Annotated in this window: 105 protein-coding genes and 1 tRNA gene (2 of these 106 running past the window's edge); 58 read left to right on the top strand and 48 right to left on the bottom strand. The window is 65.1% G+C overall.

What is annotated here, in order from left to right:
* The 3 genes from WC729_RS02480 to WC729_RS02470 form a co-directional block, all read left to right on the top strand.
* Positions 1-2,279, top strand: partial view of an HAD family hydrolase gene (locus tag WC729_RS02480; RefSeq protein WP_372849184.1) — the 3' portion only. Its footprint begins 97 nt before the window's first position; the window shows 2,279 of its 2,376 coding nt (coding positions 98-2,376); its start codon lies off the left edge, out of view; the stop codon is at positions 2,277-2,279.
* A 110-nt stretch (positions 2,280-2,389) separates the two neighbouring features.
* Positions 2,390-4,945: a TonB-dependent receptor gene (locus WC729_RS02475; protein ID WP_372849182.1), complete on the top strand. Its 2,556-nt coding sequence runs from the start codon at positions 2,390-2,392 to the stop codon at positions 4,943-4,945.
* 64 nt (positions 4,946-5,009) lie between these two features.
* Positions 5,010-5,546 (top strand): superoxide dismutase family protein, encoded by a 537-nt coding sequence (locus WC729_RS02470; RefSeq protein WP_372849180.1) that lies wholly within the window; start codon positions 5,010-5,012, stop codon positions 5,544-5,546.
* Between the two features lie 41 nt (positions 5,547-5,587).
* Here the strand turns inward: WC729_RS02470 and WC729_RS02465 are convergent, their stop codons facing one another.
* Positions 5,588-7,147 carry an MFS transporter gene (locus WC729_RS02465; protein WP_372849178.1) on the bottom strand — a complete coding sequence of 520 codons (1,560 nt, stop codon included), beginning with the start codon at positions 7,145-7,147 and terminating at the stop codon, positions 5,588-5,590.
* A 67-nt stretch (positions 7,148-7,214) separates the two neighbouring features.
* Positions 7,215-7,757 (bottom strand): RNA 2',3'-cyclic phosphodiesterase, encoded by a 543-nt coding sequence (gene thpR, locus WC729_RS02460; RefSeq protein ID WP_372849176.1) that lies wholly within the window; start codon positions 7,755-7,757, stop codon positions 7,215-7,217.
* Positions 7,758-7,937: 180 nt separating this feature from the next.
* On the opposite strand from thpR, the gene WC729_RS02455 reads away from it, so the two are divergent.
* From WC729_RS02455 to WC729_RS02440, 4 genes are all read left to right on the top strand, one after another.
* A complete protein-coding gene (locus WC729_RS02455; RefSeq protein ID WP_372849174.1) occupies positions 7,938-8,672 on the top strand; it encodes a Bax inhibitor-1 family protein in 735 nt (244 codons plus the stop codon).
* 81 nt (positions 8,673-8,753) lie between these two features.
* Positions 8,754-9,536, top strand: a complete 783-nt coding sequence (locus tag WC729_RS02450; protein ID WP_372849172.1) for a transglutaminase family protein — start codon at positions 8,754-8,756, stop codon at positions 9,534-9,536.
* Positions 9,537-9,609: 73 nt separating this feature from the next.
* Positions 9,610-9,918: a hypothetical protein gene (locus WC729_RS02445; RefSeq protein ID WP_372849170.1), complete on the top strand. Its 309-nt coding sequence runs from the start codon at positions 9,610-9,612 to the stop codon at positions 9,916-9,918.
* A gap of 269 nt (positions 9,919-10,187) precedes the next feature.
* Complete coding sequence (locus WC729_RS02440) at positions 10,188-10,739, top strand: hypothetical protein (protein ID WP_372849168.1); 552 nt, start codon at positions 10,188-10,190, stop codon at positions 10,737-10,739.
* A gap of 43 nt (positions 10,740-10,782) precedes the next feature.
* On the opposite strand, the gene WC729_RS02435 is transcribed toward WC729_RS02440, so the two are convergent.
* Together WC729_RS02435 and WC729_RS02430 are read right to left on the bottom strand one after the other, a co-directional pair.
* Complete coding sequence (locus WC729_RS02435) at positions 10,783-11,505, bottom strand: extensin family protein (protein ID WP_372849166.1); 723 nt, start codon at positions 11,503-11,505, stop codon at positions 10,783-10,785.
* 14 nt (positions 11,506-11,519) lie between these two features.
* Positions 11,520-12,269, bottom strand: coding sequence for an NUDIX domain-containing protein (locus WC729_RS02430; RefSeq protein ID WP_372849164.1), 750 nt, complete (start codon positions 12,267-12,269; stop codon positions 11,520-11,522).
* Between the two features lie 159 nt (positions 12,270-12,428).
* Here WC729_RS02430 and WC729_RS02425 point away from each other — a divergent pair, with 159 nt between their 5' ends.
* The 3 genes from WC729_RS02425 (at position 12,429) to WC729_RS02415 (ending at position 17,203) form a co-directional block, all read left to right on the top strand.
* A complete protein-coding gene (locus WC729_RS02425) occupies positions 12,429-13,424 on the top strand; it encodes an RraA family protein (protein WP_372849162.1) in 996 nt (331 codons plus the stop codon).
* 27 nt (positions 13,425-13,451) lie between these two features.
* A complete protein-coding gene (locus WC729_RS02420; RefSeq protein WP_372849160.1) occupies positions 13,452-14,699 on the top strand; it encodes a mandelate racemase/muconate lactonizing enzyme family protein in 1,248 nt (415 codons plus the stop codon).
* Between the two features lie 260 nt (positions 14,700-14,959).
* Positions 14,960-17,203 carry a transferrin receptor-like dimerization domain-containing protein gene (locus WC729_RS02415; RefSeq protein ID WP_372849158.1) on the top strand — a complete coding sequence of 748 codons (2,244 nt, stop codon included), beginning with the start codon at positions 14,960-14,962 and terminating at the stop codon, positions 17,201-17,203.
* Between the two features lie 90 nt (positions 17,204-17,293).
* Here WC729_RS02415 and WC729_RS02410 read toward each other — a convergent pair whose 3' ends face one another.
* Positions 17,294-17,917 (bottom strand): TetR/AcrR family transcriptional regulator, encoded by a 624-nt coding sequence (locus WC729_RS02410; RefSeq protein ID WP_372849156.1) that lies wholly within the window; start codon positions 17,915-17,917, stop codon positions 17,294-17,296.
* Positions 17,918-18,230: 313 nt separating this feature from the next.
* On the opposite strand from WC729_RS02410, the gene WC729_RS02405 reads away from it, so the two are divergent.
* The gene (locus tag WC729_RS02405; RefSeq protein ID WP_372849154.1) at positions 18,231-21,632 is read left to right on the top strand and encodes an acyl-[ACP]--phospholipid O-acyltransferase; all 3,402 of its coding nucleotides are present in this window, start codon (positions 18,231-18,233) and stop codon (positions 21,630-21,632) included.
* A gap of 634 nt (positions 21,633-22,266) precedes the next feature.
* Positions 22,267-23,019 (top strand): hypothetical protein, encoded by a 753-nt coding sequence (locus WC729_RS02400; protein WP_372849152.1) that lies wholly within the window; start codon positions 22,267-22,269, stop codon positions 23,017-23,019.
* Between the two features lie 332 nt (positions 23,020-23,351).
* Here WC729_RS02400 and WC729_RS02395 read toward each other — a convergent pair.
* A tRNA-Ala gene (locus tag WC729_RS02395) sits at positions 23,352-23,427 on the bottom strand.
* A 258-nt stretch (positions 23,428-23,685) separates the two neighbouring features.
* On the opposite strand from WC729_RS02395, the gene WC729_RS02390 reads away from it, so the two are divergent.
* Both WC729_RS02390 and WC729_RS02385 read left to right on the top strand, forming a co-directional pair.
* Positions 23,686-24,702: a DUF2171 domain-containing protein gene (locus WC729_RS02390; protein ID WP_372849150.1), complete on the top strand. Its 1,017-nt coding sequence runs from the start codon at positions 23,686-23,688 to the stop codon at positions 24,700-24,702.
* A gap of 75 nt (positions 24,703-24,777) precedes the next feature.
* Entirely contained in the window at positions 24,778-25,524 is a 747-nt protein-coding gene (locus tag WC729_RS02385) for a DUF6058 family natural product biosynthesis protein (RefSeq protein ID WP_372849148.1), read from the top strand.
* A 112-nt stretch (positions 25,525-25,636) separates the two neighbouring features.
* On the opposite strand, the gene WC729_RS02380 is transcribed toward WC729_RS02385, so the two are convergent.
* Entirely contained in the window at positions 25,637-26,551 is a 915-nt protein-coding gene (locus tag WC729_RS02380; protein ID WP_372849146.1) for a neutral zinc metallopeptidase, read from the bottom strand.
* 157 nt (positions 26,552-26,708) lie between these two features.
* On the opposite strand from WC729_RS02380, the gene WC729_RS02375 reads away from it, so the two are divergent.
* The 5 genes from WC729_RS02375 to WC729_RS02355 all read left to right on the top strand — a co-directional run bounded on the left by WC729_RS02375 (position 26,709) and on the right by WC729_RS02355 (position 36,236).
* Positions 26,709-27,863: a patatin-like phospholipase family protein gene (locus WC729_RS02375; protein WP_372849144.1), complete on the top strand. Its 1,155-nt coding sequence runs from the start codon at positions 26,709-26,711 to the stop codon at positions 27,861-27,863.
* A 23-nt stretch (positions 27,864-27,886) separates the two neighbouring features.
* Positions 27,887-28,672, top strand: a complete 786-nt coding sequence (locus tag WC729_RS02370) for a 3-hydroxybutyrate dehydrogenase (protein ID WP_372849142.1) — start codon at positions 27,887-27,889, stop codon at positions 28,670-28,672.
* Between the two features lie 82 nt (positions 28,673-28,754).
* On the top strand, positions 28,755-29,450 hold the full coding sequence (locus tag WC729_RS02365; protein WP_372849140.1) for a DUF4893 domain-containing protein: 696 nt from the start codon (positions 28,755-28,757) through the stop codon (positions 29,448-29,450).
* A 214-nt stretch (positions 29,451-29,664) separates the two neighbouring features.
* Positions 29,665-34,266: an RHS repeat-associated core domain-containing protein gene (locus WC729_RS02360; RefSeq protein WP_372849138.1), complete on the top strand. Its 4,602-nt coding sequence runs from the start codon at positions 29,665-29,667 to the stop codon at positions 34,264-34,266.
* 1,520 nt (positions 34,267-35,786) lie between these two features.
* Positions 35,787-36,236 carry a TrbC/VirB2 family protein gene (locus tag WC729_RS02355; RefSeq protein ID WP_372849136.1) on the top strand — a complete coding sequence of 150 codons (450 nt, stop codon included), beginning with the start codon at positions 35,787-35,789 and terminating at the stop codon, positions 36,234-36,236.
* 43 nt (positions 36,237-36,279) lie between these two features.
* Here WC729_RS02355 and WC729_RS02350 read toward each other — a convergent pair whose 3' ends face one another.
* Both WC729_RS02350 and WC729_RS02345 read right to left on the bottom strand, forming a co-directional pair.
* On the bottom strand, positions 36,280-36,876 hold the full coding sequence (locus tag WC729_RS02350; RefSeq protein WP_372849134.1) for a hypothetical protein: 597 nt from the start codon (positions 36,874-36,876) through the stop codon (positions 36,280-36,282).
* A complete protein-coding gene (locus WC729_RS02345; RefSeq protein WP_372849132.1) occupies positions 36,876-37,832 on the bottom strand; it encodes a cation diffusion facilitator family transporter in 957 nt (318 codons plus the stop codon). The genes WC729_RS02350 and WC729_RS02345 overlap by 1 nt, the downstream gene beginning before the upstream one ends.
* Positions 37,833-38,176: 344 nt before the next feature.
* Between WC729_RS02345 and WC729_RS02340 the strand changes: the two genes are divergently transcribed.
* The 3 genes from WC729_RS02340 (at position 38,177) to WC729_RS02330 (ending at position 41,886) form a co-directional block, all read left to right on the top strand.
* Positions 38,177-39,565 carry a short-chain fatty acyl-CoA regulator family protein gene (locus WC729_RS02340; RefSeq protein ID WP_372849130.1) on the top strand — a complete coding sequence of 463 codons (1,389 nt, stop codon included), beginning with the start codon at positions 38,177-38,179 and terminating at the stop codon, positions 39,563-39,565.
* Between the two features lie 138 nt (positions 39,566-39,703).
* On the top strand, positions 39,704-41,299 hold the full coding sequence (locus WC729_RS02335; protein WP_372849128.1) for an isocitrate lyase: 1,596 nt from the start codon (positions 39,704-39,706) through the stop codon (positions 41,297-41,299).
* 143 nt (positions 41,300-41,442) lie between these two features.
* Complete coding sequence (locus WC729_RS02330) at positions 41,443-41,886, top strand: hypothetical protein (RefSeq protein WP_372849126.1); 444 nt, start codon at positions 41,443-41,445, stop codon at positions 41,884-41,886.
* 16 nt (positions 41,887-41,902) lie between these two features.
* On the opposite strand, the gene WC729_RS02325 is transcribed toward WC729_RS02330, so the two are convergent.
* Positions 41,903-42,346 (bottom strand): hypothetical protein, encoded by a 444-nt coding sequence (locus WC729_RS02325; RefSeq protein ID WP_372849124.1) that lies wholly within the window; start codon positions 42,344-42,346, stop codon positions 41,903-41,905.
* A 125-nt stretch (positions 42,347-42,471) separates the two neighbouring features.
* On the opposite strand from WC729_RS02325, the gene WC729_RS02320 reads away from it, so the two are divergent.
* Positions 42,472-42,945 (top strand): carboxymuconolactone decarboxylase family protein, encoded by a 474-nt coding sequence (locus tag WC729_RS02320; protein WP_372849122.1) that lies wholly within the window; start codon positions 42,472-42,474, stop codon positions 42,943-42,945.
* A gap of 2 nt (positions 42,946-42,947) precedes the next feature.
* A complete protein-coding gene (locus tag WC729_RS02315; RefSeq protein ID WP_372849120.1) occupies positions 42,948-43,814 on the top strand; it encodes a sigma-70 family RNA polymerase sigma factor in 867 nt (288 codons plus the stop codon).
* 9 nt (positions 43,815-43,823) lie between these two features.
* Here the strand turns inward: WC729_RS02315 and WC729_RS02310 are convergent, their stop codons facing one another.
* The 3 genes from WC729_RS02310 to WC729_RS02300 all read right to left on the bottom strand — a co-directional run bounded on the left by WC729_RS02310 (position 43,824) and on the right by WC729_RS02300 (position 46,395).
* Positions 43,824-45,134 carry a sorbosone dehydrogenase family protein gene (locus WC729_RS02310; RefSeq protein WP_372849118.1) on the bottom strand — a complete coding sequence of 437 codons (1,311 nt, stop codon included), beginning with the start codon at positions 45,132-45,134 and terminating at the stop codon, positions 43,824-43,826.
* Between the two features lie 29 nt (positions 45,135-45,163).
* Positions 45,164-45,610 (bottom strand): DUF2231 domain-containing protein, encoded by a 447-nt coding sequence (locus WC729_RS02305; protein ID WP_372849116.1) that lies wholly within the window; start codon positions 45,608-45,610, stop codon positions 45,164-45,166.
* A 92-nt stretch (positions 45,611-45,702) separates the two neighbouring features.
* Positions 45,703-46,395, bottom strand: coding sequence for a helix-turn-helix transcriptional regulator (locus WC729_RS02300; protein WP_372849114.1), 693 nt, complete (start codon positions 46,393-46,395; stop codon positions 45,703-45,705).
* 84 nt (positions 46,396-46,479) lie between these two features.
* Between WC729_RS02300 and WC729_RS02295 the strand changes: the two genes are divergently transcribed.
* On the top strand, positions 46,480-46,884 hold the full coding sequence (locus WC729_RS02295) for a GFA family protein (protein WP_372849112.1): 405 nt from the start codon (positions 46,480-46,482) through the stop codon (positions 46,882-46,884).
* Positions 46,885-46,911: 27 nt separating this feature from the next.
* Here the strand turns inward: WC729_RS02295 and WC729_RS02290 are convergent, their stop codons facing one another.
* From WC729_RS02290 to WC729_RS02275, 4 genes are all read right to left on the bottom strand, one after another.
* A complete protein-coding gene (locus tag WC729_RS02290) occupies positions 46,912-47,895 on the bottom strand; it encodes an SMP-30/gluconolactonase/LRE family protein (protein ID WP_372849110.1) in 984 nt (327 codons plus the stop codon).
* Positions 47,896-47,923: 28 nt separating this feature from the next.
* A complete protein-coding gene (locus tag WC729_RS02285; RefSeq protein ID WP_372849108.1) occupies positions 47,924-48,874 on the bottom strand; it encodes an aldo/keto reductase in 951 nt (316 codons plus the stop codon).
* Positions 48,871-49,065, bottom strand: a complete 195-nt coding sequence (locus tag WC729_RS02280; RefSeq protein ID WP_372849106.1) for a hypothetical protein — start codon at positions 49,063-49,065, stop codon at positions 48,871-48,873. The genes WC729_RS02285 and WC729_RS02280 overlap by 4 nt, the downstream gene beginning before the upstream one ends.
* 105 nt (positions 49,066-49,170) lie before the next feature.
* Positions 49,171-49,461: a hypothetical protein gene (locus tag WC729_RS02275; protein ID WP_372849104.1), complete on the bottom strand. Its 291-nt coding sequence runs from the start codon at positions 49,459-49,461 to the stop codon at positions 49,171-49,173.
* A 146-nt stretch (positions 49,462-49,607) separates the two neighbouring features.
* Here WC729_RS02275 and WC729_RS02270 point away from each other — a divergent pair, with 146 nt between their 5' ends.
* From WC729_RS02270 to metH, 4 genes are all read left to right on the top strand, one after another.
* A complete protein-coding gene (locus tag WC729_RS02270; protein WP_372849102.1) occupies positions 49,608-50,579 on the top strand; it encodes an ArsR/SmtB family transcription factor in 972 nt (323 codons plus the stop codon).
* The gene (gene metF / locus WC729_RS02265) at positions 50,576-51,514 is read left to right on the top strand and encodes a methylenetetrahydrofolate reductase [NAD(P)H] (protein WP_372849100.1); all 939 of its coding nucleotides are present in this window, start codon (positions 50,576-50,578) and stop codon (positions 51,512-51,514) included. The genes WC729_RS02270 and metF overlap by 4 nt, the downstream gene beginning before the upstream one ends.
* An 11-nt stretch (positions 51,515-51,525) precedes the next feature.
* A complete protein-coding gene (locus tag WC729_RS02260) occupies positions 51,526-52,572 on the top strand; it encodes a homocysteine S-methyltransferase family protein (RefSeq protein WP_372849098.1) in 1,047 nt (348 codons plus the stop codon).
* Positions 52,573-52,672: 100 nt separating this feature from the next.
* On the top strand, positions 52,673-55,330 hold the full coding sequence (gene metH, locus WC729_RS02255; RefSeq protein ID WP_372849096.1) for a methionine synthase: 2,658 nt from the start codon (positions 52,673-52,675) through the stop codon (positions 55,328-55,330).
* Between the two features lie 128 nt (positions 55,331-55,458).
* On the opposite strand, the gene WC729_RS02250 is transcribed toward metH, so the two are convergent.
* On the bottom strand, positions 55,459-55,797 hold the full coding sequence (locus WC729_RS02250; protein WP_372849094.1) for a transcriptional regulator: 339 nt from the start codon (positions 55,795-55,797) through the stop codon (positions 55,459-55,461).
* A complete protein-coding gene (locus tag WC729_RS02245; RefSeq protein ID WP_372849092.1) occupies positions 55,794-56,243 on the bottom strand; it encodes a hypothetical protein in 450 nt (149 codons plus the stop codon). Before WC729_RS02245 ends, WC729_RS02250 begins: the two co-directional genes overlap by 4 nt.
* A gap of 186 nt (positions 56,244-56,429) precedes the next feature.
* Between WC729_RS02245 and WC729_RS02240 the strand changes: the two genes are divergently transcribed.
* Complete coding sequence (locus tag WC729_RS02240) at positions 56,430-57,359, top strand: right-handed parallel beta-helix repeat-containing protein (RefSeq protein ID WP_372849090.1); 930 nt, start codon at positions 56,430-56,432, stop codon at positions 57,357-57,359.
* A 40-nt stretch (positions 57,360-57,399) separates the two neighbouring features.
* Positions 57,400-57,729 (top strand): multidrug efflux SMR transporter, encoded by a 330-nt coding sequence (locus tag WC729_RS02235; RefSeq protein ID WP_372849088.1) that lies wholly within the window; start codon positions 57,400-57,402, stop codon positions 57,727-57,729.
* Between the two features lie 7 nt (positions 57,730-57,736).
* Here the strand turns inward: WC729_RS02235 and WC729_RS02230 are convergent, their stop codons facing one another.
* From WC729_RS02230 to WC729_RS02220, 3 genes are read right to left on the bottom strand one after another with little or no spacing between them, the layout of a single operon-like run.
* On the bottom strand, positions 57,737-58,093 hold the full coding sequence (locus WC729_RS02230) for a hypothetical protein (protein ID WP_372849086.1): 357 nt from the start codon (positions 58,091-58,093) through the stop codon (positions 57,737-57,739).
* A gap of 4 nt (positions 58,094-58,097) precedes the next feature.
* Positions 58,098-59,108 carry a phytanoyl-CoA dioxygenase family protein gene (locus WC729_RS02225; RefSeq protein ID WP_372849084.1) on the bottom strand — a complete coding sequence of 337 codons (1,011 nt, stop codon included), beginning with the start codon at positions 59,106-59,108 and terminating at the stop codon, positions 58,098-58,100.
* Positions 59,109-59,155: 47 nt separating this feature from the next.
* On the bottom strand, positions 59,156-60,811 hold the full coding sequence (locus tag WC729_RS02220) for an alkaline phosphatase family protein (protein WP_372849082.1): 1,656 nt from the start codon (positions 60,809-60,811) through the stop codon (positions 59,156-59,158).
* A gap of 89 nt (positions 60,812-60,900) precedes the next feature.
* On the opposite strand from WC729_RS02220, the gene WC729_RS02215 reads away from it, so the two are divergent.
* The 4 genes from WC729_RS02215 to WC729_RS02200 all read left to right on the top strand — a co-directional run bounded on the left by WC729_RS02215 (position 60,901) and on the right by WC729_RS02200 (position 66,268).
* Entirely contained in the window at positions 60,901-62,949 is a 2,049-nt protein-coding gene (locus WC729_RS02215) for a protein-disulfide reductase DsbD family protein (protein WP_372849080.1), read from the top strand.
* 72 nt (positions 62,950-63,021) lie between these two features.
* Positions 63,022-64,515 carry a circularly permuted type 2 ATP-grasp protein gene (locus WC729_RS02210; protein WP_372849078.1) on the top strand — a complete coding sequence of 498 codons (1,494 nt, stop codon included), beginning with the start codon at positions 63,022-63,024 and terminating at the stop codon, positions 64,513-64,515.
* On the top strand, positions 64,515-65,450 hold the full coding sequence (locus tag WC729_RS02205) for an alpha-E domain-containing protein (RefSeq protein WP_372849076.1): 936 nt from the start codon (positions 64,515-64,517) through the stop codon (positions 65,448-65,450). Before WC729_RS02210 ends, WC729_RS02205 begins: the two co-directional genes overlap by 1 nt.
* On the top strand, positions 65,450-66,268 hold the full coding sequence (locus tag WC729_RS02200) for a transglutaminase domain-containing protein (RefSeq protein WP_372849074.1): 819 nt from the start codon (positions 65,450-65,452) through the stop codon (positions 66,266-66,268). Before WC729_RS02205 ends, WC729_RS02200 begins: the two co-directional genes overlap by 1 nt.
* Positions 66,269-66,310: 42 nt before the next feature.
* Here the strand turns inward: WC729_RS02200 and WC729_RS02195 are convergent, their stop codons facing one another.
* On the bottom strand, positions 66,311-67,105 hold the full coding sequence (locus tag WC729_RS02195; protein WP_372849072.1) for an arginyltransferase: 795 nt from the start codon (positions 67,103-67,105) through the stop codon (positions 66,311-66,313).
* A 227-nt stretch (positions 67,106-67,332) separates the two neighbouring features.
* Positions 67,333-68,571 carry a threonine ammonia-lyase gene (locus WC729_RS02190; RefSeq protein ID WP_372849070.1) on the bottom strand — a complete coding sequence of 413 codons (1,239 nt, stop codon included), beginning with the start codon at positions 68,569-68,571 and terminating at the stop codon, positions 67,333-67,335.
* 73 nt (positions 68,572-68,644) lie between these two features.
* Here WC729_RS02190 and WC729_RS02185 point away from each other — a divergent pair, with 73 nt between their 5' ends.
* Positions 68,645-69,544, top strand: a complete 900-nt coding sequence (locus WC729_RS02185) for an NAD(P)-dependent oxidoreductase (protein ID WP_372849068.1) — start codon at positions 68,645-68,647, stop codon at positions 69,542-69,544.
* Positions 69,541-71,187, top strand: coding sequence for an amidohydrolase (locus WC729_RS02180; protein ID WP_372849066.1), 1,647 nt, complete (start codon positions 69,541-69,543; stop codon positions 71,185-71,187). The genes WC729_RS02185 and WC729_RS02180 overlap by 4 nt, the downstream gene beginning before the upstream one ends.
* A gap of 89 nt (positions 71,188-71,276) precedes the next feature.
* Here the strand turns inward: WC729_RS02180 and ctrA are convergent, their stop codons facing one another.
* The gene (gene ctrA, locus WC729_RS02175; protein WP_372849064.1) at positions 71,277-71,984 is read right to left on the bottom strand and encodes a response regulator transcription factor CtrA; all 708 of its coding nucleotides are present in this window, start codon (positions 71,982-71,984) and stop codon (positions 71,277-71,279) included.
* Positions 71,985-72,159: 175 nt separating this feature from the next.
* The gene (locus tag WC729_RS02170; RefSeq protein WP_372849062.1) at positions 72,160-73,077 is read right to left on the bottom strand and encodes a LysR substrate-binding domain-containing protein; all 918 of its coding nucleotides are present in this window, start codon (positions 73,075-73,077) and stop codon (positions 72,160-72,162) included.
* A gap of 116 nt (positions 73,078-73,193) precedes the next feature.
* On the opposite strand from WC729_RS02170, the gene WC729_RS02165 reads away from it, so the two are divergent.
* Together WC729_RS02165 and wrbA are read left to right on the top strand one after the other, a co-directional pair.
* Positions 73,194-73,892, top strand: a complete 699-nt coding sequence (locus WC729_RS02165; RefSeq protein ID WP_372849060.1) for a pirin family protein — start codon at positions 73,194-73,196, stop codon at positions 73,890-73,892.
* A gap of 159 nt (positions 73,893-74,051) precedes the next feature.
* Entirely contained in the window at positions 74,052-74,654 is a 603-nt protein-coding gene (gene wrbA / locus WC729_RS02160) for an NAD(P)H:quinone oxidoreductase (RefSeq protein WP_372849058.1), read from the top strand.
* Positions 74,655-74,720: 66 nt separating this feature from the next.
* On the opposite strand, the gene WC729_RS02155 is transcribed toward wrbA, so the two are convergent.
* On the bottom strand, positions 74,721-75,509 hold the full coding sequence (locus WC729_RS02155) for a M15 family metallopeptidase (RefSeq protein WP_372849056.1): 789 nt from the start codon (positions 75,507-75,509) through the stop codon (positions 74,721-74,723).
* 46 nt (positions 75,510-75,555) lie between these two features.
* On the opposite strand from WC729_RS02155, the gene WC729_RS02150 reads away from it, so the two are divergent.
* Positions 75,556-76,203 (top strand): RluA family pseudouridine synthase, encoded by a 648-nt coding sequence (locus tag WC729_RS02150; protein ID WP_372849054.1) that lies wholly within the window; start codon positions 75,556-75,558, stop codon positions 76,201-76,203.
* 20 nt (positions 76,204-76,223) lie between these two features.
* Here WC729_RS02150 and arfB read toward each other — a convergent pair whose 3' ends face one another.
* A complete protein-coding gene (gene arfB / locus WC729_RS02145) occupies positions 76,224-76,646 on the bottom strand; it encodes an alternative ribosome rescue aminoacyl-tRNA hydrolase ArfB (protein WP_372849052.1) in 423 nt (140 codons plus the stop codon).
* A 95-nt stretch (positions 76,647-76,741) separates the two neighbouring features.
* Between arfB and WC729_RS02140 the strand changes: the two genes are divergently transcribed.
* Both WC729_RS02140 and WC729_RS02135 read left to right on the top strand, forming a co-directional pair.
* On the top strand, positions 76,742-77,227 hold the full coding sequence (locus tag WC729_RS02140) for a GAF domain-containing protein (RefSeq protein ID WP_372849050.1): 486 nt from the start codon (positions 76,742-76,744) through the stop codon (positions 77,225-77,227).
* 131 nt (positions 77,228-77,358) lie between these two features.
* Positions 77,359-78,462, top strand: a complete 1,104-nt coding sequence (locus WC729_RS02135; RefSeq protein WP_372849048.1) for an RcnB family protein — start codon at positions 77,359-77,361, stop codon at positions 78,460-78,462.
* 353 nt (positions 78,463-78,815) lie between these two features.
* Here the strand turns inward: WC729_RS02135 and WC729_RS02130 are convergent, their stop codons facing one another.
* Positions 78,816-80,102, bottom strand: a complete 1,287-nt coding sequence (locus tag WC729_RS02130) for a M20/M25/M40 family metallo-hydrolase (protein WP_372849046.1) — start codon at positions 80,100-80,102, stop codon at positions 78,816-78,818.
* A 157-nt stretch (positions 80,103-80,259) separates the two neighbouring features.
* Positions 80,260-80,715 carry a universal stress protein gene (locus WC729_RS02125; RefSeq protein ID WP_372849044.1) on the bottom strand — a complete coding sequence of 152 codons (456 nt, stop codon included), beginning with the start codon at positions 80,713-80,715 and terminating at the stop codon, positions 80,260-80,262.
* 173 nt (positions 80,716-80,888) lie between these two features.
* On the opposite strand from WC729_RS02125, the gene WC729_RS02120 reads away from it, so the two are divergent.
* From WC729_RS02120 to WC729_RS02095, 6 genes are read left to right on the top strand one after another with little or no spacing between them, the layout of a single operon-like run.
* Complete coding sequence (locus WC729_RS02120; protein WP_372849042.1) at positions 80,889-82,181, top strand: pyruvate dehydrogenase complex dihydrolipoamide acetyltransferase; 1,293 nt, start codon at positions 80,889-80,891, stop codon at positions 82,179-82,181.
* 7 nt (positions 82,182-82,188) lie between these two features.
* Positions 82,189-82,413, top strand: coding sequence for a hypothetical protein (locus tag WC729_RS02115; protein WP_372849040.1), 225 nt, complete (start codon positions 82,189-82,191; stop codon positions 82,411-82,413).
* Entirely contained in the window at positions 82,406-82,786 is a 381-nt protein-coding gene (locus WC729_RS02110) for an acyl-CoA thioesterase (RefSeq protein ID WP_372849038.1), read from the top strand. Before WC729_RS02115 ends, WC729_RS02110 begins: the two co-directional genes overlap by 8 nt.
* Positions 82,783-83,301 (top strand): endonuclease domain-containing protein, encoded by a 519-nt coding sequence (locus WC729_RS02105; RefSeq protein WP_372849036.1) that lies wholly within the window; start codon positions 82,783-82,785, stop codon positions 83,299-83,301. Before WC729_RS02110 ends, WC729_RS02105 begins: the two co-directional genes overlap by 4 nt.
* The gene (gene lpdA / locus WC729_RS02100; RefSeq protein WP_372849034.1) at positions 83,294-84,688 is read left to right on the top strand and encodes a dihydrolipoyl dehydrogenase; all 1,395 of its coding nucleotides are present in this window, start codon (positions 83,294-83,296) and stop codon (positions 84,686-84,688) included. The genes WC729_RS02105 and lpdA overlap by 8 nt, the downstream gene beginning before the upstream one ends.
* Entirely contained in the window at positions 84,688-86,103 is a 1,416-nt protein-coding gene (locus tag WC729_RS02095; RefSeq protein ID WP_372849032.1) for a hypothetical protein, read from the top strand. Before lpdA ends, WC729_RS02095 begins: the two co-directional genes overlap by 1 nt.
* A gap of 175 nt (positions 86,104-86,278) precedes the next feature.
* Here the strand turns inward: WC729_RS02095 and WC729_RS02090 are convergent, their stop codons facing one another.
* Entirely contained in the window at positions 86,279-86,863 is a 585-nt protein-coding gene (locus tag WC729_RS02090) for a TetR/AcrR family transcriptional regulator (RefSeq protein WP_372849030.1), read from the bottom strand.
* A gap of 28 nt (positions 86,864-86,891) precedes the next feature.
* Here WC729_RS02090 and WC729_RS02085 point away from each other — a divergent pair, with 28 nt between their 5' ends.
* Entirely contained in the window at positions 86,892-87,515 is a 624-nt protein-coding gene (locus tag WC729_RS02085) for a hypothetical protein (RefSeq protein ID WP_372849028.1), read from the top strand.
* Between the two features lie 16 nt (positions 87,516-87,531).
* Here the strand turns inward: WC729_RS02085 and WC729_RS02080 are convergent, their stop codons facing one another.
* On the bottom strand, positions 87,532-88,431 hold the full coding sequence (locus tag WC729_RS02080; protein WP_372849026.1) for a LysR family transcriptional regulator: 900 nt from the start codon (positions 88,429-88,431) through the stop codon (positions 87,532-87,534).
* A 124-nt stretch (positions 88,432-88,555) separates the two neighbouring features.
* Here WC729_RS02080 and WC729_RS02075 point away from each other — a divergent pair, with 124 nt between their 5' ends.
* Both WC729_RS02075 and WC729_RS02070 read left to right on the top strand, forming a co-directional pair.
* Complete coding sequence (locus WC729_RS02075; RefSeq protein WP_372849024.1) at positions 88,556-89,431, top strand: polysaccharide deacetylase family protein; 876 nt, start codon at positions 88,556-88,558, stop codon at positions 89,429-89,431.
* 81 nt (positions 89,432-89,512) lie between these two features.
* The gene (locus WC729_RS02070) at positions 89,513-89,857 is read left to right on the top strand and encodes a hypothetical protein (RefSeq protein ID WP_372849022.1); all 345 of its coding nucleotides are present in this window, start codon (positions 89,513-89,515) and stop codon (positions 89,855-89,857) included.
* A gap of 4 nt (positions 89,858-89,861) precedes the next feature.
* On the opposite strand, the gene WC729_RS02065 is transcribed toward WC729_RS02070, so the two are convergent.
* On the bottom strand, positions 89,862-90,317 hold the full coding sequence (locus tag WC729_RS02065) for a GFA family protein (RefSeq protein ID WP_372849020.1): 456 nt from the start codon (positions 90,315-90,317) through the stop codon (positions 89,862-89,864).
* Positions 90,318-90,390: 73 nt separating this feature from the next.
* On the opposite strand from WC729_RS02065, the gene WC729_RS02060 reads away from it, so the two are divergent.
* Entirely contained in the window at positions 90,391-90,822 is a 432-nt protein-coding gene (locus WC729_RS02060) for an MAPEG family protein (RefSeq protein ID WP_372849018.1), read from the top strand.
* A gap of 64 nt (positions 90,823-90,886) precedes the next feature.
* On the opposite strand, the gene WC729_RS02055 is transcribed toward WC729_RS02060, so the two are convergent.
* Together WC729_RS02055 and WC729_RS02050 are read right to left on the bottom strand one after the other, a co-directional pair.
* Entirely contained in the window at positions 90,887-91,378 is a 492-nt protein-coding gene (locus tag WC729_RS02055; RefSeq protein ID WP_372849016.1) for a polymer-forming cytoskeletal protein, read from the bottom strand.
* Between the two features lie 73 nt (positions 91,379-91,451).
* Positions 91,452-92,597 (bottom strand): hypothetical protein, encoded by a 1,146-nt coding sequence (locus tag WC729_RS02050; RefSeq protein WP_372849014.1) that lies wholly within the window; start codon positions 92,595-92,597, stop codon positions 91,452-91,454.
* A gap of 146 nt (positions 92,598-92,743) precedes the next feature.
* On the opposite strand from WC729_RS02050, the gene WC729_RS02045 reads away from it, so the two are divergent.
* The 3 genes from WC729_RS02045 to WC729_RS02035 all read left to right on the top strand — a co-directional run bounded on the left by WC729_RS02045 (position 92,744) and on the right by WC729_RS02035 (position 97,977).
* Entirely contained in the window at positions 92,744-95,938 is a 3,195-nt protein-coding gene (locus tag WC729_RS02045) for a bifunctional cytochrome P450/NADPH--P450 reductase (protein ID WP_372849012.1), read from the top strand.
* A gap of 147 nt (positions 95,939-96,085) precedes the next feature.
* A complete protein-coding gene (locus WC729_RS02040) occupies positions 96,086-97,627 on the top strand; it encodes a wax ester/triacylglycerol synthase family O-acyltransferase (protein ID WP_372849010.1) in 1,542 nt (513 codons plus the stop codon).
* Positions 97,627-97,977, top strand: coding sequence for a phasin family protein (locus WC729_RS02035; protein WP_372849008.1), 351 nt, complete (start codon positions 97,627-97,629; stop codon positions 97,975-97,977). Before WC729_RS02040 ends, WC729_RS02035 begins: the two co-directional genes overlap by 1 nt.
* A gap of 148 nt (positions 97,978-98,125) precedes the next feature.
* Here the strand turns inward: WC729_RS02035 and WC729_RS02030 are convergent, their stop codons facing one another.
* The 11 genes from WC729_RS02030 to WC729_RS01980 form a co-directional block, all read right to left on the bottom strand.
* Positions 98,126-98,914: an esterase/lipase family protein gene (locus WC729_RS02030; RefSeq protein ID WP_372849006.1), complete on the bottom strand. Its 789-nt coding sequence runs from the start codon at positions 98,912-98,914 to the stop codon at positions 98,126-98,128.
* 53 nt (positions 98,915-98,967) lie between these two features.
* Positions 98,968-99,504: an N-acetyltransferase family protein gene (locus tag WC729_RS02025; protein WP_372849004.1), complete on the bottom strand. Its 537-nt coding sequence runs from the start codon at positions 99,502-99,504 to the stop codon at positions 98,968-98,970.
* Positions 99,501-100,574, bottom strand: a complete 1,074-nt coding sequence (locus tag WC729_RS02020) for an alpha/beta fold hydrolase (protein ID WP_372849002.1) — start codon at positions 100,572-100,574, stop codon at positions 99,501-99,503. The genes WC729_RS02025 and WC729_RS02020 overlap by 4 nt, the downstream gene beginning before the upstream one ends.
* Before the next feature lie 19 nt (positions 100,575-100,593).
* A complete protein-coding gene (locus WC729_RS02015) occupies positions 100,594-100,950 on the bottom strand; it encodes a poly(R)-hydroxyalkanoic acid synthase subunit PhaE (RefSeq protein WP_372849000.1) in 357 nt (118 codons plus the stop codon).
* Between the two features lie 68 nt (positions 100,951-101,018).
* The gene (locus WC729_RS02010; protein WP_372848998.1) at positions 101,019-102,449 is read right to left on the bottom strand and encodes an efflux transporter outer membrane subunit; all 1,431 of its coding nucleotides are present in this window, start codon (positions 102,447-102,449) and stop codon (positions 101,019-101,021) included.
* Complete coding sequence (locus tag WC729_RS02005) at positions 102,446-105,646, bottom strand: efflux RND transporter permease subunit (protein WP_372848996.1); 3,201 nt, start codon at positions 105,644-105,646, stop codon at positions 102,446-102,448. The genes WC729_RS02010 and WC729_RS02005 overlap by 4 nt, the downstream gene beginning before the upstream one ends.
* Positions 105,647-105,653: 7 nt before the next feature.
* Positions 105,654-106,859 carry an efflux RND transporter periplasmic adaptor subunit gene (locus WC729_RS02000; RefSeq protein WP_372848994.1) on the bottom strand — a complete coding sequence of 402 codons (1,206 nt, stop codon included), beginning with the start codon at positions 106,857-106,859 and terminating at the stop codon, positions 105,654-105,656.
* A 176-nt stretch (positions 106,860-107,035) separates the two neighbouring features.
* Positions 107,036-107,218: a hypothetical protein gene (locus tag WC729_RS01995; RefSeq protein ID WP_272625575.1), complete on the bottom strand. Its 183-nt coding sequence runs from the start codon at positions 107,216-107,218 to the stop codon at positions 107,036-107,038.
* The gene (locus tag WC729_RS01990) at positions 107,215-107,673 is read right to left on the bottom strand and encodes a YaiI/YqxD family protein (protein ID WP_372850977.1); all 459 of its coding nucleotides are present in this window, start codon (positions 107,671-107,673) and stop codon (positions 107,215-107,217) included. The genes WC729_RS01995 and WC729_RS01990 overlap by 4 nt, the downstream gene beginning before the upstream one ends.
* 23 nt (positions 107,674-107,696) lie before the next feature.
* A complete protein-coding gene (locus WC729_RS01985; protein ID WP_372848993.1) occupies positions 107,697-108,182 on the bottom strand; it encodes a GreA/GreB family elongation factor in 486 nt (161 codons plus the stop codon).
* Entirely contained in the window at positions 108,179-109,087 is a 909-nt protein-coding gene (locus WC729_RS01980; RefSeq protein WP_372848992.1) for a LysR family transcriptional regulator, read from the bottom strand. The genes WC729_RS01985 and WC729_RS01980 overlap by 4 nt, the downstream gene beginning before the upstream one ends.
* 615 nt (positions 109,088-109,702) lie before the next feature.
* Here WC729_RS01980 and WC729_RS01975 point away from each other — a divergent pair.
* The gene (locus tag WC729_RS01975) at positions 109,703-109,990 is read left to right on the top strand and encodes a hypothetical protein (RefSeq protein ID WP_372848991.1); all 288 of its coding nucleotides are present in this window, start codon (positions 109,703-109,705) and stop codon (positions 109,988-109,990) included.
* Between the two features lie 636 nt (positions 109,991-110,626).
* Here the strand turns inward: WC729_RS01975 and WC729_RS01970 are convergent.
* Positions 110,627-110,752 carry a hypothetical protein gene (locus WC729_RS01970; protein ID WP_372851029.1) on the bottom strand — a complete coding sequence of 42 codons (126 nt, stop codon included), beginning with the start codon at positions 110,750-110,752 and terminating at the stop codon, positions 110,627-110,629.
* A 220-nt stretch (positions 110,753-110,972) separates the two neighbouring features.
* Between WC729_RS01970 and WC729_RS01965 the strand changes: the two genes are divergently transcribed.
* Positions 110,973-112,472: a CoA-acylating methylmalonate-semialdehyde dehydrogenase gene (locus WC729_RS01965; RefSeq protein WP_372848990.1), complete on the top strand. Its 1,500-nt coding sequence runs from the start codon at positions 110,973-110,975 to the stop codon at positions 112,470-112,472.
* Positions 112,473-112,477: 5 nt separating this feature from the next.
* Complete coding sequence (locus tag WC729_RS01960) at positions 112,478-113,008, top strand: hypothetical protein (RefSeq protein WP_372848989.1); 531 nt, start codon at positions 112,478-112,480, stop codon at positions 113,006-113,008.
* Between the two features lie 429 nt (positions 113,009-113,437).
* Here WC729_RS01960 and WC729_RS01955 read toward each other — a convergent pair whose 3' ends face one another.
* A protein-coding gene (locus tag WC729_RS01955) for a sterol desaturase family protein (RefSeq protein WP_372848988.1) crosses the window boundary here: on the bottom strand, positions 113,438-113,742 show its 3' portion. The gene runs 493 nt beyond the window's last position; 305 of the gene's 798 nt are visible here — the last part of the coding sequence; its start codon lies beyond the right edge, outside the window; it ends in the stop codon at positions 113,438-113,440.

Raw genomic sequence — 113,742 nt, 5'->3', positions numbered from 1 at the left:
GGCGCGACACCAACGCGCCGACCGATGTGTTCGTCGACCTGAAGCTGGAAGGCGGGGCGATTCAGCCGCGGCGGCGGGCCGAGTCAGCGGCGCGGCGGGCGGCGCGATATGATACCGGGGGGACCGAGGTCTCGATCGAGGCGATCCATGCGCGGTTCAATCCGGCTTCCGATGAGGCTTCGTCAGCGTCAGTCGCAGCCGAGCTCGACGCCGAGGCGCGGCATTGCTTCGGTTTCGCGCCGGTGATCGCGCTGATCGAGGATGCCAGGGCGAAAGGCCTGGGGGTCATCATCGTCAGCGACACCTATCTCAGTGAAGGGCAGCTCCGCGCGCTGATTGCGGCGGCAGCGGGCGAGCATGTCCTGAGCATGATCGATCATGTCTTCTGTTCGTCCGAACATGGCATGAGCAAGGTGCAGGGACTGTTCGGGCCGGTGCTGAAGGCGCTGGGCTGCGCGCCGGAGCAAATCCTGCATGTGGGCGACAATCTCAACGCCGATCTCACCGCGCCGACGGCACTGGGCATCACCGCGGTGCATTTCGTTCAGTTCGACGAGGAAGCCGGACATCGGCTTCGCCTCGAGGCGGCGATCGGTGCGGTGCTCGACCCACGCATTCGCGCCGCTCTGCCGGCATGGCAGCCGCACCGCGCGGCGGTCTCGCTGCGGACGGACGACGATCCCGCGGTCGCGCTGGGGCATGATGTGCTCGGGCCGTTGTTCGCGTGCTACGCGGACTGGCTGCAGGACGAGGTCGCCGCGCTGGCCGGGAAGACCGGCCGCAAGACTCATCTGCTGTTCCTGTTGCGCGATGGATATCTGCCCGCGCGCGTCCATGGCGCCCTGTATGGTGAGGCCGCCGGACAGATGATCGAGCTCAGCCGGATGGCCGCGATGCGCGCCAGTTTTCGCGACGAAGCCGCGATCCGCCGGCATTTGTCCCGCGTGCCGCCGGGTTCCGGGGCGCGCTCGATCGCCAGGCAATTGCTGTTCAACGCCGACGAGATCGCGAAGATCGCACCGGCCGGCCTGTCGGGCGCGGCCCGCGCCTTTGTCCGTTCGGTCATGCACCCTGCCAATGTCGCGAAGATCGTCACGCGCTCGGCGCGCTTTGCCGAGCGATTGATCGCGCATCTCGAGCGCGCTGGTGTGGCGCAGGGCGATGCGGTGGTGTTCGCCGATCTCGGCTATAACGGTTCTGCCCAGAACCTGGTCGAGCCGGTGCTGCGCGAGCGCATGGGGCTGCATGTTGCCGGCCGTTATCTGGTGCTGCGTGAGGATTCGCCGAGCGGGCTCGACAAGGCCGGCTATTTCGATACGCGGACCGCCGATTTCCGCGTGCTCGACGCGATCTGCGGGCCGATCTCGCTGCTGGAGCAGCTCTGCACCAAGGCGCAGGGGTCAGTCGTCGATTACAAGGCGAATGGCGAGCCGGTGCGCGCCACGGAAAGCATCAAGACCCTGCAAAGTGCCACGCGCGATGCTGTGCAGACGGCTTGTGTCGCCTATGCGGAGGGAGCCCATCATTCCGCCCCAATCTCGCATGCGGACGGCCCCGAGGCGCGGCGCATCGCGGCAACCGGGCTGCTCGGGCGGCTGCTGTTCCTGCCGTCGCATGTCGAGCTGGGCGTGCTCGAGGCGTTCGAGCATGATTTCAATTGCGGCAGCAACCAGCAGGTCAAGCTGATCGATCCGGCGGCGTCGCGGGCCGATCTGCGTCGGCGCGGCCTGCTTTATACCGGCTCGGCCGATCGCATGTTCCTGCCCGGGGAGTTCCGCAGGAACGGCTTGCCGCTGAACCTGTCCTTCCTCGTCACGAGCCGCTTCGGGCTCGATTTCAAGGGTGCCGATTTCAAGGGCGAACCGATCAAGCTGCCGGTCATCCTGATGGACCAGCGCGGCCAGGCGATCATCGACGCCGACGCCTGGGCTACGCATGACGGCTATTATGCGGCGACCGTGCCGGTCGGCCGCGCGGCCTATTCCGCAGCGGTAAGCTGGGGACAGCTCTATGAGTATGTCGAGCTCGAAGAGATGAGCTTCCACCGCGTCAGCGAATTCGCCGAGGCGAGCCCGGACGATCACGCGCCGATCCCGGCGACGATCATCCCCGACGCGATGGAGGGCGTGGGCGGCAGTCTTTACCGCTGCCAGTCGCCCAACGCCTTCACCCTGACGCCGCCGCCCGTGGGAACCGGGGACGATCTGATGCTGCTGAGCATCGTGTTCCGGCCGATCGTGCGGCGGGACGCTGCGACCAGCGTTCGGGTGGCAGCCTGAGCTACGGGAGGGCCGTTTCTTTCGCGTTGCAACACAACGGTCATTGCACTGCAACATAGGCGACGCGGTCGCCGCTTACCCGCCCCTTCAAACATATAAGGGGCCTCCACATGACGATCCGCTCGACGATTCTCGCGCTCACCTGCCTGCCGGCGCTGGCGATGGCTTCTGCCGCTCACGCCCAGGCCGCGCCCGAGGCGCCCACAGCCGCGCAGGAAGCAGCGGATGACAGCGAAATCGTCGTGACCGCGCAGCTGCGCAGCCAGAATGCGCGCGAAGTGCCGATCGCGCTGACTGCCTATTCGGGCCGCTTCCTCGACGATCTGGGCATCACCGATTTCGAGAAGCTGTCGCGCTACGTGCCCGGCTTCGTGGTGCAGAACCAGTCGCCCAACAATCCCGGTTTCGTGATCCGCGGCATCACCTCGGACAGCGGCGCGGCGTTCAACGAGCCGCGCGTCTCCGTCTTCCAGGACGGGGTGTCGATTTCCAAGTCGCGCGGCTCCTATGTCGAGCTGTTCGACATGGAGCGGATCGAGGTGGCCAAGGGGCCGCAATCGACACTCTATGGTCGCGGCGCGCTGATCGGCGCCGTCAGCCTGATCCAGGCAAAGGCCGATCCGCGTGAGCAGTACGGCTATTTCCGCGCCAGCTATGGCAATTACAACGCCTATCAGGTCGATCTGACCGCGAATGCGCCGATCACCGATACCTTGGCGATCCGTATCGCCGGCCGATCGAAGAAGCGCGACGGCTTTGTCGACAACCTGCTTGCCAAGGGCGACGATCAGGATTTCAACTCGGTCGACACCCAGGCGATCCGGGGCTCGCTGCGCTGGGTGCCGGGCAAGCTGACCTTCGACCTGATCGGCAATTACCAGGAAGACCGCGCCAACGGCACGCCGTTCAAGTCGATCGCCTATAACCCGACCGACCCGGTGACGGGCGCGGTGATCGGCGATCGCGGGCGCAATTCGGGCGCGGCGCTGGCACCGCAGCCGGGCTTCGAGAACAGCGCGCCGTTGGGTCTGAACCGCACGGTGTGGGGCGTCACTGGCCTCGCCAATTACGAGATCGACGATCACTGGTCGATCAACGCGATGGGCTCCTATCGCCGGTTCCAGTCGCTCGAGGTCTTCGATGCGGACGGTATCTCGCTGCCCGCGCTGACCGCTGCCGAGGATGCGCGCGGCAACCAGACGATGAGCACGCTGCGCCTCACCTATGACAGCGAGCGGCTGACGGCGTTTGTCGGCGGCACCTATTTCCATGAGGACGGCTCGCAGCGCACGCCTGCTTCGTTCGACGAACGGGTGGCGCTGGCGCGGGTGGCGAATGCGCTCAATGGCGGAGGCCTGATCCCCGGTCGCCCGGCGACCGATCCCGCGCCGATGAGCGTGCTGGGCAACCCTGCCTTCACCTCGCAGCTGCTGCGCGGGATCGCCGGAGCGAGCGGTTTCGTGCTCGATGCGGCGACCGCGACGGGGATCGCCAACAACCTCAAGGCGAACCATCTCGAGACCGCGACCAACTTCGCCCGTACCAACAGCATCGATCTGTTCGCCGATGCGACCTTCCACGTCACTGACCGCTTCGATATCGGCGGCGGCATCCGCTACAGCCATGACGACAAGACGAGCGGCATCACCGCATCGGTGGTCAATGGCCGCTCGATCCTGGGCGGCTTCATCGGGGCACTCGGCCTGCCTGCAGCGCAGCGCGCGCAACTGCTCGGCGCACTTGCGCTGCCCGGCTCGGTGCTCAACACGCTGCCTGCGAGCGCCGTGCCCTTTTTCGGCATCGGCCTTCAGCCGACCGCGGCCAATGGCACGCGCACCGATCAGGGCCTGAAGGACGAAGGCCTGACCTGGCGCGCCACCGCGCGCTACGAGGCGAGCGCTGACGCCAGCATCTACGCGACCTATGCCCGGGGCCGTCGCCCCGAAGTGTTGAGCGTATCGGCGCCGGGGGTTCCGTACGGCGCGCCGAACTTCAAGATCCTGCCGTCGGAAACAGTCGACAGCTTTGAGATCGGCGCGAAGACCGCGTTGCTCGATCGCCGGCTGTTCGTCGACGGATCGGTCTATCTGTACAATTACACCAACTTCCAGACGACCGAGCAGATCGGCACGCAGTTCATCCTCACCAATGCCGGCAAGGCGCGGACTTATGGCTTCGAGGGCCAGCTCCGTTATGTGCCGTCCGACGCGCTGACGGTGTTCGCCACCTATGGTTATACGCATGGCCGCTTCACCGAGGGCGCGCGCGACGGCAACCATTTCCGCCTCTCGCCGGACCATGCCGCGTCGGCCGGCTTCATGCTGAAGCAGCCGGTCGGTCCGGTGAAGATCGATTTCACCCCGAGCGTGACCTGGCAGTCGAGCGTGTTCTTCGACGACGACAACGACAAGCCGGCACTGCAGACCGGCAACCTGATCCCCGATCTGGTGCAGGACGAATTCCAGAAGGGCTATGCGCTGGTCGATGCGCGGCTCGGCGTGGAATCGGCGAACGGCATCTGGCGCCTCGAGGGCTTCGTGACCAACTTGTTCAACCGCAAATATATCAAGGATGCCGGCAACACCGGCGATGCCCTTGGCCTGCCGACCTTCATCGGCGGCGAGCCGCGTTTCTACGGCCTGTCGCTGACGGTGCGCAGCCGCTGAACGGTTGCGCGGAACCGGCCCAGACCGTAGCGGGTTGGGTCGGGACGCCAACAGGAGAATTCGCATGCGCATCGTGACGATCGGGGCAGCCGCAATACTGGCGCTGGGGCTTTCGGCTTGCGACAAGCATGGCACGGAGGTTGGGGCGCCGATCGCCAACGGTGCCGGGGCGACCGCGAGCCTGCGTACGGCCGCGGGCGCCGATGCCGGCCGGGCCAGCGCGCGGGAGGTTGCCGGCGGCCTGCGCTTCACCATCGATGCCAAGGGCCTGCCGCCGGGCACGCACGGCGCGCACGTCCATATGACCGGTGCCTGCGCGCCGCCCGACTTCGCCAGCGCGGGTGGGCATTGGAATCCGACCGCGATGAAGCATGGGTCGATGAATCCGGCCGGCCCGCATGAGGGCGACCTGCCCAATCTGATCATCGGCACTGACGGGCGCGGCACGATCGGGATCACCATCCCCGGCGCGACCCTGGCGGGGCTGCTCGATGCGGATGGTTCGGCGATCGTGGTGCATGCCGCCGCGGACGATCTGATGACTGATCCGTCGGGCAACAGCGGCGCGCGGATTGCATGCGGGGTGTTCGCGGGCGGGTAACCCTCCTTCGCCCCTCCCCTGACGGGGAGGGGCTGGTTTGGTTAGATCGCCTCGCCAGCCTCGCGCGCCCAAGTTTCGCGATTGGCCTCAGCCTTCGGCACGAGCCGATAGGCCGCGATCGCTGCCGCCAAAGTGATCGGCACCGTCAACAGCAGCGACAGCACTCCGATCGACAGGCTTCCGCTCAGGGTCGAGACGCGGCCTGCGAGATATGGCCCCATCGCCAGCCCGAGCAGGGTCGTGCCGATGAAGAAGGTCCCCGTGGCCGTCCCGCGCATTCGCGGCAGCACAAGATCCTGCATGGTCGCCGCCGAAGCGCCGAGCGCGGACGCCGCCAGGATCTGCGCGACGGGCAGCATCGCGTAATAAAGCCACAGGTCGTGCGTGGTGAAGGCGACCCACACTGCGGGCACCGGGGCGACCGCGCCGAAGATGATCACCATCACCCGCCCATTGGCGAAGCTGCGCCGCAGCCGGTCGGCGACGATGCCGCCGATCGTCACGCCGATGAACCCGCCCGCAGCACCGCCGCCGCCAATCAGCAGGCCGGCGGTGGCAGGGGAGGCGGCGAGGTCGCGCAGCGCGTGGGGCGCTGCCCAGAAGCTCACGGCATAGGCGATGAACGCATTGAGGCCATAGGCGACAACCACGCAGAGAAAGGCGGGGTTGCCGACGATCAGGCGGAAGGTGGGCGGATCGCGCCGCTTGAGCGCCGAGGCCCAGGAGAAGACGGCATAGACGCCGATCCCGATCGCCACCCATTGCGGCCAGGGCTCGCCGATCGAGACGAGGCCGAGGACGCAGGCGACGATCACCGCGAGGCCGATCACATTCACGACCAGCGCGCGCGTACCGCCGCGCGCCGCGCCGATCAGGGTCAGCGGCGGCAGGATGGTGACGAGTTCCTCCAGGAACTCGCGGAACGGCGCGGGGTGGGGCGCCGGCTCGGGCAGGCCCTCTGAGGCACCGCGCTTCGGCTCGCGCAGGGTCGCGATCCACAGCGCGACGAGCAGGCCGGGAATGCCGACGATCAGGAACGCCGCCTGCCAGCCATGCAGGCCGAGTGGCCCGCCCTCGGGCCAGGCCTTGTTCCAGCGCTGCACGATCAGCCCGCCAATGCCAAGCGACAGTCCGCCGCCGACGTAGAGACCGGAGGAATAGATGGCGAGCGCGGTCGCCCGCAACCGTTTGGGGAAATAGTCCGAGATCAGCGAATAGGCCGAGGGGCTGGCGGTCGCCTCGCCGACCCCGACCCCGATCCGCGCCGCCGTCAGCATCGCGCCGTTGCGCGCGAAACCCGAAAAGGCGGTCATGGCCGACCAGAGCGCCAGACCGATGGTCATCAGCCGGACGCGGTTCCAATTGTCGGCGAGGCGGCCGAGCGGGATGCCGAACAGGGAGTAGAACACGCCGAACGCCGTTCCGTAGAGGAAGCCGAGATCCTCGTCCTTCAGCCCGAGATCGCGCTTGATGTCCTCGGCCAGGATCGAAATGATCTGCCGGTCGACGAAATTGAGAATGTAGACGAGGAACAGGATGCCGAGGACGTACCACGCATAAGCGGGCGTGCGCGCCGGTGCGCCGGTGGGCGTGGTGGCCATGGATCCTCCCTTTATTTTCTGCGGGGAAGGCTAGCAGAGCCGTGCTGATACGGAAGCGGGATTCGGCTCAGGCGAGCCGCCAGCGCTCCACCACCTCGTATCGCGCGGCCTCGCCGCCGAGATGGCTTTCGAACAAGGTCATGTACTCGATCGTGAAGGGCGGGCTGGCGAGGCCGGCATGCGCCGCCTGCCAGCGTTCGATCTCGGGGCCGAAGGCGGCGGCGCGGCTGATCCGGGCGAGGGTGATGTGCGGCAGATAGGCGCGGCCCTCGGGCGGCAGGCCGAGGCGGACAAGCGCGTGATCGACCTTGCGGTGGAGCGCGGCAAGCGCGTCGTGCGGCGCAACGCCGGCCCAGAGCGCATCGACCCGGCCTTTCTTGTCGAACGCGCCGACGCCCGACAACGCGATCTCGATCGGCGCCGCATGGGCGTGGCCCAGCGCCAGGACGATATCCTCGGCCATGCGGCCATCGACTTCGCCGATATAGCGGACGGTCAAATGAAGTTGATCGTCATCCTGCCAGCGCGCCTGGGGCACGCCGTCCATCGTTGCGGAAACGGCGGCGCGAACCGCGGGGGGCGGGCGCAAGGCGACGAACAGGCGGTGCATGCCCCTGATTTTACCGTGCTTACCGGCATTGTCATCCGCAAGCTGGGCAATTGTAATAAAGTGTTGCTGGCCTCTGCCGGCTCCTTGGCGGCCCCCCACCGGATTATCTTGAAAACCCCCCTGATAAGGGCGATATTCCCGCTATCCGGTATGATGCCGGGTCAAAGGAGCTTATTCGAAATGGCTAACTGGTCCGACCCCCAATCTGGCGCGACATCGTTCGCGACGGCAACGGGCGCACGCACCGAGGCGTTTGACGCGGGTCTGCGCCGCTACATGCTGTCGGTCTATAACTACATGTTCTCGGGCATCCTGCTGACGGGCATCGTCGCGATGGGCTTCGCCGCCAGCGGCATGGCCGCTCAGGTGTTCGGCGGCCCCGGCATCCTGAAGTGGATCATCACCTTCGCCCCGCTCGGCTTCGTGTTCGGTATGAGCTTCGGCGGCGCGCGGATGTCGTCGGGCGCGCTGCAGGCAATGTTCTGGGGCTTCGCGGTGGCGATGGGCCTGTCGCTCTCGACCATCTTCCTCGCTTACACCGGCACCTCGATCGCGCAGTCCTTCTTCGCGACGGCGGCGGCGTTCGGTGGTCTCAGCCTCTATGGCTACACCACCAAGCGTGACCTGTCGGCGTTCGGCACCTTCCTGATCATGGGCCTGGTCGGCCTGATCGTGGCAAGCCTGCTCAACCTGTTCTTCCAGTCGGGCCCGTTCGCACTGGTGATCAGCATCGTCGGTGTGCTCATTTTCGCTGGCCTCACCGCCTATGACACGCAGCGCACCAAGAGCCTGTATGCGCAGGTCGCCGGCACGGGTGCCGAGCAGCATGTCGTGATCATGTCGGCGCTGAACCTGTACCTGGACTTCATCAACATGTTCCTGTTCATCCTGCGCCTGTTCGGCAACCGGAACTAGGACGCGGTTTAAACGCTCAAGCGAGAGGCCCGGCGGGGAAACCTGCCGGGCCTTTTGTTTTGTCTTCCATAAAGGACTGCCATGCGCCTCGCGATCGACGTGATGCTAGACTATTGGATCGAGGACGCTGCCGATGTGCTGTTGCTGGTCGAGGCAGCGGCAATGGCGGATCAGCGCCTCGAGCAGCAGGATATGCGCGTCTATTGCAGCGAGCCGCTCCGTGCCGTGGCGGGCGAGGAAGGGATCGGCCAGCGGACCTGGGCACGCGGGGAGGGCAATTTCCGCGTCGAATATCAGGCCGTGGTGGCGATCAAGCGCGAGGTTGCCGACCTGGCCTCATTGGCGCCGACGCCGGCGCGGATGCTGCCGGCCGAGACCGTCGCCTATCTGCTGCCCAGTCGATATTGCGAATCCGACAAATTCGAGGGCTTTGTCGAGCAGCAGTTCGAGGGGCTCGAAGGCGGGGCGCTCGCTGCAGCAATGAGCGACTGGGTGCGCCAGCACCTCACCTACGCGTCGGGCGCGAGCAGCGGCGTGACGACCGCGCTGATGACCTTTGCCGATCGCCGCGGCGTATGCCGCGATTATGCGCATCTGCTCGTGTCGCTGGCCCGCGCGGGCGGCATTCCGGCGCGCTGCGTGTCGGCCTATGCGCCGGGTGTCGACCCACCGGATTTCCATGCCGTCGCGGAATTGTGGCTGGCGGGCGCGTGGCATCTGGTCGATGCCACCGGCATGGCCTCGTGCGGCGATCTTGCCCGGGTGGCGGTGGGGCGCGATGCGACCGATATCGCGTTCATGACCGTGTTCGGCCGGACGACGATGAATCAACAGACTGTTTCGGTTCGTCGGCTGGAGGCTTGATCCGATCGCGAACGACAGGAACGCTTCCGCTGAGTCGTTCGTTCTCCCCTCGTAACAGCCCAGGAGAGTGGCGATGACCGAGGACCAGAAGATAATCGATCAGAAGACGCCTGACAGCCAGGATGTGGCGCCGGGCGACCCCGAAGAGAATGAGGCGATCCATCACCCGCGCCAGGAGGCGGGGCAGGACGCGTCGATCGCCGCACGGCTCGAGCGCAACCCCGAGAGCAAGGAAGCGCGACTCGATGCAGCGCTGGACGAATCGATGGATGCGTCCGACCCGCCATCCTCGACTCAGCCGGTGCACAATCACGAGCCGCCGGCCTCTTCCGGCTATGACGCCGAGGAAGAGGCGCGGCTGAAGGAGGAAAAGGCAGGCTGAGGCCGGCCGATCCTTCTCAGGAATTATACGGACGTGTCGCCACCCCTTCCCGCACCAACGGGGAGGGGTGGTTTCGTAATATGTTGCGCAACTACCGCACTGGCCGACACTTTTCACGGCGCGGCACACCGTTCGTCGCAACCTTTGTTGCATCGCAGCAGGAACTATGATTCGATGCTTAATGCCGGACGACGGCGCGTTAAGGACCCTGTTAACCATCCTGGCGCATCATCGGCACCGGTTCCACGATTGCGGGGTGGGGTGACGATATGGGTGCCAAGATGAAACCGGCAAATGGCGCGATGACGCTGGCCGAAATGAAGGAATTCGCGAGTTTCAGTTCCTCGACGCAGCGCTATATCCGGCGTTCGCTCGACATCGGTCTCGACCGCGACGACGCGATGAGCCGCTGGTCGCGCGACGTCGTCGAAGCCGCCAGCATCCGCGCCCAGGCGCGCCTTTACGCCCGTCTTCCCGATATCCGCGCGATGATGCCCGACGATAGCGGCCTCGACTCGGTCGAGCCGTTCCTGGCGCCGCTGATGACGGTGACGGCATTCGATCTGGGGCAGGGGCGCCTCACCACTTTCTCCGCCTATCGCTTCCTCTACGAACGGCTGATCGGCGCCGAGGTGCGGCCCTGGCTGCCCGCGGCCTTCTGCTCGGCGGCGGCGCTGCCGCATCTCCATCCCGATCTGCGGCGCAAGCTGCTTCAGTCGATCAGCGAAGCGGCCGCAACCGCCTCGGGCTGGTCGAACCGTCAGCCGGCCTTTTTCCCGAAATGGGTGGAGAAGGTCGAGGCAGCCGCACTGCCGCATTGAGATCTATCTGAAGTCCCTGCCCTGACGGGGAGGGACTTCCAGGTCATCGGCACGCCCGCCACCCGAACTCTCCCCGCGTCGCCTGATCAAGGTGCAGATGGTCCCGATGCGCCGCATTATATTCCGGCGAGAGGGTCGTCGAGAACAGCCGGCATGCGCCGTTGCGCACTTCATGCAGGAAGGTCGCTTCCGGCCCATTGCCCTTCCAGTTCGCCGAAATGGCAACGCGCTTGCCGCTCGCCAGGCGGAAGCCGGCGATGTCGATCGCGTCGGCGGTGGCGTGCTCGCTCCAGGTATTGCTGCGGTCGATGCGGCGGCAATTATAGCTGCCGAAATGCTCGATCGCGACGACCGGGCTGCCCAGCAGGCGGCGAGCGGCGGGCTGGACGACATTCCACTCCCACACCGACAGGGCGGCCGCGACCGGGCAGGACGTGCCGAGATCGGCGGGCGAATAAGGCGTGCGTCGCGATCCGCCGGGCGTGAAACGCACGCCGTCGGCATAGCTGCAGGTGCCGTATTTCACCGGCGCCAGCACGGTGTAGCGCACGCCTGCCTTGTCGAGCAGCGCGCGGCATTTGGGGAAATCGTCGGTCAGCCCGGCAAGCTTGCGCCCGGTCATGAGGCCGATCGGCTGGCCCAGGTCGAGCGGGGTCCAGGGCAGGTCCTGCGGCCGGCCGCGCACCGCCGCGAAGAGCAGCAGCACCATCGCCAGGACGATCGCGGCGATCGTCACGCTGCCGACCCACCATCGCAGCGCCCGCATCAGCCTCTCCCCCTTCAACCTCTCAGGGCGCTCGTGATTGGCTCGACGGTGACGGGATAGCCGAGATCGTCGGGGATCCGAAGGTGCGGCACGCCGTCGATATCGTCGGTCCAGGGCGTGACGGGGCGGATCGGATAGCGCGCCGCATCGGCCGCCGCCTCGTCGAAGCTGGTGAAGCGGGCGAGCCGCTCGAGGTTGCGGCGCGTCGGGAAGATGATCCGCACGCGCCCGGCGTCGGCATCGTCGAGCACGCTTTGCGCGGTCGCCCAGAAGACGCGGACATTCTCGGTATCGTCGACCACCGGTTCCGACACGCCCTCGGGTATGCGCGCGAGATAGAAGCGGGTGTCGAAGATCCGCATATGCGCATGCGCCGGCAGCCAGCGCGCGAACGGGATGAGCGCGGGATCGAGCGTGAGCCCGGCGTCGTGTAGCGCCTCGCCGAAGGATATCCCCGAATGCAGCGCGGCGCGCAGAGCGAGGAGAGTCTCGCCATCCGGGACGGGGGTCAGCCCGATCGGCACGCCGACTTCCTCGACCGTTTCGCGGATCGCGGCAATGCGGGCGGCCATATCCTCCGGCTCTCCGGAGAAGGTCAGGGCGAGCGCATGGTCGCCGGGATCGATCCGGCCACCCGGGAACACCAGCGCGCCGCCGGCGAACACCATCGCCTTGGAGCGCTCGACCATCAGCAGCTCGGGCGCGCCCGGTCCCTCGCGGAACAGGACGAGAGTGGCGGCGGGGATGGCTTGTGCGTCGGACACGAACCCATGTGTAGGCGGGGGGGACAGGATTGTCATTCCCGCGATCCGGGCAAGTTTCGATATCATATACAATATGATTGGAACCTGCCTAATCTCGTTCTAGAACGGAGTCGCGACGACCCGCGGGAAGGGCGCGCGACACGAATAGGGGAGAGAGAAATGCGATCGCGCCTGTTGTCCGCCGCCCGTAGCGGTATCCTTGCCAGCTGCCTGATCTTTGCCGCCGCCACGCCCGCACTCGCGCGGGACGGATTCTTCTCCCGCGAGCAGGTGATCTCCTACACGCCCGAATGGACCGGCGAGCGCTTCCCCGACGGGCGGCCCAAGGTTTCCGACGATATCATCGAGCGGATGAAGGCCGTCACCCTGGAGGAAGCCTGGGCGACCTTGCGCAGTGCCGGCTATAATTACGAATATGAGGATGGCTGGCTCTCGATCTTCCCGGACAAGGTGCTGGTCGGCCGCGCATTGACCGCGCAGTGGATGCCGGGCCGCCCCGACATCCAGAAAGTGATCGAAGCACAGGGCAAGCAGGATGCGCGCAAGGGCGCGATGAACGCCTGGCCGGTCGACATGCTGCAAAAGGGCGACGTCTATGTCGCCGACCATTTCGGCCTGAAGAAGGACGGCCCGTCGATCGGCGACAATGTCGGCAACGCGATCTACGCGCGCAGCGGCAACGGCATCGTCTATGACGGTGCGGTGCGCGATATCGAAGGGCTGAAGGAACTGCCCAACTTCACCTCCTTCGTGCGCTCCTACGATCCGTCGCACCATTTCGGCTCGATGGCGACGGGCGCGCGGCTCAACTCGACCATGGTCGGCATCAACGGCCCGACCCGGATCGGCATGGCGACGGTGATGCCGGGCGACGTGGTGCTCGGGCGCGACGGCGGCGTGGTGTTCATCCCGCCCCAGCTTGCGGAAAGGGTGGTCAAACAGTCCGAGATCACACGCCTGCGCGACGAGTTCGGCCACAAGCGGCTGGCCGAGGGCAAATACACCGCCGGCCAGATCGATGCGAAGTGGAGCGAGCCGATCGAGGCCGATTTCACGGCCTGGCTGAAGGCCAATCAGGACAATCTCCCGGTCAAGAAGGAAGTCATCCAGGAGATGCTGAACAACAAGGCCAAGGGCATTCCCTACGAAGGCTGACCCCTTTTCTCCCGCGCGGACACAGTCATGATCAATCGACGGACGATGCTCGGCCAGGCGGCCGCGCTCTATGGGGCCTTCCTGCTCGCGGCGAATGCAGGCGCGGCGACGCGCCCGCCCAAGCTCAAGATCAGGGAGATCCGCGCGGTCCGGCTGAAGAACGGGTTCAACAGCCGGTTCGTCCGCGTCTATACCGAGGAAGGGCTGACCGGCACCGGCGAGTTCCTCGACACGGTCGGTGCCGAGTACATCATCAACAATAATTTCAATCCGCTGCTCACCGGCCGCGATCCGCTGGCGATCGAAGCGATCATGAACGACCTGTGGGGCTGGCGGCGCGGCAATTTCGCCGGCGCGCCGTCGCCCCTGTTCATCCGCGGCACCGGCGGGCCCTATTATGCCGCGATGAGCGGCGTCGAGATGGCGCTGTGGGATCTGGCGGGCAAGGCGCTGGGCGTGCCGATCAGCCAGTTGATGGGCGGGCGCCTGCGCGAGCGGATTCCGGTCTATCTCCACGCCAACGACCCCGCCGATGCAAAGCGCATCGTCACCGCGACCAAGGTGCGGGCGCTGAAGATCGGCACCGATTACACGCCCGACGCCTGGCTGGTCGGCAAGGGGCTGAACCCGGACCGGTTATGGGGTCAGCATCTGACCACCGCGCAGCTCACCGATGTCGAGAAATTCGTCGGCGGTTTCCGCGATGCGCTCGGCCCGGATTACGATATCGGGGTGGAACTGCACGCGCGCTACGATGTCGAGACGGGCATCCAGATCTGCAACCTGCTCGAGAAATTCCGACCCTTCTTCGTCGAGGAGCCGGTGCCGAGCGACAATGTCGATGCGATGGTTCGCATCCGCGACAATACCCGTGTGCCGCTGGCGGCGGGCGAGAATGTCTATGGCCGGTACGGCTTCCGCCCCTATCTCGAAAAGCAGGCGCTGAGCATCATCCAGCCGGACATGGCCAAGGCGGGCGGCTTGGCGGAGACGCGCAAGATCGCGGCGATGGCGGAGACGTACAACATCCCCGTCGCGCCGCACGGCGTGGCGTCGCCCTTCGCGACCATGGCGTTCGCGCAGGTGTGCACGACCATCCCGAACTTCCTGATCCAGGAATTCACCTATTACGAGAACAAGGCTTACACCGAGCTGTGCGACCCGGTGGCGCTGGTCGACGGCTATCTGCCCGTGTCGACGGAGCCGGGGATCGGGATTTCGGTGAAGGACGAGGTGTTGAAGGCCCGGACTGATCCGGAGTTCAAGCCGCTCTAACGTCTTGCCCTTCCCCTTCAGGGGAGGGGCAGGGGGTGGTGGCGTGCGTCTGCACGCTCAAAAGACTCCTTGCATCAAGGTTCGAAGCGTCGATCGGGGCATCGAGCCCCGCTCGCCGCTGCCCCACCCTTAACCCGTCCCCTGAAGGGGAGGGGCTTTAGAAGGGGTCAAAAAGCATCGAACCGCCCCCACAGCCAATTGCGCTCCCGCCCGCGAGTGGCGCATGCTGCACCCACACAGGTCGCAGGGGACTCACGGACATGGCGAAGCTCGGATTTCTGATGGCGGGCGCGTGCGCCCTCGTTCTCGCGCAGGCCAGCCTCGCGGCCCCGGCCGACCAGAAGGCCAATGAAGCCGCATTCGACGCCGGCGTGAGTTCGCAGGATCAGATGGACTGGCTGAAGACCATGTCCTCCGCGCCCAACCATGTCGGCTCGCCGCACGACAAGGCGAATGCCGAGTTCATCCTGGCGAAGTTCAAGGAATGGGGCTGGGACGCGAAGATCGAGACCTTCCAGGTGCTCTATCCGACCCCGATTTCGACCACCGTCGAGATGGTCGCGCCGGAGAAGATCGTGCTCGGTGGCCAGGAGCCCGCAGTGCCGGGCGACGATACCTCGACCAACCTTGCCGGCGCATTGCCACCCTATGTCGCCTTCCAGGGCGACGGCGATGTCACCGGCGACCTGGTTTATGTGAATTACGGCCTGCCCGACGATTACAAGGCGCTCGAGCGGCGCGGCATCGACGTGAAGGGCAAGATCGTCATCGCGCGCTACGGCGCCGGCTGGCGCGGGCTGAAGCCAAAGCTGGCGCAGGAGCATGGCGCGATCGGGTGCATCATCTATTCCGATCCACAGCAGGACGGGTATGGCGACGGCGACGTCTATCCCAAGGGCGGCGCCCGGCCTGATTTCGGCGTGCAGCGCGGGTCGGTCGCGGACATGACGGTCTATCCGGGCGATCCGCTGACCCCCGGAGTGGGCGCCACGGCGGATGCCAAGCGGCTCGACCGCAAGGACGCGGTGACGATCCTGAAGATCCCGGTCCTGCCCATGTCGTACGGCGATGCGAGCAAGCTGCTGTCGCGTCTCGGCGGGCCACTGGTGGCCGGCGGTGCGCAGGGCGGCCTGCCGATCGCCTATCATACCGGCGGCGACGGCAAGGTGCAGGTGCATCTCGCGGTCAAATCCGAATGGTCGCTGAAGACGGTCTATGACGTGATCGCGACGCTCAAGGGGTCGCAATATCCCGATCAATGGGTGGTGCGCGGCAACCATCATGACGGTTGGGTGTTCGGCGCGTCCGATCCGCTCTCCGGCAATGTGGCGATGCTGTCCGAGGCGAAGGCGCTGGGCGGGCTGTGGAAGCAGGGCTGGCGGCCGAAACGGACGATCGTCTATGCCAGCTGGGATGCCGAGGAGCCGATGCTGCTCGGCTCGACCGAATGGGCCGAGACTCATGCCGCCGAGCTCAAGGCCAAGGCGGTCATCTATATCAATACCGACGGCAATGGTCGCGGTTTCCTCGGTGCCGAGGGCAGCCACGACTTCCAGCATCTCGTGAATTCGGTCGCTGCCGACGTGACCGATCCGCAGACCGGCGTGAGTGTCGCGGAGCGTTCGCGGGCAGGGGTGCGGGTGCGCGCTTACGACAAGATCGGCCAGGTCAGCGAAGCCGCCCTGGCGGCGGCGGAGAAGGGTGGGGACCTGCCGATCGGCGCGCTGGGATCGGGATCGGACTATTCCGCCTATCTGCAGCATCTCGGCCTGCCGGCGCTCAATATCGGCTTCGGGGGCGAGGATGAGAGCGGGGGCGTCTATCACTCGGTCTATGACAGCTATCACCACTTCACGACCTTCGACGATCCCGGCCTGAAATATGGCGCGGCGCTGTCGAAGACGGTCGGGCGGCTGGTGTTGCGCGTGGCCGATTCCGATACGCCGCCGCAGCGCTTCGGCGATTTCGCGGACACCGTCTCGACCTATCTGACCGAGGTGAAGAAGCTCGCCGAGGATCGCCGCACGGAGGACCGCAAGCGCGAGAAGCTGCTCACCGACAAGGCGTTCCTCCTGGCAAGCGATCCGACCAAGCCGGTCGCGCCCGTGGGGGCGGAAGCGAAGACGCCGCATGTCGAACTGGCGGCGCTGGAAGACGCGGTCGATCATTTGAAGGCTGCGGCTGCCGCCTATGACAGCGCGTATGCCGACAAGGGCGGAAAGCTCGACCAGGCACGACGCGTGAAGCTCAATGCGCAGCTTCGCGACATCGATCAGCTGCTACTCGACGAGCGCGGCCTGCCGGGGCGGCCCTGGTACAAGCATATGATCTATGCCCCTGGCCGCTTCACCGGCTACGGCGCGAAGACCCTGCCGGGCGTGCGCGAGGCGATCGAGGAGCGGCGTTTCGACGACGCCAACGTCTATGCCGGGCGTACGGCCAAGGTGCTCGATGCTTATGCCGCGCGGCTCGAGGCGGCGAAGGCGACGATAGAAGGGAAATAGGGAGCTCCCCCTTTTCCGTTCGCCCTGAGCTTGTCGAAGGGCTGTTCTTCTTTTCGGCGGTCGAGAAGAAAGTGCAGTGCTTCGACAGGCTCAGCACGAACGGGGTGAGGGAGTGCCAGTAGCCGTCCTGGCTGCAGCCAGCGCCTCGCGTACTCGCGCGAGCGCCGCAGCCTGGGGCTGTTCCTCGCCGAGCAGCGCGAAGGTGCCGTTCAGCGCGAACTCGCAATGCCCATGGACCAACGCCACCAGCGAGCGGGCCAGAGCTGGGGCCTCGCCGCGCCGGTCCTCGGGCAGCACGAGCGCGATCTCCGTCTCGACGATCCCGGTCAGGCCGCTGCGCAGCCGGCGGTAATCCTCGGGCATCTCGGTGCCGGGCGGCTGGCGATGGTCGTAGATCGCCATCCACAGATTGGGATTGCGCTCGGCAAAGTCGAAATAGCCCGCGACCAGCGCCGCGATCCGGTCGTCGCCCGCCACTGCCAGCTTCTCGCGCAGCCACGCCGCCCACAGCACGAAGGTGCGGCTGTTGATCGCCAGCAGCAGCGCCTCGAGGCTGCCGAACACATTGTAGATCGTGCCGATCGAATAGCCGATCCGCTTCGCTACCTCGCGGGCCGAGAAGCGGGCGTAGCCTGTCTCCGCCATCAGCGCATGGCCGCTGGCGATTATCAATTCCTCAAGCTGCTCGCGCGAATGATCCGATCTGCGACCCATGAGGGGGGAAATAGGGTTAAAACTGAACAGTGTCTAATATATTTATTGAACATCGTTCAATTTAATGCGATCACATTCGTGCCCGACGATTCGTTGGGCGACGACGGGGAGTTGTTGGCATGGGCCGGGTTTTTGTGAGAGCGTTGGGCAAGGGGGTTGCGAACCTGTTCGAACCGTCATGCCGGACTTGTTCCGGCATCCATGTCTCCGCGAGCGCCGCAATTGTTGCGTGTGCGGATCGATGGACCCCGGAACAAATCCGGGGTGACGCAAGCTCGGGCTGGTGCCTGATCCCCAGCAGGGAGCAATAAACATGTCGGCACCCGATTTCTCGCTGCTCGCGAAACGGCGCTTTGCGCCGATGTTCGTCGTCCAGTTCCTGGGGGCGTTCAACGACAATGTCCTGAAGTTCGCGATGCTCAGCCTCGCGACCTACACCCTGTTTCCGCAGGATCCGAACCATGTCGCCCTGCTGGGCAACATCGCGACGGGCCTGTTCATCCTGCCCTATTTCCTCTTCTCGGCGATGGCCGGGCAGATCGCCGATGCCTGGGACAAGGCCCGGCTGGTCCGCATCATCAAGGGTGCGGAGGTGCTTATCATGGGGCTGGGGCTGATTGGCTTCTGGTTCCAGTCGGTGCCGGCGCTGATGGCGGCGCTGTTCATGATGGGCATGCATTCGACCTTTTTCGGGCCGGTCAAATATTCGATCCTGCCCCAGCACCTGCACAACAACGAGATCGTCGGCGGCACCGGCCTGATCGAGGGTGGCACTTTCCTCGCCATCCTGGGCGGGCAGTTGCTCGCGGTGACGGGCATCCTGCCGGCCTGGGAGTGCGGCCTGGCCGCGACCATGCTGGCGGTGGTCGGCTTCACGACGAGCTGGGCGATCCCGCCCGCGCCGCCGGCGGCACCGAACCTGACGATCGACCGCAACCCGTTCCGCAGCACCTGGCAGATCCTGAAGTCGGCGCATGATGGCGAGGGGGTGTGGCTCTGCATCCTCGGGATCAGCTGGTTCTTCGCGGTGGGGGCGATTCTCGTCACCAATTTCCTGCCGCTCGTCTCCGGCGCGCTGGGCGGCACGCAGGGCGTTGTCACCCTGTTCCTGATCATCTTCTCGGTCTCGATCGCGCTCGGTTCGACCCTGGTAAACCGGCTGCTCAAGGGCGTGGTGTCGGCGAAATACGTCCCCGCCTCGGCGCTGGCGATGGCTGCCTTCATGATCGATTTGTGGCTGGCGACCCGCCATTATCCGATCCCCGGCACGCCGGTGACTTCCTGGGAGTTCGCGAAGAACCCGGGCAACTGGCGCGTGCTGATCGATCTGGTCGGCATCTCCGCCGCCGGCGGCATGTTCGTCGTGCCGCTGTACGCGATCCTGCAGACGGCAACCGCGCCCGAGGAGCGGTCGCGCATCATCGCCGCCAACAACATCGTCAACGCGGCGATCATGGTCGCGGTGGTGGCGGTCGTGCTGTTCATCCAGGCGCAGGGGGCAAGCATCCCCGGGGTCATCGGCGCGCTGGGTTTCGCAACGCTCGCGGTCGCCCTGATCAGTTGCTGGCTGCTGCCGGAAACCGTGATCAAGTCAGTGATCCGCGCGACGCTCAAATTCCTCTACCGCATCGAGCTGAACGGCGCGGAGAACATGCCGCAGCCGGGCGACCGCGCGGTGGTGGTGGTCAATCACGTGTCCTGGCTGGACGGCCTGTTGCTTGCCGTGTTCCTGCCCGGCAAGCCCGTGTTCGCGGTCAACAGCAAGGTCGTCACGCTCTGGTGGATCCAGCCCGCGCTGAAGCTGTTCCGCGCCTTTCCGGTCGATCCGACCAACCCGATGGCGGCAAAGGCGATGGTCAAGGCCGTGCGCGGCGGCAACACGCTGGTGATCTTCCCGGAAGGGCGCATCACCGTCACGGGCGCGCTGATGAAGATCTTCGACGGCCCCGGCATGATCGCCGACAAGGCCGATGCGCCGATCGTCCCGGTGCGGATCGACGGGGCGCAATTCACGCCCTTTTCCTATCTCAAGGGCAAGGTGCGGCTGCGGGCGTTCCCGCAGATCAGCCTGACCATATTGCCGCCGCGCCGCTTCGCGATCGAGGGGCAGATGAGCGCCCGCGCCCGCCGCGCCATCGCCGGACGGAAGCTCTATGACGTGATGAGCGAGATGATCTTCGCCACGTCGGACATCGACCGGACCCTGTTCCAGGCGCTGCTCGACGCGAAGGACATCCATGGCGGCCGGGTCGGCGTGGTCGAGGACATCAAGCGCGATCCGCTCACCTACAAGCGGCTCGTCACCGGCAGCATGGCGCTGGGTCGCGTGTTCGAGGGGATCACCCGGCCCGGCGAAGCGGTCGGCGTGATGCTGCCCAACGTCTCGAGCGTGGTCGCGAGCTTCTTTGCGCTGCAGGCGGTCGGCCGCGTGCCGGCGATGCTCAACTACACCGCCGGCCCGGCCAATCTGAAGGCGGCCTGCGCCGCGGCGGAGATCCGCACCATCGTCACCGCGCGCGCCTTCATCAGCCAGGGCAAGCTGGAGCCGGCGATCGCGGCGCTCGAAGCGGCGGGGCGGAACATCCTCTATCTCGAGGATGTCGCGGCAACGATCGGCACGGGTGCGAAACTGCGCGCCCTGGTCATGTCGCGCTTTGCCGGGCGGCTGCACCGCCGCCGCGGTGTCACGCCCGACAGCCCGGCGGTGATCCTGTTCACCAGCGGATCGGAAGGGCTGCCCAAGGGCGTGGTTCTCACGCACCGCAACCTGCTCGCCAACTGCCTGCAGCTTTCGGCGCGGATCGACTTCAACGAAAGCGACCTGGTGCTGAATGCGCTGCCGGTGTTCCACAGCTTCGGCCTGACCGGCGGCACGCTGCTGCCGATCCTGAGCGGCATCAAGACATTGCTCTATCCGAGCCCGCTCCATTACCGGATCGTGCCGGCGCTGGCCTATGACGCCAATGCGACGATCCTGTTCGGCACGGATACCTTCCTCGCCGGCTATGCGCGCATGGCGCACAGCTACGACTTCTATTCGCTGCGCTACATCTTCGCCGGCGCCGAACGCGTCCGCGACGAGACGCGGCGTGCCTATGCCGACAAATTCGGTCTGCGCATCCTGGAAGGCTATGGTGCGACCGAGGCCGGGCCGGTGATCGCGGTCAACACGCCGATGTATTTCCGCTCGGGCAGTGTCGGGCGGCTGCTGCCCGGGATCGAGGCGAAGCTGGAGGACGTGCCCGGCATCGAAGAGGGCGGACGCCTGTCGATCCGCGGACCGAACATCATGGCAGGCTATATGACCGCCGATGCGCCGGGCCTGCTCAAGCCGCCGGCCGGAGGCTGGCACGATACGGGCGACATCGTGACGATCGACGAAGGCGGCTTCGTCACCATCCGCGGCCGCGCCAAGCGCTTCGCCAAGATCGGCGGCGAGATGGTCTCGCTGCCCGCGGTCGAGGGTTATGCCGCATCGACCTGGCCCGGCGCGGAGCATGCCGTGGTCACCCGGCCGGACCCGAAAAAGGGCGAGCAACTCGTGCTGTTCACCACCCGGACCGATGCCAAGCCGGCCGAACTGCTCGCCTGGGGCAAGGCGAACGGCATTGCGGAACTGGCGCTGCCGCGGGACATCCGTGTGGTCGAGGCACTCCCGGTGCTGGGTACTGGTAAGCTGGATTATGTGACGATGGGGACGATGGCGGCGGGCTGATCGCGGGAAAGAACCCGCGATCTAAGACAGCGCCACTCTAACCAGCCAAGCAGCTAAGGCGGCGCCGGCAACGCCGGGAATAGCTAGTGGCCAAAGTACAAACGAGAGAATGATGGCATTTACGTCAGCCTGGCACTTTTCGCATGAACATCCGTTAAAAACTGGAATCATCGCTCGCGAGACGAGAATTCCCAACACGCCTCCCACGCACCACAACAGCCAAATCCATACCGCGTACGGAGACCATCTTTCGGGTCCAATGATTGCAACGAAAAGAGCTGGGAGCAGCGCGAGTACCATTATGACCCCGACAGCCTGCGCCGCTTCTCTTTTGTCGCCGTCAGTCATGTGATCGCTCCACCCCGATACCATATTTGTCATTTTGACGCTCGGCTCGCAATGCCTACAGCAACCACTGACTTTCGCTGGCTGGTTGCGCATTGAGGCTCCACCTTAGGCCTTCAGATTTAGGCGGTGGCTTTCTTAGGTCAAAGACGCAACGCAACGCTGCGTTCGGATGCGGATACGCAGCGCGGGCCGCCGAATGAACTCGACTGGCGCAACTGAGATGGATTAGCTGAATCCTTATGCCCCGCGAATCGGAAGGGCGAAACATAGCAGGAGGGGCAAAAAGATGGACACGCAAAGTCTGCGAAATACATTATTGATTCTAAGGCGTATTGCCGCGACTCACGCTAATCAAACGATTCTTCAGTTTATAAACAAGCTTGCAGAAGCTCCTGATTCGCCGCCAGAAGTCGCGCTACGCGTAGCTGCTTATCTTCTGGATCAATTCAAAAGCGCTAGAATAGTGATCGTTAACAGTCAATTGGTGCCAGAGGCTAAAAGCGGCGTTCTCACTGCCCTCGATGCGCTCGAGCGGTTATTTTCTATTGAGTCTTTGCATAACCAGTTTGGATCTTTCCCGAAAATTGCGCCAGGATATATCTCGAATTTTGTGATTTTACTCAGCGCCTCTGGTTCCCCCCTTGAGGGAGAGGAGTCTGAAGCGGCTATTGAGTTAGCTGAAGAAATCGATGGGTTGATTACAAAATTTGATGATCTCGGCCTCGACCCTCTCGTGCGTGAAATTGGCCGCAAGCATATGTCGATGCTCGCAACTTTGCTCAGACACATCCCTATCTTCGGCCTAGAACCCGCGCTCTCAACTTATTTCGACTTGGTTATGCGGCTGCGCAGAGCAGATTCGGGCACGAGTCCCAAGGCCAAGAGCAGGTTAGACCCATTATTCGTTACGATTAAGACATGGGGTGAGCGTCTCGGGCTAATCGACAAGGCCGTTAATAGCGGTGCCAAACTACTTGAACGCGCTGACGGTGCGCGGGGTCTTCTTGAGTATCTGCCTGACATTAGTGACGTGCTATAGCGTGGTCAGCCGGGCTCCGCCTTCCTAGCTATATCAAGCCTAACCCACTCCCAGCTTCAGCCGCAGCACGAAGGCGCATCCGCCGGCCCAGCGCCAATCCAGGTCGAGCGTGCCCGACATGAGTTCCGCCATGCGCCGTGCCGATGCCAGGCCCAGGCCGAAGCCGCCGCGTTCCGCACTGCATCGCGCGCGACCATGCGTTTTTCCGTTTGTCGCGACGCGGAGGGCTCACGCGGGGTGCCCGTGCAGGATTTCCATCGGATGTGCCGATGCGCGTCATTCTGGTCCTCTGATGGCGGTCGGCGACACGCTGAAGAAATGAGGGCGGGCGCTGGTGGAGCTGAGGGGAATCGAACCCCTGACCTCTGCAGTGCGATTGCAGCGCTCTCCCATCTGAGCTACAGCCCCGCACCCGCTCCGGACCCAGACATCAGGCCGGAAACGCGCGTTTAGCGAGCCTTTTCGGACGATGCAACCGGATCGCCCGGCGCTTCCGAACTTTCACCGCGTCGAACCGCGCCAACGGCGCGGCGAGATATCGCTACGCCCCCGTAACTATCGGAACAAACACGGCTTTCGATCCTTTTTGAGGGGTCGAGCGGGCGCGGGAGACGCGTCCGCCGGCACCGCAGAATCAAAGGGCAGAATCGAAGGAAGGACGCCGTCATGGACAATGGACGCTATCTCCGGAACACCAACCCGCAGGCCGATTATTCGGATAGCCGCGAGGGCGATTATACCCGCGATTATGGATCGGGGCAGGACTTCACTTACTCGAGCGCCCGCGAATATCAGGCGGCGGGCGAGCTGGGTCGCGGACGCGGCCGGGGCTATGGCCAGCGCGACTATGGGGCCCGCGATTACGGCCCGCGCGACTATGGCAATTCGGCCTATGGCCGGCGCGAGCAGCGCAATCTCGGCCCGCGCCGTCGCGATGCTGGGTTCCAGGGCGATTATCGCGGCAGCTATGGCTCGGACGGCCACCGCTTCACCGACACGGGCGACCGCGATGACGGGCGTTCGGACTATGGCCGCCCCGACCTGTACGGCGCGCGCCGCGATCGCGGCCGGCCCGAGGGTTATGACTATCAGGACCGCGACTTCTTCAGCCGCGCCGGGGACGAAGTCCGCTCCTGGTTCGGCGACGAGGAGGCCGAGCGCCGCCGGGAGATGGACTCGCGGTATGACGAGCGCCAGGGCGGCGGGCGCTGGGACAGCCCCTATGCGCGCGACGACGATTATCACAGCTGGCGCCGTGCGCAGATCGACGCGCTCGACCGCGACTATGACGAATATCGCCGCGAGAACCGATCGAAGTTCGAGAACGAGTTCGGCAGCTGGCGGAACGAGCGCCAGACCCAGCGCAGTTCGCTGTCGAAGGTCACCGAGCATATGGAAGTGCTCGGCTCGGACGGCGAGCATGTCGGCACCGTTGACAAGGTCCGCGGCGACCGAGTCATCCTGACCAAGAGCGACGCCGATGCCGGCGGCCGGCATCATTCGATCCCCTCGCGCTGGATCGACTCGGTCGACGACAAGGTGAAGATCCGCAAGACCGCCGAGGTTGCCAAGGCGCATTGGCGCGACGAGGAACGCAACGGCGCCTTTTTCGGCGAGGATCGAGGCGAGGACCGCAGCAAGGGCCCGCATATCCTCAACCGGAGCTTCTCGGGCACCTATTAAGCGCTGGCCCAGGTCTCCCTGGCTCCTCTCCCCGCAAAGGGGGGAGGGGTTTGCTTTGCTGGCATCATTCGGCCGATGCCGAAGCATCTTCTGCCTATTTCGCGCTATGGCAGGCGTATGACTCATCTTGCCTATGTCCAGCGCTGGTTCCTTACGCCCGAGCTTTTCTGCCGCCAGATCGGTGCCGCGCCCGACCTCGTCGAAAAGCTGATCGATGCCGGCGCAATGCCGGGGCCAATCTATGCCGAGCATGACGGCGCCTGGTGGAGCGCGCTTGGCGCGACCGAGCCGCCGCCGCCCGGCGGGCGCTGCTATGCTCCGGCCGCTTTGTGGTGGGGCCGCCGGGCGATGCTGAGCCTGAAGCAGGGCCAGTCGATCGACGAGGCGGCGGCACGCAATCGGACGCATTTCATCGCGGCCTTCGTCCGGGCGCTCGCCGAAGAGCCGCTTGCCCTTGTCGCTTTTCCCGATACCTTCCCGGACGAGCGTCTCGACGCCGGTGTGGCCGCGCGCTGTGCCGTGCCCGAATGGGAGAGCTGGATACGCGGCGGTTATGCGGTCTGCCTGCGGCGCTTCTCCGGCGAAAGCTGCGTGCGCAAGGAATCGCTCGGCAAGCGGATCCGCCTCCATATGGATCGGGTACCGGGTTACCACCTCGACGACGATAGTCTGTTCGATCTGGTCGAACGGCTGGAGAGTCTGGTGCTGCCCTTTGCGCCCTGGCAGCGCGATGTGGGAACGCCCGGCCGGGCGATCGACGGGCCGCTTGCGCAACTGGGGCTGGGTATCGAGCTTCCCTATGAGGCTGCTGGCAGCCGCTAGCGTTTCGTCATGCCGGACTTGTTCCGGCATCCATCGGGCTGGGGGGGCGAAGCGTTTGATACGCGGCACGATGGACCCGGAACAGGTCCGGGGTGACGGAGAGTCGAGCGGGCTAGATCGCCCCGCTGAACGTATCGCACTGGTTCGGGTCGCCGCTGTCGAGCCCGCGCCGCAGCCAGGCCTTGCGCTGCGCCGAGCTGCCATGAGTGAAGCTGTCGGGCACCACCCGGCCCTGCGCCTCTTTCTGCAGCGTGTCGTCGCCGATCGCCTGCGCGGCGGTCATGCCTTCCTCCAGGTCGCCCGGTTCCATCCGGTCGCGATTCTGCGCGGCCCACACGCCGGCGAAGCAGTCCGCCTGCAGCTCCAGCCGGACCGACAGCGCATTGCCCTCGGTGCGGCTCGCGCGCGCCATCTGCTGCTGGACCTGGTCCGAGGTGCCGAGCAGATTCTGGATGTGGTGGCCGAATTCATGCGCGATCACATAATCCTGCGCGAAATCGCCCTTGGCGCCGAAGCGGGTGCCCAGTTCGTCGAAGAAGCTGGTGTCGAGATAGATGCCCTGGTCGCTCGGGCAGTAGAAGGGGCCCATCGCGCTCTGCGCCGCGCCGCAGCCCGACTGGCCCTGGCCGCCATAGAAGACGAGTTTCGGCTGGACGAAGCGCTCGCCGCCCTTGCTGAACAACGCCGCCCACGTCTTGTCGGCCGAGCTGAACGCGTTGCACGCGGCCTTGCTCGCCGGATTGAGATTACAGCTCGATGTCGTATCGCTGCCGGCAGCCGGCCCGTTGCCGACTCGTTCGGTCGGGGTGGATACCAGACCACCGCCGCCGGTCAGCGATCCGAGCCCGCCGAACAACGCGAAGGCGATCACCAGCACGACCACGCCGCCACAGCCGAAGCGGCTGAACACCAGCGGCAGCAGGCCGAACAACATGCCGCCGCCCCCGCCGCCGCCGAACCCAAGGCCGCCGCCCTGGCCGCGCTGATCCTCTACATTGATGTTGGGATCGAAATCGTCGAGGCGCATCTTTGGTGTCCCGGGCTTCGTTGCCGATGCGGCATGAATGCGCGGGCGCCCGGGTTGTTGCAAGCGTCGCGCATTTCGCCGCTATGATGCGCCCGTGACGCGCTTTTCATCAAACGGCCGTTGATCCCGCCGCGCGGGCAGCGCATGTGCGCGTTCGATGGCCGATGCCGAACCCATGAGAGCCTTGCGCCAGGCGGAGGCCCTGCCGCTGCCCGAGTGCGTCGCGCTGGTGCTGCAGGGCGGCGGCGCGCTCGGCAGTTATCAGGCGGGCGTGATCGAGGGCCTGCATGCACGCGGAATTGAGATCGACTGGGTCGCCGGCATCTCGATCGGTGCGGTCAATGCGGCGATCGTCGCGGGCAACCCGCCGCACAAGCGGGTCGAGATGCTCACCGCGTTCTGGGACATGGTGACCTCGTCGCTGCCGAGCTTCCCGATCTATCCCGATGATCACCTGCGCGAATGGCTGCACGAATGGTCGGCCGGCTATGTGATGGCTGCGGGCGTGCCTGGCTTTTTCGCACCGCGCATGGTCTCGCCGGTGTTCGCCGTGCCGGGCACGCCAGAGGCGCTGAGCTTCTACGATTCGGCGCCATTGAAGGAGACGCTCGATTCGCTGGTCGATTGGGACCTGCTGAACAATGGGCCGGTGCGGCTGTCGGTGGGCGCGGTCGATGTCGAGAGCGGCAATTTCAATTATTTCGACACCAGGACGACGCGGATCGATGCGCGGCACATCATGGCTTCGGGCGCGCTGCCGCCGGGCCTGCCGCCGATCGAGATCGACGGCAAATGGTGGTGGGACGGAGGCCTTGTCTCGAACACGCCGCTCACGCATGTACTCGACAATCAGACCGAGCCGTTGCTCGCTTTCCAGGTCGATCTGTTCGCGGCTGCCGCCGACCGGCCAAGGACGATCATGGACGTCGCGGCGCGCGAGAAGGAGATCCGTTTCTCCAGCCGCACGCGGCAGGTGTCCGACCAGGTCATCCGCATCCGCAAGGACCGCGAGATCGCGCGCAAGGTGATCGCCAAGCTGCCCAAGGAGATGCGGAACGACCCCGATGTGCTCGCACTCGAGGCAAGCTCGGCCGAGCATCCGGTCAGCCTCGTCCAGCTCATCTATCGCACCAATGCCTGGGAGGGCGGCTCGCGCGATTTCGAGTTCTCCGCGCGGACGATGCGCGAGCATTGGCATGCCGGGCGCGAGGCCGTGGCCGAGACGATGATCAATGCGCGCCTCGTTGCTGCCAATATCGAAACCGGCAAGACAGCGGCGTTCGACCTGACGGCGAAACCCCCGACCATCTGAGACTTTCAACCACGGAGAACCCCATGTTCCTCAAGGGCAAGAGCGCGATCATCACTGGTTCCACTTCGGGCATCGGCCTGGCCTATGCCAAGGCGCTGGCGGGCGAGGGCGCGAGCGTGATGATCAACGGTTTCGGCGATGCTGCGGCGATCGAGACCGAGCGGGCGGCGCTGGAGGCGACGAGCGGTGCGAAGGCGCTGTACGACGCAGCCGACATGACCGACCCGGCAGCGATCGCCGCGTTGGTCAAGCGCTGCCATGACGAGCTCGGCGGGCCGGACATCATCATCAACAATGCCGGCATCCAGTTCGTCTCGCCGATCGAGGATTTCCCGCACGACAAGTTCGAGGCGATCATCAAGATCAACCTTACTTCGGCCTGGTACATGATGCAGGCGGCCGTGCCGTACATGAAGGCCGCGAAATGGGGGCGGATCATCTCGACCGCCTCGGCGCATTCGCTGGTCGCGAGTCCGAACAAGAGCGCCTATGTCATGGCCAAGTTCGGCATCGCCGGCCTGACCAAGACGATCGCGCTGGAAACGGCGACCAACGGCATCACCGTCAACTGCATCTCGCCCGGCTATGTCTGGACGCCTTTGGTCGAGAACCAGATTCCCGACACGATGAAGGCGCGCGGGCTGACGCGCGAACAGGTGCTCAACGACGTGCTGCTTTCGGCCCAGCCGACCCGGGAATTCGTGACGCCGGAACAGGTTGCGGCGCTCGGCCTGTTCCTGTGCCGCGACGAGGCGAAGTCGATCACCGGCGCCAACCTCTCGGTCGATGGCGGCTGGACCGCCGCCTGAGGGAACCCTTGGTATTCTCCCGGGTTGGCAAGGAGAGCGGGGCGTGGTTAGCTGCGCCCTTGCTGAAGAAAGAACCGGTCGCTTGAAAAGACTCTCCCTCGGCCTGTGTGGCTGCGCCCTTCTTGCCGGTTGTGGCGGCAAGGCGGACAAGCCCGTCGAGGTAGCGGTGGCGCCTCCGGCGCCGGCGACGATCGTCCCGGTGACGACGCCGCCGCCCTTTCCCGTGACCCTCAAGGTCGCGAGCATGGACTGGCACCAGGTCGCGACCGACAAGGACCGCGAGCGGCTGCGCACCTGGCGCAACGCCTGGATCAGCGCGCTCGGCAAGATCAAGGCGGCCGGCCGCGGCGCGGACTTGACGGGGCAAGGCGTGCTGTTCGATCCCGATCGCGCGCTGAGCAATGCCTCGCCGCCGCCGGGGCGCTATCGCTGCCGCGTGTTCAAGCTGGGCGCCAACGGGACCGCCATGCGCGATTTCACGGCCTATCCGCCCTATGAGTGCCGCATCAACGACGAGGGCGAAGTATCGAGCCTGTACAAAGTCGGCGGATCGCAGCGGCCGATCGGCCTGCTGTTCCCGGATGGCGGGGCTCGGGTGGTGTTCCTCGGCACGATGATGTTCGGCGACGAGAAGAAGCCGATGGATTACGGTCGCGACGATGGCCGCGACATGGCGGGCTATATCGAGCGGGTCGGCGACAAGCGCTGGCGGCTGGTGCTGCCCTGGCCGAAGTTCGAGTCGATCGTCGATGTGGTCGAGCTGGTGCCGGCGGATTAATTTCGCCACCATGTCGAGGAGAGGGGCGATGCCCCATGTGAGCGCCAAGGTCCGGTCGCTGGTCAGATCCATGTCGTTTCGTCCGCATGCGCATCGAGCCTTAACGCCCGGTCGAAAGCGTGCCGGTTTGATCGATATTGGTTCCATTCCCGGCTGCTAAATCAAGTTCGGGTCGGTAGATGCGGAGGCTGAGCCGACCGGGGGTGAGCGCAACATGCTGAGAAAATTAGTAACCTTTATAATTTTTGCTTGTTTGACATTTTCCATTGTGGCGCCCGTCAGCGCGCAAACGCTTGTGCCGCCCCCACCCTCTGCGCCCGCGCCGCTATGGACGGGCAATTTCCCGGGCGATCCCGCAAATTGGTCCAACCCCGATGCGGCATGTGAAGCGCAACATGATTATTACAACCCTAACGCGACATTGCTTCCCGTAGACTATCGAGGAGGGCGCATCGCCGCCTGTAATTGGCAACTCAACCCAACCTCCAATACGATCCTTCCCGCGCTCGCCACGTCTTTTTGCCCATCGGGCTGGATTCTTACAGATGCCGGCAATTGTTTGAGGCCGGATTACGACACGGATTCGCGCGCGCAGTGCGATTGTGAGGATGGGGCCGCCTCCCCCGTCGGATCGCCCCTGCCAATGATCGGTAATCCAGTTGCGTTGAACCACGGCGCGAAGGTCGATCATGAAACCGATTACGCTTCCGCGGATGGACGGTTTACAGTCGAACGAAACTATTACAGCCTCGACCGAGACTATATCAATATGTTGTCACCAACATCTGTGCCGGGATTCGGCGCGAGATGGCATGGTACCATCCCCGGGCGCTTGGCTGTCAATGGTGAGTGGGGGCAGCGGATCGAATATCTGAATGTCCATGGCGGATTCTCGATATTCATCGGTACCGATGTTAGGGATATTTCATCATGGACCTGGGGCCCCAGTAATGGTGGAAATCGTCGGCGTCTCTCGATGGTAAATACACCTTCGGTCGATCGCCTGGAGTATTTTTTCAATCAACCTGCTGTACTCAATGGTGTGGCGGAAATTCGAATGGAGATGTCTCAAGGGGAATATATTCTCTTTCGGCGAGCGGGGGCGGTAACGGACGGAATCCGATACCTGGTGCCGATCGAGCATGGCTACGCCGACGGATATAAACTCTATTATGCTTATCCCGACACCGGGGAATGGCCGTCCACGGTGAGTGACAGCCTGGGGCGGCAGATGACATTGACCTGGGTCAACGCTGATCGCCAGACCTTTCCATCAATTGCGACCTATTATCCCGCAAAGGTCATCAGTGAAATCGCGCTGCCGGACAGCACGAAGCTGCAATATGGCTATGGCTACGGTACCGATGCGCGCGGATCAAAGATCAAGGATCGGTTAGAGAGCGTAAAAAGGCTTTCAAGCACGGGAGAAACATTGTGGTCCAGGGATCTATTGTACGAAAATAGTGCCGTATCTTACGGCCTCACTGGAAAGGTAGATCAGAACGGCAACCGGTTGTCGACCTATGCATATGATGCGGCGGGGCTGGTGTCATCCACCGAACTCGCCGGCGGCGTCAACAAATACACAATCGTAAATCTGGAGGAGCAGGGGTCGGCGAAATTCTGGCGCCAGGTCACTAATCCGCTTGGTTACCGGACAGATTACGTCTTCTACAAAGAGCATAATTGGTCGGATGCTCAGCGTGTCCTGTCGAGCGTCAAGGGTTATGCCGATACGGGAATAGAAGCAACGAACACCAGCTACGAATATTATGGCTATGTCGGGGATATGGCTATTGCGAACTATACGGATGAGAAGGGTCTGACACGCCATTATGATATTGATTCGAAGCTTCGCCCGACGGTCATGCGCGAAGCATTCGGAACCACAGATGCAAGGACGACGAATTTTACATGGCATCCAATCTTCGATCTTCCCACGCACGAAGAACGGCCGGGGTTAAGCACTGACTATACCTACAGCACGACGGGTCAATTGCTGACGACGACGCAGACCGACACCACGACTCAAACAATACCCTACGCGACCGCGGGCCAGACAAGGACCTGGACCTATAGCTGGAATGGCAACGGCCGATTATTATCGGTCAATGGCCCCAAGGGCCCTGACGCGAACGGGCACGACGACATCTCCAGTTTCACTTATGACGCGGGTGGCAATTTGCTTACCGCCACCGACGCGCTTGGGTTTGTCACTCGGTTCTTCAATTACGACGTAAATGGCCGCCCGGGAAAGATGACAGACCCGAACGGCATCGACACGCTGTACACCTATGATGTGCTCGGACGGGTAAAGACCGTCACGGTCAAGGACCCGGTGACGACGTCAGGCGACGCCGTTACGACATTCGATTACGATGTCGAGAGTCATGTAATCGGCATTACACTGCCGGTTACGCAAAAATTTATTATCGAATATGATCTGGCCGGCCGCGTCACTGCGGCTGGTACTTCTGGTCCGGGAAAGATTTATTTTGCGCGTGATGCCATGGGCAATGTCGTCACCGAGACGGTCAAGCGCAACGATGGTTCTACGGTCCGTCAGCTCACCCGAACGTTCGACAAGCTGGGGCGACTTCTGACGGCAATGCTGGGAACTGGCGGGACCAGATCATGGTCCTATGACCGTCTCGGAAATGTCGTGACGGAAACAGGAGGGCGATCCAACGCAACGATCCAGGCGTTCGACGGGCTGAACCGGCTCGTCTCCACCGTTGCGCCCGATTCGGGTGCGACCGGGACAGCCTATGATGTTCGCGACAATCTGACCTCGTTCACGGACGCGAAGTCGGTCACCACGACATTTGTCCGTAACGGCTTCGGCGACGTGATCCGAGAAGTCAGCCCCGATCGCGGGACGTCCACCTATTATTACGACGCAGCCGGGGACCGTGTCGCGGAGATCGACGGCAGGGGCCAGCGCATCGATATGGTTCGCGATGCTTTGGGTCGCACCCTTACCAAGACTCCTGTCGGTCGCCCCGCATCGGAGGTGACCACCTACGCTTACGACAGTGTCGGTATCGCCGGCTCGTACGGCGTCGGGATGCTGTCGACCGTCATCGACGGGACCGGCACGACGGCCTTCAAATATGATCATCGCGGCAATCTGCTGGTCAAGCGCCAGGCGATCGGGACAAGCCCGTCGGCCACTCTGCAATATAGCTATGACCTGGCAGACCGGATCACGGGCATCACCTATCCGTCCGGGCGCGTCGTGACCTACACGCGTAATCTCAGGGGCGTTGTAAGAACGATTCAGACAAGGCCGACCGCGACCGGCACCGACGTCGTGCTTGCCTCCAACATCCTTTTTGAGGGGTTCGGATCGCTTGGCTCCGCCACCTTCGGCAACGGGCTCGAGATGACGCAGATCTGGGGCACCGATGGCAGTCTGACGAGCAGGCGTCTCTATCGCACGGCGGGCGGCGCGAACCTTTCGTTGCTGACCTATGGTCATGACAATGACGGCAATATCACCTCCATTGCCGACGGCGTCGATGCAACGCGCAGCATTACCTATGGCTACGATCCGGTCGATCGCCTGACGCAAAGCGTCTTGGTATCCGGTGCGATCCGGCGGCAGGATTTCGTGCATGACCTTAACGGCAACCGGGCTCGGGTCGAGCAGCGGGCGGGTCCAGATGACCCGACGCCTGTCTCGACCGCGACCTATACGCTGACCAGCGGTACGAACCGCCTTGCCTCGGTTGATGACGGCACCGGCACCCGAACCATCACCTATGATGGACGTGGCAATACTCTTGCGGAGGCGCGGTCGGGCGTTGGGATAGCTGTTGGCTATGATGGTTATGGCAGGTTGACGAGTTACCAGGCGTCGAGCGGCACCAACCTGGTCAACGCCTATAATGGCCTGGACGACCGGGTGTCGGCCGGGACGCCCGCCGATATGCGTCATTTTGTCTATGATGGCGACGGCCGGCTGATGGGCGAATACGGAACCTCGGCAAGCGACGTCAAGGCCGAGACGATCTGGCTGAGCCCCGGGGTGGATACACCTGGCCAGCCCACTGGTGGTGACGACGGTGTCGGAGGCTATGCGCCGCTTGCGGTCGTGGCGGGAGGTGCGATCAACTGGGTGTATGGCAATCATCTGGGTGTGCCGATCGTGGTGACCGACAGTGCGGGCAACCTGACGGCATCGACTGGATACACCCGGGTCGGATTCCCCGGCCAGACCCAAACGTTGGACGATCTCTACTACAACCGTTACCGTGACTATGATCCCACGATCGGACGTTATATTCAGGCTGATCCGATCGGGCTCGGCGGCGGACAAAATAGCTACGGGTATGCCGGGAATAACCCGATTAATCGCGTAGACCCTATGGGTCTACGCGGTACGAGGATTTGGGTGCCTTGGTGGTGGCCGGTCCCGATTTTTCAAGCACCAATGAACACGAAGCCAACTCGTGGGTCCGTGCCAATTCCGGGACCAATACGTCCGCCAGGGATGACTCCGCTGCAAGAGCGTCAATTCGATAGATACTGCGCCAATGGGCTAGGTGACTCATGTGCTGCGTTGAAAGCAGCCGCACGGGCCGAAATCGCCGTAGCCGAAGTCAAGAAGGCAGAGATGCTTATCGATGCATCAAGTCTCTTCGACACCGGGGGATGGGCATCTCACGCCACTAACCTGGAGGGTAGAATTAGTAAAATTATCGCCATTATAGAACTCGGTGAAATGATGGGATGCAATATGCAAGATATAAGAGCCGAGGCATCGGGCCTGTTTGTTCCAAAAAGGCCGTTCAAATTTCAATTTGGGAGATAGTATGAATAATGTGTCGATAGATTTTTCTATTTTGTCTGATAGCGGTACTTTCTGCAAAATATCTGGAAACATAAATGTTCCCGTGATTCCGCAGGTGGGTGACAAAATATCGTTCCCATTTTCGGAAGAATATTGGAAGGTGTTTGATAATGGTGATTGTTTGGGTTACGTTTCGGCGCCTTTTACGGTGGATCACAGAATTATTTTCGCCGGTGGTGATGAGCAGTCGATAATAATTATGATGAAGGATGTTATAGTTCCATCCACTCAAGACGCATACAGAATCGCGAAATACTTCGAATTGGCTCACAAGTTATTTTCTGATTCTAACGAATAACAGATGCTGGGTTGGTCAATTAACTTTGTGCAATGCAATCATGATTTCGGGCTGCGATTTTTTATTTTTATTTCGGGAACCCCTAAATCCAATCCCACGAGTAAAGATCCTGCGGTAATTTGGAAGCACGGTTCTAATTCGGTCTTCATTCGTGCGTCATGCCGCCTTTTGGCCGTGCGAAGTGGGGCGCCACCGGGAATCGCGCGGGATACGCTGACCCGGCTCATGTCATAGTATCTGTGCAGGATCTTGTAGAATGTCAGCCCCCCCCCGCCACGCCCCATCGCCTGTTGCGGAATAAGATATTGAGATAAATACATAATATTCCATGTGGCGGTGTTGGATCGAAAATGTCAGCAACGCTTATGACATTTCCAACACGCTGCTGTGTCGCGCTCGATTCAACCGCCTCGGGGGCTCAGCTAAAAGACTGCCATACGCATCCGCCTGGGGGCGCCGCTGTTTCTCATCGCTGATGAAAATCCACGACCCGCCCTTCGCCGATCACGGACTGCCATGAAGGTGACGGCAGGGGCCGGATGGCCCGGAGTAACGGTTTTTGCCGCTCGAGACCCGCGATGGCGAGCCCTGATCCTATTGAGCGTCGAAGTTCATGAAGCTGACATCGGCACTCGAGCATGACAGCCAGATAGTGTCACGCGAGGCGTGTACCGGAATGCCGATCTGAACTCCCGTTCCTACCTCCAATTTTATTCGGTCCTGCGCGTGGAACGAAAGCTTGAACGTAACTGGCTTGTAGAACGGCACCGATCCAGGTCTTTCCGCCGACCGTCAATCAGCAAATAGATGGCGATGAGGTTTGGGTATTCGGGGTAGACGATGGCTCTGATCCCGTTGCACTTGCAGTGGGAACTATCGAGGAAACTGTCTGCAAACGCAACGGTTGCCCCCTGCCGTCAAGCTGATCCCAACTTTGTCTTGCTGAAGATCATCTTCGCCGTTAGCGTACGAATATTGCCAATAGGGAGCATATTATTGTCATGGCCTCTATCCGGTGCATTGCATCGCCATGTTTCGCGCTCCAAAGGGAAGCAGGATGTCGCTGGCAGCCACATGATTAGGCCCAGGGAAAGGGCCGAAAGCCCCTTCTGCACGCATGAACGTCCAATTTTTGATCGTGTGCAGCTCCACAAGAGGTCAATCGGTAATTTCTTGCCCGAAAATGCCGAAATTTGAATTACAAGCGGCGTATCCCATTGGCTTGAATTTGGTTAGTTGGCGGTCGTTCGGGGTGACGTCGTATTATGAGGTCGGCATGATCGCATCAATGATACTCGCTCAGGAGCCATCAGCGATCGTCGCGGGCGTCATGTGGGTGCGCGACGCCCTGCTCGGCACCGTCGCCACCTCGGTCGCTGTGATCTGCGTCGCCGCTATAGGATATGAGTTCCTGGCGGGTCGCGTGCCGGTGCGCCGCACGGTGACTATATTGCTCGGCTGTTTCGTTCTGCTTGGCGCACCCCATATCGCAGCTGCGCTGAGCGCGCTTGCGATGCGGGAGCCGTCATCGGCACTGGTTGGCCGCGAATCGGCGGTGCCGTTATCCGTCATGTCGCCGCGGGGGTCGGCGCGCTCCACCCCGGATCCTTTCGACCCATATGCTGGCGAGTAAGTGTCGCTCGTGGATCAGATAATCGCGCATGCCGTGAAACCAGTCAGGGTGGCACTCTGCGAATTCGCAGCCCGAATTCCCTGACGATCCAGTAATAGAGTTCGGGCGACTTACCCAGCACCTCGGCCCGCGAAAAAGGCGGTCGCGACAGCCGGCCATACAAAACCGCACTCGCCGTCATCGCGAAGAACTCGATCGGGTGGCTGAGCATGTAGGACTGCGCCGGATAGAGGCCTGAGGCGCGTGCCGTCGTATAAAAGCTAAGCACGCCCGCGTTCCGATACCCGTCACTCAGCCGCAGTAGATGATAGCGGTGCAGCAGTTCATGCAGCAGCACCGGATTGTCGGGCGGCACCGCGCGCCGTTCGAAGTGCACCCCGTCCGGCGCGATGCGCGACATGCTGCCGGGCACCGCGTCGACCGCGATGCGCTGTGTCGCGAAGAAGGCGATGATCGCCGCGTCGATCGACAGCGCCTCGATCAGCGCGATCTGGGCGGAGAGCGCGGCGGCGATTTCGGGTGTTTCGGGCGCGCCCTGCCAGTCGATCGGGAAATACGGGTCGAGCGCCAATGCCGGGGTAAATGGCACCACCATCGCGCAGAAGCCTGCCGCCAGCACATCGCGGCGGCCGACCCGCATCAGCAGCCACCCACCGCCTCGTCGGGGTGAAGCGCGGTCGCGTCCTCACGGCGTTCGGGGCGGATATAGATGGAGGAGAGCTGGGGCAGCGCTGCCTTGAGGTCGGTCTCGATCGCCTCGATCAGCAGCTCGGCCTCGCCCATGGTGAGCGAATCCTGGAAATCGGCACTGATCGCAACGAAGATCCGGTCGGGCGCAGTGTGCAAGGTGCGGACATGGTTGACCCAGGTGATCTCCGGGCGGGCATCGACGATCTTGCGCACCTGCGTGACGACCGCTGGGTCGGCGCCTTCGCCGATCAGCAGCCCCTTGGCCTCGCGCGCCAGCAAGGCGGCGACCACGCCGAGCAGAAGGCCGATCGCGATCGAGGCCAGGCCGTCGATGCGCGGATCGCCCCAGGCATGGCTCGCCCAGACGCCGATAGCGGCGATCAGCAGGCCCGCGAGCGCCGCCGAATCCTCGAACAGCACGATGAAGCCGGCCGGGTCCTTCGAGGCGCGCACTGCCTGCCACCAGTTCGTGCCGCGCACCGATCCGGCGAATTCGCGCATGGCGAAGATCCACGACGCACCTTCCATCGCAAAGGCGACGGCGAGCACGACATAGTTGATCGTGGGATCGCGAAGCGGTTCGGGCTCGGCGATATGGACCCAACCTTCATAGATCGAGACGCCGGAGCCTACCGCGAAGATCAGGATCGCGACGACGAAGCTCCAGAAATACAGCTCGCGCCCATAGCCGAAGGGATGGTCCACATCGGGCGGGCGCTTCCCGCGCTTCTGGCCGTAGAGCAGCAGGACCTGGTTGAGGCTGTCGACGACCGAATGGAATCCCTCGGTCAGCATCGAGGAGGAACCGGAGACGGCGGCCGCGACGAACTTGGCGACCGCAATGCCGAGATTGGCTGCGAGCGCCGCATAGATGACGAGATTGGAGCCGTGCTTCGTCGCCGCCAATATGAAGTCCCTTGTTGCAGCGCATCATGCGCACGGCCCGGCCCGGCCGACAAGCGGGATAACGGAAATGCCCGCCGGCGTATCCGCCGGCGGGCATCCTTTCCTCCCCAGGAAACTTTCAAGGCGCCGCTTGAGCGGCTTTCCGAACGTCGAATACTTTACAAAGGGGCCGCCTAGAGGAACTGCCTTGAAGCGGGCTCTAGTGCCGGAAATCGGCGGAGTCAGGCGGGGTGAACGCCCTTGTGGTGTCGCGTTGTCTCATCCACGCTCGCATATCCTGAAATTCTGTAAACTATTGACAAGGGTGCTCGCGCCGAGGAGGGCGGTAGTCGAAGGGCGGGAATATGGCGGACAGGAAACTCTTTGCCGGACACGCGGTGCGGCGCTTGCGGCGTCAGGCGGGCCTGACCCAGGCGGCGATGTCCGACGTGCTGGCGATCTCGCCCAGCTACCTCAATCTGGTCGAACGCAACCAGCGGCCCTTGTCGGCGTCGCTGCTGGTCAAACTGGCCGAGAGCTTCGATTTCGATCCGCGCGCCTTGGCCGCGGGCGAGCCGGGCGGCGGGGAATCGGCGATCCGGCGACGGCTGGCGGATCCGATGTTCGCCGATCTGGAGATCGACCGGAACGAAGTCGAGGAGTGGCTGGCGGGCGCGCCGGGCGGGGCCGAGGCTTTTGCGCGGGCCTATGACCGGATCGGATCGGGTGCCGTATCGGGCGAGGTGAATGCCAGCGATCCGATCGCGGAGGTGCGGCGCGAGATCGAGCGGTGGCGCGGGCATTTTGCCGATCTGGACGCGGCGGCAGAGAAGCTGGCGGACGAACTGCGGCTCGGCGCGGGCGATCTTTATGGCGCCATCGGCGAGCGGCTGCGGGTCAAGCACCAGCTCACCATCCGCATCCTGCCGGTCGATGTGATGCCGGACCTGTTGCGCCGGCTCGATCTCCATGCACGGCAATTGCAGTTGAGCGAGACGCTCGATCCCGCCTCGCGCACCTTTGCCGCCGCCTTCCAGCTCGCCCAGATCGAAGCACGCAGCGAGATCGATGCGCTGGCCAAGGGCGCGAGCTTTACCGATCGCGCAGCGGAGCGGCTCTATCGCCGGCACCTCGCCAGCTATTTCGCCGCCGCGGTGATGATGCCCTATGCGCGCTTCCTGCGCGCCTGTGAGGCGACCGGCTATGATCTCGAATTGCTCCAGCGGCGCTTCGGCGCGGGATTCGAGCAGGTCGCGCACCGGCTGCCGACCCTGCAGCGCGTCGGCGCACGCGGGCTGCCCTTCTTCATGGTGCGCATCGACCGGGCCGGCCAGGCATCGAAACGCTTCTCGGGCGCGAGCGGGTCGCCTTTGGCCGAGGCCGAGGGGCGCTGTCCGCTCTGGCGCATGCACCATGCCTTCGACCGGCCCGGCAGCCTCGCCGTGCAGCTGGTCGAGCTTGAGGGTGGGGCTCGCTGGCTCACCATATCACGGACGGTGGCCCCGCAGGGCCGGCGCTATGGCGCAGTACCGACGGAGTTCGCGATCGGGCTGGGTGTCGCGGCCGAGTTCGCCGGTAGCCTGGCGGCGGCGCGGGGCATCGACCTGAAGGGCGAGGCGACCCCGATCGGCCTTGGTTGCCGTGCCTGCCTGCGCGAGCGCTGCCCCCAGCGGTCGGCACCGCCGATCGGGCGGGCACTGTTGATCAACGAGCGCGAACGTGGCGTGTCGCCCTTCACCTTTGGCGGCGACTAGATTGAGTCGATAATTTACAAATTTACTCGCAATTCTGGAAGGCCGTGACAGCTTAACGCAATTGTCTCTCGTGTAGAGGGTCTGTGGCTTGTCAATTTGTGTACTTATCCTCGCATATCACCAAGCGAGGGACGTACCGTGACCTACCAGAACGACATCGCACAGATCGGCCAGCTCATCGGCGGCAAGAACGGCACCTGGGATGGGATCGATGCCGAAGCGGTGGCGCGCATGCGTGTCCAGAACCGTTTCCGCACGGGGCTCGACATCGCGCGCTACACCGCCGCGATCATGCGCAAGGACATGGCGGCGTACGATGCCGATCCGGCCAATTATACCCAGTCGCTGGGATGCTGGCACGGCTTTATCGGCCAGCAGAAGATGATCGCCATCAAGAAGCATTTCGGCTCGACCGAGCGGCGCTATCTCTACCTCTCGGGCTGGATGATCGCGGCTTTGCGCTCCGAATTCGGCCCGCTGCCCGATCAGTCGATGCATGAGAAGACGTCGGTCCCGGCGCTGATCGAGGAGCTCTACACCTTCCTCCGCCAGGCCGATGCCCGCGAGCTCGGCATGATGTTCCGCGAGATCGACGCGGCGCGCGAGGCGGGCGACCAGCTCAAGGAGAAGCAGCTGCTCGCCGCGGTCGAGAACCACCAGACTCATATCGTGCCGATCATCGCCGATATCGACGCCGGCTTCGGCAATGCCGAGGCGACCTATCTGCTGGCGCGCAAGATGATCGAGGCAGGCGCCTGCGCGCTCCAGATCGAGAACCAGGTTTCCGACGAGAAGCAATGCGGCCATCAGGACGGTAAGGTCACCGTGCCGCACGAGGACTTCCTCGCCAAGGTCCGCGCCTGCCGCTACGCCTTTCTGGAGCTGGGCGTCGAGGACGGCATCATCGTCACGCGCACCGACTCGCTCGGTGCCGGCCTGACAAAGCAGATCGCCTTCAGCAAGGAGCCGGGCGATCTGGGCGATCAGTATAATGCTTTCCTCGATTGCGAGGAGATCACGCCCGAGAACGCCCGCAGCGGCGATGTCGTGATCAACCGCGACGGCAAACTGATGCGGCCGAAGCGGCTGGCCTCGAACCTCTACCAGTTCCGCGCCGGATCGGGCGAGGATCGCTGCGTGCTCGACAGCATCACCTCGCTGCAGAACGGTGCGGACCTGTTGTGGATCGAGACCGAGAAGCCGCATATCGAGCAGATCGCGGGCATGGTCGATCGCATCCGGGAGGTCATCCCGAACGCGAAGCTGGTCTACAACAATTCGCCCTCGTTCAACTGGACGCTCAACTTCCGCCAGCAGGTGTTCGACGCCTGGGCGGCGGAGGGCAGGGACGTCTCGGCTTATGACCGGGCGCGCCTGATGAGCGTCGATTATGACGGGACCGATCTGGGCGACGAAGCCGATGAGCGCATCCGCACCTTCCAGGCGGACAGCGCGCGCCGGGCGGGCATCTTCCACCACCTCATCACCTTGCCGACCTATCACACCGCCGCGTTGTCGACCGACAATCTGGCAAAGGAGTATTTCGGCGAGGCAGGGATGCTCGGCTATGTCCTTGGCGTGCAGCGTCAGGAGATTCGCCAGGGCATTGCCTGTGTGAAGCACCAGAACATGTCGGGTTCTGATATCGGCGACGACCATAAGGAATATTTCGCCGGAGAGGCCGCGCTGAAGGCCGGCGGCGCGCACAACACGATGAACCAGTTCGCAGCGTAAAGCGGACGGTGGTGAGAGAGCGGCCCGGAGCGCAAGCCCCGGGCCGTTGTCGTAGCAAGGGCTCTTGCGCCTGGCGTGGGAAGGTGGAAGCTTTCCCCGTGGCGCCTGGCGCGCCGTCAGGGGGCGTGATGCGGAATTCTGCGATGCTGAGTGTCGCGTTGCTGGCCGCCTCAGGTCTTTCAGGCTGCAAGCTGCCGGGCAGCGTGGCCGCGTTGCAGGATGAGGCCGAACGCTCGTGCCTGTGCGAGCGGCGCGAAGGACCTGGCAAAAAGGCCGAGTGCTGGAAACAGTTCGACACGGCCTTGCAAGGGCGCAAGCTCGATGAAGGAACGGTGTTTCTCTTTCCGGTCCGCCCCTGGAGCGTGTGCTGGGGCGAACCCGGTCCGAACAACCGTTGCGTGATCAAATGGTGGGAGGTCACAAACGTGACGCCGACCATTCAGCTCTGCACCAGGGCTGAAGCCGATGCGGTGTTGCAGACCTTCTCGAAAAGCGAGGAGACGGATTGGGCCAAGGCGAATCGCGAGTCCGAAGCGCTTGCCATCAAGCTGGTCGGTCGGACTTCCCCTGAATCCCGCGACCGATAAACAATCGGTTCTTCGCCTAGATCTTCAGCAACAGGATCGGCACCACCACGCCCGCCACCAGCATGATCGTCGACACCCGACGCGTCGCGCGGTTGTTCAGTGCGATGACCATGCCCAGCACCGCCGAGAGCATCAGCCCGATCGACATCAGCACCGCGAAGATCTTGAACGGCAGCGCGGAGGGCTTGGGCTTCTGCGCTGCCTTGGGCGCAGCGGGCTTTACCGTCGGCTTGGCATGCTCATCGGCTTCCGCTGCCTTCGCCTGAGGCAGGCGGTCGTCCTTGTGGACGCTGGCCAGCCAGACGATCCAGGTCGGCGGCGTGCCGCCCCAGCCTTTTTCCTCCTGGAGGCGGAAGGTCTGTAACGCCCCGCTGAGCGCGAAGAAGAGGATCGCCGGCGCCAGGAACATCCCGATATAGAGATGATAGCGGCGGAGCTTCTGCTGGGTCTGGGCTTTCATGAAAAGCGCCCCTAGCAGCCGGCCGCGCAACGGCAAGTGCATAGTTTTTTCGGGTCGCGTGTCACAATCGCGGAGCCGGCCTCGTCCTGTCTTTCGGGAATTGCCCCGAACGAGAGAGAGTGATCATGACGACCCGACTGAACCCGTTCATCCGCCCCGACAGCCCGATCAACCTGCTGGTCGACTTCGGTACCAAGGCGAGCCAGCTCGGCCTGGAAACGAGCCTGATGGAGCTGGTCAAGACCCGCGCCTCGCAGATCAATGGTTGCGCGGTCTGCCTCGATCTGCACACCCGCGTCGCGCGCAAGCATGGTGAGACCGAGCAGCGGCTTTATATGCTCGATGCATGGCGCGAAACGCCGCTCTACACCGATCGCGAACGCGCGGCGCTGGCCTGGACGGAGGCACTGACCCGGTTGACCGACGGCCATGCCTCGGACGAGAATTACGAGATGCTGATCGCCGAATTCACGCCCGAGGAGCAGGCGGCACTCACCCTGCTGATCGTCGCCATCAATGGCTTCAACCGCATCGGCGTCGGCTTTCGCGCGGGGCCGATGACCGAAGCCCAGCTCGCTTCGGTTCCCGCGGCGGCCTGACGATGACCGGGACCGCCATGGATGCCGTCGCGGCGTTCGATCCGCTGCGCCCGACCCTGATCCGCATCGCCTATCGCATGCTCGGATCGGTGTCGGACGCCGAGGATGTGGTGCAGGACGCGTTCCTGCGCTGGAACGCGGTCGATCGCGCCGCGGTGCAGGAGCCCAAGGGTTATCTGCGCCGCGTCGTGACTCGCCTCTGCCTCGACCAGATCAAGTCGGCGCGGGCGCGGCGTGAGGTCTATGTCGGGCCCTGGCTGCCCGAGCCGATGGTCGAGACGGAGGATGAGGTCGACGACGTCACCTTGCCGCTGATGCTCGCGCTCGAACGGCTCTCGCCGCTCGAGCGTGCCGCCTTCCTGTTGCACGATGTGTTCGGCGTCGGTTTCGACGAGATCGCCGACACGATCGACCGGGAGGCGGCGGCCTGCCGCCAGCTCGCCAGCCGGGCGCGCACGCACGTGCGCGCCGCGCGACCGCGGTTCGAACTGCCGAAGTCGCGCGGGATGGCGTTCGCGGCGGCCTTCTTCACGGCGTCGCGGACCGGCGACATGCAGACGCTGCAGACGATGCTGGCCGACGACGTCGCGGTCTATTCGGACGGCGGCGGCAAGAAGCCCGCGGCGCTCGCGCCGATCATCGGGTTCGATGCGGTAATGACGTTCCAGGCAACGCTCAACCGGGTGTTCGCGGAGCAGATGTCGCAGGTCGTCCGCTACGGCTTCATCAACGGCCTGCCCGGCTTCGTCACGATCGAGGGCGATACGCTGCAGACCACCGCGCTGTTGATCGAGGGCGAGAGGATCAAGGCCATCTATGTCGTGCGCAACCCGGACAAGCTGCGCCACATCGACGGCACGCTGCAGTGATCGCCGAGGTCAGCCCGCCGCCGTGACCCGCCACACCGTATTGCCGAGATCGTCGGCGATCAGCAGCCCGCCGGTGCGGTCCACCGCCAGGCCGACCGGGCGTCCGCGGGCGTGCTTCTGTTGCGCGTCGAGGAAGCCGGTGACGATATCCCGGGGCGGCCCGCTCGGCTTGCCGTCGGCAAAAGGCACGAACACGACCTTGTAGCCGTTGAACGGGCTGCGATCCCAGCTGCCATGCTCGCCGACGAACGCGCCGTTTCGATATTGCGCTGGCAGATTGGCGCCGGTGTAGAAAGCGAGGCCGAGCGGCGCGACATGCGAGCTGAGCGCATAATCGGGCGCGATCGCTTTCGCGACCAGATCGGGTCGCTGCGGTCTTACGCGGGCGTCGATATGCTGACCGTAATAGCTGTAGGGCCAGCCATAGAAGGCGCCGGGCTGAACCGAAGTCATGTAGTCGGGGACGAGGTTCGGTCCGATCTCGTCGCGCTCGTTGACCACCGCCCAGAGCTTGCCGCTCTGCGGGTTCCAGGTCAGGCCATTGGGATTGCGCAGGCCGCTGGCGAAGATGCGGTGCGCGCCAGTCGCACGGTCGATCTCCCAGATCGCGGCGCGGCCGGTCTCGGCGGCGATGCCGTTCTCGGTGATGTTGCTGTTCGATCCGACGCCGGCATAAAGTTTCGTGCCGTCCGCACTGGCAACCAGGCTCTTGGTCCAGTGATGGTTGATCGGGCCGCCGGGCAGATCGGTCAGCTTGGTGCCGGCTCCGTCGATCTTCGTCGCGCCATCGACATAGGCGTAGCGCATGATCGCATCGGTATTGGCGACATAGAGATCATGCCCGACCAGCGCGACGCCGAAGGGCGAGGTAAGATGGTCGAGGAAGATCGTCCGGACCTCGGGCTTGCCGTCGCCGTTCGTGTCGCGGAGCAGGGTGATACGATTGCCGCCCTTGGCCGCCGCGCCCGCCTGTTTCTGGACCAGCCCCATGATGATGTCCTTGGGGCGGTGGATCGGCTCGGCCGGGCCGCTGCTCTCGACGATCAGCACGTCGCCATTGGGCAGCACATAGGGTTGGCGCGGATGCATCAACCCCGTAGCGAGCGGTGCGATCTTCAGGCCCGCCGCGACGGTCGGCATCTCGCCATTGGTCCAGGGCGTCGCTTCCGCCACTTTCATCGGCGGCAGGAGATATTGGCGCGGGGCGGGCAGGGTCGGGTCCGCGCCATATTGAGTGCTTGGATCGGCCGGTGTCCCGTTGCCGCAGCTTGCGAGCGCCAGGGCAGCGCCGGAGAGGAGGAGAAGCCGCGAAACACGCATGGCGGAGATTCCTTGATGAAGAGCGCTGGTCACCGGGCCGTCCCCACGCCGTCGCGGTGGACCATCCGCCAGCCCATCAGGCCCGTGAAGGCGAGGATGAGCACGACGATCGCTGAGAGGGAGATGCCGAGCGGTACGACCGAGGTGTAGCCGTCGCGGCTGTGGACGAAGGCGTTCACGATCGACAGGCCGATGACCACTGCATTGCCGATGACATGCGGCCAGGCGGGCGGTAGCGAGCGGATCCGGCGGCTGAACAGGAAATCGATCAATCCGGCGAGCACCGCGAAGGCAGCGACGATCAGCCCGATCGTGATCAGCCAGATCGACGCGGTTTCCCAGGCCATGTCGGCGGTGAGCGCATAGACGATATCGGTGCCGAACGCCGCGACGAAGCAGCCGATCGGGATGGGCACCAGCAACACATGAATGGGATGTCCGCCAAGAGTGGCGGTGGGTTGGCGCGTGTCCGTCATCGCTGTTGTCCTGCGGCCATCGGGAGGATGTCCCGAGAGGCAGTTAGTACGATCCGGCGCCGGTCGAGTTCCGCCGATCCCGCGACCCTAAACTAGTGTATGAACGGCGACTTGATCTCCGCGAGCCAGCGTGCGCGCAGCTGCCCCGGCCGTGCCGGGTAGCGCGTGTCGAGTATCTCGGCCGCTACGATCCGGTCGAGGCGGAAGCTGCGAAAGCCGTCGCGCAGTTCGCACCAGGCGATCAGCACCCGAGCGCTGTCGTGATAGCCGATCAGGGCGGGCCAGACCGTGCGGTCGGACGCCTTCCCGTCTTCTGTGCGATAGGACAGGGCGATCTTGCGCCCCGCGCGGATCGCCTGGCGCAATGTGGTGGCATCGACCGCATCCTCGGGCATTTTCCACGCTGGTGGGGTCCGCGCCGCAGGATCGTCCACCAGCGCCCGCATCTCCGCCGGCACCACGGCGGCGATCTTCGCGATCAGGTTGCGCGCGGCATTGGCCAAAGCGGGATCGCCATGCCCCGCCACCCATTGCGCGCCCAGCACCGCCGCCTCGACCTCCTCGGGATTGAGCATCAACGGCGGCAGATCGAATCCGCTTTCCAGGACATAGCCGATCCCGGCCTCGCCGCGGATCGGCACGCGCTGTGCCATCAGAGCGGCGATATCGCGATAGACCGATCGTTTCGACGTCTCGAGTTCGGTGGCGATGGCGTCAGCCGTGATCGGCCGGCGCTCGCGGCGCAGGATCTGGACGATCTCGAACAGGCGGTCGGCGCGGCGCATGAAGTGGTCCTAGTGACATGCTGCTGCCACCATGCTGGCAGCAGGGTGGCAGTATGTCGACTCCCGCAACCAAGGGAGACCATCATGCTCAAGACCTATCATGGCAGCTGCCACTGCGGCGCGGTCGCGTTCGAAGCCGATCTCGATCTCGAAGCGGGCACCGGCAAGTGCAATTGCTCGATCTGCACCAAGCGCCGGGGCTGGGGGGTGAACATCAAGCCCGACGCCTTCCGCCTGCTCCAGGGCAAGGAAGCCCTGTCCGACTATCAATTCGGCACGCTGTCCGGCCATCACCGCTTCTGCCGGAATTGCGGTTGCGCACCGTTCGGCGACGGCCATGTCGAGCAGATCGGTGGCGATTATGTCAGCATCGCGGTCAACTGCCTCGACGACGCGACGCCGCAGGAACTGGCCGACGCCCCGGTCAACTATGCCAACGGCCGAGACAATCTCTGGTGGGAGAAGCCGGCGGTCACGTCTTATCTGTAAAACGAGTCGGCCCTTAGGGGCCGGCCGTCACAGCTTAACGAAGGCCAGCGAGTTGTTCGGATTCATCGGGATGACGAGCTGGTTCGCTTCGACATCGAGACACATCGACGCGGCGCTCGGGATGCCAGTCGCGATGAGCTGCGCTGGCTGGCCCGGGCGGATGCGCGAGACGCCGCCATTCACCACGCTGCTCACATATTTGGTGCCGTCGGGCATGATGACCAGCCCGTCATTGCCCGGCTGCGCCGCCTTTTCGGTCTTGATCAGCTTGGCGGCGGGCGAGAAGGTCAGGACTGAATCGTCGCCGATATTCACCACCACCACATTGCCGTCATTGTCGACCGCGACGCCGTTGGGGCGCGACAATGGCGCGCCTTCAAGGAAGACCGAGGTCTTGCCGTCGGGCGTGATCCGGTAGATCCGCCACGGCGTCTGGGCGTCGGCGCTGCCGGTCTGCGATCCATAGATGGTGCCGTCCTTCGCGACGGCAATATCGTTGAGCCAGGCGACGTCGGGGCTGGCGATCTCGCCCGCCGGGGCGCCGGTCTTCAGGTTGAACATGCGGATGACGGAGACGCGCTTCGCTCCGTCCGTCGTGTCGCCGTCGCTGTCGGCGAGGTAGAGCTTGCCGGCGTGTACGACACTGCCGAAGGGTTGGTTGAGCACGAGACCGTTGCGCGTCGCGCCGATCCATTTCGACGTGTGGACCGATCCGTCATGGTTGATCAACGAGACGAAGCCGTCGTTCGGCGCTTCCTTCTGCCCCGCGCCGCGGTTGACCGCGAGGATCAGGTTGCGCGTCGGATCGTAGCTGCAGCTCTCGGCATTCACGAGCGCACCATAGACCTTCACATTGGATGACATGGGATTGAACTTGCCCTCGGCGGTCACGCCGAGCGGGGTTCCGGCGGCAAACGGCTGCGGTGCGGCCGGAGCAGGGGCCTGCTGGGCCATGGCCGATGTGCTGGCCAGTAATAGGGTCGTGAGCGCGGCTGCGAAAACAGTCTTCATATCCTCATCCTCCCATAAGGCGTTGACGTCAGGCGCCGGCGTTGGTCAGCCGATCGAGTTGCCCTTCCGTCAGGTCCAGGCCGATCGACCCGGCAAGCTCTTCCATCTGCGCGACGCCGGTCGCACTCGCGATCGGCGCGGTGACGCCGGGCTGTGCCGCCAGCCAGGCAAGCGCGATCTGCGCGAGCGTCGCGCCGGTCTCGGCGGCGACGTCGTCCATCGCGGCCAGCACGGCCTTGCCCTTGCCCTCGAGCAAATCGCCCATCCGCCCGCCGCGCACGCTCTTGCCGAGATCGTCGGCCGAGCGGTATTTGCCGGTCAGGAAGCCCGAGGCGAGCCCGTAATAGGGCACCACGCCGATATCGTGGACGACGCAATAATCCTGCAGCTCGCCCTCGAACTTGTGGCGGCTGACCAGGTTATATTCGGGCTGCAGCACCTGATAATGCGGCAGGCCATGCGCCCTGGCCGCATCGCTCGCCGATTTGAGCCGCCCGGCATGGAAGTTGGACGCGCCGAGCGCGCGGATTTTGCCGGCGTCGATCAGCCTGGCGAAGGCAGCAAGCGCATCCTCCTGCGCGACCGCATCATCGTCCTGATGCGCGAAATAGAGATCGATCTGTTCGACGCCGAGCCGCTTGAGTGACGCCTCGGCCGCGGCGGCAATGCGCGCGGGCGCCAGCTTCTCGCCGCCCTCACCCGGGAGCATGCCGACCTTGGTCGCAATATGAACTTTGTCGCGCTTGCCGCTGCTGCGCAGCCATTCGCCGATCACGCTCTCGGATTCGCCGCCTTGATGGCCGGGCACCCAGGCCGAATAGACATCGGCGGTGTCGATCATCGTGCCGCCCGCCGCGACGAAGGCGTCGAGCACCGCGAAGCTGGTCGCCTTGTCGGCGGTCCAGCCGAACACATTGCCGCCGAGCACCAGCGGGGCGATGTGGAGATCGGTCGCGCCCAGGCGGCGAAGCGTCGTCATTGTTGTTCCTCTTCGATCTCGTTCGCCGAAACGGCGTTCATGTCGACGCTGTTGGCATCGAGCATCGCCGCGGCGTCGTTCAGCGCCCGCGCCTCGGCCGGTGTCGCCGCGCCGGGCGTGTCGCTGCCGCCCCCGCAGGAGGCGAGCAGCAATGCGCCGGCCAGCAGGGTGCCGGACCTTGAACAGGTCATCCGAGTCTCCGTTCGTTTGCGAGCTTGTCGACGGACCGTCCGGCCTGGCAATGTCAAAGTTGTCAGAGAAACACTTCGACACGATCAGCACGAACGGCCGGTTTATCAGTCCTCGATCTCGCTGCCGGCTGCCTTCATCGCATTGCCGGTCTTGTCGAGCGCCTTATCGGACGCATTGTCGATCGCGGCGCCGGCATTGTCGATCGATGCCTCGGCGGCGCCCAGCGCACGATCGGCGGCGGCGCCGGTATCGGCGGCGGCTTCGCTCATCGTCGCATTGGCGTCGGCGGCGATCGTGTCGGCGGCCTGGGCGGTTTCGTTCTGCGCCTTGGGGCTACAGGCGGCGAGGCCCAGGGCAGCGGTCACGGCAAGCGGCAGGACCAGGAATTTCGTCATCTGTCGGGTTCCTCTTCTGGGATGCGCTTCGGCATCGGCGCGTCGTGGCGAACGCTATCGAACGGGTCGGACGCGCGCAATGCGCTTCGGTTCCATGGCCTGCGTCGTTGACCTCATATAAAGATATCTTTATATCTACTTCGACAATGACCCTAGCCCTCGATATATTCCGCGCGCTTGCAGACGGCACCCGCCTGCGCATCCTCGCGTTGCTGCGCTCGATGGAGCTGTCGGTCGGCGAGCTCGCACAGGTGCTCGGCCAAAGCCAGCCACGCGTTAGCCGCCATGTGAAGATCCTGTGCGACGCAGGGCTCGCGGAGCGGCGCAAGGAAGGCAGCTGGGTGTTCGTGGCGCTGGGCACGGCCTCGAAGGTCGATCCGGTACTCGCGTCGCTCGACCAATGGGGCAAGCTCGAGCCCGATCATTGGGCAGTCGCCGACGCAGCACGCCTGGCGGCGGTGCGTGCCGACCGCGCTTCCTCGGCGGCGGTCTGGTTCGAGGCCAATGCCGGCCAATGGGACGCGATCCGCTCGCTCCACATCGCCGAGAGCGAGGTCGAGGCCGCGATGTCCGCCGTGCTGGGGGATGCACCGATCGGCCAGCTGATCGATATCGGCACCGGCACCGGCCGCATGCTCGAACTGTTCGCCGGCCGCGCAAAGCATGCGCTGGGCATCGATCGCAGCTCGGAAATGCTGCGTCTCGCCCGCGCAAAACTGTCCGAACGCGGCCTCGCCAATGCCGAGCTGCGCCAGGCCGATCTCTACGCGCTGCCGCTCGGCGACGGCGAGGCGGATGCGGCGATCCTGCATCACGTGCTCCATTTCGCGCAGCAGCCCGGCGCCGCGATCGCCGAAGCGGCGCGGGTGCTGGCCGACGGCGGGCGCCTGCTCATCGCCGATTTCGCGCCGCACGATCGCGAGGAACTGCGCACGCGCGATGCGCACACGCGCCTCGGCTTTTCCGACGAGCAGATCGCGGCATGGTTCGACGCCGCCGGGCTGACCTCCGCGCGCACCGAGACGCTGGAGGGCGGCGAACTGACGGTGAAGCTCTGGCTCGCCCGCAAGGCGACCACGCAAAAACAGATACCGGTACGAGAGGTTAAGGCAGCATGACGACCCAGAACCCGCAAAGCGAAGCGCGCCGCGCCCAGGCGTCGCCCTTGTTCGCCGATCTCGCGGGCGACGCTCAGGTATCGTTCGAATTCTTCCCGCCCAAAACGCCCAAGATGGAAGAGACGCTGTGGGAGGCCGTGAAGACGCTCGAGCCGCTCGCTCCGCGCTTCGTCTCAGTCACCTATGGTGCCGGCGGATCGACCCGTGAGCGCACCCATGCGACTGTCGCGCGCATCCAGCGCGAGACCTCGCTGGCCGCCGCCGCGCACCTCACCTGCGTCGAGGCGAGCAAGGCCGAGATCGATCAGGTCGCCGAAGAATATTGGGCGGCGGGGATCCGGCACATCGTCGCACTGCGCGGTGACCCGCCCGTTGCCGGCGCGAAGTTCGCGGCGCATCCCGACGGTTACGAGAATGCGGCGGCCTTGGTCGCCGGATTGAAGAAGCTCCACCCGTTCGAGATTTCGGTCGCGGCCTATCCCGAATGCCACCCGGATTCGCCGGACTCGACGGCCGATATCGACAATCTCAAGCGCAAGCTGGATGCCGGTGCCAACCGCGGCATCACGCAATTCTTCTTCTCGCCCGAAGCGTTCTTCCGCTTCCGAGACCGCGTTGCGGCGGCGGGCATCACGGCGGAGATCGTTCCCGGCATCCTGCCCGTCTCCAACGTCGCGCAGACCCGCAAATTCGCGGCGATGTGCGGGGCGGAAATCCCCGACTGGATGGGCCGGCTGTTCGACGGGCTCGACGATCATCCCGCCGCGCGCCAGCTCGTCGCGGCGACCGTCGCCGCGGAAATGTGCCGCCGCCTCTATGCCGGCGACGTGCGCAGCTTCCATTTCTACACGCTCAACCGCGCCGAGCTGAGCTTCGCGATCTGCCACATGCTGGGCCTGCGCGCGAAGACGTCGGCGCACGAAGCGGCAGCCTGAGGACCATGACCATGACCGCACGCGAAAGATTGCTGGCCGAAGCCGCCAAGCGCATCCTGATCACCGACGGCGCCTTCGGCACCGAGATCCAGAACTGGAAGCTGAACGAGGCCGATTATGCCGGCTCGCTCGGCCTGGCCAAGGACCAGAAGGGAAATAACGACATCCTCGCGCTGACCAAACCCGAGGTGCCGGAGACGATCACGCGCGAATATCTCGATGCGGGGTCGGATATCGTCTCGACCAACACCTTCAGCGCGAACGTGATCAGCCAGGCCGATTATGCCGCGGAGAGCCTGGTCAAGGAGATCAACATCGCCTCCGCGCAGATCGCCCGCCGGCTCGCCGACGAATATGAGGCGAAGGACGGGCGCCCCCGCTTCGTCGCCGGCGCGATCGGGCCGACCAACAAGACCTTGTCGCTGTCGCCGGACGTCAACGATCCCGGCTTTCGCGAGATCGACTTCGATTATCTGAAGAGCGTGTATCGCGAGCAGACCGATGCGCTGCTCGAAGGCGGGGTGGATTTCATCCTGATCGAGACGGTGTTCGATACGCTCAACGCCAAGGCTGGCGTCATGGCGGCACTCGAGGCAGCGGACGATCTCGGCCGCGACGTGCCGATCATGCTGTCGATGACGCTGACGGATTTGTCGGGCCGCAACCTATCGGGCCACACAGTCGAGGCTTTCTGGCATGCGGTGCGGCACGCCAAGCCGATCACCATCGGGCTCAACTGCTCGTTCGGCGCGGAACAGCTTCGCCCGCATGTGCGCACCCTGAGCGACATCGCCGACACGCTGATCATGGTCTATCCGAACGCCGGCCTGCCCAACGAGCTCGGCGAATATGACGAGATGCCGGTGACCACCGCCGGACTGGTGCGCGAATGGGCGGCGAACGGCCAGGTCAACATCCTGGGCGGCTGCTGCGGATCGACCCCGGCGCATATCGCGGCGATCGCCAAGGCAGTGGCCGAACTCGCTCCGCGCACGCCGGCGGTGCCGCCGGTGAAGACGCGGCTTGCGGGGCTGGAGCCCATGACGATGGCGGCATAAGCGCAGGACAACCAACCGTTCGTGTCGAGCGAAGTCGAGACACAATGACGGCGCGCTGACCCAGGTTTCTCGACTTCGCTCGAAACGAACGGATTTTATTTTGGCCTCTGCTCCCTCCTCTGCCCAGTTCGTCAATATCGGCGAGCGCACCAACGTCACCGGATCGGCGCGCTTCAAGAAGCTGATCATGGCGGGCGACTATCCCGCTGCGGTCGAAGTCGCGCTGCAGCAAGTGGAATCGGGCGCGCAGGTGCTCGACGTCAACATGGACGAGGGCCTGCTCGACGCCGAAGTGGCGATGACCACCTTCCTGAAGCTGATCGCCGCCGAACCCGATATCGCGCGCATCCCTTTCATGATCGACAGCTCGAAATGGTCGGTGATCGAAGCCGGGCTGAAATGCGTCTCGGGCAAGCCGATCGTGAATTCGATCAGCATGAAGGAGGGCGAAGCTCAGTTCCTGTCTCAGGCGAAGAAGGTCATGCAGTACGGCGCCGCCGTCGTCGTCATGGCGTTCGACGAGGTCGGTCAGGCGGATACCCAGGCACGCAAGGTCGAGATCTGCGAACGCGCCTATAACCTGCTGATGGGAATCGGCTTTCCGCCCGAGGATATCATCTTCGATCCCAACATCTTCGCGGTCGCGACGGGGATCGAGGAGCACAATAATTACGGCAACGACTTCATCGAGGCGTGCAAGGAGATCAAGGCGCGGCTGCCGCATTGCCACATCTCCGGTGGCCTCTCGAACCTGAGCTTCTCGTTCCGCGGCAATGAGCCGGTGCGCCGCGCGATGCACTCGGTGTTCCTGTACTATGCGATCCCCGCCGGGCTCGACATGGCGATCGTCAATGCCGGGCAGCTCGACGTCTACGACACGATCGACCCCGAGCTGCGCCAGGCCTGTGAGGACGTCGTCCTCAACAAGGACGATGGCGCGACCGAGCGGCTGATCGCGCTCGCCGAACGCTACAAGGGCACAGACGAAGTCGCCGAAAAGCAGGCGGCCGAATGGCGCGGCTGGCCCGTCGCCAAGCGGCTCGAACATGCGCTGGTCAAGGGCATCGACGCGCATGTCGTCGACGATACCGAGGAATGCCGCCAGCTCTTCGCGCGCCCGATCGAAGTGATCGAAGGTCCGCTGATGGACGGCATGAACGTCGTTGGCGACCTGTTCGGATCGGGCAAGATGTTCCTGCCCCAGGTGGTGAAATCGGCGCGCGTGATGAAGAAGGCGGTGGCGCATCTGCTTCCCTTCATCGAGGCGGCGAAGGAGCCCGGCGCGCGCGGCAAGGGCAAGATCATCATGGCGACCGTGAAGGGCGACGTGCATGATATCGGCAAGAACATCGTCGGCGTCGTGCTTCAGTGCAATGGCTTCGACGTGGTGGACATGGGCGTCATGGTGCCCTGGTCCGCCATCCTCGCCGCCGCCAACGAGAATGACGCCGACATGATCGGTCTGTCGGGCCTGATCACCCCGTCGCTCGACGAGATGGTCACCGTCGCCGAGGAGATGAAGCGCGCCGGCATGAAGATGCCGCTGCTGATCGGTGGCGCCACCACGTCGAAGGTTCATACCGCGCTCCGCATCGCGCCCGCTTATGACGGCCCGGTGGTGCATGTGCTCGACGCCAGCCGCGCGGTCGGCGTCGCCTCGACCCTGGTCAGCGACACGCAGAAGGATGCCTTCGTCCTCAAGACCGCCGACGAATATGAGGCAGTCCGCGTCGCCCGCGCCGGCCGCACCCAGAGCGAGCTCGTCCCGCTGAAGGTTGCCCGCGACAATGCGTTCGACGCGGACATGAGCCTCAAGCCGCCGACGCCGCACCAACCCGGCGTGCACATCTTCCGCGACTGGGACCTGGCCGAGCTGCGCGAGATCATCGACTGGACGCCCTTCTTCCGCGCCTGGGAATTGGCCGGCAACTACCCCGCGATCCTCGAGGACAAGGTCGTCGGGGAAAGTGCGCGCAGTCTGTTCGCCGACGCAAACGCGATGCTCGACAAGATCATCGCCGAAAAATGGCTGACCGCGCGCGCCGTGACTGGGCTGTGGCCGTGCGTGCGGCATGAGGACGATATCTTCGTCGATCCCGAGGGCGTGTGGAATCCCGAGGAACTCGGCGGGCTCGAGCATCTGGGCCTTGTCGAGAATGACGATCTCGTACGCATCCCGATGCTGCGCCAGCAGATCGCCAAGCGCGAGGGCAGGGCGAATATGTGCCTGTCCGATTTCATCAGCCGCGACGGCGATTGGCTCGGCGGCTTTGCGGTCAGCATCCACGGCATCGAACCGCACCTCGCTCGCTTCAAGGCAGCGATCGACGATTATTCGGACATCCTGCTGAAGGCCCTGGCCGACCGCTTCGCCGAGGCGCTGGCCGAGGCGCTGCACCGCCATGTCCGCACCACCCTCTGGGGCTATGCGCCGGATGAGCAGCTGACCAACGAAGCGCTGATCAAGGAACAATATCGCGGCATCCGCCCGGCACCCGGCTATCCTGCCTGCCCGGACCACAGCCTGAAGCCGACGCTGTTCAAGTTGCTCGATGCGCACCACGCGACGGGCATCTCGCTGACCGAGAGCTTCGCGATGTTGCCGACCGCGGCGGTCTCCGGCTTCTATTTCGGCCATCCCCAGGCGGAATATTTCGGCGTTGCCCGTGTCGGCCGCGACCAGCTCGAGGAATATGCCGAACGGCGTGGGATCGATCTCCCGACGGCGGAGCGCTGGCTGCGGCCTAACCTGGACTAGGCAATGTTTGTCTAGGGGATTCCCTCTTCCGGTTCGTGCTGAGCTTGTCGAAGCACTGTTCTTGTTCTCGATCGCCGAAAGAACAGCCCTTCGACAAGCTCAGGGCGAACGGAAGGGGAGAGCAAACGTTACGTCTGCACCGCAGCCTGCGCACCCATCGTGTCAGGTTCCTCCACCACGCCCGCCAATGCCTGCAGCGCCGCGACATGCCCGCGAAACGCGACACGTCCCGGCCGGGTCAGCGACGCCCAGGTCCGCTGCCGCCCATCCATCGCTGCCTTGCGCAGCCGGACATAGCCGGCTTCGGACAAAGCCGAGAGGTGCTTCGACAGCACGGAATCGCTGACATCGGCGGTCTCGCGCAGCATCGCGAATTCGGCATCCTGCACTGCAGCCAGCACTGCCATGATCTGCAGCCGCGCCGGTGGGTGGATCACCGGATCGAAGGCCAGCCGTGGCACGCTCACGCGGCCACACCCATCTCGCGCCGGAATGCGCGCTGCCACAGGATGCTGGCATAATAAGCGAGCCCCGCAGTGACGCCGCCGATCGCCACTGGCGCCCAGTGGATGCCGCGCTCACGGGCCAGCCAGACGCTGGCGAGATACAAAGCGAGAAAGATCGCCAGCATCGTGAAGGTGATGGGGCGGGTGCGTCCGGAGCGATAGCCGTTGATGAACATGCCCGTCCGCCGGCGATCCCACCGGACGATCAGCGCCACGCACGCGATCAGCGCCGCTTCTGCCACCAGCGTATAAAGCGTCGGCAAGGCCGGCGTGGCGACCAGGCATCCCATGACGGCGCCGAACGCCAGATGGCGCGCGGGCGGACAATCCGCCGCAGCGGCCAGACGGGCCTGCGATGCGCGCATCGCGGCCAGTGCCTCGGCTGCGTCGGTGGATGATGTGGACATGTGAATCTCCCTTTCCAATGTGGAAAGTGATGCGCTTCGCTTTCCACATCGTCAAGTCGTAATTTTCCACATTGGAAAGTGAATGGCCCTCCCGATTACGACGGGAAGGGTGAGGGTTAACCCTCTATTACCCTTCCCATATCTCCCGCTCCGGCGCATTCCCCCGCGTGAAGGAGCAAGCCCCCCATGCGCCGCATCATCCCGTTCATCGCCCTCGCGCTGACCGTCCCCGCCGCCGCCCAACGCGGCGCGCCCTTCACCATCGCCGAGACGGGCCAGGGCTTCGCGACGATCGACGACGCGGTGCAATCGGTGCGCATGGGCACTGCGACGATCCTCATCGCGCCGGGCGTCTACCACCAATGCACCGTGCAGGCGGGCGGGGTGATCACCTTCAAGGCAGTCCAGCCCGGCACCGCGATCTTCGACGGCACGACGTGCGAGGGCAAGGCGGCTTTCGTGCTGCGTGGCCAGGGATCGACCGTCGACGGCCTCGTCTTTCGCAACATGCGCGTGCCCGATGGCAACGGCGCCGGCGTGCGGACCGAGATGGGCAGCCTCACCGTCACCAATTCGATGTTCATGGACAGCCAGGAAGGCATTCTCGGCGGAGAACCGGTCAACCAGAAGATCGTGATCGACCGCTCGACCTTTGCCGGGCTCGGCCAGTGCGACGAGACGCCGGACTGCGCCCATGCCATCTATCTCGCCAATCAGGGATCGGTCTCGATCACCAATTCGCGCTTCGAACGCGGCACCGGCGGCCATTATGTGAAGCTGCGCATCCCCAATATCTCGATCACCGACAACAGCTTCGACGATACCGCCGGGCGCAAGACCAATTACATGATCGACCTGCCGGAAGGATCCACCGGCCTGATCACGCGCAACACGTTCGTCCAGGGGCGGCAGAAAGAGAACTGGACCGGTTTCGTGGTGGTCGCCGCGGAGGCGCGCAACTACCGCTCGGCCGGCCTGCGCGTGGAAGGCAATGTCGCGAGCCTCGCCCCGGGCGAGACGCGCAGCCCGGCCTTCGTCGCGGACTACAGTCATGAGCGGCTGGCGGTCGGCGCGAACAAGCTCGGCACCGGTATCCGGATGTTCGAGACGCGCTGAGCCTTTGTCGCGAGATGCGCCGGCGCGCTATAGGCCGGTCATGCCGTATCTCTTCCTCGCCATCGCGATCGCTTCGGAGGTCTGCGCGACTTCCTTCATGAAGCTGTCCGATGGCTTCACCCGCCCGGTGCCGGCGATCGTCACCGCGATCGGCTATGCGATCGCCTTTTATTTCCTGTCGCTGACCCTGAAGACAGTGCCGACTGGCATCGCCTATGCGATTTGGTCGGGCGTTGGCATCGTCCTGATCGCGGCGATCGCCTGGATCTTCCAGGGGCAGAAGCTCGACACTGCTGCCATGGCCGGGATGGCGCTGATCATCGCTGGCGTCGTCGTGATGAACGTCTTCTCGAAAGCGGCGGCGCACTGATCTTCGGCTATGGCCGTTCAGTCAGCGGTTCGGTTCGCTCGTAATAGGCCGTCCAGATGAGACCGAGAGCAGTCATGCCCAGCCAGAGGACTGCGCCGAACAGCCAGCCGTCGCCCACCGCAAACTCCACGACAAGCCATGCGAGAAGCACCGACGCCATCCCGACCCGATAGAGTGAGCGGTTCGGCCGCCGTGACCGTGTTTCGAAGAGCCAGCCCACACCAAGGAGGGCCAGAAACACAAGGCCACCCCTCACCGATCGAATCGAGATTCCCGCGCTCGCAAAATACAGGATGGCCAGCCACACCGGGAACATCGGGCTGCGCGATAGACGAAAGCCGGTCTTCGGTTCGCCGCCGTCCATAGGCCTAGCGCCACACCGGATTGGCGGTGAGGTCCGCCGGATACATCGTCAGATATTGCGCCATGCGTGGCCGATCGGTGCGGTTCGGGCTGGCGCCGTGCGGCAGGTCCTGCCGCCAGATGATCATGTCGCCAGCGTCTGCCGCAATCGTCACCGCCCCGCCGCTCAGGTCGACCTCGCGCGGGTCGCTATCGCCCACATTCTCAAGCCAGCCCTCGATCCCCTTGTGGAAACCCGGCACGAGCTGGAGCGCGCCCTGATCGGCGGACGTATCGGTGAGATAGAGGATGCCCTGAGTCGCGAACGGGATGGGCAGGGCCAGGCTCATGTCGAAATGCAGGCGCGGTCCGGGAAAGGCATAGCCCGGCCGCTCGGGCGGATTGAAGCTCAGCCGATCAGTGATCATCCAGAGATCGCTGGTACCCCAGAGTTGGGCATGTGCCTTGTGCACGCGGTGCGATTGCCGTGCCGCCTCCATCGCCGGGTCCTGGAAGTGCTGGACCATGATGCCGTTGGGGCGGCGCACATACCAGCTGTCCCGATCGTCCGGCGTGGCGTTCACCTGGCGCCAGAGCAGTTCTTCAGCCGCTCTGGCCTGTTCCGCGCTGATCGCCCGGCGCAGGATGACGTAACCATGCTCGTCCCAATGCGCCAGATCGTCCCGGCCAAGCACGGCCGGCGCGTCGTCGATCGCCTGCAGCATTCGCACGACCGCTTCAGGGGGCGGCGCGCCGTCGAGCCACGCATGGAACCGCGCGACCTTCACCGGATCGGCTTCTCCGGCAGTCTGCAGGATCCACGCCCGGAACGCCGCGAAGTCGGGTCGTTCGTCGCCGAGATAGGTCAGCGTCTGCTCGAGGCCGAGCCCCAGCACATCGAGCATCGGACGCAGCTCGGTTGCCCGAGTCGGCTGGGCTTGCGACCGGAAGCTGTGCCGCGCCCAGAATTCCTCGAGGCCCCGGACATCGAGCTGATCGTCAGGAGCGGAAGCGCGCGCGGCTGAGGAAGCGGTCATAGGCCCGGCAACATCGGCGAGCGTCGCGCGCCCGTCAATCGATCCTCTTATGAGGGACAGGTCGAGCCCGGCCCCGCATCGAGATCGAGGCAGCGCCCGTCCGGCTTCGGCGCGGAGACCGGCAGGCCGATCAGCCCGGCGAGCGTCGGCATGATGTCGACCGTCTCGACCGACAGCGGCTGTTCGAAGCCGACCATGCCCTTGCGCCAGAACAGGATCGGCACGCGCCGGTCATAATCCCAGAAGCTGCCATGGGTGGCGACGCTGCTCTTGGTCGGATCGGCGATCGGCGTGACGCGCGGCTTCATCGCCACCACGATGTCGCCCGATCGCGGCGCATAATAGGACGCCCGGGCGCGCTGCAGTAGAGTCCAGGTCTCGGGTGGGCCGCTCGGCGTGGGTGTCGCGGCGATCTGGTCCCGGCTGAACGCGGCATAGACCTGCGGATGCGCGCGGATGCGGACGAGCGCTTCCTTCAGCACCGCGGCACGTTGCGCCCTGGTGAGCTTGGGATCGATCCAGACGTCGCCCGATCCGGCATCGCCATAGAGCAGCGATCCGGTCACCTTGAGCTTCAGCTTGGCGATGATCTCCTTGCCGATCGCAGCCGGGGTGAAGGCCGGATCGATCCGCGCGGCCTCTGGAGCGGCATGCTCGCGGTTGCGTTCGGGCAGGTCGTGCCCGCCATGGTCGGCGGTCAGGACCACGGCATAATCGACGCCGGTCTTGTCGAGCACATCGAAGAACGAGCCGAGCGAGCGGTCGAGATTGGCGAGCTGAACGCACATCTCGTTGCCTTCGGTGCCATAGCCATGGCCGACATAGTCGGTGGCCGAGGCGCCGACCGCGATCAGGTCGGTCGTGCTGCCCTGGCCGAGTTTCATGTCCTGAACCATGCCAGCGGCGAGTGCGAGGATCGAGGCGTCGAAGGCGGGCGAGGCGCGAAATTTGTTCACGTCGCCGGCAGCACGCTCGAAGCGGCCGCTGCCGACCGTCTTGCCGCCGCCGACCGGAATGGCGCGGTCGTGCGGCAGGCAGAAATCGGGCTCGTCGAGCGGCCCCTGCGCCTGGGCGAGCAGCGCCGCAACCGTCGTGTTCGTCCGCTCGACCACCGGCGGCACGGCGCGGCCGGCATAGGAAACGAACGCCTTGCCGTCCCACCACCAGAGCTCATCGACCCTGTGGCCGCCCATCATCACCGCGGCGCGGTCCTTGCCCGCGACCGAGACGATGCGCGCCGCGGGATTCGTCGCCTTCATCCGCTCGCCGAGCGTCGGCACGAGCAGATGCTTGTCCGACACGGTATATTTGGAAGAGGTGCTACCGGGCACGCTCTCGTCCTCGGCGCAATAGACCTGTTTGTCGGCGCGCGGCGTCTTCAGATCGGCCCAGTTGTTGGCGATGATCCCGGTATGCTCGGGGCGGAAGCCCGAGAGGATCGTCGAATGGCCCGGGCAGGTCTCGGTCGCGGCATGGCTCTGATAGCCCGACGGGAAGACCGCGCCGTCCAGCAGCCGCCTGAAACCGCCAGTGAAGCGGTTGCGATATTCGGCGAACAGGTCGGCGGAGAACTGGTCGACCGAGATGGCGACGATCAACCTGGGGGGCGTCGTCGGCGTGGTGACAGGTGCGGGCGGCAGAGTATCCTGAGCGGAGAGGGGCGCCGCGATCGCGATGGCGGCCAGGGTGGCGAAAGATGCCAATCTTTTCACGTAATGATTCTCCGCGCTCAGGTGCAATGCACCGCGCCCGCCGCTATGGGCCAGCACGGGACTGCCGACAAGGATGGCCGATGCGCGCGTTGGGTTACCTGATTGTGACGTTTATGGCCGCACTGGCCGCGTTGGCTGGCGCGCATGCCGAAGGCCCGGCGGCGCTCGGCAAAGGGCCGCACCTTGCGATAAGGCTGGTCGCCGAGACGACGACGCCGGCTGCGGGGCAGGATGTGACGCTCGCACTCGACTCGCGGCCCGAGCCAGGCTGGCACGGCTATTGGCAGAATCCCGGCGATGCGGGTTTCCCGGCGACGCTCAAATGGACTCTCCCGAAGGACGTCGCCGTCGGCGAGCCCGCCTATCCCGTGCCCGGCATGCTGCTGATGGCCGGTCTGATGAATTATGTGTTCGAGGCACCCTATGCGCCTTTGGTCACGCTCAAGGTACCCGCGGGCCTCGCGACGGGAACGAGCCTGCCGGTGAAGCTCCACGCGCAATATCTGGTCTGCACCAAGACGCTTTGCGTGCCCGAGGAAGCCGATCTGTCGGTTGATCTGATCGTGGGCGATGGTGCCGTCTCTGCCGAGAGCCGGACGCGTTTCGATGCGTGGCGTCGCGCCATTCCAAAGCCGCTCGATGCAAAGGGGAGCTTCCAGAAAGAAGGTGAGCGGATCCGGATCGCCGTGCCGTATCCGGCGGGCGCGCCGCTGGCGGATGCCTATTTCTTCCCGATCACCACGGGGCTGGTCGATTACGCGGCCGAGCAGAAGGTGACACGCGATGGCGACCGCGTCGTGATCGAGACCAGGGCGGGCACAGGCGGCACCGGCCCGCTGGTCGGCGTATTGCGGATCGCGCCGGGGCAGGGGCTGATGGTGACGGCAGCGGCCGGCACTGTGGCGGCGGCATTGTCATCCGCAGGCGCGCCTGACGGCGTGCTGATGGCGACCTTGATCGCCTTTGCCGGCGCGATGCTCGGCGGGCTGATCCTCAACATCATGCCCTGCGTCTTCCCGATCCTCAGCCTCAAGGCACTGAGCCTTGCGCGGGGCCATCTCGACGAGCGCTCGGCGCGGCACGAGGCGCTGGCCTATACCGCTGGCGTCGTTGCGGTGTGCGTGGCGCTGGGCGGCGCGATCCTCGCGCTACGGGCAGGAGGGAGCGCGGTCGGCTGGGCATTCCAGCTGCAGGACCCGCGCGCGATCATGGTGCTGTTGCTGCTGACCGTGGCGCTCGCGCTCAACCTTGGCGGGCTGTTCGAGATCCCGACGCCGCGCTTCGTCAACCAGGCGGGCGGGGCGAGCGGCGCCTTCGCCACCGGCGCGCTCGCCGCCTTCATCGCCACCCCATGCACTGGTCCGTTCATGGGTGCGGCGCTGGGCGCGGCGCTGGTCCTCCCGTGGCCCGCTGCGCTCGCAGTGTTCGCCGGCCTCGGCCTCGGTCTTGCCTTGCCCTTCCTGGCCCTCGGTTTCGTGCCCGCGCTCCGCAAGCGCCTGCCCAAGCCCGGCGCATGGATGGAGACATTCCGCCGCATCCTGGCGATCCCGATGTGGCTGACCGCGATCGCGCTCGTCTGGGTGCTCGGCCGCCAGACCGGCGTCGATGGCATGACTCAGGGGTTGCTCGTCGCGCTCGGCGCGGCAATCGTGCTGTGGGCCGCAGGCCGGCGTCAGGCGCGCGGCCTGGGCTTCGGCATCACCGCCATGGTGATGCTGCTTGTGATCGTCGCCGGCGGCATCTGGCTCGCCGCGACGGCGCACCGCCCGCAGGCCGGCCCGGCGCAGACCACGGGCTCGGCCGAACCCTTCAGCGAAGCGCGGCTCGCGACACTCCGTGCCGAGGGCCGGCCGGTCTTCGCCTATTTCACCGCTGACTGGTGCCTGACCTGCAAGGTCAACGAGAAGGTCGCGATCGAGACCGACACGGCACAGTCCGCCTTTGCCGCACACAAGGTCGCGGTGATGGTCGGCGACTGGACCGATGGCGATCCCGTGCTTGGCCGCTTCATCCAGGCGCATAACCGTGCCGGCGTGCCGCTCTACCTCTATTATCCGCCGGGCGGCGCCGAGCCGGAGGTGCTCCCGCAGGTCCTTACGCCTGGTATGCTGGCCAAACTCGGCACCTGAAAACGCCCCTTGTGCGCCGCAACAAAACGTCGCAGCATGGAACTTGCGGGACACAGGGGGCTTTACCGTTCGATGGGGACACGACGCGCGTTTGACGAGATCATGGGGCAGAGCGGCTCGACCACGCCGCGACCGGAACTCGCCGCGCTCGGTAGCTGGCTCGACGAGACCCCTGACGCCGAACTTCGCCGCCGCCAGCAATCGGCTGAGGCGACCTTCCGCCAGCTCGGCATCACCTTCGCGGTCTATGGCGACAGCGATGCCTCGGAACGCATCATCCCGTTCGACATCGTGCCGCGAATCTTCCTCGCCGACGAATGGGCGCGCCTGTCCGAAGGGCTGGTGCAGCGCGTCGAGGCGATCAACGCATTCCTCGACGATATCTATGGCGAGCGGAAGATCCTCCAGGCGGGCGTCCTTCCCGAGGACCTGATCTTCGGCAACCCGCAGTTCCGGCCCGAGATCGCCGGCATGCGGCCGCCGCACGGCATCTGGGCGCATATCTGCGGTATCGATCTGGTGCGCACCGGGCCGGACGAATTCTTCGTGCTAGAGGACAATGCCCGCACGCCCTCGGGCGTCAGCTACATGCTGGAGAACCGCGAGGCGATGCTGCGCCTTTGCCCGGAGCTGTTCCGCGATTTCCGCGTGGCGGCGGTAGACTCGTATCCCGACCGTTTGCTCGAGACGATGAAGTCGGTTGCGCCGCACGGGTCCGGCCAGAACCCGGTCTGCGTCGTGCTGACGCCGGGCCATTTCAACTCGGCCTATTATGAGCACAGCTTCCTCGCGGATTCGATGGGCATCGAACTGGTCGAGGCAGCGGATCTCGTGGTCGATGACGACATCGTCTGGATGCGCACCATCGCCGGCCGGGTGAAGGTCGACGTGATCTATCGCCGCATCGACGACGATTATCTCGATCCCCTCGTGTTCCGCCCGGATTCGATGCTCGGCGTGCCTGGCCTGATCGCGGCATATGCCGCCGGCAATGTCGCCCTGCTCAACGCGCCCGGCAACGGCATCGCCGACGACAAGGCGATCTACAGCTATATGCCGGAGATCGTCCGCTTCTATTCCGGCGGCGAGCCCAAGCTGCCCAATGTCGAGACCTGGCGCTGCCGCGAGCCCCAGGCGCTTAAATACGTCCTCGACAACCTCAAGGACGTGGTGGTGAAGCTGGTCGACGGCTCGGGCGGCTATGGCATGCTGGTCGGGCCGACCGCGACCAAGGCCGAGATCGAAACCTTCCGCGCCGCGCTGATCGCCGAGCCGCATCGCTATATCGCGCAGCCGACCCTGGCGCTGTCGACGGTGCCGACTTTGAGCGATAGCGGCCTTGCGCCGCGGCATGTCGACTTCCGTCCGTTCGTGCTGACCGGCTCCAAGGGTATCCAGGTGGTGCCCGGCGGCCTGACGCGCGTAGCGCTCAAGGAAGGCTCGCTGGTGGTGAATTCGTCGCAAGGCGGCGGCACCAAGGACAGTTTCGTGCTGATGGACGGCGGGAATACGCAGGCCCAGACGCAGACTGGGGGCGGTATGAGCCAGGGGCAGGGGGGCGCCTGATGCTTTCCCGCACCGCCTCATCGCTCTACTGGCTCGGCCGCTATATCGAGCGCGCCGACTTCATCGCTCGGCTGGTCGAGGCGACCGTCCGTCTCGACGTGCTGTCGCCGCGCCCGGCGGGGGAGGCGGCCTGGGCCAGCGCGCTCGCCGTGACCGAGACCGACACCGCCTTCGCCGCCACCGGCGAGACCATGACTCAGCAACATGTCGCGCGCTTCCTCACGCTCGACGGCAGTCATCCGGGGTCGATCGTCCGCTGCCTTGACATGGCACGCAACAACGCGCGCGCCGTCCGCACCGCGCTCACCCGCGAGGCCTGGACGGCGATCAACCGTGCCTGGCTGATCTTCCACAGCCGCTCCAGCCCCGGCGGCGCCACCGCCACGCTCGGCCTGGTCGATGCGGTGAAGACCGAGGCACGCGGTTTCGAAGGTGCGATCCACCGCATGCTGCGTAACCAGACGACCTGGTTCATCCGGCTCGGCCAGGCAGTCGAGCGCGCCGACAACACCGCGCGCCTGCTCGACGTGAAATATCATTTGCTGCTGCCCGAAGGCGAGCAGGTCGGCGGCGTGGTCGACCGCGACCAATGGACCACGATCCTGCAGACCGTCTCGGCCGTGACGGCCTATCGCTGGCTTTATTCGGAAGGGCTGCGGCCCGCGAACGTGATCGACCTGCTGATCTCCCGCGCCGAACTGCCGCGCAGCCTCGCCGCTTCGGCCGAGGAGACGCTCGAGATCCTCAACCTGCTCGCCAAGCGCACCGGCCTGCACGGCGAGGCGGACCGTATGGCCCGCATGCGGCAGCAGCGCCTGGCCAAGACGCGTTCCGGCGAGGTCATCGCCAGCGGGCTGCACCAATATCTCCAGGCCTTCAACGCTGAGAATGATCTTCTCCACGAGGCGATCGGCCGGCAGTTCAAGTTCGGCTGATGCGGATAACCGTAGACCACCGCACGACCTATCGCTTTTCGGTTCCCCAAGGCCGCGTCACCCAGCTCCTTCGTCTCACCCCGAGCGGCACTGACGGCCAGGCCGTCGCGAGCTGGGGCATCCATGTCGATTGCGACGCCCGGATGCGCCACGGCCGCGACGGCTTCGGCAACCGCACGACGATGCTCTATGTCGATGGGCCGATCCACGGCATCGAGATCGAGGTGTCGGGCGAGGTCCTGACCAATGGCAGCGACGGCGTGCTGCACGGATCGGTCGAGCCGCTGCCGCCGGCCGTCTTCCTGCGATCGACGCCGCTGACCGAAGCGGGCGGCGCGCTCGCCGGTTTCGCGGCCGATGCGGTCGCGTCGGTGAGCGATGCGGTCGAGCGGATGCATGTACTGAATGTCGCCTTCCACAAGCATTTCACGCTCGATCGCGGCCGGCCGGTATCGGGGCGGAGCGCAGCCGAGGCTTTCGAGTCGAAGTCCGCGACGCTGCGCGACTTCGCCCAGATGTTCACTGCAGGCGCGCGCGGGTTGGGCGTGCCGGCGCGCTATGTCTCGGGCTACAGTTCTGCCTGTTTCATCGGCGATACGCCGCCCGCGCCGCATGGCTGGGCTGAGGTCTTTATCGAGGGGCTGGGCTGGGTGGCCTTCGACCCCTGCACCGGCCTGTCGGCTGACGACGCCTATGTGCGGGTCGCGGTTGCGCTGGATTCGGCCGGGGCGGCGCCCGTGGCGGGGTCGCGGCTGGGCGAAGGGCATGAGGAGCTGGACGTGGATCTGCACGTCGGGCGCGACAGCGCGCAGGACTAGTTCTTAAAGCCCGTCCGCTGAAGGGGAGGGGCTTGATTTGGCCTAAGCCAGCTCGTCCGCCATCAACACATTCTTCTGCGCCGGCGGGGCATAGGTCGCATCCTCGTCGGTCAGCAGGGCCCAGCCAGTTGGGCCGAGCACTTCGATCGGGCGATAGCGCGTCTTGTACGCCATCCGCTCCGATCCCTTCACCCAATAGCCGAGATAGACATAGGGCAGGCCGATGCTGCGCGCGCGCAGGATATGGTCCATGATGATCATGTTGCCGAGGCCCGCGCGTAGCGGATGGTCGGCGTCGAAGAAGCTGTAGATCATCGACAGCCCGTCGGCCTGCTGGTCGGTCAGGCACGCCCCGATCAGCCGCCCGCGCACGCCGTTCTGCGCCGGTTCGCGATATTCGATGATGTAGCTGTTGACCGGCGAATGCTCGACCATGTCGGCATAATCACCCTCGTCCATATCCGCCATGCCGCCGCCGGGATGGCGCGAGGCGAGATAGCGGCGCAGCAGCTGATATTGCTCGTCGGTCGCCCAGGCGCGGCAGGCAGTGACTTCCATGTCGCTGTTGCGGCGGATTTGCTTGCGCTGAGTCCCGTTGGGCACGAAGTCCGATGCCACGACGCGGACCGAGACGCAGGCGGTGCAGCCGGCGCAGCTCGGCCGGTACGCGACCGACTGGCTGCGGCGAAAACCGATCCGGCCCAACGCATCGTTGAGGTCGCCCGCATGCGGACCGTTGAGTTCAGTGAAGACCTTCCGCTCCTGGCGTCCCGGAAGATAGGGGCAGGGCGACGGGCTCGTCACGAAGAAGCGCGGAAAACGAAATGGCGCGGTCACCGCCTACAACCCCCTTTTCCACCCCGGCCCGATGCCTGGTTCGCCGCTGTTATGAATCGCCTGAGTCGTGATGAAAAGCGGCTTTACCATGAAAGAGAGTTAACGCCGCGGTTGGATTGAGTCTTGGAGATTCACGCCCCGGGCGGACTTGACGCGCATCATATCTCACCCGGCGACTCGCGAATAGAGTCGCCGGAATCGTTTCGTCGCAGTTCTGATTCAGTTCGTCAGGCGAGTTCGACCGGACTGACCTCGTATCCGTCGTGACGCAGCGCCGCCATCAACCGGTCGAGATGCGCCTTGTCCCGGGTCTCGCACTCGATATCGGTGATCAGGCCCTTGGCGGGCAAGGTCGTGAAGACGCGCTGATGATAAATCTCGATGATGTTGACCCGCTCCGCATCGAAGATCCGCGCGACGTTGAACAACGCGCCGGGCTGGTCCTGCAACCGGATACGCAGGCGCGCGAGCCGGCCCGACCGCGCAAGATCGCGCAGCAGCACATTGGCGAGCAGCCGCGTGTCGATATTGCCGCCGCACAAGATGGCGCCGACGGTCTTGCCCTTGAAGCGTTCCGGATGCTGCAGCAACGCGGCCAGGCCGGCGGCACCCGCGCCCTCGACCACGGTCTTCTCGATCTGGAGGAGCAGGCTGACCGACTCCTCCAGGCTGCGCTCGCTCACCAGCACGATGTCGTCGACCAGCGCCTTGACGATGCGCGCGGTGATCGATCCCGGCTCCTTTACCGCGATGCCCTCTGCCAGCGTGTCGCCGGCGCAGGGCAGGTCAGTGCCGTTGAGCCGGTTGTACATCGATGGGAACAGCTCGGCCTGTACGCCGATCACCTCGATCGGATGGTCCGCCGCCCGCGCGACCGTCGCGGTGCCGGAGATCAGCCCGCCGCCGCCGATCGGGACGATGAAAGTGTCGATCGCCGGCGCATCCTCGAGCATCTCGAGCGCGACCGTGCCCTGGCCCGCGATCACGCGGACATCGTCGAACGGATGGACGAAGGTCAGGCCGCGCTCTGCCTCGAGCTCGCGCGCATGGGCATAGGCCGCGTCGAAATTGGTGCCGAACAGCACGACAGTCGCGCCGTGCCCTTCGGTCTGGGTCACCTTCACCGTCGGCGTCGTCGTCGGCATCACGATCGTCGCGGGGATGCCGAGCCGGTTGGCATGATAGGCAAGGCCCTGCGCATGGTTGCCGGCCGAGGCAGCGATCACGCCTTTCGTCTCCGGAGGAAGCTGGAGCAGCGTGTTGAGCGCACCGCGCTCCTTGTACGCCGCGGTGAACTGCAGGTTCTCGAACTTCAGATAGACCGTCGCGCCGGTCAGCTTCGACAGGGTCTGGCTGATGAAGGTCGGCGTGCGCACGATCGACGCCGCAATCCGCGCATGCGCCGCCTGAACGTCAGCGAGGGTGACGGGGAGCGTTTCGGCGGCGGGCAGGGGATCGGTAGCCATAGGCGGGCGAGGTAGGCCCTGAAATCGTCAGCCGCAATGGTCGTTACGGCCTGCGCGGTGACTCTCAACTAGCATGACGCGAAAACACGCCTTATCGCGAGCAGCCATGACCAACATCGCATTCATCGGAACCGGAGTGATGGGCGCGCCGATGGCGGGGCATCTCGTCACCGCCGGCCACACCGTCACCGTCTACAACCGCTCGCGCGCCAAGGCGGAAGCCTGGGCCGAGAAATATGGGGGCACCGTCGCCGCGACCCCCGCCGAGGCCGCGGCGGGCAAGGATGCGGTGTTCAGCTGCGTCGGCAATGACGACGACCTGGCCGAGATCACCCTGGGCGCTGACGGCGTGTTCGGTACGATGACCGCAGGGGCATTGTTCGTCGATCATACCACCGTCTCAGCGAAGATCGCGCGGCGGCTGGCGGAAGAGGGCGGGGCGAAGGGTCTGCTCGTCGTCGATGCTCCCGTTTCGGGCGGCCAGGCGGGCGCCGAGAACGGCAAGCTCTCGATCATGTGCGGCGGTACCGCCGAGGCGATGGCCGCGGCCGAACCGCTGATGCAGGCCTATGCGCTGCGCATCGTCCATATCGGCGAGGCCGGCGCGGGCCAGACGACCAAGATGGTCAATCAGATCGCGATCGCCGGCGTCGTGCAGGGCGTCGCCGAGGCGCTGCGCTTCGCCCAGGTCAGCGGGCTCGATACCGACAAGGTGTTCGAGGCGGTGTCGGGCGGCGCTGCGTCGAGCTGGCAGATGGTCAATCGCTGGGCGACGATGAGCGAGGACAAGTTCGACTTCGGCTTCGCGGTCGACTGGATGCGCAAGGATCTCGGCCTCACCCTGGACGAGGCACGCCGCAACGGCGCGACCCTGCCGCTCACTGCGCTGGTCGATCAATTCTATGCCGACATCCAGAAAATGGGCGGCGGCCGCAACGACACGAGTTCGCTGGTGCGCAGGTTGCCGCGGTGAAGCAATTTGTCGCGGCGGCCACCGCGCTTTCATTTGCCGCCGTCCCAGCCTTCGCCGATTCGCTTGTCGACAATGTCAACGGCATGACGCTCGACAAGGACGGCAAGGTCATCCACTTCAACGGCGTGCTGATGACGCCCGATGGCAAGGTCATCCGGCTGATGCAGCCGAACGACAAGCGCCCTGAAAAGCTCGACTGGCGCGCCGACATGAAGGGTAAGGTGCTGCTCCCCGGCTTCATCGACGCACACGGCCATGTGATGGACCTCGGCTTCCGCGACGTCGAACTCGACCTCTCCGGAACGAAATCGCTCGACGAGGCCAAAGCGAAGATCGCCGCCTATGTCGCGGCCAACCCCGACAAGAAATGGATCCTGGGCGGCGGCTGGAACCAGGAGCTCTGGGCGCTCGGCCGCTTTCCGACCGCGGCCGACCTCGATTCAGTAGTCAGCGACCGCCCGGTCTGGCTCTCCCGCGTTGATGGCCATGCGAGCTGGGCGAACGGCGCGGCGATGAAGGCGGCCGGCGTGACGGCGAAAAGCGTCTCGCCTCCGGGCGGCCGGATCGAGAAGACCGGCACCGCGCCGAACGGCGTGTTCGTCGATGCGGCGCAGGACCTCATTGCCAAGGCCGTACCGCAACCCTTGCCCAAGGACCGCGACGCGGCCCTGCTCAAGGCCCAGGCGAAATTGCTCAGCCTCGGTGTCACCGCGACCGCGGACATGGGCAGCTCGCTCGACGACTGGCTCAGCTATCGCCGCGCTGGCGATGCGGGCGCGCTGCGCGTCCGCATCATGAGCTATGGCAACAGCGTCGAGACCGCCATCCGGGTCGGCGGCGCGGGGCCGACGCAATGGCTCTATGCCGATCGGCTGCGCATGGGCGGGGTGAAGCTCTACGCCGATGGCGCGCTCGGCTCGCGCGGGGCGTGGCTCAAGGCGCCGTACAGCGATGCCCCGAAGGAAACCGGCCTCGGTTTCCTTGCTGACGACGTCATCCGCAACCTGATGAGTCGGGCCGCGATGGACAATTACCAGGTCGCGGTCCACGCGATCGGCGACAAGGCCAATGCGCAGGTGCTCGATGCGATCGAGGAACTGTCGGAAACCTACAAGGGCGATCGCCGCTGGCGGATCGAGCACGCCCAGATCGTCGATCCGGCCGATCTGCCGCGCTTCGGCCAGCATGGCACGATCGCATCGATGCAGCCGACCCACCAAACCTCGGACCGGGCGATGGCCGAGGCGCGGCTAGGTTCGGACCGGCTCGCGGGTGCCTATGCCTGGGCGTCGATGCTGAAGAACGGCTCCGTCCTGGCCTTCGGCTCGGACTATCCGATCGAAAGTCCGGACCCCTTTGCCGGCTGGGCTGCGGCCTTTACCCGCCAGGATGCGGAAGGCCAGCCCTATGGCGGCTGGCGCCCGGAAGAGAAGCTGACGCGCGAACAGGCCTGGTGGGCGTTCACCGGCGCCGCTGCCTATGCCGGGTTCGCGGAGGACAAATTCGGCCGCCTCGCCCCCGGCCAGCGCGCCGACTTCATCATCGTCGACCGCGACCCGCTGCTGGCCAGCCCGAGTGAGCTACGCGCGACGAAGGTGGAAGAGACCTGGGTGGGTGGGCACAAGGAGTATGTGCGGAGGTAGCGGAGACCGGCCCCCCAAAAAACGAAAGGCCGCGGCACCCCCCGATGCCGCGGCCTTTACTCCCGCAAATAACTCGGGAGCGTGACGATTCAGGCTACTTCGGCAACCGGCGTGCCGACTTCGTCCGGTTCGCGCAGCACATAGCCGCGGCCCCAGACGGTCTCGATGTAATTCTCGCCTTCGCAGGCCAGGCTCAGCTTCTTGCGGAGCTTGCAGATGAAGACGTCGATGATCTTGAGTTCGGGCTCGTCCATGCCGCCATAAAGGTGGTTCAGGAACATTTCCTTGGTGAGCGTCGTGCCCTTGCGGAGCGAGAGCAGCTCCAGCATCGCATATTCCTTGCCGGTCAGGTGAACCCGGCTGCCATCGACTTCGACTGTCTTGGCGTCGAGGTTCACGGCGAGCTTGCCGGTGCGGATGACCGACTGGCTATGGCCCTTGGAACGGCGGACCACGGCGTGGATGCGTGCGGTCAGCTCTTCGCGGTGGAAAGGCTTGGTGACGTAATCGTCGGCGCCGAAGCCGAAGCTGCGCACCTTGGAGTCCATCTCGTTGATGCCCGACAGGATCAGCACCGGAGTCTGCACCCGGGCGACCCGCAGCTTCTTCAGCACGTCATAGCCGTGCATGTCCGGCAGGTTCAGATCGAGCAGGATGATGTCGTAATCATACAGCTTGCCCAGATCCAAGCCTTCCTCGCCCAGATCGGTCGTATAGACATTGAAGCCTTCGGTGGTGAGCATCAGCTCGATCGCCTTCGCGGTCGTCGGCTCGTCCTCGATCAGCAGCACGCGCATCTGGCAGTTCCCCTGTCACTTCGCGGCGCTCGACGCCCCCTGTGGCTCGACGCACCCTGCACAAACTATTAACCTGATCAGGAATGAACGCAAAAGGTTAATTCTTCGCTAACCGGCCTGAATCCACGAGTCGTGGGGATTCCACGGATCAGGAATTACCCTTAGTGAAGCGGTTTCAGCTGCCCCCGGGGCCCTGGTTCGCGCAGATGTTGCGAAATCTCTCGGTAAGGAAGCTTATCAATGCCTCGACCCGCGCCGGGCGCAGATTGCCCGGCGGCGTGAGCAGATGCAGCGCGATCGGCGGCACATGCCAGTCGGTCAGGATCGCCTCGAGTGTCCCCGCCGCCAGATCGCCGCCGACAATGAAATCCGGCAACATGCCGATGCCCAGCCCGGCCCTGAGCGCCGGCAGCAAGGCGTCGCCACTGTTCGACCGGAGAGGCCCGGCCGGCCGCACCGCCACCTCCGCACCGCCTGGCCCGACGAAGCGCCACGGCCCAGTGACATTGGTATAGCCGAGGCAGGCATGCTCCCCCAGCTGCGCCGCATGGGTCGGCCGGCCGTGCTTTTCGAGATAGGAAGGCGCCGCGACGATATGGATCGCAATCGGGCCGAGCCGGCGGGCGCGAAGCGAGCTGTCGGGCAGATCGGCGATGCGCAGCGCGACATCGATCCCCTCCGCCACGATATCGACCTTTGCGTCGGAGAGGTTGAGATCGATCTCGATTCCCGGATGATCGGTCAGGAACTCGGCGAGCGCTGGGGTCAGGCTGACCAGTCCGAGCGTCATGGGCGCGGTGACACGGATCAGGCCGTGCGGCGCGGTCGCCGCGTCATGCGCCGCTTCCTCGGCCGCCATCGCCTCGGCCAGGATGCGCGCGGCATGCTCGGCCAGGCTCTTGCCGCTTTCAGTGAGGGTGAGACGACGCGAGGTGCGGTGGAACAGCGACTGGCCGAGATGCGCCTCGAGCCGGGTCACCGCTTTCGACACCGTCGCCTTCGACACGCCGATCGCATCCGCCGCGCCGCTGAAGGAACGGTGTTCGACGACGGAGGCGAAGATTGCCCAGGCTTCGAGATCCGGCAGACGCATAAATTCCTCTCCGAGTTTCGCCAGGAGGAACGTAATACGGGAAACGATCAGTTTCCAGCGTTTCCATTTACGTCGCGATCCCAACCCCTATCTTGGTCGCAACAAGGAGACACCCAATGATCGAGAAAAGATCGTTCGAGAGCCTCGGCCATGCGGATCATGGCTGGCTCAACGCACGCCACCATTTCAGCTTCGCCAATTATTATGACCCGTCCCGCATGGGCTGGGGAGCGATCCGTGTCTGGAACGACGACGAGATCGGGCCGAACGCCGGTTTCCCGGCGCATCCGCACCGCGACATGGAGATCATCACCTATGTCCGCAAAGGCGCCATCACCCACAAGGATTCGATGGGGAACGAAGGCCGCACCGAAGCGGGCGACGTCCAGGTGATGAGCGCAGGCACCGGCGTGCGCCATGCCGAATATAATCTCGAGCCCGAGACGACCACGCTCTTCCAGATCTGGATCGAGCCGAAGCGGACTGGCGGCTCGCCGAGCTGGGGCGCCAAGCCTTTCCCGAAGAGCGATCGCAGTGGCAAGTTCGCCGTGCTCGCCAGCGGGTTCGCCGAGGACAAGGACGCCCTGCCGATTCGTGCCGATGCACGGGTGCTCGGCGCGACGATCAAGGCTGGCGAGACGATCACGCACAGCGTGGGCGAAGGGCGTCATGCCTATCTCGTCCCCGCCACCGGCGCGATCGAGATCGACGGCCAGCCCTTCAAGGCACGCGACGGCGCGGCGATCGGCGGCGGCCAGACGGTCGAGATCAAGGCGATCGAAGACGCTGAACTGGTGCTCGTCGACTCAGAATAACCGAGTTTCCGTTTCGCCCCATCCCCCCGGGGCGGAACGGACGGGGGTGGGCCTTCGTCCTCCCCGAAAGCCCCGGTCTCAGCGACCGGGCGCTCACCCCCAGTCCCTTCCGTCCAAATTTCCCATGGGCGGAAGGGACATTTTTCTCAGGAGGTTTTCATGACCAAGGTACTGGTTCTTTATTATTCGTCCTACGGCCATCTCGAGCAGATGGCTGACGCCGTCGCCGAGGGCGCCCGCTCAGCCGGTGCCGAGGTCGACATCCGCCGCGTGCCCGAAACCGCACCGGCCGCGGTCGTCGCAGCCGCCGGCTTCAAGGCCGACACCGCGCATCCGGTCATCGAAAGCGTCGAGGCGCTGGCGACCTATGACGCGATCATCATCGGCGCGCCGACCCGCTTTGGCCGCATGTCGAGCCAGATGGCATCCTTCCTCGACCAGGCCGGTGGCCTGTGGTTCCGCGGCGCGCTCAACGGCAAGATCGGCGGCGCCTTCACGTCGACCGCTACTCAGCATGGCGGGCAGGAGACGACGCTCTTCTCGATCATCACCAATTTGCTGCATTTCGGCCTGACCATCGTCGGCCTGGACTACGGCTTTGCCGGCCAGATGGGCGTCAAGGAAGTGCATGGCAATTCGCCCTATGGCGCGTCGACCATCGCCGATGGCGACGGCAGCCGCCAGCCGAGCAGCGTCGAACTCGATGGTGCGCGCTATCAGGGTCGCCGTATCGCGGAAGTCGCGGGCAAGGTCTTCGGCTGATCCAGTTCTGCCGAGGCAAGAAGGGGCGCTCGCGGTTTGCCGCGGGCGCCCTCTTCGTATGAGGCCCTAGAAATAGACGCCCGGCCAGACGATCGGGATCGGCAGCACGCGGGGCGACGGTTTCGCATGCGAAGTCTGGATCACCGGTCCGGCGATCCCCGGCCGCGCGGGGAATTGTGTGCGGGCGCGGGCGAAGATCATTCGCGCCCGCGCCGCGCCGGGCGACTGCGCGGTGCGGCCGACCCAGCGCCAGTGCCACGGCTCCCACCCGACACCCTGCTTGTTGTTGGCCGGGAAGGACAATTCGAAACCGAAGTCCCGCGCGTGGGCGATCAGCCACAAGCCTGCAGGCGTGCTCGCCATGCACCATTGCAGATCAGGGCAGCCGGGCGAGGGGTGGACCCCGAAGTCGATCGCATAGCCGGTCGAATGCTCGCTATAGCCCGGCGGCCCGACGTCGCGGGACCGTGCAGCCACGTCCCCGCAGGAGTCGCGCGCCCGGCAAAAGACTGATCGTTGATAGGCGACCGTCCGATAGCAGGAGACGCCCCGCAGCCGGTGCGCGATGGCCGGCACCATATTTGCCGCCTCGATCAGCGCAGTAAGGTCGGCCGCGGCATCCCTCTGCATGCGGCATGTCCCGCCAAGCGCGAAACCGGGCGAGGTGACGGGCACCATGTCGTATGAAGGCGCCTCTGCATAAGGCAGATGGCCGAACATGCGCCCATCTGCCCCGGTCACGCCGATGCCGGGCACCATGATCGGCACCCCGGCATTCTGCGCATGCGTCGGCGCCGAGCCGAGGAACGCGGCCGACAACAGGGCCCGGATCGCGTGCTTGATACTCGGCTTCACCGGGGTTCCTCTGGCATGTGGCTGCGCGGAGTGGCAAGGGCATCAAATGCTCCTCGATAAAGTCCTGTTCCTCGATGGCGAGGCAATCGTCATCGACAAGCCCGCCGGCCTGCCGGTCGACCGGCCCCGCGATGGCTCGCTCAGCCTTGAAAACCATCTCGAGGCACTGGCCTTCGGTTTCCGCCGCTGGCCGCAGGCGGTGCACCGGCTCGACCGCGACACGTCGGGCTGCCTGCTGCTCTCGCGCAACCCCAAGGCACATGCGCGGCTTCACCACGCCTTTGAGGCCGGGATTGTCGAGAAACGCTATCTGGCGGTGCTCGAAGGTGTCGTAAAGGGCGAGAGCGGCCTGATCGACCTTGCCCTGACCAAGGTGAGCACCGCTGAAACCGGCTGGCGCATGCAGGGCGACCCGAAGGGCAAGCCGTCTCGCACGGCCTGGCGCGTGATTGAGGTGAAGGATGGGCGCAGCTTCGTCGAGTTCCGCCCCGAAACCGGCCGCACCCACCAGATTCGCGTCCATGCCGCCGAGGCGCTGGGCGCGCCGGTGGTCGGCGATCCGGTCTATGGCGACGGCAAGGGCGAAAGCCTGCTGCATGCCGCCTCGCTCGTGGTGCCGCGCGCCGGCAAGGAACCGATCAAGGCAGAGGCGCCGCTTCCCGAGCGATTCTTGAAAGCCGGTTTCAGCCTCTGAACCGAACCTCGTGGTTCGCCCTAATCGATCGGTTTGCCCCGCAGCGATTTGACCGTCGATCTCTTGGCTTTGCCCTCCATGCGACGCGCCTTGGCCGCCTTGGACGGCTTGGTCGGGCGCCGCTTCTTCGGCACGATCGTCGCCTCGCGGATCATCTCGATCAGCCGCTCGCGCACTTCCTGCCGGTTGAGCAACTGCGACCGCGCGCCTTCGCTCCTCAGGACCAGCACGCCCTCGCGCGTCATGCGCGATCCGGCCAGCACCGCCAGCCGGTTCTTCACTGCCTCGGGCAGATTGGGCGAAGCACCGACGTCGAAGCGCAGCAACACCGCCGAATCCGTCGTGTTGACATGCTGCCCGCCAGGGCCGCCCGAACGCGTGAAGGATTCCTCCAGCTCATCGCTGTCGATCGCGATCGATCGGGTGACGGGAATGGCAACCATGCCCCCGGTTAGGCGATTCGACGGTTCGGGCCAATCCGATGCTTGCGCACGGCACCAACCGGCCTCATCTCGCACGCGCAGACGAAGGAAGACGCGTGTACCAGTTCGACATCTCCGCCGGCTCCAAGGCCGATCTCTATCGCGATCTCGAAGCCGCGCTCGACGCGCTCACCGCTGACGAGCCGGATGCGATCGCCAACATGGCGAACGCCGCGGCGCTGATCTGGCAATATCTACCCGACCTCAACTGGGCCGGCTTCTACCGCCTGGTCGGCGGCGAGTTGGTGCTCGGGCCCTTCCAGGGTAAGGTCGCCTGCATCCGCATCGCGATCGGCGCCGGCGTTTGCGGTGCCGCCGCCGCCAGCCTCGAGACTCAGCTGGTCGAGGACGTCCATGCCTTTCCCGGCCATATCGCCTGCGACGCGGCGAGCCGGTCCGAGCTGGTCGTGCCGATCGTCCATGACGGCCGGCTGATCGGCGTACTCGATCTCGACAGCCCGGAAGAAGCGCGGTTCGATGCCGAGGATGCGGCGGGTTGCGAGGCGCTGGTGCGGCTGTTGGCGCCCCGTATCGCGCAATGATCCGTTTCGGGACAGGAGTCTGACTCGCCGAAAACGCGGCAATTTGGTAAGCAATCTCTTAATCATCGGGCGATGTCCTGCCCTTAGAAGAGGTGTTTACCATGCGGACCCTAGTGATCGCAGGCCTTGCAATGGTTACCGCGATCTCCGCGACTCCGGCCGCAGCACAGCGCACTCTGTCCAATGGCCAGGTCTGGCAGCACGGCCGCATCGTCCCGCCCGCGACGGTTTCGCCCAATCCGCCCAGCTTCAATCGCGGCCCCGGCGTCACCTGGGGCCCTGGCCCGGTGTCGAACAACCCGCCGCCGAGGGTTTTGCCCAACCCGCCCCAGATGAACACGCCGCCGCGCATGTCGAACCCGCCCCGCAACGGGCAATGGTCCGGCGGTGGCCAGTGGCGCGGCAACGGTCAGTGGCGGGGCGGCAATATGCCTCCGGCGCATACCGGCGGCGGGTATAATTCAGGTCCGCGCCCCGGCTCCCCTGGCGGCGTACGGCCGCCGGTGCACACCGGCGGCGGCTACAATGCCGGCCCGCGCCCCGGCTACAACCAGCATGGCCAAGGCCAGCATCGCTGGGGCAATTCGGTCGGCGGTCGCTGGTATGGCGGCAGCAACGCGCCCGGGGGCTGGAAGGCCTATCGCCGGCCCAACCGCGGCTGGACGCTCCCGCGCTACTGGATCGCGCCGAGTTTCTTCATCAGCGATTTTGGAACCTACGGCCTGTCGACCCCGCCCTATGGCTATAACTGGACGCGCTATTACGACGACGCCGTCCTGACCGACTCGCGCGGTCGCGTGTATGATTCCGTCAATGGGATCGATTGGGATTCCTACGACGATAGCTACGGGTACGGCGAAGACTATGCCTATGGCGGCGGTAGTGCCCAGGCCGAGGCTGGCTACGGCTATGCCGCAGCGGCCGGTGGCGGCGGCGGCGGTTACGGCGCCGGCTATGCGCCACCGCCTGTCCAGTACACCCAGGGCCCGCCGCCGCAGATGGTGCAGAACGGCTATACCCAGACCTATTCCAGCGGCGGCGCGGGCGGCTATGTCAGCGGCGGCTATTGGTATCCGCCGGTGACCACCACCACGGTCACCGTCCAGACGGCGCCGGTCGTCACCACTACGACAACCGAATATGTCGAAACCAGCTACCAGTCGGCCCGGCGCGTCTACAAGGCGCCGAAGCGGACCTGGCGGCCCAAGTCGAAGGTTCGCTGCCTCTGCAATTGAGGCCGACCTGATCACCCCTCCCCGAAACGGGAGGATGGGGCCCGCGCCGCGCGCGGGGAGTGAGGGCGAGCCGGGGGGACTCGCCCTCCTCTGATTCCGGAGCATCGAGCGTTCCGACAATAAGAAAGAGCGAGCCGGACACGCCGGAAGGTCTGACATGCCAGACCATGTGTCATGGTTGAATCACCGCCGGTAACGGGGCTGTGGGGGCGAGCGGCGGGAGATATGGGACACCACTTGTCCCATATCTCCCGCCGGCACCTCAGGGGAAGGTTCGTGTGATATTTGTTATATATTAGATACTTAGCCTAAAAACGGCAATCCCAAGCGGTGATAGGCGCGGGACACCAGCGTCAGGGCCCGGCGAAGGTTACCAGGCTCTCCGCGCCGTCCGGTCCAAGCGCTGAGACGCCGACGAAATTGTCGTCGACCGGCACGCCCTTCAGCACGTCCGTCACCGCCGTCGCGGGAAGATCGACCGCCTTCTGCCAGTCCTGCGCATCGCTCCGTCGCCAGCGGATGCGATAGCCCGCTGCGCCCTCGACCGGCTGCCATTTGACCGTCGTGTCGTACCCCAGCGCTCCCGATATTGTCACGTCCGACGGCGCGGCCGGGGCGGCGGCAAGCCGGCGGATCGTCGCCACGTTGATCGCCGTCACCTTGGCCAGATAGGCGAAGTCCATCTTGTCGGCCGTGTCGCCATAGGCGATTCCGTTCTCGACCCGGACATCCTGGTGCTGCCCCTTCCAGTTCTCCGCCGCGACGGTGAAGCGGATCGCCGGATAGCCGAGCGCCAGGAACGGGCTATGGTCGCCGCCGCGCCCGAAGCGATCGGGCCGCCGGTCGACGAACACGTCGATTCCACCCTTGATCCTGCCGGCAATCCCATCGACTGCCTTGGCCAGCGCGCGCGACGGGCCGTCATCCTCGCCGCCATTCTGCCGGCGCTTCTGCAAGGTCGGCAGGTCCTCCGCCGCGCCGATCCCTTCGGAAAACACACGGACCCGGTCGGCCACGCGCACGCCGCCCTCGCCGATCGTGTTGCCGACGATGTCGTTGTTGAGCATCGCGGAGACGACCCAGTTCTTCTGCTTGGCCGTCTCGGCCAGCAAGGTGCCGCCCCACAGCCCCTGCTCTTCGCCCGAGAAGAGCGCATAGACGATCGTCGCGCGGAATTTCTGCTTCGACAGGATACGCGCTGCCTCGAGCACCAGCGCGACGCCGGAGCCATTGTCGTTCGCGCCCGGCGCATCGGCGGTCGCGTTCATCGCGTCAGTCACGCGGCTGTCGATATGCGCGCCGATGATGATCACCCGGCGCGGCTCGATCCCCTCCTGGAAGCCCAGCACGTCGACGATCTCCACTCCGTTCGGCGCGCGCGGCCCGGTGAAGGTCCGCGCGATATTGGCGCTGGTGATGCACCCGCCGCATGCGTCGGAAATCCGTGTCAGTTCGCCCGCCGCCCAGGTCCGTGCAGCGCCGATGCCGCGGGCAGGATCGTCGGTGGAGGAGAGGCTGTGGCGGGTGCCGAAGCTGACGAGCTTCTCGACCGTTGCCTTGAGGCGAACTGGGTCGGGCGCGTCCTGCGCGGCGGCGGGGGTGGCGAACACAAGGGCGGCGAGGGGGGCGAGGCGGTGCATGGCGCGATGGTGGCGGGGACGGCGGCTGCCTTCAACCCCCTCCGTCATGCCAATCCGTCCTGCCGGACTTGTTCCGGCATCCATGCTTCCGCCAGCGCCACCGTCGTTGCGTGTGCGGAACGATGGGCCCGGAACAGGTCCGGGTAACGAAGAAGAATCAACTCAACCGATCGATCGCCTCGCGACTCAGCGACCCCGGAATGATCATCAACGGAATCGGCAACGCCCCCGCATCGGCGCCAGCGAAATGCGCCACCATCGGCCCCGGCGGACCGCTCGCGGCAGCGCCCAGCACCAGGGCCGCGATGTCGGCATTCTCGGCGATCATCTCGCGAATGATCTTCGGCCCGTCGCCCTGCCGCACGGTGATCGATGGCCGCAGCCCCGATTCCTCCAGCAGGGTCCCCGCTGCGCCGGCGACCAGCGCCTCGGCATGGATGCGCGCCTCGTCCTCTATCGTCGCCTGCACGCCGCCGAACGCGACGAACTCCGCCGGCGCGATCAGGGTCAGGATCTCGACACCGCCGCCGGTCTTCACCGCGCGCCGGGCCGCGAAGCGCAGCGCGATCTCGCTTTCCGGATTCTCGTCGATCACGACCAGATAGATGCGCATGGCGGTCAGGCTCCCCTCTTCCCGCTAACTGGGCCGGAGCTTGATTATGCGCAAGAGCGGCTGGGGGTTTTGCGCAAGTGCACCCATGTTCGACGCGCGCCGGTCTTGACCCCGCCCGCGTCGGGCGCGAAGGGAACGGGCCGCTACGGATTCGGTTAGAGGAAAGCCTCCCCATGTCGATCGAGATCAAAATGCCTGCATTGTCGCCCACCATGGAAGAGGGCACGCTGGCGAAGTGGCTCGTGAAGGAAGGCGATATCGTCAAGTCGGGCGACCTGATGGCCGAGATCGAGACCGACAAGGCGACGATGGAATTCGAAGCCGTCGATGAAGGCACGATCGGCAAGATCCTGGTCGCCGAGGGCACCGATAACGTGAAGGTCGGCACCGTCATCGCCACCCTGCTCGCGGAGGGCGAGAGCGCCGACTCGGCACCCGCCCCCAAGGCAGCCGCGCCAAAGGAAGAACCCAAGGCCGAAGCTCCGAAGTCGGAAGCGGCACCCGTTCCCGCCGCCGAGGCGGCCAAGCCCGCCGCCGCCCTCGCGCCCGCCTCGGGCGACCGCGTCAAGGCAAGCCCGCTCGCGCGCCGCATCGCCGCCGAAAAGGGCGTCGAGCTGTCGGCACTCGCTGGTTCCGGCCCGAACGGCCGTATCGTCAAGGCGGATGTCGAAGGCGCCAAGCCCGGTGCAGCGCCCGCCGCTGCCGCACCCGCGGCTGAAGGCGCCGCGCCGGCCGCCACCGCGCCAGCATCCGCCAAGCCGGCGGTCGTTCCGGATATCCCGCATACCGCGGAGAAGCTCTCGAACATCCGCAAGACGATCGCGCGCCGCCTTACCGAATCCAAGCAGACGGTGCCGCACATCTACCTCACCGTCGACATCCGCCTCGACAAGCTGCTGAAGCTGCGCAGCGAATTCAACGCGGCGCTCGAAGCGCGGGGCGTGAAGCTCTCGGTCAACGACCTGCTGATCAAGGCCTTGGGCGTCAGCCTGATGCAGGTGCCCAAGTGCAACGTCATGTTCACGCCGGATCAGCTCATCACCTTCCAGCGCGCCGACATCTCGGTCGCGGTCTCGACGCCCTCGGGCCTGATCACCCCGATCATCGCGGAGGCCGACACCAAGGGCCTCGCCGCCATCTCCGAGCAGATGAAGGATCTCGCGACGCGCGCCCGCGACAACAAGCTGAAGCCCGAGGAATATCAGGGCGGGACCGCGAGCCTCAGCAACATGGGCATGTTCGGCATCAAGCAGTTCGAGGCGGTGATCAATCCGCCCCAGGGCATGATCATGGCGATCGGCGCGGGCGAGAAGCGCCCGTGGATCATCGACGATGCATTAGGCGTCGCGACCATCATGTCGGCGACCGGCAGCTTCGATCACCGCGCGATCGATGGCGCCGACGGCGCGCAGCTGATGCAAGCGTTCAAGGCGCTCGTGGAGAACCCGCTGGGCATGGTCGCGTGAGGGCGGCGTGAAGCGGACTCTCTACGAATTGCTGCATATCGCCGCCGGCGTGGTCGGCACGGCCTTGCTTGCCTCGGCCGCGGCCTGGGGTGTGCCGAAATCGGCGGGCGCGATCTGGGACGTCGCCTATGTCGTGATCGCGGTTGTCGTGTTCATGGGCATTCGACCGCTCAGGCTCGCCTGGTGTGCCGATCAGGAGGCGAAGCACGGCCAGCCCCGCGCCAATGGCTGAGGGGCGCCCCGCGACTGAGCCGGTCATCCGCGCGACCGCGATGGCGGCCGATGCGAATCCTTATGGCTTCATCTTCGTCGGCTGGCTCATGGGCCAGATGGCGCTGGCTGCCGGATCGATCGCCTCGCGCCGATGCGGCGGGCACGCGCCGGTCGTCGCGGCTGACGGTTTCAGCTTTATCACGCCGGTCACGATCGGCGACGAAGTGTCCTTCCATGCCGAGATCGTGTCGACCGGCACCACGTCGATGACGGTCGCAGTCGATGTCTGGCGGCGCGACCGCCACGGCGAGAGCACTGCGCGCGCGGCACGGGGCACCTATATTCTGGTATCGATGGGCAAGGACGGCAGACCCAAGGCGCTGGCCGCATGAGCGGCACGACCTCCTCTTTCCCCTCCCCCCTCGCGGGGGAGGGAGGGGCCCAACGCGAAGCGTTGGGAGGGAGAGGGGGGCGCTCGACGAAGTCGAGCGCGCTTGGCAACGCCAAGCATATGCGCACCAACCCGACGGAGGCGGAACGTGCGCTTTGGCAGGTCCTCCGCAACAAGCGGCTGGCCGGCTGGAAGTTCAAACGGCAGCAGCCGATCGACCCTTACATCGTCGACTTCATATGTTTCGCTGAACGATTGATTGTGGAGGCGGACGGATCGCAGCATGTCGAGAATGCCTATGATTCGCGTCGCGACGACTGGCTGAGATCGCAGGATTTCCGCCTCCTGCGCTTCTGGAACAACGACATACTGAAGAATCCGGAGGGCGTTCTTACGTCCATCCTCGTTGCGCTCGAAGGAGACGAAACCGGCGTCGGGCCGGTTTCGTCTCCGACCCCTCTCCCCAGCCCTCCCCCGCAAGGGGGGAGGGAGAAGAAGGATCTACCACGTGGCTGACAGTTTCGATCTCATCATCCTCGGTTCGGGCCCCGGCGGTTATGTCGCGGCGATCCGCGCGGCGCAGCTCGGGCTCAAGACCGCGATCGTCGAGCGCGAACGGCTCGGCGGCATCTGCCTCAACTGGGGCTGCATTCCGACCAAGGCGCTGCTGCGCACGTCGGAAATCTATCACTATATGAGCCACGCCGCCGATTACGGCCTGAAGGTCGAGAATCCCGGCTTCGACCTGACGAAGATCGTCGAGCGCTCGCGCAAGGTCGCGGGCCAGCTCAACGCGGGCGTGAAGGGCTTGATGAAGAAGAACAAGGTGACCGTCTACGAGGGCACCGGCACCATCACCGCCAAGGGCAAGCTCAGCGTCAAGCAGGGCGACAAGACGAGCGAGCTCGAAGCCAAGAACATCATCATCGCCACCGGCGCCCGCGCCCGCGACCTGCCTTTCGCCAAGGCCGACGGCAAGCGCGTCTGGACCTATCGCCACGCCATGGTGCCGGAAGAGATGCCGACCAAGCTGCTCGTCATCGGCTCGGGCGCGATCGGCGTCGAGTTCGCCAGCTTCTACAACGATATGGGCGCCGAGGTGACCATCGTCGAAATGCTCCCGCGCATACTCCCCGTCGAGGACGAGGAAGTCTCCACCTTCATGGAAAAGGCGCTGACCAAGCAGAAGATCAAGATCGTCACCGGCGCCGGCATCGAGGGCCTGACCCCGGGCGCGAACGGCGTGACCGCGAAGATCAAGGGCAAGGATGGCACGGTTACCACCGAGGAGTTCAGCCACGCCATCGTCGCGATCGGCATCGTGCCCAACACCGAAAATATCGGCCTCGAAGCGCTCGGCGTGAAGACCGATCGCGGGCATATCGTCACGGACGGCTATGCCCGCACCAATGTCGAGGGCATCTACGCGATCGGCGACGTCACCGGTCCGCCCTGGCTGGCACACAAGGCGAGCCATGAAGGCGTGGTCTGCGTCGAGGCGATCGCCGGCGAGAAGCCGCATCCGTTCGAGACCTGGAACATCCCGGGCTGCACCTATTCGCGGCCCCAGGTCGCGTCGGTCGGCTTTACCGAGGCCAAGGCCAAGGAGGCCGGGCATGAGGTAAAGGTCGGCAAATTCCCCTTCATCGGCAACGGCAAGGCGATCGCGCTGGGCGAGGCCGAGGGTTTCGTGAAGACGGTATTCGACGCCAAGACCGGGGAGCTGCTTGGCGCGCACATGGTCGGCGCCGAAGTGACCGAGCTGATCCAGGGCTATGTCATCGCCCGCCAGCTCGAGACGACCGAAGCCGAGCTGATGGAAACGGTGTTCGCCCACCCGACGCTCAGCGAGATGATGCACGAGAGCGTGCTTGGCGCGTACGGCAAGGTGATCCACATCTAGTGGAGGCAAGGTCCGCCCGCGCCGCGACGATCGTTGGGGCGGGAGCGGCTTTTCTCTGCCTCGCCGCGCTCGTCCTGTGGTGGCCGGGCGTGGTCGAATATGATTCGGTCGAGCAGTACCGGCAGGTCCTGAGCGGGGTCTATCTCGACTGGCATCCGCCCATCATGGCGCGGTTCTGGGCGGTGCTGCACCTGCTTGGCCCGGGTGCGGCCCCGATGTTCGTGGTGCAGATCGCGCTCTACTGGCTCGGCCTCGGCCTGCTTGCGGCGGCACTCGCGCGGTCGGGCAGGGTGCGGGCGGGCGTGGCGGTGCTCGTCATCGGTGCGCTGCCGCTCTTCGCCGGATGGCAGGCGGCGGTGCTGAAGGACACCCAGATGCTCGGCGCGCTGCTCGCCGCCGTTGGGCTGGTCGGATGGTGGCGCCTGGCAGAGAAGCGGATACCGATCCCGGCCATCGCGGCTGTGTGCCTCTTGATGGCCTATGCGACGCTGGTCCGTGCCAATGCCGTTTTCGCGATCGTGCCGTTGGTGGTGATGCTTGTGCCGTGGCCGATGCGCCTGTGGCAGCGTGGCCTCGCGATCGTCGCGGGAGTCCTCGCCGTGCTCGCGGTGACGCCGCCGATCAACCACGGTCTGCTCGGTGCCGAGGAGACCAAAGTCACCCGCACCCTCCCGATCTTCGATCTGGCCGGCATCGCGCATTTCTCCGCCACCGCCGATGGTCTCTCGCCCGCCGACCGCGCGCTGATCGAACGGCACCATTGCTACCAACCCTATTTCTGGGACCCGCTCGGCGACGACCGCCGCTGCGGCAGCATCGCCGAGCGGCTCGACCTCGTCCCGGCCCGGACGCTCGTAACCCTGTGGCTCGGGGCGGCCCTGCACCATCCGATCGCCTATCTCGAACACCGCCTCGCGCATTTGAATTCGACGGATCGCCTGCTGGTGCCCCTGGGCAGGCCGGATGCCGCGCCGCCCCGCAGATCCGAACCGAACGATCTCGGCCTCGTGTCGCCAAGCCCCGCCGCCTCGGCCATCGCGCGAGCGGGGGGCTGGCTGGTCGAGACGCCACTCGGCTGGCCGATCGCCTGGATTGTCGTCGCTGCGACCGGCCTTCTGGTCGCGCTCGGCCGGCCGAAAAGCCCGCCCCGCGATCTCGCCCTGGCGCTTGCCGTCTCGGCGCTGACGCTCGAGGCGAGTTTTGCCGTAGTCAGCATCGCTTCCGATCTGCGCTATCATCTGTGGCCGATGATGGCGGTGGCCTTGATGATGGTGCTGCTCGTCGCCGAGCGACCGCTGCCGCGCCGGGCGATGATTCTGGGTGGGGCGATCCTGATAGCGGTCGTCGGCGCGGGCACCGCGGCAAGGCTGTCGCTCCCGCGCAGCCCGGGCACCTATCAGGGCATGCTCGGCTAAAAATCAGAGCGCGATAAAAGCCACGAAAGCTGCTTCCCCGGCGAAGGCCGGGGTCCAGTCGGGGGACAGTAATGATGTAGCGTTGCGTGCCATCACATCCGCCTTCGCAACTGGATCCCGGCCTTCGCCGGGAAAGCAGTGGTAAGGATGAGCGGCAGGCCAGCAGGCCCGACAGTCAGTCCCCCGTCCGCGCCAGCAACCCCAGCGCCAGCCTTCGATACGCCGCCCTGACCGCCGCGCTCGTCGCCGCCGGATCGTCGGACGCCGCGATCTGCAGCACGCCCTGCCGGAACGCACCCGACAGAAGGTGCGCAAGCGCCGGCACCATCTCCCGCTCGATCAGCCCGGCATCGGCGACATGGTGCAGGGCATGCTCGCCAAGCTCGATCCGCAGTCGGCTCTGCATCGCGATCCACGCGCTCATGCCGAGCACCGCCGGCCCGTCGATCAACAGCAATTGCCGCGCCTCACGCCCTTCATAGGCGTCGAACAGGATGCCGCTGCCCGTCACGATCTCGTCGACGCTATGCTCGACATGATCCATCGTACCCCGTGTCACACGGCCGACGATCTCGTCGATCACTGCCTGGCAGGCCGCGCGGAACAGGTCGCGCTTGTCCTTGAACTGATAATAGACCGCGCCCTTGGTCAGCCCGGCGCGCGCTGCGATCTCGTCGACCGACACCGCCGCATAGCCCCGCTCCGCAAACAGCGCGCGCGCCGCGCCTACCAGTTTTTCGCGATTGGCCGTTGACTCCATACTCTCGGTATGTTGTCATACTGTCGGTATGACAAGGCCCGCATTCTCGCCGCCGATCGCCATCGGCTTTGCCACCCTGGTCGCGCTCGCCATCGTGGCAGGCGCCTTTCTGACGCATGGCGGGTGGACCTATGAGGGCGCGGCGGCGGCTGCCCGGCTGACGGCACGCGCGTCCTTCCTGTGGTTCGTCACGGCCTGGTCGGCCTCGGCGCTGGCACGGCTATGGCCGGGCGGCTGGCGGACGATTCTGCTCCGCCGCCGCCGCTCGGTCGGGCTGGCCTTTGCGGCGACTCACACCGTGCATCTCGTCGCTTTGCTCACCGCGATCTTCGTCTTCGATCACGGGACGAAGATGGTGACCGTCATCGGTGGCGGCATCGGCTATCTGTTCGTCTTTGCCATGGCGATCACCTCGAACGACGCCTCGGTCCGCAGGCTCGGCCCGCGCCGCTGGCGCCTGCTGCACGCGACCGGTGGTTATGTCATCGCAGGCATCTTCGCCTTTTCCTATCTCGGCCGCGTGCCCGCCAATCCGGCGCTGGGCGTGCCGATGCTGTCGCTGATCGGCCTCGTCGCGCTGCTGCGCGTTCTTGCCTGGGCGAGGCGCAGGAGAAGGGCGGGCGTGGCGACGGGCCAGGCGCGATCGGCCTGAGAACAGGGGGCAGCCCCTATCGGGCTGGAGCGGCGGCAAAGAGATGCTGGCCCATGAACTCCAGGAATACCCGCAATTTGGGTGAGGGGTGAGGGCTTGCGGGCCAGAGCAAGCGGAACGTCCCCGCATGACGGACGAACGGGTCGAGGACGACCCTCAACCTGCCATCGGCAAGCTGGCGGGCAATCGCCAGGTCCGGCAGGCACGCGATGCCCAGGCCCTGTTCCGCCCAGTCGATCAACGGGTCGATCGTGTTGGCAATCGCCGTCTCGGGAAGATCGGGGAAAAGATCGATTCCGTCTCGCGTGATCGGCCAGTGCTCGAACGTCCGGCTGGTGGCGAACCGGTGCAGGAGGCAGGCATGGCCCGCCAGGTCCTCCGGCGCCTCGGGCACGCCGCGCCGCGCCAGATAGGCCGGCGACGCCACCAGCTTCAGGTGAAAGGCACCCAGGACGCGGCTCATCAATCGGGAATCGGTCACTTCGCCCGCGCGGATCACGACGTCGAAGCCCTCGTCGATGACGTCGACCAGGCGATCCGAGAAATCCATGTCGAGCGCGACGTCGGGATAGGCCGCCATGAAGCCGGTCAGGGCCGGCATGAAGAAGACATGCAACAGGGGAACGCTGACTCGAAGCCGCCCGCTCGGCGCCCCGCGCGATTGTGCCAGTTCCGCTTCGCCGGCTTCCAGTTCTCCCATGGCGCGGCGGCAGCGTTCGAGAAACAGCGCTCCTTCAGGCGTCAGTGCCACCGAACGCGTCGAACGATGGAACAGGCGCACGCCCAACCGCGCTTCGAGCCGGGCGATCGCCTTGCCGATCGCCGATGGGGAGAGGCCCAGGCGCTGCGCGGCGATCGTGAAGCTCCGCGTCTCCGCAGCCTGAACAAAGGCGTCCAATCCCGACAGCCGGTCCATGTTATTCCAGACAAATAATCTCGAGTATCCGGAATTGTAGCGCTCTTATCATTTATCCATCAAGCGGGCATTCGTCGGGCGAACCAACCGGGAGTCCCTCCCGGAATGTCGCAAGGATGGTCAGATGGATACACTACCCTATGCCTATTCGCCCATTGTCGACCGGCCCCGTATCCAGTGGCCGAACGGCGCGCGCGTCGCCTTCTATGTCGGTCTGAACATCGAGCATTTCGAAATCGACAAACCCTCGACCAGCATCTGGGGAGGCACCGCGCATCTCGTGCCCGATCCGCTCAACTACGGGTGGCGCGATTATGGCGTCCGCGTCGGCATCTGGCGCATGATCGAGATCTTCGATGCGCTGGGCATTCGGCCCTCGGTGCTGTTGAATTCCGACGTATGCCGTCATTATCCCGGGATCATCCAGGCCGGCGTCTCGCGCGATTGGGCCTGGCTGGCGCATGGCAAAACCAACTCCGCGCTTCACCACGGCTTTTCGCAGGATGAGGAAAAGGCGGTTCTCGAGGAGGTGGTGGAGACGATCGCGGCAGCGACCGGACGAAGGCCGCAGGGCTGGATGGGGCCGGGCCTGACCGAGACCTTCGAGACGCCGAGGCTGCTGCGCGAACTCGGCCTGTCCTATGTGCTCGATTGGTGTGCGGACGACCAGCCGTTCGCGCTGGCCGAACCCGGCATGTATTCGGTTCCTTACGCCGTCGAACTCAACGACATCATGCTGCTGGTCGCGAAAGGCTTCACCGGCGAGGCCTTCTATCAGGCGATCGTCGACCAGTTCGATCAGCTTTACGCGGAAAGCGCGGAATCGGGAAAGGTGATGGCGCTGGCCTTGCACCCGTTCGTCGCGGGCCAGCCGTTTCGGCACCCCTATCTCGCTCGGGCGCTTGCCTATATTGCCGGACATGACGGGGTCTGGCTCACGACGAGCGATGCGATCGCAGATCACTATATCGCATCGATTTCCAGGGCTGGTATCGGGTAACGCCTCCTGCAGCCTGGCGGGACCGGAGCGGAAGCACGCGCCGCACGTTGGAGCTTTTTTTCCGAAAGAAGAACGGACGCGATGCCTCACGCCAGCTCGATCGTCACCTGTACGGGGCCGAACAGCCCCCACGCGTTCGACATCGTCCCGCTTCAGCCCCGCAATGGCACGCTCGATGCGCTGTGCCCGGTCTGCAAGGGGCACGGGCAATGGAATGTCGAGATCGATCTGGTGAGCTTCCGCTGCAAGCGCGCGATCTGCGATCATTGCCATGGCGCCGGCTGGGTCGAGACCGGGGAGGATCCCGTGGTCCTTCCCGATATCGAGATGACACCCGAGGGCTATCCGAAATGGAACACGCGCTTCGCCCCGAAAGAGGAGGCGGTCGCGCAGGATCCGGGGGAAACCCGCCTGATCGCCCCCTGATCGGCTATCCGCCGCGCGCGAATTCGGCGAGCAGCTTCGGATAGTCCGCCATGTCCGGGAACGCGTCGTAACTGTGCTTCGCGGAGGTGGCCGCCCAGGGGAATGCCTCGCTGCGATAGGTCTCGACGAACGGCGCGAACCCGTGCGTATCGTCGAGCATCGTCGCACGCACATTGACGAAGCCCAGTTCGGGGGGAAGGCGGGTGAACACCCAGCTCTTGCACCAGTCGCAATGATGATGGCGGGACTGGTCGCCGTGCAGCCCGCCGATCACCGGCTCGCCCTGGATCACCTCGAACCCGTCGCTCGGCACCGCGACGCTCAGCGAATAGGCGCTGGCGCTCATCTTCTGGCAGCCGGTGCAGTGGCACGCCATGGTCAGCATCGGCGGCGCGGAGATGCGGAAGCGCAGCTTCCCGCAGCGGCATCCGCCCTCCATCGGCAGGGTCATCTCGGCCATTGTCGTCTCCCGTTCGTGCTGGACTCTCCTGTCCTGCCACGGGCACAAAGGTCTCAACAAGGGGAGGGGTGCCATGCCGTTCGCGATTCTGTGGCCGACCTTCACGCTGGTCGCGCTGATCGTCATCATCTGGTTCTGGCTGACGGTGGAACGCGGGCGCCACATCCGGAGCAACCCGCCGACAGCGGAGGATTTCGCCAGTGGCGAGGCGGCATTGCGCTATTTCCAGCCGGTCGAGATGCCGGCGAACAATTTCCGGAATCTGTTCGAGATGCCGGTGCTCAATTTCGCCATCGTGCCGCTGTTGATGATCACGCATCAGGCGAATCATGTGCAGGTGGCGCTGGCCTGGGCGTTCGTGCTGCTGCGGGTTCTCCACAGCTTTATCCACATCGTTGTGCGCAAGGTTCAGCTACGCGCGCCGGTCTATTGGCTGGGCAGCGCCGCGCTGATGGCGATGTGGATCGGTTTCGCGGTCGACATCGCGAGCGCATCCGCCCGCTAACAGGATGCGGTGGCGACTATCGGGATGTAGGGAAGGGGGCGGCCCGCGGACCGCCCCGGCAGGATCAGGCGGCTTCGCCGTTCGAGCTGACCAGGCTGATGTCCGGCGCAGAGGTCGGCGCGCTGCGCTCGAAATTGCGGGCGCCGGCATCGGCCGCGATATGCTTCAGGCGGCCATCGATCGACGCGCCGTTCTCGATCGCGATCGTCTCATATTCGACATCGCCGGTGATCCGCGCCGCGCGCTCGATGGTGAGCTGACGGACCGAGACCGAACCCTCGATCGATCCGGCAAGGCGGGCGACATCGGCCTTGACCGATCCGTTGATGCGGCTTTCCGTGCCCTGCACGATGCTGCCGCAATTCACGTCGCCATCGACACGGCCGTCGATATGCAGGTCGGCCGTCGCGGTGACGTTGCCGGTGATGGTGACGTCGGGGCCGAGCACCGAAAACATGCCACGCTTCCCCGCGGCGTTAGGCTGGGGTGCGGGTGCCGGCGGCAGCGAGATACCCAGATCGCGGCTACCCTTGTTGCTGTTGTTGAACATCGACATTGAATCCCCGGTTACGGTCTGCGAATCGGTTAGATAACTACCATAAGTTACGGTTTCGCCGCATCTTCGATCGTTAAATCGCCCGTGCCATAAGGGGATTGTCGTTAACGGCCGGTTTGAGCAGCGGAACGGCCAATTTGACGGTCGCGACGATCATCGCAGCGGCGCCCAACGTGACGAAGCCGGTAAGGCCGCTGAGATAGCCGAGCAGCGCCAGGGTCGATCCCGCCTGAACCAGGATCGCGATCGTCTGGCTGGGCCGGTCGCGGCACACCAGCGCCAGGCACAGCGCCAGTACATCGGCCAGGAAGAAATAGCGTTCGTGCATCCGCGGCAGCAACCCGGCGGTGACCAACGTCGCCAGCAGTGCGGCCGACAGCAGCGCCCGGTTGTCGAGCGTCTGGGCCGAGAAGCGCGCGATATAGGCCGCCGTCCCGCCGATCGCGGCGGCGGTGGCGAGGCCGACCAGCGGCAGGCCCAGCGGCAGCGCCTGCAGGATCGCCCAGATGTTGGGCGCATTGAACGAGAGCAGCTGGAACGTGTCCGCCTGGCGGAGGTAGATGGTGACGAGATCGGCCGCCGGCCATCCCGCCGCCCAGGCCGGAACCATGGTCGCCAGGGTGACCGCGGGTGCAATCGGCCAGAGCCACAACGGCACCTTGCGCTTGATCAGCAGCGCGAGGAAGAAGGGAGCGACCAGCACGGCCTGCGCCTTGAACGCCACTGCCAGTCCGAACCAGGCGAGCATCGTCGCGTGCCGCCGATCGAGCGCAGCGGCGACGCCCATGATGCAGGGCGCCGCCCACATCGCGTCGCACTGGCCGAGCAGGGTCGCGTTGAGCAGCAGGCTGGGCATCGCGAAGACCAGCGCGGCGGCGCGGACTGGCTGCGGCGCATCGAACCGGATCAGCAGATGGCGGACGGCAAGAGCAAGAACCACGGTTCCTGCGACCGAAAGCAATTTGATCAGCACGATCGCCGGCAACACGCCGGACAACAGGCTGAGCCCCGCCAGCAGATAGAGATAGGCGGGGGCATAGTTGGAAAAAGGCTGCTCGAACGACGCGACCGGGCCAGTGGCGACGATATGGTCGAACCACGGCAGCAGATAGGCCGGCATATCCGTGGTGACCGTCGGCATCGTCACCCACGCCATCACCAGCGCGACGCCGAGCGTCAACGCGATCGACGGCAGAGGCGAGGCAGGCTTGCGAACCATCATCATCCAACGGCCTTGCCCTAACGGGTGTTGAGACTGCGTTAAGGACGACTGTATCGGCTGCTTCCCCGGTTGCGTGCAGGCCTCGGCTGTGTTCCACTGCGATCAACGACAAGCGCCCCGGCACACGGGGGAAAGGTGGGAGGATGGCGACAGCTGCGGTCGAGCGGCCGGTGATTCCGTCGCCACCGGGCTTGCCCGTCGTCGGGCATCTCCACCAGATCGCGCGCGCCGGGCTGATCGGCCACCTCCTCGCCGTCAGCCGCGATTTTCCCGACGGCATCTTCAAGCTCAAGTTCGGCAGCCGCATCGGGCTGTTCGTCACATCGCCCGATCTCGTCGCGGAACTGTGCGACGAGACCCGCTTCCGCAAGATGCCCGGGCCGGGCCTGCGCGTGGTGCGCAAGTTCGCCGGCGACGGCTTGTTCACCGCGTTCAGCGAGGAACCGAACTGGGGCAAGGCGCACCGCATCCTGCTCCCCGCCTTCAGCCAGCGCGCGATGCGCGGCTATTTCGACATGATGCTCGAGGTGGCGGACCAGCTGGTCGGCAAATGGTCGCGGCTCTCCGGCACTGACGTGCTCGTCGCCGACGATATGACCCGCTTCACGCTCGACTCCATCGCGGTCGCGGGCTTCGGTCACCGCTTCAACAGCTTCGAGAAGGAGGAACTGGACAGCTTCCTCGAAGCGCTCGGCCGGGCGCTCGGCGAATCGCTCAACATGATCACCCGGCTGCCGATCCAGCAGCGCTTCGCCAAGAAGGCGATGCGGCAATATGAGGCCGATATCGCCGAGATGAACGCGCTGGTCGACGGCATCATCGCCGAGCGTCGCCTCCATCCAAACGACGGGAAGGACCTGCTCAACCTGATGCTGAGCGCGGTCGATCCGGAGACGGGCGAGGGCCTGGACGACATCAATATCCGCTATCAGGTGCTGACCTTCCTGATCGCCGGGCATGAGACGACCTCGGGCCTGCTCAGCTTTTCGCAGCACCTGCTGCTCCGCCACCCGCATGTGCTGGCCCGGGCCTATGCCGAGGTCGACCGCGTCCTGCCCGGCGACAAGCGCCCCGACTATACCGACGTGGTGAAGCTCGAAGTGATCGAGCGGATCCTGAAGGAAGCGATGCGCCTCTGGCCGACCGCACCCGCCTTCAGTGTGGCGCCGTTCGAGGACACGGAGATCGGCGGCAAATGGGCGATGCGCAAGGATCGGCCGATCAACGTCTTCTCGCCCGGCCTGCACCGCGATCCCGGCGTCTGGGCTGACCCGGAAGAGTTCGACATCGATCGCTGGCTGCCCGAGGCGGAGGCCGCACGGCACCCGCATGCCTACAAGCCGTTCGGCAATGGCGAGCGCGCCTGTATCGGCCGCCAGTTCGCCATGGTGGAGGCGAAGCTCGCGTTGGCCATGCTGCTCCAGAAATTCGCGATCAGCGATCCGCATTCCTACAAGCTGCGGATCAAGGAGACGCTGTCGATCAAGCCGGACGAATTCTACATGCGCGTCCGGCTCCGCGCACCGCATGAGCGGCTGAGCGTCGCCCCTGCAGAGGAGCGGGTGGAGGAAGCGCCCGTCGCCTCGGTCTCCGGCACCGGCCAGCGATTCGCGGTGCTGTACGGCTCGAGCCTCGGCACGGCGCGCGACATCGCCGAGGAGATCGCCGAGCGCGCCAATCTGGACGGCTTCGAGACGATCGTCCGCTCGATGGACGACAGCTTCAAGGGTGGCGCGGCGCCCGAGGACAAGGTGATCGTCATCGTCACCGCCACCTATAACGGCCGCGCGCCCGATACCGCGCTGGCGGTGGAGAAGGCGCTCGATACCGGCGCGTTCGAGGGCGCCGACTGGACTGGCGCGCGCTTCGCGGTGCTCGGCATCGGCAACAGCCAATGGCCCAACTACCAGATATTCCCCAAGCGGATCGACGCCGCGATCGAGGCGACCGGCGCGACCCGCCTGCTGCCCCGCGCCGAGGCGGACGGGCAGGGTGATTTCGACGGCGCGGTTGCCGGTTTCGTGCGCGATCTGTGGAAGGCGCTGGGCAGCGACGCGGCGCCCAGCGAATCCGTCTCGACCCTGTCGCTCCAGCCGGTCGACACCTCGGCCGCCCGCGCCGCCGCCTTGCCGGAACATGCCCAGCAACTCGAGATCGTCGGCAATGACGAGATGATCCGGCCGGCCGACGGCCTGTGGGATTTCGCGAAGGAGCCGCCGCGCCCCTCGACCCGCTTCATCCGCATCCGCCTGCCGCACGGCCAGCACTACCACACCGGCGATCACATCGCGGTCTACGCCCACAACCGCCCCGACCTGGTCGAGCGTGCGATCGACCGGCTTGGCCTGAAGGGCTCGACTCAGCTGCGGGTGGACGGGCAGGGCGGTCGCTTCCGCCATCTCCCGCTCGGCCAGACGGTGACAGTGCGGCAATTGCTCACCGATTTCGTCGAGCTGTCCGACCCGCTGCCCAAACGCGCGCTGTCGGTGATCGCGGGACAGACCCGCTGCCCCAACACGAAGCGGGAACTCGCCCGACTGGAAGAAGCCTTCGATGCCGAGGTCGGGAGCAAGCGCCTGACCCTGCTCGACCTGCTCGACCGGCATCCTGCTGCAGAGCTCTCGCTCGATTCCATGGTCGAGTTGTCGGCAGCGATTTCGCCGCGCTTCTATTCGATCGCCTCGAGCCCGCGGGTCTCGCCCGATGTCGCGGAGCTGATCGTCGGCACCATGGCCGCGCCGGCCTGGTCCGGCCTGGGCGAGCATCGCGGTTTCGCCTCGGGCTATATGCAAGGCGTCGCGCCGGGCGATCAGGTGTTCGGCTATGTCCGCCGCCCCAATCCGCCTTTCGCGCCGCCCGCTGATCCGAGCGTGCCGATGATCCTGATCGGCCCCGGCACCGGCTTCGCCCCCTTGCGCGGCTTCATCCAGGAGCGCGCTGCGCAGAAGGCTGCGGGCGAAGATATCGCGACCAGCCTGCTCTTCTTCGGCTGCCGCCATCCCGACCACGACTGGTTCTGTCGCGACGAGATCGAAGGCTGGGCCAGGGACGGGGTGATCGACCCGTATCTCGCCTTCTCCGCCGTCGAGAGCCACCCATGGAAATTCGTCCAGGACGCGCTCTGGGCCGAACAGGACCGCGTCTGGGCCGCGCTCAGCGCGGGCGCGCAGATATTCCTGTGCGGCGACGGCCGCTTCATGGCGCCCGCCGTGCGCGACACGTTGATCCGCATCCAGATGCAGCAGGCCGGCGACGAGCATGCGCAAGGCTCGGAATGGCTCGAGGAACTGATCGAGGACGGACGCTTCCACCAGGATGTGTTCGGGTTTGGGAAGTGAGATCCTCCCCGGCACGGGGAGGGGGACCGCGCGCTTCTTCAGCGCGTGGTGGAGGGGGGCTTCCACGGGCGTACCGCCTGCGGAAGCCCCCCTCCACCAGCTTCGCTGGTCCCCTTCCCCGTGCCGGGGAGGAGTAGGGAGAAAGAGATGCTTCAACTATCGGGCCAGGACGCGTCGTTCGTCTATCTGGAGACCCCGCACACGCCGATGCATATCGGCTCGGTCGCGATCTACGATCCCTCCACCGCGCCCGGCGGGTTCGTCCGCTTCAAGGATGTCCTCAATTTCATCGGCTCCCGCCTCTCCGGCGCGCGCAGCTTCCGCCAGCGTCTCGTGCGGGTGCCGTTCGATCTCGACCATCCCTATTGGATCGAGGATCCGGAGTTCGACCTGGAATTCCACGTCCGCCACATCGCGCTGCCCAAGCCCGGCGACTGGCGCCAGCTCTGCATCCAGGTCGCGCGGCTCCATTCGCGCCCGATGGACCTCAATAAGCCGCTCTGGGAATTCACCGTGATCGAGGGCCTCGACAATGTCGAAGGCCTGCCCCCCGGCTGCTTCGCTTTGGTGTCGAAGGTCCACCACGCCGCGGTCGACGGCATGTCGGGCGTCGAAATGTCCACCGCCGTCCATGATCTCGACGCGACCATGACGCCGCCCAAGGAAGCGGACGAATGGAAGCCCGAGCATATGCCCAATGTGGCCGACCTGCTCACCCGCAGCTATTTCAACTCGCTGCGCCAGCCGATGCGCGTGGTCGAGACGATCGGCCGCTCGCTCCCCGGCATGGCCAAGCTCGCCGCGACCGTCGGCAAGGGCGAAGTCAGCCTGTCGAACACCAAGATGGCACCCAAGACCCGCTTCAACGGCAAGGTCTCGCCGCACCGGGTGTTCGACGCAGTGCCGTTCAAGCTGGCCGATATTCGCGCGATGAAGAACGCGGTGCCCGATGCGACGGTCAACGACGTGATCCTGGCCATCGTCGGTGGCGGTCTGCGTACCTATCTGGAGGACAAGAACGAGCTGCCCAAGGAATCGCTGACCGCGATGGCGCCGATCTCGGTGCGCGGGGAAGGAGAGAAGGCAGCGCTCGGCAATCTGGTCTCGGCGATGGTCATCCCGCTCGGCACGCACATCGCCGATCCCCTCGAACGGCTGAAATATGTCCATGACGAAGCAGTCAATTCCAAGGCGATGACCAACGCCGTCGGCGCGCGCAGCCTCGCCGATTACAGCCAGCTCATCCCCTCGGGCCTCGCCGGGCTTGCCGCGCGGCTCTACACAAGGGTGGGTGCCGCCAATACGCACGCACCGGTGTTCAACACGGTCGTCACCAACGTGCCCGGCCCGCGCGTCCCGCTCTATTTCTGCGGCGCGAAGATGCTGGCGAGCTACGGGACGGCCCCGGTCTTCGACTCCATGGGCCTGATCAACCCGGTTTATTCCTATGGCGACACCATCGCGATCTCCTTCACCGCCGACCGCGACATGATGCCCGACCCGGAAAAATACGCGGCGGCGCTCCAATTGTCCTTTGATGCGTTGAAGGCGGCGACACTCGGCGGAACGGAACCAGCAAAACCCAGAGCCCCGCCCAGGCCAAGGGCGACAGCGAAACCCAAACCCAAACCGGCGATGAAGCCGGCCGCAGCCGGGCGCAAACCGGTACCCCGCAAAGGAGCGAAGTGATGGCGGACAAGAAGAGCACGACGGAAAAGGTCAAGGACACGATCAACGAGAAGATCGTCGATCCCGCGAAAAAGGCCGGCGAGGCGATGAAGGCATCGGGCGCCAAGGTTGCCGAAGGCGGATCGACCGTCAGCATGAAGCTGATCGACCAGGCCGAAAGCAACGCCCGCCAGGCCTTCGCCGCGCTGCGCGCTGCCGCTGCCGCCAAGGATCTGTCCGAAGTGATGAAGGTCCAGGGCGACTATCTGCGCGACCAGGGCAGCCGCAGCATGACTCAGGCCCGCGAGATCGGCGAACTCATCATGCAGATCGGCCGTGACGCGGTTCAGCCGCTGAAGGGCAAGGACTGACCTGTTCCTCCCCGGCACGGGGAGGGGGACCGCCCGCCTTCTTCAGGCGGGTGGTGGAGGGGGCTCACCACGAGAGTACCGTTTGTGGAAGCCCCCCCCTCCACCAGCTTCGCTGGTCCCCCTCCCCGTGCCGGGGAGGAGCCAAAAGCTACGCATGCCCCGCAAACGGGTAGACCAGCGCCTTCAGCCCGCTGCGCTCGAACGGCCGCCATTCCCCGTCCGCCTGGGCCAGACGGTCAGCGATCGCGTAGAGCACCGCCGGGTTCACCCCGAGCCCGCAATGGCTGCCATGCACTTCGATATTGTCCGTCTCCGGCCCGCGCGGTTCGATGCAGTTCTGCCACGCGACCACCCCGTCCTCGCGCGAATAGATCGCAGTCGAGGGCACCGGCGGCACTTCCTCGCTCTCGCGCATCTGGCTGCGCACCGAAGGATCGTCGATCTTCTGACCGGTCAGCACCTCATAGGCGCGCCACACATTGGTCGCGCGCGGGGTGCCGGTGAAGGGCGATCCCAGCGAGATCACCTGCCGCACTGCCTCGGGCGCCCGGCGGGATAACTGGCGCGCCATCACGCCGCCCAGGCTCCAGCCGACCAGGCTGACCTTCTGGCCGGTCGCCCCATGGATCTGGCGCAGCCGCTCCACCAGCTTCTCGCCCTCATAGCCGATCGCCTTGGGTCCGAGATTGCGACCGAGCCCCCATTCATGCGCATCATAACCGAGGTTGCTCAGGAAGCGCCGCAGCACCGTGGTCGACCGGTCGCTGGTCACGAAGCCCGGCAGCACCATCACCGGATGCCCGTCGCCGCGCGGCGCGGTGGCGAGGATCGGGGCGGCCAGCCCGAGCGAGCCGAACTCGGCCAGCGCCCGCGGCAGCTCGGTAAAAGCCAGAAGCGCTGAAGGCGGCCGTATCTCGTCGGCCTGAACTGCTGTCATTCGGTCATCCTTCCTTCTGCGTGCAGTCTAAACCCGCTGCATTGCAATATGGTTCATTCATCCAACCCGAACGCGCGGTGGTGCGCCGACACCCGCGCGACATCATGCGCGAGGATGGCAAGGTCGTGCGGCTTGCCGTCGCGGTCGCGGACATGGTCCTTCAGCAGCGCTTCGGCGCGGAAGCCCAGGCTCTCGAACAGCATCACCGATCCGATCTGGTCGGGCGTCATCTGCGCGGTCAGCTTCTCGAGCCCGCGCTCCATCGCCACCGCATAGATCGCCTCGAGCAGGTCGCGCCCGATGCCCGATCCACGCTTGCCCGGCGCAACGAGCAGCCGGATCTCGCCGACATGCGCGCTCCACCCCAGCGGATCGCGCACCAACGCCGCGGTGCCGACGAACGCCCCGCCATCCTCGGCGATCAGGCTGTCGATCCAGCCTTCCTCGATCGCCGACTGCCAGGCATCGACGACGCGCGGATGCTTCAGGTCGCGGCCCAGGAACAGCAGGTCATGCTCGGGCAGGGTATTGGCGAAGGCGAGCATCGCGTCGCGGTCGCCCGGTGCGAAGCGCCTGATGTGATGGCTCAAACCGAACGCTCCCCCAACCAGTCGACCAGCTTCGGCCAAAGCCGCTTGATCGCATTGCCGCCGGCGACAAGGCTGACATGGCCGCCCTTCATTGTCACCTGTTCCTTGTCGAGCGATCCGATCTTGTCGATCAGCGGCGCCGAGGCTTCGGACGGCACGATATGATCGTGCTCGGCGGTGACGTGCAGGAACGGCGCGGTGATCCTGCCGAGATCGACCGGCCTGCCGCCCACCTCCATCGTGCCATGGTTGAGCTCATTGCCCCACATCAGCTTCTTGGTCGTCTCGCGGAAATATTCGCCCGCGAGCGGCAGCGTGTCGCTCGCCCAGCGGTCGAACATGCGGAAGGATTTGACATATTCCTCGTTCCAGAGGTTGTCGATCAGCCGGATATTCCCCGCGATCCGCGCGCCCGGCCGCAGCATGTCGAACGCGGTGTAGAGATAATCCGCCGGGCAATTGCCGAACGTATCGACCAGTCGGTCGACATCGAAGAAGCGCTTGTCCGCCCAGGCCTGGAACATCTCCATCTTGGAGAAGTCGACCGGCGTGGTGAAGGTGACGAGGTTCTTCATCGGCGCGTCCGGGTGCAGCGCCGCCCACAGGAGCGACAGCACCCCGCCGAAGCAATAACCGACCATTGTGAATTCGTCCTCGCCGGTCTCCTGCTGCACCCGCGCGACCGCGTCGGGCAGGAAATCCAGCACATAATCGGCGAGCGTCAGGCCCTTCTCGTCGGCACGCGGCGGCGACCAGTCGATCATGAACACGTCGAACCCGGCCTTGAGCAGATATTCGACCAGGCTCTGCCCGGGCACCATGTCGAAGATGTACCCGCGATTGGTCGTCGCCATGACCAGCAGCAGCGGCACCCGGTACACCTCGTCGGTCATCGGGCGATAATGGTACAGGTTCATCGTGCCGCGCTGGATCAGCAGGTCCTTGGGGCTGGCCCCGAGCACCGGCGCGGGCGAGGCGAAATAATCGAGGCCTTTGAAGTTGCGCTGAAGCGCGCGGTCGAACGCCGTGCTGGCCTGGGTGAACAGGTCGGGGGCGTTTTGCTCGGCCATGGTCAGCGCTGCGACACGCTCAAGCCGGTTTGCCCGGCGGTTTGCGGGTGCGCTTCGGCTTGGGCCGTTCCGGCGGCGCGATCCCGGCCTGGGCCATCAGCAGCGCCTCGATCCGCCCGACCGAGTCCTCGATCCGCCTGACCCGCGCGGAAAGATCCTCCACCTCGCTGCGGCTCGGCATGTTGGCGGCGGCGAGCGCCTTGTCCATCATCTGGTGCGCGGCCGCCTGGGCGGTCATCGTCGCGCTGTTGGCGCCCTGCATCACGCGCGAGAATTCGCCCGACTTCATCACCTGGCCGCCGAACTGGTTGGCCATCTGCTCCCACTGGCCGAGCATCTCGCGGAAAAACGCGCCTGGATCGGGTGTGGTCGTCATGCGGGCACATCCTTTACCCGCTTTCACCATCCGTCAAGCGAGCCTGCCGCGCAGCATCGCTGCAGCAATCAGTTGCCGGTCGTGCCACTCACCGGCGTCGGCCCCGCCGCCGTAGCATCCAGCGTCGAATCCCCGCCCAGCACGCGGTAGAGCGTGACCAGATTGGTCGCCGCCGTCAGCTGGGTCGACACCAGCTGCCGCCGCGCCGAATAGAGCGATCGCTGCGCGTCGAGACTGTTCAGGAAGGTATCGATGCCGCCGCGATACCGCGCGTCGGACAGCCGGTAATTGTCGGCCGAAGCAGAGGCGAGCGCTTCGCCGGCCCGAACCTGATCGGCAATCGTGCCGCGCCGCGCCAGCGCATCGGAGACTTCGCGGAACGCCGTCTGGATCGCCTTCTCATAGCCGGCCAGCGCCGCATCGCGCTGCGCTTCGGACAGGCGGACATTCGCCCGGCCCGCGCCCGCGTTGAAGATTGAGTAACTCGCATTGGCGCCGGTCGAGTAATTGAACGACCCGCCCTTGAAGAGGTCGCCCAGCGCCCCGCTCGCCAGCCCCAGCACCGCGGTCAGCGAGATGCGCGGGAACAGCGCCGCGCGCGCCGCGCCGATCTCGGCATTGGCGCTGCGCAGCTGATATTCGGCCTGCACCACATCGGGACGGCGCAGCAAGATGCCGGAATCGACCCCCGCCGGCAGCTCGGCGACGGTCTTGCCCGCTTCCTCGATCGATCCGGGCAACAGGGTCGGGTCGATCGGCGCGCCGACCAGAAGCCGCAGCGCGTTGATGTCCTGCGCGACATTGGTGGTCTGCTGCGCAAGGTCGGATTGAGCGGTGGCCAGCACCGTCTCGGCCTGACGCAGGTCGGTGCGCGGCGCGATGCCGCCCTCCAGCCGCGCCCGGGTCAGCTTGACACTCTGCTCCGCGCTCTTCGCCGTATCCTGCGCGATCGCCTGAAGGCTCTTGTCCGCGCCATAGGTCAGCCAGGCGCTGGCGATATCGCCGACCAGGGTCAGGCGGGTCGCCCGCGCCGCCGCCTCGGTTGCGAAATAGCTGTTCTGCGCAGCGGTGCTCAGCGATCGGATCCGGCCGAACAGGTCGAGCTCGAACGCCGTGATCCCGCCATCGACCGAGAAATTCGTCCGGTCGCCCGCGCCATTGCCATTGTCCGAATGGGTAACGCCGGCCGATGCGCCGACCGCCGGGAACAGCTCGGAGCGCTGGATGCGATATTGCGCGCGCGCCGCCGCGATGTTCGCCGCCGCGATGCGCAGGTCGCGATTGTTGGTCAGCGCCTGCTCGATCAGCGCCTGCAAGCGCTGGTCGCGGAAGATGTCGCGATAGGTGACGGCGGGCAGCGCGGCCTCGCTCTGCTTCAGGTAGGAATCGCCGACCGGCCATGATGGCGGCACCGGCACGTCGGGCCGCACATATGTCGGCGCCATCGAACAGGCGCTTAGCGAAGTAGCCGCAAGCAGCAGGACGAACCGGCGCATCATGCTTTCTCCCCCTCAGGCTGTTCGGGGGGGTGGGCAGGGGGCGCCGGATGCTCGTGGTGCAGATGCGCCAGCACGTTGCGCGTGCCGCGGCGCACCAGCACGAAGAACAGCGGGATGTAGAAGATCGCCAGGATCGTCGCGGTCAGCATGCCGCCGATCACCGCCGTGCCGATCGCGACGCGGCTGTTCGCCCCGGCACCGGTCGAGATGGCCAGCGGCAGCACGCCGAAGATGAAGGCAAGGCTGGTCATCAGGATCGGGCGGAGACGGATACGGGCCGCCTCCAGCGCTGCCTCGATCACGCGCTTGCCCTGCTTCTCGGCCTGTTCGGCGAACTCGATCATCAGGATCGCGTTCTTCGCCGCCAGGCCCATGGTGGTCAGCAGGCCGATCTGCAGGAACACGTCATTCTCGAGGCCCCGCAAGGTCACCGCGAACACCGCGCCGACCAGGCCGAGCGGAATGATCAGCAGCACCGCGATCGGGATCGTCCAGCTTTCGTAGAGTGCGGCAAGGCACAGGAACACGACCAGCAGCGAAAGCGCGTAGAGATAGGGCGCCTGGCCCGAGGACAGCCGCTCCTGATAGGACAGGCCGGCCCAGGCCACGCTCGTGCCCGGCAGTTGCGCGGCAAGCTCTTCCATGCGCGCCATCGCTTCGCCCGAGCTGACGCCCGGCGCTGCCTGGCCCTGTAACTCATAGGAGGAGAAGCCACCGAACCGGCTGAGCGACGAAGGGGCCGTGCCCCAGGTGACATTGGCGAAGGACGAGAAGGGCGCCATCTCGCCGGTCGATCCACGAACGTACCAGGCGGCGATGTCGTCAGGCGCGGCGCGGTACGGCGCATCGCCCTGGACATAGACGCGCTTCACGCGGCCGCGATCGTTGAAGTCGTTGACGTAACGGCCGCCCCAGGCGGTCGACAGCGTCGCGTTGACGTCCGCCTGGCTCAGCCCGAGCGTGCTCAGCTTTTGCGGGTCGACATCGACCTTCAAGGTCGGCTGATCCTGCAGGTCGGTCGGGCGGACTGCCTGAAGCGACGAGTCAGCCCGCGCCGCAGCGAGCAGCTTGTCGCGCGCTGCCTTGAAGTCCTGACGGCTCAGGCCGCCGGTATTCTGCAGCTCCATCTGGAAACCGGCCGACTGGCCGAGACCCCGTACCGCCGACGGCACCGTCGCGTAGAATTCGACGTCGCGCAGGCCACCCAGCGCCTGGGTCGCGCGCCGCGCGATCGCATCGGCGCCGTTCTTCACGCCCTTGCGCTCCGCCCAGTCCTTGAGCGCGACGAAGCCGCGCCCGGTATTCTGGCCGCCGCCGCCGCCGCCGGCGACCGTCATGATCGCGTCGGTATTCTTGCTCTCGGTCTTGAGGAAATATTTCTCGATCTCGCGCTGCGCCAGCTGAGTCTTGCCGATCGTCGCGCCCGGCCCGAGGTTGAACTGGATGCTCGTCGTGCCCTGGTCCTCGGTCGGCAGGAAGCCGGTCGGCAGCTTCACGAACATGATCGCGAGGATCACCACGGTGACGCCGTAGATCGCCAGGAACAGGATCTTGCGGTCGACCACGTTGGCCACCGCCCTGGTGTACCGGTCCTGGTTGCGCTCGAAATTGCTGTTGAACCAGGTCTTGGCCGCTTCCATCCGGTGCTGGATCCACCGGATCGCTTCATATTTGCTCTCGCGATGCTCCTCCTTGCGCTTGAGCATGGTCGCGGTGAGCGCCGGGGTCAGCACCAGCGCCACCACCACCGACAGCACCATCGCCGACACGATCGTGACGGAGAACTGGCGATAGATCACGCCGGTCGATCCGCCGAAGAACGCCATGGGCAGGAACACCGCGGACAGCACCAGGGCGATGGCGATCAGCGCGACGGTGATCTCGTTCATCGACTCGATCGTCGCGTCGCGCGGGCTCATGCCCGGATTTTCCTCCATCAGGCGTTCGACATTCTCCACGACGACGATCGCGTCGTCGACCAGCAGGCCGATCGCCAGCACCAGGCCGAACATGGTGAGCGTGTTGATGGTGAAGCCGGCAATCGCGAAGATCGCGAAGGTGCCGAGCAGCACGACCGGGACCGCGATCGTCGGGATCAGGGTCGCGCGCCAGCTCTGCAGGAAGATGAACATGACGATGACGACCAGGATGATCGCCTCGATCAGCGTCTTCACCACCTCGTCGACCGACAGCTTGATGAACTCAGTCACGTCCTGCGGGAAATCATAGGCGAAACCGGCCGGGAATTTCTTCGCCTGCGCGGCGATCTCGGCCTTGACCAGCTCGGCGGTCTTGAGCGCATCCGCGCCCGGCGCAAGGCTGACGGCGATGCCGGCGCCGGGATGGCCGTTGATCCGGCTGACGATGCCGTAATTCTCGGATCCCAGCTCGACCCGCGCGACATCCTTCAAATGCAGGGTCGATCCGTCGGGCTGGGTCTTCACGACGATATTGGCGAACTGCGCCGGCGTCGACAGGCGGCTCTGCGCGGTCACGGTGGCATTCAGCGCCTGGTCGGGGCTGTTCGGCACGCCGCCCACTTCGCCCGCCGCGACCTCGGCATTCTGCGCCGTGATCGCGGAGACGATGTCGCTCGGCATGAGCGAATAGCTCGCGAGCCGGTCCGGGTTGAGCCACACGCGCATCGCATATTGCGATCCGAACACGTTGATGTCGCCCACGCCTTCCAGGCGGCCGATCGGCTCCTGCAGGGTGGAGACCATGTAATCCGACACGTCCTGGTTGGTCCGCGTATCGGTCGTGTCGAAGATCGCGGCGACCATCAGGAAGTCGGGGTTGGACTTGGTGACGGTCAGGCCCTGCTGCTGCACCTGGGAGGGCAGGCGGGGCAGCGCCTGCTGCACCTTGTTCTGCACCTGCACCTGCGCGATGTCTGGGTCGATGCCCTTGGCGAAGGTCGCGCTGATGTTCACGCCGCCGCGCGAGTTCGAATTGGAGCTGAAATAGAGCAGCCCGTCGATGCCGGTCAGCTGCTGCTCGATCACCTGGGTGACGCTGTTCTCCAGCGTCTCGGACGACGCGCCGGGATAATTGGCGCGGATGTTGACGTTGGGCGGCGCCACGTCGGGGAACTGCTCGATCGGCAGGGTGAAGATCGCCCCGATGCCCGCCAGCATGATGATGATCGCGACGACCCAGGCGAAGATCGGCCGGTCGATGAAGATGCGTGAAATCACGGGGCGATCAACCGGGCTTCTGGCCGGTGGCGGTCTTGCCCTGCCCCTGGCCCCGACCCTGGGGCGGTCCGACCCGTTCCGGCTGGCTCGCCGGTACCGGCCGCACGACCTGGTTGGGCAGGGTCTTGCCGACGCCCTGGACGATCACCTTGTCGCCCCTGCTCAGGCCCGAAGTGACGACCCAGTTCGTGCCGATCGCGCGCGTCGCGGTCACGCTGCGCTGGAGCGCCTTGTTGCCCGGCCCGACGATGAACACCGTCGCATTGCCCTTGGGGTCGCGCGACACGGCCGGCTGCGGAATCAGGAAGGCATTATTGTCGATCGACTGGGCGAAGGTCGCCCGCACGAACATGCCCGGCAGCAGCTCGCCCTGCGGATTGGCGAAGCGCGCGCGCAAGGTGACGGTGCCGGTCGTGGGGCTCACCACTACTTCGGAGAATTCGACGGTACCGGCATAGCCGTAATCGCTGCCGTCCTCGAGCTTCAGGCGCACTTCGGCATTGGCCGGGGTGTGGCCGCCGCTGGCCAGCTCGCGGCGCAGGCGGAGCAGGTCGGCGCTGGACTGCTGGATGTCGACATACATCGGGTCGAGCCGCTGGATCGTCGCCAGCGGATCGGCCTGGTTGGTCGTGACCAGCGCGCCGACGGTGTAAAGCGACCGCCCGATCCGCCCGGTGATCGGCGCGGGAACGGTGGTGAAGCGAAGGTTGACGCGCGCCGTGTCGAGCGCGGCGCGGTTCTGCGCGACGGCGGCCTGGGCCTGGCGTGCCTGGGCGAGCGCGTCGGTATAATCCTGCTTGGCCACCGCTTCGATATCGGCGAGCGGCTTGTAGCGATCGGCCTTGATGCGCGCTGCCTCGGCGCTGGCGGCGGCACTGGCGAGATTGGCCTGGGCCTGGTTGGTCGCGGCGCGGTAAAGGCTGGGGTCGATCTGATAGAGCGGCTGGCCCTGCCGGACGAGCGCACCTTCCGTGAAGAAGCGGCGATAGATTACGCCCGATACCTGCGGACGGACCTCGGAGCTCTCATAGGCCGTGGTGCGCCCGGCCAGCTCGGTGGTGATCGGCACGCTGGTCGGCTGGATGACGACGAAGCCGACCTGGGGCGGGCCCTGCGGTCCGCGGCGGCGCCCGCCGCCGCCCTGTTCCTGCGTCTCGCCCTTGCCGCAGCCGGACAGCAGCAACACCGCGGCAAGCGCGGCAAGCGAAGACATACGCACAGGGTCAAGCGATCGCACGGTCATTCTTTCTCCATCGCTTCAGACCGTGTCCGCACAATGCGATGGGAAATCCCCCGCGAGAATGTGCCGAACAACGCGCCTCAGCTCTTGGTTCCTCTCCTGTACGCGGTGGCACAGGCAAATGCTTTGTTTATCCTATATCCTATATCTTACCGGAGCTTCGCGATAGACAGGCCGTCGGCCTTGGCGCGATCCTTGGTAGACTCCTCGCTTCGCTTCAGCGCCTTGGCTATCGCCTTGAGCGCCATGCCTTTTTTGGCGAGGGTGTGGAGTTTCTGGATTTCGTCGCTCGTCCAGGGCTGACGATGACGTTCGAACTTGTCCTGGCTCATGACGGGCGGCCCTTGCGCTTGAGCGACACCAGCGCCTGGTCGAGCGCCGAGAGGAAACGCGAGCGATCCTTCTTCGAAAAGGGTGCTGGCCCGCCGATCGCGTCGCCGCCGGCGCGCAGATCGGCCATGATCGCGCGGGTCGCGATGGCCGCACCGATCGAGCTGGTGGTGAATGGTTTGCCGGTCGGCGCGATCACCGTGGCGCCTGCCTTAAGGCACCGGTCGGCAAGGAGAATATCCGTAGTAATGACCACGGCAGCGGGGTTCGCGCGCTCGGCGATCCAGTCGTCGGCGGCATCGAACGCGTCGCTCACCACCATCCGTTCGACCAGCGGATGAACCGGAATACGCATGATAGAGTTACTCACGATGGCCACCGGCACCTCATGGCGAAAGGCCACTTTATAGACCTCATCCTTTACGGGGCATGCGTCTGCATCCACAAGGATTCGGATTGTCGCAAAGTGTGTCAGGCCTGTTACTCCCGTTCAGATACTTCGCCAGGCAGCCGGCCGACCTCGATGATCTCGATCGCGTCGCCGACGCCGCCAAAGTCGATCAGGTCGCCGGCCTCGGCGCCCATCATCGCTTTCACCAGCGGCCCGGTAAAGGCGATGCGCCCCGCCGCCGGATCGGCCTCGTCGCTGCCGACGATGTGGATCGTGCGCACCGCGCCGTTGAGGCGGAAGGTGACGCTAGTGCCGAACGCGACCTCCTCGCCGCTCGGCTCGGGCGCCACGATCGCGGTCGTCTGGCGCGTGTTCCAATAGCGCAGTTCGCGCTTCAGCACCTCGCGCGCGACATCGTCGGCTTCGGCCTCGATCGCCGCCTCCAGCGCCATCACCCGCGCATCCATCAGCGCCAGGCCGCGCGCCGTCACCAGGTTCGGCCCCGGCGGCAGCGGCAGCTCGAATTTCGGCTCCCTGTGCTCCTCGTCGCTCTCGCGGCGGAATGCGACGCTCATGATGTCCTCCCGGGGGCAAAGATCGACGGACGCAACGATCCCGTCGGCGCTTCCTTCAACCATTCAAGCACGGCCTCGATCCGTGCGAGCCGCCGCATGTCGCTATGCGTCACCAGCCAGAAGCTGCGCACGATATCGACCTGGTCGGGAAACAACATGGTGAGGCCTGGATCCTGGTCGGCGATGAAGCTGGGCAGCACGCCGATTCCGGTGCCGTTGGCGATCGCGCTATACTGCACGTTGATGCTGGTCGAGCGGAGATTGGCGTCCAGCCCCGGCGCGACCTCGCCCAGATAATCGAGTTCCGGCGAATAGAGGAATTCGGGAACATAGCCGATCAGCGTGTGCCGGCTCAGCTCCTCGATCGAACCGATCGGGCCATGCATCTCGAGATAGCCCGTCGCGGCATAGAGCCGCAGCCGGTAATCGGCGAGCTTCGCCGCGATCAGCCGGCCATGCCGCGGCCGCGCCATCATCACCGCGATATCCGCCTCGCGCTTCGACGGGTTGAGGAAGCCGGACGCGGTGACCAGGTCGAGCCGGATATCGGGATGCCGCTTGCGGAACTCGGGCAGGCGCGGCGCCAGCACCCAGGTCGCGACGCCCTCGGCAACGCTCAGCCGGACATGCCCGCTCGCCTGGGTTGATCCGCCGCCCACTTCGCCCAGCGCATGAAGCGCGGTGCTCTCGATCGTCTCGGCATGCGCGAACAGTGCCTGGCCCTGCTCGGTCAGCCGCCGCTCGCCGGCCTCGACCTCGAACAATTCGGACTGAAGCGCCGCCCCGAGCCGCCGCAACCGCCGGCCGACCGTCGTCGCATCCATCCCCAAAGATCGCGCCGCAGAAGCCAGATGCCGCGACCGCGCCACCGCCAGGAAAATCCGCAGGTCGTCCCAATCGAACATTCAGCCGCACCCGTTCCTGTCGTGTCGCCCGATCACCCCACCCCCACCGTCACCTCGGACTTGTTCCGGGGTCCACCGGGCCGCGCATCAAACGGCCTGAGGCTCTGGCGGCACGCTGGATGCCGGAGCAGCCCAACGACGAAAAGTGATCGCGAACGAAACGCGCCCTGCATAATTGCAGCCCTCACATGCACGGCTGGCGCCCTGCCTGCAAATTCCCAAGGGTAAAGGGCGATCACCTCCTCCCCGTTCGGGCTGAGCTTGTCGAAGCCCTGCTCTGTCTCTTGCGCCGACCTCCCGGCAGTCTGGTCAGGCGATGGATACTCCTCATCACCTCGGAAACGGCGAAGGATAGGCAGCAGGCCGGGCGCGTCATCGTCGGCGCATCGACTGGTTCAGAGACAGCTCGATCCCCGCTTCGCGGAGATCGCAAGATGTGTGCGGTGTAGCCCAAATTTAGCGTATTTAGTAAACTGGCACCCTAACTCCGCAAGGGCTCGCTTCGCTGTTTAAGCCCGTCGCTATCGAGGATCATCGCGGCTAGGAGTGACGCCTCGCGCCTGATACTCTCCCCCGAAAGGGGAGGCGGATAGGTCATGGGGTGCCGGAAGTGCAATGAGAGATCGTGACGCCTTGGCGCGGTATTACCGCGAACTCCGAGAGAAAAAAGGGTCGGACGACCGCGACCGGTGGGTCCTGCAAATCAAAGAACTTCGTGTCACGCACAATTGCAGCAATCTTGATGCAGAGCGCGCCGCGTTAGCTGAGCCAATCTGGAGGCGATGGGTCGAACACTACATCAATCAGGATTCTCGTTGTGCAAAGATGGCCCGCCTGCACATTCGCATCAATGGCGACGCCGCTCTCATCGTTGAAAAGGACGGTAAGCTGGCGGTGCGCTAGTGTCTCGCAGCGGCCCCCTCGCTGTCTGGCTAGCTACGTATATAGGTCCCTAAGTTTCCACTCCTGAGTTCCGTTCCGGTGACAGTCCACTCAATTGACCCCCCGTTCCGGTGACAGTCCACTCAATTGACCCCGCGCATCACCTGCCACGCCATAGTAGTAGCTCCTTGGCGGCGGTGTGTTTACGGCTGATGTGAGCCCTACGCCGCCTGCCGCGCTTCCTCGACCATGGGACGGATGCCAAGCATCTCGGCCACCGAGCTATCAGGTGTTTGTAGCGCCAACGTCCACCGCAACGACCAATGCGGCTCACTAACGCGCTAACGGCTTGCGGCGGGGTGTAGGCAAACTTGTACGCTGATATGGTGGATAGCGCAGTACAACGTCCAACGTGCTCTAGCGGCTATAGCTGGCTTGAATGACCATAAGTACCATGACACGAACGATAGCCGACCAAGTACGAAATTCATTGTCAATCACTGTTAGTACAGCTAACCAACAACAGCGGGAAAGATAGACCGACCAAACGTTAGCCCTTCTGGAAGGGGCCTTCGTGGCAGAGGCAAGGCCTACCTTTCCCGCATCTCGCAAATCTTACGAGTAGGCCTCTCGACCCTGAGATGTTCTTAGACCCATCTACTGGAGTCTCGCAAGCGCGAAGAGATAGCCGACCATGAACAAGGGCCATTTCCAGCCATTGGTCTCGCGCACGGTGACCGCGACGGGTGCGCGCTTGAGGTAATAGCCCGCCTGAGCCCGCAAACTGATCGAGGCGCTGGAATTACGGCGACCGTCTTTTAATTGGCGTCGCGGTGGCAGTCGCTCTGCGGCTCTGCAACAAGCATAACGCCGGAGTTCGCCGAAGCTCACCGCAAACCCCGCCCACCCTGCAAAATCGCAGCCCCAACCTGCACCCCCAGCACCTTGCCTGCAAATTTCCCAAGCGTAAGGAGGATCCAGAAAAGTTTTGGGAAGGTTGGATATGCGCCTCATCGATCATCACGTCGCAGGCCTTACGGGCGGCGGTTCGGGCCGTACGGCCGATGTGTTCAACCCCAATACCGGCCAGGTCCAGGCGACCGTCCAGCTCGGCGACCAGGCCGTGCTCGATGCCGCTGTCGCCGCCGCGCAAAAGGCGCAGCCGGCCTGGGCCGCCACCAACCCGCAACGCCGCGCCCGCGTGATGTTCAACTTCAAGGCGCTGGTCGAAAAGAACATGGACGAGCTCGCCGAGCTGCTCTCGTCCGAACATGGCAAGGTCGTCGCGGATTCGAAGGGCGACATCCAGCGCGGGCTCGAGGTGATCGAATTCTGCTGCGGCATCCCGCACGTGCTGAAGGGCGAGTACACCCAGGGCGCCGGCCCCGGCATCGACGTCTATTCGATGCGCCAGCCGCTCGGCATCGGCGCCGGCATCACTCCGTTCAACTTCCCCGCGATGATCCCCTTGTGGATGTCCGGCGTCTGCATCGCGACCGGCAACGCCTTCCTCCTCAAGCCGAGCGAGCGCGATCCCTCGGTCCCGGTGCGCCTCGGCGAGCTGTTCCGTGAGGCCGGCCTGCCCGAGGGCATCTTCCAGGTCGTCCACGGCGACAAGGAAATGGTCGACGCGATCCTCGATCATCCCGCCATCGCCGCGGTCAGCTTCGTCGGCTCGTCCGACATCGCGCATTATGTCTACAATCGCGGCGTCGCGGCGGGCAAGCGCGTCCAGGCGATGGGCGGCGCCAAGAACCACGGCATCGTCATGCCCGATGCCGATCTCGATCAGGTCGTGGCCGATCTCTCGGGCGCTGCCTTCGGTTCGGCTGGCGAGCGCTGCATGGCGCTGCCAGTCGTGGTGCCGGTCGGCGAGAAGACCGCCATCGCGCTTCGCGAAAAGCTCATCCCGGCGATCGCCGCGCTTCGCGTCGGCGTCTCGACCGACAAGGACGCGCATTACGGCCCGGTCGTGAACGCCGCGCACAAGCAGCGCATCGAGAACTGGATCCAGACCGGCGTCGACGAAGGCGCCGAGCTGGTCGTCGACGGCCGCGGCTTCGCGCTTCAGGGCCATGAAAAGGGCTTCTTCATCGGCCCGTCGCTGTTCGACCATGTCACACCCGACATGCAGGCGTACAAGGAAGAGATTTTCGGCCCCGTGCTGCAGATCGTCCGCGCCGACGACTTCGAGCACGCTCTGCGCCTGCCGAGCGAGCATCAGTACGGCAATGGCGTCGCCATCTTCACCCGCAACGGCCATGCCGCGCGTGAATTCGCCGCGCGCGTCAATGTCGGCATGGTCGGCATCAACGTGCCGATCCCGGTGCCGGTCGCCTATCACACCTTTGGCGGCTGGAAGCGCTCGGCGTTCGGCGACACCAACCAGCACGGCATGGAAGGCGTGAAGTTCTGGACCAAGGTCAAGACGGTCACGCAGCGCTGGCCCGATGGTGGGGTGGGCGACGCCGCCAACGCCTTCGTCATCCCGACCATGGGGTGAGGGGCTTGACCCGCGGTCTCGGTCTTCTGGGCTGCGCTCTGGCGCTGGCTTTGCCGATGCCGGGCAACGCGCGTCCTGATTCCCCAGCGAGCCCGGTGGTCGGACCGAGCAGCCTCTGCTTCAAATATAGTCGCTTCGATCTTGTTGAGGGGGAAAGCGCTGCCGATTTCGGCGCTGGAACCGAAACCATGTCGCTCAAGGTAACGGCGCGGACTGGATCATTCCGGATCGGCGAGAGTGAAATATATGTGCAGCCCAGGCGGAGGGGGCGCCTGGTCTTTTCCGCCGAGGGCACGTCGATATATCGCACGGAGCAAGGCAGCGATGTTGGCTATGCCGTCTACGGCCATGCGGATTTTCTGGGCGATGGCGACCGCCACATAGTGTCGCTCAGTGGTCCGTCCTTTACCGGCGGGAAGGGAGACGCAGCGATCTATCGTCGAGTCCGGATCGGCGACTTCAGCGCGACGAAGTGCGGCATGCGCTACCTGTATGGCTGGGACGTCATTCTTTCCGCGATGGAGGGTAAACCGTGACCCTTCGCCCGGAAAAGGCGGCGCCTCAGGCCGGGACCACCTCGCCGGCCTTCGCTGCGGCGCAGGTCGCGGTGCGCGGTCGTGGCGGCTCATGATTCAAACGGCGCCGCAAAAGTGCTGAACTCGCCTGCGCCGATCCGTCAATGAGGCTCCAGTTTTTGCCCGGAAGTATATCCACGATTTACTTAAGCGACTCTCACATTGTGCAAGTAATCATAAAGAATAAATCCTCTAATACTAGCCGGACAAGGCAGTGTTGCTGAAATATGAATCAAGACGGTGACTCGCCCATATTTCGAGGTATCATGAAACTAAAATGTGAGAAGGGTTCGAAAAACACGTAAACCGACTCTCACATTCCAATCTGTTCATCGGGAAAAAACGATAAAGACCGCTGCTGCCCTCACCAATACCATGCGTAGCGGCTCATCAGGCCGTGACCGCCTCGGCGGTGCTTGCGTGTCGTCCTGCGACGGCCTCGAACCGCACATGGTATTTCGGATGCTCGGTGCCCATCCACCGGTCCCACCAGGTGAAGTACAGGCCGAAATTATACCGGCCCTCGCTGTGGTGCAGGTCGTGGTGCGTGGTCGTGGTCAGCCAGCCGGTCCAGGGCGACCGGGTGAAGCCCGACCAGGCCAGCTCATGCCCCGAATGGCCGATCGCATTGCGGGCGATCTGGTGGCCGAGGAAGATGAAGATCGCGAGCGGATAGATCGGCCCGAACAGCGACA

This window comes from Sphingomonas sp. (assembly GCF_041661825.1).
GTDB lineage: Bacteria > Pseudomonadota > Alphaproteobacteria > Sphingomonadales > Sphingomonadaceae > Sphingomonas.
The sequence above is the reverse complement of the archived record's forward strand: the minus strand, read 5'-3'. Positions and strand labels throughout refer to the sequence as shown.

Coding starts and splice junctions, on each gene's coding strand:
- WC729_RS02225 (WP_372849084.1), bottom strand. CDS start 59,108: ATGACCGCTTCCTCAGCCGCGCGCGCTTCCGCTCCTGACGATCAGCTC.
- WC729_RS02290 (WP_372849110.1), bottom strand. CDS start 47,895: ATGAAGACTGTTTTCGCAGCCGCGCTCACGACCCTATTACTGGCCAGC.
- WC729_RS02070 (WP_372849022.1), top strand. CDS start 89,513: ATGCCTCACGCCAGCTCGATCGTCACCTGTACGGGGCCGAACAGCCCC.
- WC729_RS02085 (WP_372849028.1), top strand. CDS start 86,892: ATGACAAGGCCCGCATTCTCGCCGCCGATCGCCATCGGCTTTGCCACC.
- WC729_RS02190 (WP_372849070.1), bottom strand. CDS start 68,571: ATGGCTACCGATCCCCTGCCCGCCGCCGAAACGCTCCCCGTCACCCTC.
- arfB (WP_372849052.1), bottom strand. CDS start 76,646: ATGGTTGCCATTCCCGTCACCCGATCGATCGCGATCGACAGCGATGAG.
- WC729_RS02245 (WP_372849092.1), bottom strand. CDS start 56,243: ATGTCCACATCATCCACCGACGCAGCCGAGGCACTGGCCGCGATGCGC.
- WC729_RS02340 (WP_372849130.1), top strand. CDS start 38,177: ATGGCGGACAGGAAACTCTTTGCCGGACACGCGGTGCGGCGCTTGCGG.
- WC729_RS02300 (WP_372849114.1), bottom strand. CDS start 46,395: ATGCGCCGCGCCGACCGCCTGTTCGAGATCGTCCAGATCCTGCGCCGC.
- WC729_RS02210 (WP_372849078.1), top strand. CDS start 63,022: ATGGGGACACGACGCGCGTTTGACGAGATCATGGGGCAGAGCGGCTCG.
- WC729_RS02090 (WP_372849030.1), bottom strand. CDS start 86,863: ATGGAGTCAACGGCCAATCGCGAAAAACTGGTAGGCGCGGCGCGCGCG.
- WC729_RS02125 (WP_372849044.1), bottom strand. CDS start 80,715: ATGCGCATCTATCTGGTCGTGATCGACGAGAATCCGGAAAGCGAGATC.
- WC729_RS02045 (WP_372849012.1), top strand. CDS start 92,744: ATGGCGACAGCTGCGGTCGAGCGGCCGGTGATTCCGTCGCCACCGGGC.
- WC729_RS02110 (WP_372849038.1), top strand. CDS start 82,406: ATGGCTGAGGGGCGCCCCGCGACTGAGCCGGTCATCCGCGCGACCGCG.
- WC729_RS02410 (WP_372849156.1), bottom strand. CDS start 17,917: ATGGGTCGCAGATCGGATCATTCGCGCGAGCAGCTTGAGGAATTGATA.
- WC729_RS02450 (WP_372849172.1), top strand. CDS start 8,754: ATGCGCCTCGCGATCGACGTGATGCTAGACTATTGGATCGAGGACGCT.
- WC729_RS02080 (WP_372849026.1), bottom strand. CDS start 88,431: ATGGACCGGCTGTCGGGATTGGACGCCTTTGTTCAGGCTGCGGAGACG.
- WC729_RS02390 (WP_372849150.1), top strand. CDS start 23,686: ATGGACAATGGACGCTATCTCCGGAACACCAACCCGCAGGCCGATTAT.
- thpR (WP_372849176.1), bottom strand. CDS start 7,757: ATGCACCGCCTGTTCGTCGCCTTGCGCCCGCCCCCCGCGGTTCGCGCC.
- WC729_RS02260 (WP_372849098.1), top strand. CDS start 51,526: ATGACCGCACGCGAAAGATTGCTGGCCGAAGCCGCCAAGCGCATCCTG.
- WC729_RS02230 (WP_372849086.1), bottom strand. CDS start 58,093: ATGGACGGCGGCGAACCGAAGACCGGCTTTCGTCTATCGCGCAGCCCG.
- WC729_RS02455 (WP_372849174.1), top strand. CDS start 7,938: ATGGCTAACTGGTCCGACCCCCAATCTGGCGCGACATCGTTCGCGACG.
- WC729_RS02305 (WP_372849116.1), bottom strand. CDS start 45,610: ATGACGGACACGCGCCAACCCACCGCCACTCTTGGCGGACATCCCATT.
- WC729_RS02030 (WP_372849006.1), bottom strand. CDS start 98,914: ATGACAGCAGTTCAGGCCGACGAGATACGGCCGCCTTCAGCGCTTCTG.
- WC729_RS02445 (WP_372849170.1), top strand. CDS start 9,610: ATGACCGAGGACCAGAAGATAATCGATCAGAAGACGCCTGACAGCCAG.
- WC729_RS02310 (WP_372849118.1), bottom strand. CDS start 45,134: ATGCGTGTTTCGCGGCTTCTCCTCCTCTCCGGCGCTGCCCTGGCGCTC.
- WC729_RS02065 (WP_372849020.1), bottom strand. CDS start 90,317: ATGGCCGAGATGACCCTGCCGATGGAGGGCGGATGCCGCTGCGGGAAG.
- WC729_RS02165 (WP_372849060.1), top strand. CDS start 73,194: ATGATCGAGAAAAGATCGTTCGAGAGCCTCGGCCATGCGGATCATGGC.
- WC729_RS02420 (WP_372849160.1), top strand. CDS start 13,452: ATGATCAATCGACGGACGATGCTCGGCCAGGCGGCCGCGCTCTATGGG.
- WC729_RS02375 (WP_372849144.1), top strand. CDS start 26,709: ATGGCCGATGCCGAACCCATGAGAGCCTTGCGCCAGGCGGAGGCCCTG.
- WC729_RS02050 (WP_372849014.1), bottom strand. CDS start 92,597: ATGGTTCGCAAGCCTGCCTCGCCTCTGCCGTCGATCGCGTTGACGCTC.
- WC729_RS02285 (WP_372849108.1), bottom strand. CDS start 48,874: ATGACGACGCTTCGCCGCCTGGGCGCGACCGATCTCCACATCGCCCCG.
- WC729_RS02325 (WP_372849124.1), bottom strand. CDS start 42,346: ATGAAAGCCCAGACCCAGCAGAAGCTCCGCCGCTATCATCTCTATATC.
- WC729_RS02270 (WP_372849102.1), top strand. CDS start 49,608: ATGACCCTAGCCCTCGATATATTCCGCGCGCTTGCAGACGGCACCCGC.
- WC729_RS02440 (WP_372849168.1), top strand. CDS start 10,188: ATGGGTGCCAAGATGAAACCGGCAAATGGCGCGATGACGCTGGCCGAA.
- WC729_RS02000 (WP_372848994.1), bottom strand. CDS start 106,859: ATGTCTTCGCTTGCCGCGCTTGCCGCGGTGTTGCTGCTGTCCGGCTGC.
- WC729_RS02055 (WP_372849016.1), bottom strand. CDS start 91,378: ATGTCGATGTTCAACAACAGCAACAAGGGTAGCCGCGATCTGGGTATC.
- WC729_RS01995 (WP_272625575.1), bottom strand. CDS start 107,218: ATGAGCCAGGACAAGTTCGAACGTCATCGTCAGCCCTGGACGAGCGAC.
- WC729_RS02370 (WP_372849142.1), top strand. CDS start 27,887: ATGTTCCTCAAGGGCAAGAGCGCGATCATCACTGGTTCCACTTCGGGC.
- WC729_RS02465 (WP_372849178.1), bottom strand. CDS start 7,147: ATGGCCACCACGCCCACCGGCGCACCGGCGCGCACGCCCGCTTATGCG.
- WC729_RS02280 (WP_372849106.1), bottom strand. CDS start 49,065: ATGACCTGTTCAAGGTCCGGCACCCTGCTGGCCGGCGCATTGCTGCTC.
- WC729_RS02385 (WP_372849148.1), top strand. CDS start 24,778: ATGCCGAAGCATCTTCTGCCTATTTCGCGCTATGGCAGGCGTATGACT.
- WC729_RS02010 (WP_372848998.1), bottom strand. CDS start 102,449: ATGATGCGCCGGTTCGTCCTGCTGCTTGCGGCTACTTCGCTAAGCGCC.
- WC729_RS02040 (WP_372849010.1), top strand. CDS start 96,086: ATGCTTCAACTATCGGGCCAGGACGCGTCGTTCGTCTATCTGGAGACC.
- metF (WP_372849100.1), top strand. CDS start 50,576: ATGACGACCCAGAACCCGCAAAGCGAAGCGCGCCGCGCCCAGGCGTCG.
- WC729_RS02185 (WP_372849068.1), top strand. CDS start 68,645: ATGACGCGAAAACACGCCTTATCGCGAGCAGCCATGACCAACATCGCA.
- WC729_RS02400 (WP_372849152.1), top strand. CDS start 22,267: ATGGACACGCAAAGTCTGCGAAATACATTATTGATTCTAAGGCGTATT.
- WC729_RS02120 (WP_372849042.1), top strand. CDS start 80,889: ATGTCGATCGAGATCAAAATGCCTGCATTGTCGCCCACCATGGAAGAG.
- WC729_RS02320 (WP_372849122.1), top strand. CDS start 42,472: ATGACGACCCGACTGAACCCGTTCATCCGCCCCGACAGCCCGATCAAC.
- WC729_RS02015 (WP_372849000.1), bottom strand. CDS start 100,950: ATGACGACCACACCCGATCCAGGCGCGTTTTTCCGCGAGATGCTCGGC.
- WC729_RS02355 (WP_372849136.1), top strand. CDS start 35,787: ATGCCGAAATTTGAATTACAAGCGGCGTATCCCATTGGCTTGAATTTG.
- WC729_RS02205 (WP_372849076.1), top strand. CDS start 64,515: ATGCTTTCCCGCACCGCCTCATCGCTCTACTGGCTCGGCCGCTATATC.
- WC729_RS01975 (WP_372848991.1), top strand. CDS start 109,703: ATGAGAGATCGTGACGCCTTGGCGCGGTATTACCGCGAACTCCGAGAG.
- WC729_RS02060 (WP_372849018.1), top strand. CDS start 90,391: ATGCCGTTCGCGATTCTGTGGCCGACCTTCACGCTGGTCGCGCTGATC.
- WC729_RS02295 (WP_372849112.1), top strand. CDS start 46,480: ATGCTCAAGACCTATCATGGCAGCTGCCACTGCGGCGCGGTCGCGTTC.
- ctrA (WP_372849064.1), bottom strand. CDS start 71,984: ATGCGCGTGCTGCTGATCGAGGACGAGCCGACGACCGCGAAGGCGATC.
- WC729_RS02170 (WP_372849062.1), bottom strand. CDS start 73,077: ATGCGTCTGCCGGATCTCGAAGCCTGGGCAATCTTCGCCTCCGTCGTC.
- wrbA (WP_372849058.1), top strand. CDS start 74,052: ATGACCAAGGTACTGGTTCTTTATTATTCGTCCTACGGCCATCTCGAG.
- WC729_RS02105 (WP_372849036.1), top strand. CDS start 82,783: ATGAGCGGCACGACCTCCTCTTTCCCCTCCCCCCTCGCGGGGGAGGGA.
- WC729_RS02130 (WP_372849046.1), bottom strand. CDS start 80,102: ATGCACCGCCTCGCCCCCCTCGCCGCCCTTGTGTTCGCCACCCCCGCC.
- WC729_RS02240 (WP_372849090.1), top strand. CDS start 56,430: ATGCGCCGCATCATCCCGTTCATCGCCCTCGCGCTGACCGTCCCCGCC.
- WC729_RS02475 (WP_372849182.1), top strand. CDS start 2,390: ATGACGATCCGCTCGACGATTCTCGCGCTCACCTGCCTGCCGGCGCTG.
- WC729_RS02200 (WP_372849074.1), top strand. CDS start 65,450: ATGCGGATAACCGTAGACCACCGCACGACCTATCGCTTTTCGGTTCCC.
- WC729_RS02415 (WP_372849158.1), top strand. CDS start 14,960: ATGGCGAAGCTCGGATTTCTGATGGCGGGCGCGTGCGCCCTCGTTCTC.
- WC729_RS02435 (WP_372849166.1), bottom strand. CDS start 11,505: ATGCGGGCGCTGCGATGGTGGGTCGGCAGCGTGACGATCGCCGCGATC.
- WC729_RS02150 (WP_372849054.1), top strand. CDS start 75,556: ATGCTCCTCGATAAAGTCCTGTTCCTCGATGGCGAGGCAATCGTCATC.
- WC729_RS02075 (WP_372849024.1), top strand. CDS start 88,556: ATGGATACACTACCCTATGCCTATTCGCCCATTGTCGACCGGCCCCGT.
- WC729_RS01985 (WP_372848993.1), bottom strand. CDS start 108,182: ATGAGCGTCGCATTCCGCCGCGAGAGCGACGAGGAGCACAGGGAGCCG.
- WC729_RS02135 (WP_372849048.1), top strand. CDS start 77,359: ATGGTTACCGCGATCTCCGCGACTCCGGCCGCAGCACAGCGCACTCTG.
- WC729_RS02470 (WP_372849180.1), top strand. CDS start 5,010: ATGCGCATCGTGACGATCGGGGCAGCCGCAATACTGGCGCTGGGGCTT.
- WC729_RS02425 (WP_372849162.1), top strand. CDS start 12,429: ATGCGATCGCGCCTGTTGTCCGCCGCCCGTAGCGGTATCCTTGCCAGC.
- WC729_RS02315 (WP_372849120.1), top strand. CDS start 42,948: ATGACCGGGACCGCCATGGATGCCGTCGCGGCGTTCGATCCGCTGCGC.
- WC729_RS02360 (WP_372849138.1), top strand. CDS start 29,665: ATGCTGAGAAAATTAGTAACCTTTATAATTTTTGCTTGTTTGACATTT.
- WC729_RS02405 (WP_372849154.1), top strand. CDS start 18,231: ATGTCGGCACCCGATTTCTCGCTGCTCGCGAAACGGCGCTTTGCGCCG.
- WC729_RS01980 (WP_372848992.1), bottom strand. CDS start 109,087: ATGTTCGATTGGGACGACCTGCGGATTTTCCTGGCGGTGGCGCGGTCG.
- WC729_RS02020 (WP_372849002.1), bottom strand. CDS start 100,574: ATGGCCGAGCAAAACGCCCCCGACCTGTTCACCCAGGCCAGCACGGCG.
- WC729_RS02330 (WP_372849126.1), top strand. CDS start 41,443: ATGCTGAGTGTCGCGTTGCTGGCCGCCTCAGGTCTTTCAGGCTGCAAG.
- WC729_RS02235 (WP_372849088.1), top strand. CDS start 57,400: ATGCCGTATCTCTTCCTCGCCATCGCGATCGCTTCGGAGGTCTGCGCG.
- WC729_RS02275 (WP_372849104.1), bottom strand. CDS start 49,461: ATGACGAAATTCCTGGTCCTGCCGCTTGCCGTGACCGCTGCCCTGGGC.
- WC729_RS02380 (WP_372849146.1), bottom strand. CDS start 26,551: ATGCGCCTCGACGATTTCGATCCCAACATCAATGTAGAGGATCAGCGC.
- WC729_RS01965 (WP_372848990.1), top strand. CDS start 110,973: ATGCGCCTCATCGATCATCACGTCGCAGGCCTTACGGGCGGCGGTTCG.
- WC729_RS02350 (WP_372849134.1), bottom strand. CDS start 36,876: ATGCGGGTCGGCCGCCGCGATGTGCTGGCGGCAGGCTTCTGCGCGATG.
- WC729_RS02035 (WP_372849008.1), top strand. CDS start 97,627: ATGGCGGACAAGAAGAGCACGACGGAAAAGGTCAAGGACACGATCAAC.
- WC729_RS02215 (WP_372849080.1), top strand. CDS start 60,901: ATGCGCGCGTTGGGTTACCTGATTGTGACGTTTATGGCCGCACTGGCC.